Consider the following 115,343-nt stretch of genomic DNA (forward strand, 5'->3'; position numbering starts at 1 on the left):
CCATCAAGTGCTGAAACTGTGTTTCTTTGCCGATGATGATCATTTTGGGAAAGGTGATAAAAAACGCCAATACATAAACCAAAAAGCAGAATGACAAAGAATAATTTATTTTTTCGCATCATGTCCTCACTCTTTCATCTAATTTTATGCAATAAGCTTGTCTCTATAGGTCATCCATACACTCGAAATGGGCAATCCACCCGTGTCGTATATCTTTTATTCTATCAGTGCAAATCGCCAAATCCAATAAAATAGTCAAAAAAAATAAAATAAATTATTTTTATGGATTTTTAGTGAGTTAAATCAACAAAAAAAGTCTACATTTTTCCCATTAGACAAATGTAGACTCATTATATTTAGTATTCTTTCAATCAATGAATGCAGATAGATCCCTGACCAACTACATCGATTTTTCCAAAATTCTCATTTCTCTTCCAAACCGGTCAGGTGCCTGATTTATCTGCTGGTAGCCGGATTTTTCATACAGTCCTTGGTGCTGGGTCGCGATGTAGACTTTTTCGAATCCGTTTTTTGCCAATTGTTCTTCAGCGATGCGCACCAATTGTTGACTGATGTGTTTTCCTCGATACGTTGGATCAACGTAAACGATGGCAATATACGGTGTATAAGGGACATTGTCGACGATATCCTTTTCGACGAAAGAGCAAAAACCGACAATTTTGCCATTATCTATTGCTGCTACAACACCTTCCCATGCCAAAAATTCATTGTTTTTCATTTTATTTGCTAAGTACTTTGCCGCTTTCCAATCTGCTTCCTCGATTTGATCTGCAGCTGACAACCAATCAGTGTCGCCTTTTTTCAAGATTTGATAGTCCATTTGTCACCGCCATTTTATTTTTTACTTTATCCACAACTTCCATTTATTTATGATAAATATATGTTAAAAAAACTGTATGATTCCAGATTGGATGTCGATCAAACATCCAATCTGAATCACACAGCTTCATTTATAGTTTCAACGCAACAATCAAACTTATTTCGCCAAACGATAAATCGCATCTGCATAAATGACAGCTGCATTGAATAGATCGTCTAAGCTCATGAATTCGTTGGCTTGGTGCATGGTGTCCACATAACCTGGGAACATTGCGCCATATGCCACACCGCGTTTTAATAAGCGGCCATAGGTTCCGCCACCGATGATTTGTTCGAAGCCTTTTTCGCCAGTATGTTCTTCATAGACAACCAATAGTGTTTCCACCAATGGATCATCAACGGGTACATAATGGGGTTCCATGTTGCGTTCGTTGCGGGTCACTGTTGCACCATCCATGCCAACAGTTTTTTCGATCCCAATTTCTAAGCCTTCTGCTGTCACACCTTTAGGGTAACGGAAGTTTAACGCGATGAAGTTATCTGCTTGGGTACCTGCTTGGTTGGCTTTGAAGGCAAATAAGCCAGCATTCATGGTCAACTTGCCCATTTTTTCGTCTTCATACGCTACACCTAGTTTTTCGCCATAGAAATCTTCATGGACGTAAGCTGCTGCAGCATGGATAAATTGTTTTGCACCGCCGCCGAAAGCAAAATTATCAAGAAAAACTGCTAAGAAAGTCCCTGCATTGATCCCTGATTGTGGGCTTGCCCCATGGGCGCCTTTGCCGACCAATTCAATCTTCACTTGTTCGTTTTCTGTTTCGATCGTGCCGGTCACAGGTTGTGCTTCGACATAATCGAAGAAGGCTTTTTCTAAGGCCAATGCGGCATCTGTTGACGGCGCAATGAAACGGGCTGTTGCTGTGCCTGGCACCATGTTTTCTCTTAAACCAGCAGCAAATTGTTGTAATTGGTAGTCCCCTTCGTTGTTGCCTTGGAAGTGTAAACCTAGCGTCACATTTCCTTTTTCACCGTTGATAATCGGGAAATTGGCATCTGGTGAAAAACCAAAATCAGGTTTTTCTTCATGTTCGAAATAGTAATCCATATCTGCCCAGCCGCTTTCTTCATCAGAACCGACAACGAAACGGATTTTTTTCGACAATGGCAAGCCTAATTCTTTGATGATCTTCATACCGTAATATGCAGCCATTGAAGGTCCTTTGTCATCTGAGGAGCCGCGGGCATAGATTTTGTTGTCATTGATCACAGGATCATAAGGGTCTGTAGACCAGCCATCTCCAGCAGGAACAACGTCCATGTGTCCGAAGATCCCTAAGGTTTCATCGCCTTCTCCAAATTCAATATGACCTGCATAATTGTCCACGTTTTTGACAGTAAAGCCGTCACGTTCGCCATAAGCTAACATATGCAGTAATGCATCGCGAGGTCCGGGTCCGAAAGGTGCATCTGCAGTGACTTTATCGTCTTCCCGTTCACTTTTTACTTTTAATAGATCGATCAAGTCGTTCAGCAAATCATCTTTGCGGTCTTCGACTTCTTTTTTCCAATCGATTGTCATTTGATTCCCTCCATTTCTTTTCTCGCCTTTTATGATAACACTCTTAGCACCAAAATGGAAAAAAATTTGGTCTTCCTAGTCGGTCTTTTTGAGATTAATAGGTATAATAGAATCAACAAATCCCCGATTCCGATCAAGGAACGAAAGGAGTTCAACAATGGAACCATTAAAAGAATCTATTTTGACACAAATCATCCGAAAAAGGCCTGAGGAAAGCCACAAAGGGACTTTCGGACGCGCCGTCCTCGTTGGGGGCAGTCAGCAATTTGGCGGGGCGATCTTGATGGCTGCCCAAGCCTGTGTCTATGGCGGAACAGGTTTGACCACTGTCATCTCAGATCCGGTCAATCGTTCAGCACTTCATGCCCGCGTGCCAGAAGCCATGTTTGTGGATTGGCACCGATCAGATTGGATCGATTCGGTCACAGAATCAGCCGACGTCATCTTGGTTGGGCCCGGCCTTGGCGAAAGCAAGGACAATTTCGATTTGCTGCAGCGAATCGTCACCCATCAAAAAGAACATCAGTGGTTGGTGATCGACGGATCAGCGATCACCTTGACCGCCAAATATCCAATGACATTTCCGTATCCTGATCAAGTTGTGTTTACCCCGCATCAAATGGAATGGCAGCGCCTGAGCGGCTTGCCGATCGCTGAACAAAGCGAAGCACATAATCAGCAAGCGCGGGAAAAGTTAGGCAGTATCGTTGTCCTAAAAAGCCATCGTACGCAAGTTTACGGCACGCAAAGCGTTGAAAACCCATTAGGTACGCCAGCCATGGCAACTGGCGGCATGGGCGATACCTTGGCCGGGATCATCACCAGCTTTTTGGCTCAATTCGAACGTTCTGAAGAAACGGTGCATGCCGCAGTCTATCTCCATAGTCTGATAGGTGAGTCCTTAGCTAAAGATCGATACGTGGTCCTGCCCACCCAGATCAGTGATGCACTGCCCCGCTTTATGAAACAATATAGCTAAAGGAAAGGACTGGTGAGCCATGCTCGTCATCATAGACATGCAAAACCAAATATTAGATGCGCAAAATGACGCTTATGTACCGGATAGTCAAGCATTGTCAGCGCGCATTGCGCGGCGACTAAGGCGCGCACGGGAAAACCATGAATACATTCTTTATACACCTGATATTCCCATTGCGCTCAAAGATACGCCCCATGAAGAACGCGCGTCGTTACAAATTATTCCTGAACTTGCCCCTAGAGAAAACGAAAAGGTTGTCAAAAAGTACTATTATAGTATTCCTCCAGAAGTTTTGATCGATATCAAGGAAACGATTTTTGCAGCTAAAGAAGAAAAAGAGATCGAGATCGCGGGTGTCGAAACCAATATTTGTGTCCTTTCAAATACGATCGAAATCCAAAGCGCTTTCCCAGATGCTGATTTCGTGATCCAAAAAGAATTGGTGGCAGGAAAAAGCCATGAATCAGAAGGACTCGATATTTTAAAAGACTTTCATGTGAAAATCGTTGGAGAAGACGAAAAAACAGGAACTGAATGATGACAGTTCCTGTTGGATAACATATCTATATTACATTGACGAATCAAAAACTTCTACTGGAATCTCGATGCGTACAGCATTTTCTGTTTGACAATTTGGGCAAGTAAACGTTCCTTCAATGGCTTCATTGACAGGCCCATATGCATAGTGAATAGCAATTTCATCCTCTTGCAGTTCATTTTCTTCTAATGGTGGAATTGTGTGCAATTGACCATCAAGATCTTCCTGTAAGTGAATCATCATTTTTCCTTCAAAATTTTGATTACAATGTGTACAAGAAGCTTCTCCGCGAATCGTTAAATCCATGATTACTCCTCCTTAGATACGGACAGTCGTCGTTTGATTCCGTTTTTTTAACGGACTGGTTACGGTTCTATACTGTCATGGATCGGTAGTTTTCGCAAATCATTTGTTCTCATTTGTTGAAAAACTGGCTGTAAGATATCTTTTTTACTCGTTTGAGCATTATCTTTGTCAAATTTGCAGAAGCACTGCAAAATTAAAGTATCCAGTATCAATTTTTGAAAAAACAGTCTCATTGAATTGTTGCCAAAGCCCCTTGTTTGTCCGTTCGCCAGAAATCAAAAGGAGGAAAAATAATGCATGCAGTAACTTGGCAAGGAAATCAAAAGATGGAAGTCCGTCGTGTGGAAGACCCAATCATACAAGAACCCACTGACGCCATCATCCGCATCACCGCAACCGCCATTTGCGGATCAGATCTCCACCTTTACCACCATGGTGGGCCTGTAATGGAAGAAGGATATGTCGTTGGCCATGAGCCAATGGGCATTGTGGAAGAAGTCGGCAGTCACGTACGCAACTTGAAAAAAGGCGACCGGGTGGTCATTCCTTTTAATATTGGGTGCGGTCATTGTCACTTTTGTCAGCATGGAATGGAAAGTCAATGTGACAACTCTTCAACAGAATCCCTGTATGGTGGCTTGTTTGGCTTCGGTAAGCTAAATGGCAATCATTGGGGCGGCCAATCTGAATTTCTACGGGTACCATTTGCGGATTTCACGTCGTTTCTCGTACCTGAGTCTTCTATCCCAGATGAAAAAGTTTTGTTCTTATCAGACATTTTACCGACCGCTTATTGGAGTGTCCAAAATGCCGGTGTCAAAAACGGTGACACGGTGATTATTTTAGGCTCAGGGCCAGTTGGACTTTTCGCCCAAAAATTTGCTGTCAAGGCTGGTGCCAAACGAGTCATTGCTGTCGATCCTGTAGCCCATCGCTTGGCTAAAGCCCAAAGCTACAATCAAGTAGAAACCTTTCAATTAGACGATTTGGCAACGAGCGGCGACGATTTGTATGAACTCACTAAAGGCGGCGCCGATGTGATCATCGACTGTGTGGGCATGGACGGCTTAGAACCTGTGAAAGAAAAAGCAAAAAATCTGGTCAGCTTGCAAAGCGGCACCATCTCACCTATTCAAATGGCAGCAAAAGCGGTCAAAAAATTCGGCACGGTCCAAATCACGGGTGTTTATATGACACCAGCATCCTCGTATCCATTGCAGGAATTCTTTATGCGCAATGTAGCTGTCAAACACGGACAAGCTCCTGTGATCCATTTGATGCCGAAAATTTATGATATGATTGCCAAAGATGAGATCGATCCAACGCAAATCATCACCCATACGATGCCACTAGCTGATGCGGCGAAAGCCTATGAGATTTTTGATCAAAAAGCAGACAACAATATTAAAGTCGTTTTGAAACCCTAATATAAAAAAGGATCGGTGATGGAACATGCCAATAATCAAGCGGAATGAGCATCAATTCGATCCCGGGAAAGAAGAAGATGTCATCATCAAAGGTGGGCGCTTTCGCCTTTACTTCGAAAACCGCTACATGTTGATTTCTTTGACAAATGATATCTTAACAGGATTGTTCTATATCTTCGGCAGTATCGTCTCTTTGACCTCTTTGCCGGCAATCTATAGCACGATCGCGTATTTGATCGGCGCTATCTTCTTGACGATCCGTCCATTGATCAAGATCTTCCGCCACATCTTTATTTACAACGAACGCAATCAAGATGGCGACAAGGAAAAAGATGTGACCATCAGTGATGATGAAGGGTAATTCTTCCACTGATTGATTCGAGACAGAAAGGAGAATATCATGTTAAAAACATTTGATGGTATCGCATTAGCACTCTTGATTATTGGTGGCATCAATTGGCTATTGGTCGGACTATTCGAGTTTGATCTAGTCGCGATGCTCACTGGCAGCAGTACCTCCATCGCAGCCAGAGTGATTTATGTGATCATTGGTATCTGCGCCCTTTATTGTATCAAATTTTTCCCAGGTATCGCGCGACAACAAACCCTCGATTAACTGTATCCACAAGCCTGTATCTTTTGATACAGGTCTTTTTTTACATAATCATTGAAAAATCACACCAATTGTACTACCCTTAATGAAAGAATATGTGAACTCCTCAGGGAAAAATGAATGCCATTGGAGGTGCGAAATGGAAAAAAAGAAGTCTTTAGGAAAACGTCGTTCTACAATGATAAGACGCATCGTATTGATTTCACTAGTTCTCCTGCTCCTTGTGATCATCGGCGCTTTGATTGTTTTGAATGATTTAACGATTGCAGAAAACTGGTTTGGGCTGTCTGAGTATGATGTAGTCACAACCAGACATCAATGGTTGCGAACCATCCCTTACTTCCTCATTGTTGCTATCGTGATCTGGATGATCGGCAATTTGATTCTCGGCATCAAAAAAAGAAGAAAATCAGTCGTCTATTGGGTGGGAACAATGGTTTTGGTTCCATTGATCGTTGTTTTTGTCGGTATAATAAGTACTTGGCTGCCAGCAGATCGTCAACTGTTTCGCGCAGCTGACAGTACCGAATCCATCATGGCCGCCCTCCCTGCCCAGTCGGCATTCAAAGACCAAGAAATCCAGCTTATCAGTTTTAGTTTTCATATTCGCAATGTTCCGCTGAAAAGCGGTGTGTATGCTGTGACACGGGTCATCAATCCTGTGACCAATCTTCAGGATGAATATTGGTACTACCCTACCAACATCCTGACTAAGTGGAAAAAAGCCAGCAACACCATTGAACTGTCACAAGATGAGACCATCGACTATACGGCCATTGATTGGGCCGTCATACCAAAAATCATTAAAGATGCGGAAAAACGCGCGGCAGAATTGGATCATTATGTGCCTGGCGTTAGTATCGTGATACTCAATGGCAGTCAAGGAGAATGGCATTGGACAGTTGGCTTGAATGGGATTAGAGATCGGACTGAAATCAATTATGTCTATTCTTTGGCAGGAGATTATTTGTCAGAATGGGAATAAACAAAGAGGCACACTTTCTATAACCATTGTTCAAGTGGTTACAAAAAGTGTGCCTGTTTACTATGCGTATTCCTCTATAGCAATTGAAAGCCATTGTAGATATTAACCAGCAAAACAAGAAGAATAACAAACTGAAAAATGACTGTGACGCGCTCGGTCGATAGCATGCGACTTGCTTTTGCACCTAGAAAACCGCCAATAACGGCTGCTGGAATGATAAACCAAAGCATCGATAAATCGTATCGCAGAAAACCTGTGCCTAAAGCCATTGAAGTAATTTTCGCCATCTGAGAAAAGAATATCGTACAGATTGAATAAACAGTCGCTTCTTTGATAGGTAGGCCGAAAAGCAGCATCAATAAAGAGACATTGATAGGACCACCACCGATACCCAATAAACTGGCTAAAAAACCAAGGATCAATCCACACAGAAGATACCACAGGACATGTTTCAAATGAAAACCCTGCCAGTGATTCTTTGTATAGAAGAAAGCGAAGAGCAATGTAAGTATCGTGAGCACGATTTGAATCAACTGAACAACATCGTCATTCTTTAAATCGTTCAATAAAACATCAAATGCAGCATTCCCTAAAACACCACCGATCACCGCACCAATCGATACCCAGGAAACGATCTGCCAATCAAATTTTTGACCGCTTCTCAATTGCTTAGTCGTAGAAACGATCGACATGGTCAATACTGCGGTTGCTGAGTAAAAAGAAATAGCGGCAACCGAATGCGCACCGATAAAGTCAAAGATTGGTTTGATCAGCACACCGCCACCCATTCCCGAAACTGCCCCTAAAGTATTGGCCAGTACAATGACTATAAAATATAAGAAGCCTATCATGTGTCATCCTCCAATCCATCATAAAAAAGTCAACGACTTTTCATTCCTCATTAGATTATAACAAGGTTTGGTAAAAGGAGAAATAGGTTCGCACCGCAATCAAAATCCAGACATTCAATCCAACAACCGACTCTGGCCCTCAATCTTCTGGATTTCTGTCATATCTTGCGTGACCTCTAAACAGCCGAGATACCTTTCACTTAAAGTGCTGAAAATCACGAAGAAAAACACTTTGTTTATGTTATCCTCGTCCTCGCACCACTTTCTTCTCCAGCCAATCGATCATAGCAAATAAGCCATACCCCATCAGCGCAATGATCAGCACCCCAACCATCATTTGCCGATAATCCATTTTTGCCCAGGCACTTAAAATAAGATACCCAACACCATAAGAAGTATTATAATTTTCAGCGAAAAACAATGAAGCCAATGCAATGCCAATACTGACTCTAAGACTGCCAAATAAGGCAGGCAGCAAAGCTGGCCAAATCACATAATACAGGCGATGACGAAATGTCGTTGTATAGTTCCTCAGTACTTCCTCATACATTGTCGGAATTTCTTTCACCGCATCACGAATCGACACGATCACTTGAATCACGATGACCGAAAATATCAGTAACACTTTTGATTGGTTGCCTAAGCCGAAAAAGAGCATAAAAATCGGCAGAAAAGCGACTTTAGGAATCGGATATAGAAAATAGATCAATGGACTGAAAAATTGCCCGCCATGCCGAGACTTTCCTAAGAAAATCCCCAGCGGAACCCCGACGATCAGTGCCAGCAGCAATGCAGCAAAGACACGCATGAAACTGGCGCCGGCATGCAGCAATACCACATGCCTCAATGTCCACAAACGTTCGAGTGTTTCTAAAGGATCCGGCAGTGAGCGATTGTTCGTTAGAAGACTCAAGCACCACCAGCACACAACAAAATGAATCAATCCCCCAATAAAACCTCGCCAAGATTTCATTGGGCACCTCCTCTTAGCTTGCGCTTCAATGTAAGAACGAACTGATCAAATGCTACAGTATCACGTCGATTTTCTGAAAACGCAATTGGATTGTCTATAAAGGATATGCCCTCACTGGTCATCAATAAAATCGTTTTGCCTAAATAGGCTGCTTCTTCTGCATCATGGGTCACCACGATCAGCCCATTTTGATTGTGTTGATGTGCTTCGTAGATCAATGCTTGTGCCTGCTCTTTGGTTTCTTGGTCCAGAGAAGAAGTTGGTTCATCCAACAACAGAAAATCTGGCTGGGTGATCAACCCTCGAGCCATCGCAACCCGTTGCTTTTGCCCGCCACTCAATTGTGCGGGATAGTGATTTTTAAGATTCGTCAACGAAAGGTCTGCTAAACAGTCTTTCACTTGTTGTTGGCGCAGGGTTTTCGTGATTCTTTGGATTTTTAAGGGCATCTCAACTGCTTGATAGACCGTTTGCCATGGAAACAGCCGATCGTCCTGATAGACCAACTCAATGACGGCATCCTGACTAATCGTGACCGAGCCTTCTTGCGGCTGCTGATTGCCTTTGATCAGTGTGAGCAGTGTGCTTTTGCCAATGCCGGACTTCCCCAATATCACATAAGAGCGCCCTTGCTCAAATACGAGCGATACCTGATTAAAGATGCGTGTATTCTGATAACCAAAGCTGACAGAATCAAATATTACTGCCATCATGAAGCCTTCTTTCCATTAAAAATATTTGTGTTATTTTTCACATTTCATGCTATACTATTTGTTGTTTGAATTACCTAAGAAAGGAAGAATTTATATGTTTCGGACCCTTGTATTTCACGAAATACGTCCTGAAGAAGAACTGCTTGATCAGCCACGACCGATTGCGGTTGCTGATGGCTATCAAGATGCTATGCCTTTGCCATTATTCAACAGTACATCTCATTTTAAACAACAATTGGCCTTTTTGAAAGCAGAAAATTATCATACATTGACGTTGTCTGAGGTGAAAGCCTATCTGTCTGCGCAACAGCCAATCCCTGAAAAGTCAGTGTTGCTGACCTTCGATGATTGTTACCAGTCAATGAAGGAATATGCATATCCTTTATTAAAAGAAGCTGGCTTTCACGCCAGTGTTTTTGTGGTCACAGGCTGGCTTTACGACCAGCCGCATGCCTATACGCCCGCTGTCTCTCGTGTCTTGAGTCAATCTGAACTATTGGCGATGACCGATGTCTTCGAATATGCCAATCATACCGATCATTTTCATGCCCGTAATGGCCTGAAAAGCCGTTCGATGTGGGAAACTACAGCTGATTTCGCAGCTGACCTTGCCGCATGCAATCAATGGGTACCGATAAAAGATGTCTTTGCTTACCCATTTGGTTTTTATGACCAAAGAACGATCGACACGTTGACTGAAGAAGGATTCACGTTAGCCTTCACGACTAAACCTGGACGCAACACGAGAAATACCCCGCCGCTGGAACTGCAGCGTGATGTGATCCCTTTTAATATGCCGCTTCAGGCATTTAAAGAACTATTTCATAACTGAGGATGTGTAAAAAATGAAAAAAATACTTCAAGCTAGTTTATTGGTATGCATTACAATAGGTTTGGCTGCTTGCGGGAATGACACTGCAACCACAACATCAGAAACAGCGTCCACGCATAGCGACGCACAGGTGACCGACGAAACATTGACGATCGGTGTCTTGCCTGCTGAATCTGCGATTCCCATCATTTTGGCGCAAGAAGAAGGCTACTTTGCTGACAGAGGATTAACTGTTGCCATCAAATCTTTCACTTCACCGAATGATCGTAATGTAGCGATCCAAGCAGGAGAATTACAAGGGACGATCAGTGACGTCATGACCGAAGCAACCTTCAAGCAAAACGGCATCGATATGATGACCACCTCTGATATCCTGGAAGATTTCAAAATTTTGGCATCGCCACATTCAGGCATCACTGATATCAGCGGATTAGCCGACAAAAAAGTCACATTGGTCCCGAATTTCATTCTGGAATATATCATGGATCAGTTTGCTGATACACATGATTTCAGCTACGATATCGTGGATATTTCCTCATTTTCTGCCCGTTCGGAAGCCTTGCTGAGTGACCAAGTAGACGGGGCTGTCTATACAGAACCGCAAGCCAGTATGCTGGCTGCGCAAGGGGCGGTCATTCTCGGCAGCTCGAAAGAAGCAGGGATCAAAGGTGGCACACTCCAATTCATGACGGACGTCATTGACAACCGGCCACAAGATATCACTGCATTCTATGAAGCCTACAACCAAGGGATCGACTATATGAATACCCATAGTGCCAAAGACTATGCGGATATTCTTGCTGATTACCAGTTTCCAGATGCGATGAGTGCGTATCTAGATAGCCAAACAGAAGACTATCCTTATGCGCAAGCCGTGCCTAAAGACCAATTTGAAGCTATTATTGGTTGGACCAAAGACAACGGCCAAATCGATCAAATATATACTTATGACGAATTGGTCAACAATGATTTTCTGACAAATAAATAAAAAAGCCGTTGCTGCCAACGACTTTAAAGTGTAAGACAAAGGACGATCCTACGTGCTTTGTCATATTTTGGATGCGCAATGATTGGTCTCAGCAAGACTTCTTGCTTGCCCTTATGACAACCAAGTCATCATTGATGCCCTAGAAATCGAGCGCTTCAATCACTCTCTATTTTCTATTCAGCTGCAGATTGTGTATTTTCGGTGCTTTCTTCTTGCAGCAGACGTTCACTGATTTTGAAGAAAGGATAATAGATCGCCACACTGATTCCTAAAGACACTACACTCCAGATCACGGCTGGCAAATTACCGCCAGTAGCTAAATACGTATTGATGATCGGCGGAGTCGTCCAAGGTGGATTGAACATGATTCGCCCAATGATATTGGTGACAGACAGCAAATACGTGCCTGTACATAATACCAAAGGAGTCAAAATGAATGGGATCATCATGATTGGATTCATCACAATTGGAAATCCAAAGATTATAGGTTCATTGATACAGAAAATCGCTGAGGGTAATGCCATTTTTCCTAGAGAGCGGTACGCTTTTTTCTTAGAAAATAGCATATTGATGATTAAACCCATCGTAGAACCCGTTCCACCATAACACAAAAACATAATATAAAAACCGCCGGCGAAGATATTTGGTAAAGGTTCTCCTGCAGTATAGGCTTCTGTATTTGCGGCTAATAATGCCAAGAAAATGGGGTCACCGATGCTGCCCATCACATTGCTGCCATGAATCCCTAGACACCATAACAATAAAATCAAAAATGTATACAGCAGCATACCAGGCAATGTATTCAAGCCCACAGCCAATGGCGAAAACAGCAATTGTACAAAATGATTGACATTGAAAGCCAATAAAATACGAATCACCCACGCCCCAGTAATGATCACAGCCCCTGGAATCAATGTCGCAAAACTTTTCGCCACCGCTGGCGGCACCCCTGCTGGCATCCGAATCACCAAGCGATGTTTGAGGAAAAAGCGATGAATCAAGACCGTCAAAATAGCGGTCACGATACCAGTGAATAATCCAGTAGCGCCCAGTGAATCCACATCGATCCCCCAGTCATCTCCCGCCTGCAATAGCAAGAAAGCACATACGGCCAAGACGATTGAACCAATCGTATCAATTTCGTAAGATAACGCTAAATAATATGCAATCCCAATACAGGCGACCAAGCCCAAAATACCAAAAGTAAAATTGCTGACGGCGCCTAATTGAAGACCAAAATCACCGATAAAGTCATTCCAACCACTGAATGGCAAATTGGCTAAGATCAAAAACAAACTGCCAATGATCGTCAATGGCATGGTCACAGCAACCCCATTTCGTACCGCCACCAAAAAACGATTTTCACTGATTGCCAATAACTTAGGTGCAAACTTCTCTTGAAATACGTGCAGTATTTGATTCATCCTGTAAAACCTCCCAACAAATTTTTTTATGAAAAACCCCTTTCTTATAGAGTAGCGTAAAATCGGCATTCTGGCATTTCTAAAGCCTTCCTTACGAACGATTTTTCTTCTCAGCTCTTTGTGTGTCAATGTTCTGATTCCCCACACCGACAAGAATCAAGTTGTGTTCCTTCGACCATGCAATTGCAGCCGATACCAAAAAGAAACTAATGATCGTGCCTTCGCGAATCACAAGCGGTAGTTGAAAGACTATCGCCAAACTAAAAGCAGCAACAATACAGACAAAATCAATGCTATACCGAATCTGCTTAAACGACCAACGGCATTGCCCTGCCATCAGCTGACAAAAATGTTCAATGGGAAATTTCAATAAATGCAGCCGCAGAACCTGTCCAGTCCCTATCCCCGATAACGTCGTTCCCAAGACGAAAAACAATAAACGCAAACTGTAATTGGTCAATTGAATGGATCCAAATACCGTATAAACGAAACCATTGATCAAATAGCCAAAAAGCAGCAACGAACTCCCCATCACAAGATATTCTTGCCTTTTCTCTCTGGCAGCTCTTTGATTGCCTTCCATCGTCCAACATAGATACAAAAACAATAAATTCATGATCGTGGTGACCGTACCTGCTTTGACCATGAATGCAGAACCAAGTGTGACATTGAATGCATTGAAACTGCTGACGCCAATATTGGCCTTGATCGTCATACTAATACCTAATGCGCTTAGGCTATAGAACAAGAGTGAAGCGAGGACCTTATTCGGTTTCATTTGTCATTCCTACTTTCTTTTTCTGACCTCATTATGTGCTATACTGAATGCACATCGATAGGAGAAATAGCCTATACAGGAGAAAAAAATGAATAAAACTGCGTATCATAATCAACTAAACAGCCAACTCTTTGATTATTTGCCCCTCACGTCAGACGTGTTAGCTCAAAGTGTCTACATCACCTTCAATAACAATGAAATGATCCAGCAAGAAGCCGTACCGATGACCTATTTTTATCTCTTGCTTACAGGTAAAGCAAAAATCATTAAAGATCAGGCCAACGGCAAACGCGCACTGCTTCACTTTTTACACCCTGGTGATTCCATTGGAGACCTCACCCTCGTTGGTGCAGAAACAGAACCAAAGACTGTGATCGCTTTAGGAAAAACCAGCTGCATTGGCATCCCTATACAACTGGCCAAACAAGAATTGATGCAAAACCCATTGTTTGTCCAAGCATTGGCCAAAGAGATTGGTGAAAAACTGCTGCTGCGCATGGACTACTATATGTTGCAACAAACCTATCCATTGGATCTGCGCCTCGCTTTGCTCCTATTAGAAACAGCGGTTGACGATCACTATCAAGAAAAAATGACCGAGACAGCCGAGTTCTTAGGTGTCAGCTACCGTCACCTGACCTTCACCCTCAAACGCTTTAAAGAACAAGGATTGGTCGAAAAACAAGCCTACGGTTACCACATCAATGCAAAAGCGCTACAAGACTACGTAAACCAAAAACACAAAGGATCATCAGCATAAATACCTGATGATCCTCTGTTTATATCGTCTATTTTCTATTCATTGATGAGGGGCCAATAGTCGATCAACGCCTGATTGACACCAGTCATTGAAACAGTTGGTTTTCGATTGGTTGGATAAACCCTCGAGGTGATACAGGCTGCACCGTGGTTCAAAAAAATTTCAATGGATGATGTATCCACATATATATGCAGATGTTTCAAATGATCAATCTTTAGCCTGCGGTGTTTGCGTCCATATCCCGACGACCCATGGGTCATGGTCAACGTAGTGCCATCATACTGCAACAAGGTATCTTCCAACAAAGCAATCTGCCATTTCGATTCACTCTTATCAAGAGTGATCGCCATTTCATAGGCAGTCGTTGCAGTCTGATAAGTGATTTCACCAACGGATGACTGTATGTGCCTTTGTTGATGAACACCCCGCAATCGTTGCAGCTCGGTGATGGGTTGCTGCACAAGTTTCTGATCACGGATCTTTAATTCTCTCGGTAATGTTGCGGCATGTTGCCAACCACGGGCAACCGTTGGATTGCTATATTCTGGCATGGTATCTCCAAGCCCCATCCAGCCCCATAAAATACGACGTTCTTGTTCATCCGAGAAGGTCTGAGGTGCATAAAAGTCAAACCCATGATCCAACTCGCGAAAAGGCGTGGTATGCTTAAATCTCAATGTTTCCCAATCCACTGTCCCCAATATATAGCCTGAATGGTATCTATTTTGAAAAGCGTCTCTTTGATTGAGGATCCCTTGCGGCGAAAACAACAATACATCTTGTCCATCGATCTGAAAATAATCGGGACACTCCCACATATACCCAAAGTCATCATCTACCCCAAAAAATATACCGCGATAACGCCATTCAGACAGATTTTCCGATTCATAGATCAAAATCTTGCCTTGATTATCTACTGTTCTTGCACCCAAGATCATATAATACATATCCCCTCGCTTAAACACTTTGGGATCGCGGATATGATCAGTAAATCCTGCCGGATAAGCATCATGGGGAATCACAACTTCTTGCTTGATCACAGTAAATCCATCATCACTCACCACATGGACTGTATTTTGTTCTCTTCCACTGTAGGTATAGTCGTGATCGCCGGGATGCTTGACATTTCCAGTATAGAAAAAATGAATCTGATTTCCCTCAACAAATGCTGAACCAGAGTATACGCCGTCGCGATCATAATCATGATTTGGCGAAAGAAACAATGGTTCCTCTTGAAACGAAACAAAATCTGTTGATGTCTTATGCCCCCAATGCGGCGCTAGTCCGCCAGCAGCTTCTTGCGGCACATATTGATGATAAAAATGGACAGTCCCGTTAAATTGACACAATCCATTGGGATCATTCATCCAGCCAGTTTCAGGCATGAGATGGTACACTAATCGCCAAGGATCTTGCGCAATTTTTTGTTTTAAATAGGCTTGTTTCTGGTGCAGCACTTCCCAGTACTCTTTTTCCAACATAGTGAACCTCCTTGTGACATGATCTGTTTATTGATTGATTTCTTTGATAATTCGTCCCCGTTGGACTTGCACACAGACAAAACCAACCACAAAGGCCACAATAATTACTGCGACATATTTCAGCATTGCTGTTAGGTCACCTGTATATAAAAGCAAACCTGGAATAAATGTGATCCCCATCCCAGTTGCTGCTAGTTGAAAGACATAGGTCATAAAACCGCCAACTGCACCACCAATCACGCCAGAAACAAAAATACGCATTGATCGTAAATTGACACCAAAAAGCAAAGGTTCAGTAATCCCAAACAGCGTAGGAATTGCTGCACTGATCGCATTCGACCGTTTGACTTGATCTCGATACAAAAAAGCGGCTGCAATCGCTGCACCAAATTGACCAGCCATACTTGCCGTGCCCAACACCTGCAAAACATTCTCACCCGTCGTATTTAACAAGCCCAATTCAACAATACTCAATGAATGATGCAAGCCAGTAATCACAATTAGCTGCTGCAACCCGCCATATAGCATATAGCCTATGCCAAAAGGCGCTTGCACCACATAAACAATGCTATTGATAACTGCTTTTTCGGCAACTTGCAAGATAGGACCTAAAGCAAAAAGCACCAATGTCAACGTCACCACAATCGTTAAAAAAGGTGTGACGATCAAATCCATCATTTGCGGTACAAACTTTCGGAACCAATGCTCTAACTTAGATACCAGCCACCCAACGATAATAGCAGGAAAAATTGATCCTTGATAACCAGAAATAGACAAACCGAACAGATGTAATGGACTGGCATCCCCACTGGCTACCGACCACGCATTAGGCAACTGCGGCGACACCATCATCAGTCCAACCACGATCCCGATAATTGGATTGCCGCCGAATTTTTTCGTTGCACTATAGGCAATCAACACTGGCAAAAAAGCAAACGCCGTATCCGTCAACATTTCAAACATCGCATACCAATCTGCGCTGATAGGCACACCCAGTTCAACCAATAAACCGCGAATCCCCATCAGCAATCCTGTTGTGACCAATGCAGGAATCAAAGGTACTAACACATCCGATAATGTACGAACGACCTTTTGCACAGGGGACAAATTGGTGTACGCATCTTCTTTAAATGCTTGCTGACTGCCCGTTTCAGTTTGATCCATTTCTTTTGCAAATGCTTCATAGACTTGATTGACCTTGCCGGTCCCAAAAATAAACTGATGTTGTCCTGTATGAAAGAAATACCCTTTGCTTCCTGTGACACGCTCTGCTTTTGCTTTATCTACCAATTGATCATCTTTCAAGATCAAACGTAAACGTGTCGCACAATGCTCATAGTTTTTAACATTTGACGTTCCTCCCACTGCGTCGATGACGTCATTGATCGTCTGCTGTTCATTCATTTTTACCACTCCTCATTTTTCATCATCTCTTTATGGAACCGGTTCTATATTTGTAGATTATCAGAAATCGTTTACAAAAGCAAGGGTAAATAAAAATAACGTTGAATCCTTGACTATGCCCTAAATCCACAGTCAATGGTTCAACGTTATTCTCATCTTGTATGGTAAATCTGAAACATTGATCATTCACCCAGTCTAGCCGTTGACTGTTTGATCACTAAATGATTGGGTAATTCAATAATCTCCGGTACTGTTTTCCCTTGAATGATTTGTTGGAGTGCATGGACTGCATCGACGCCCAGCTGCGTATAAGGAAAGGCTGCAGTGGTGATTGTTGGGTAAACATAATCTGTTGAATCATACCCGCCAAACCCATTCAAAGAAAAATCCTCCGGCACCTTTTGTCCTAGCTCATGGGCTGCTTTTAAGACAGCGATAGCGATATTGTCTGTGGCGCAGGCCACATAAGTAGCTTGCCGACTGGGAAGAAATACCAGTGCTTTTTGATAGGTTTCTCGACGTGAAAAAGAAGTCTCAAAATAAGATACAGTCGTTCCAGCGACTTTTTCAACCGTATCAACAAACCCTTGCTTTCTCAAACTACCCACGGCTTCATCTTTTTCGCTGACGCCTACAAACAAAAAGTCCCGATGACCATTTGTTAGCGCATAGTTGGCCATTTCCTCTCCGGCTTGATAATCTTGATGAACGATCGCATGAACGCCTGCTAATCGTTGACCGATCAAAATCACTGGCATCGGAATCGTCGGCAAGACCTCTTTCAACTGTGGCGTCATTTCTCGCGCAAAGATGATCATTCCGGCTACTTTTTGTTTGACCAATGTCTGGATATTCTCTAACTCTCTTGCCTCACTTTGGTCAGAATTGGTAATCAATAGTTGATAGCCATTTTGCCGGGCAGTTCGATCGATGCCCTTCAACACATCATTGGCAGATGGGGAATTCAGGCGAGGAATGATGACCCCTAATAGTTTTGAGTCTTGTGCCTTGAGGGAACGTGCTAAAGTATTCGGCCGATAGCCAGTTTCAGCGATGATTTGATCAATTTTTTTGCGCTTTTCTTCACTGATATAGCCATTATTCAAATAGCGGGAAACGGTACTCTTTGCCACGCCTGCTTTTTCTGCAATATCTTTAATGGTCGTCATAAGCTGCCACCTTTTTTTCTTTTTATTATACCAATTTTGAGGAGAAATAGCGCTTATAAAAAAAGACTGACCAAAAACAAGTCGTTTTGGTCAGTCCCTTATTTAACGATCACACATTCAAAATCCACATAAAACCAATAAAGACAAAGAATAAGATATACATGATCGGTGACACTTCTTTGCCTCTTTTGGCAGCGATCATCGTGATTGGGTAGAAGATAAAGCCTAAAGCAATTCCGTCTGAAATACTATACGTCAATGGCATACCCAGCAAAATCAAGAAAGAAGGAATCGCGATCTCCATTTCGTGCCATTTGATTTCCTTCAAGGATTGTGCCATCAAGACACCTACTACGATCAAAGCCGGTGCTGTCACTTGTGATGTCACCACGGATAACAGCGGCGAAAAGAACAAGCCAAACAAGAAAAAGATACCTGTCGTTACCGCGGTTAGTCCTGAACGTCCGCCTACAGCGATCCCAGCGGATGATTCAACATAGGCCCCTACAGGTGATGTCCCTAAAAGTGATCCAGCCAACATAGCCGTTGAGTCTGAAGCCAAAGCTTTGCCCACTCGCGGCATTTTGTTGTCCTTCATAAACCCTGCTTGATTGGCTAGACCAACCAATGTACCGGCTGTATCAAAGAAAGTCACCAACAAGAATGTCAGGACAACGACCCACATTTGCAGAGAATTGATGTCTCCCACATGGTGCAAGGCCACTAAAAAAGTAGAAGACATACTCGGTGCGGCAGAAACAATACTCGTTGGTGCTTGGATTAAACCGGTCATTAAACCGAGAATCGTTGTCGCAGCCATCCCAATGAAAATACCGCCAGGTACGCGTTGCACCATCAAAATAGCTGTCACAACGAGACCAAAGATCGTGAGCCAAGTTGTGCCAACACTTAAAGACCCTAAAGCGACCAATGTCGAGTCATCTGATACAATGATCCCACCTTCACTCAATCCCAAAAAGGCAATAAACAGACCAATCCCACCGGAGATCGCATATTTTAAATCAGATGGAATCGCATCGATGATCAACTCCCGCAATTTAAAAATAGTGATCACAATAAAAATCAGTGAAGCCACAAAAACACCCGCCAAAGCCGTTTGCCAAGGAACGCCCATCCCAATACAAACTGAGTAAGAAAAGAATGCATTGATCCCAAGGGCAGGTGCAGTGGCGATTGGATATTTAGCCAAGACCCCCATCAAGATACAGCCTAGTGCACTGGCTAAGGCCGTAGCTGTAAAGACCGCACCTTCATCCATTCCAGAAGCGCCTAACACCGTTGGATTCACGAACAAAATATAGGCCATAGAGATAAATGTGGTAAAGCCAGCCAAAATCTCCCGTTTGACTGTCGTTTGCAAAGCATCCAGCCCAAAAAAGGCATTGATTTGATTTTTCATTTTAGTACTCCTCCGTCAATCAAGCAGCTGTGAAATACTACACTTGATCTAAATAATGAAAACAACGAAATCAATGATAAACCAAGTTTCACAGCAAGTAAATAACATTCGAATGAAAATACGAATTAAAACGCTTTTTTTGACAAACTCGCAGACTTATTCTACATATAGCTGATTGTCTTGTACCAACTGAACCAGTTGTTCTTTTGTGGTTCGCTTCATGGACAATGTTGGTAAATCCTCCAGTTCAAAATAATGACTCTGAACCGTTTCACTATTTGCGACAAACGCACCCGAAACCACCTCACACGCAAACACCAACTTATAATACTGGAACAATTGAGGAATATCTTCTCGCAAATTGGTATCGAAAATAGCCCGTAGTGGTCCAACCGCCACGTGCAATCCTGTTTCTTCCAGCACTTCTTTTCGGATATTTTCTTTGGGTGTCAAACCAACCTCTGCATATCCTCCAGGCAATGACCATTCCTTGGTAGCACGGTCTTGGACCAGCAAAACCTTATCCTCTTGCCGGATCAAGGCCCGTACATCGACTTTGGGTGTTGGGTAACCATCTTGCTTATCAAGATATAGTTTTAAGACTGAATTTTCTTGGTCTACAGTCTCGCTCAACAAGGTCAGCGCAATGTCTTTTAACTCTTGGAACCGTTCAATGTCATAAACATCTTTCCCATAAAATAAACCGGCTTCTGCGATCGACAGCATCCTTTGATACTGCCTTAATTGGTCAATCATTTGTATCCCTCTCTCCCTTCTCTTAGTTCATGATACCTAAATCGATTCGTTTTGAACACGATAAGGGATTCGATCTGTCTTTTCTTCAACAAAAAAACTATTGAAGCTATCTCAAAATCAATGCTGCCAATCGGCTGATTGATAGTATCAAAAACCTTCGTGCGCGTCGCATGTCGTCCATACTGCTTTTTGAGATTTGATAATCTGCTATCTTTTTGTTCAAAAAAGGAGTGGATTTCTCCACTCCATAAAAGAATAACTTTTGAGGTCCTACACAAATGGCAGACTTTTTTATTCTTCTTGACTTTGCTTCGCATGGATCATACTTTGTTCCATTTGTTTCAACGACCAATCCATCACAAAAATCAATACCATCGCCAATAGGCTACCAATCAAAGCGCCTGAAAAGCGCAATGGAATCAATTGCAGTGGTGTGAAACTGCTGCCTATCGTCATCAGCAATAAGACTTGAGGATTGGTAAAAAAATTCGCAACAGTATAATTGAGGGGCATATACCATTCAGTAAGTATATTTAAAAGAATCAAGACCAATGCCAATAATGGCAATGAGAGATGTAAGGACATCAACAAAAAACCTAATAGTAAGCCAACGATCCCGCCCAGCACACGACCAATTGTCCGACTTTTGATTTTATCCATATGTTCACCTGCTAAAACTGCTGCGGCTGAAATAAGAATCCAATACCCGTTGCTCTCACGAAGCAAAAAAGCCACATACGTAGCAACAAATAAAATAATCGAAAAATGCAACGCTTTTAAGACCATTTCTGGTTGGCGATATAGTGCTAAATCATATTTTTCCTTAAATGACAGTTTTTGAAACGCTGTTGGTTTACTATGTAACGGTAAATGCTCGATCAATGATATCAGCAGTCCAGAAACAACTGAGCCAGCCAATCCATAAAGCAAATACAAACTGTGGTGGAAAATATCACCCACGGCAGCTGCATGGAAATTGAATCCTGTCGCATAAAGCATCAAGATAAAGAAATAATCTGGCTTTGGAATCCGATAGATTTTTGACAACAAGAATGCGGAATAAGACAAGCAGCCAATCATAAAAGGCGCACTCCACGGAACCAACGCCGTCAATGCCCCCAAAATAAACGCGCCGATCAGCGCCGCCCCATGGATCAAAATCGCTTTGACATTGTAGGTAATCGAAATATGTTGGAAGGCCAAATAAGAAAATGCCCCCATCGCGCCAACAGAACTAATACTGCTATCATTCATCACGATGCCCAAAATCAACGGTACCCCCATCGCAAAGCCTGAACCTAAGGGCCGTAATATCGTCCGTTTGTCTTTCATCTCCCCACTCCTTTCGCAATAAACACATGTTAATTCTATGTACAAACGACAGACGATCCTTATCCAGTATACGGAGCAGAAAATTATTTTGCAAATTTATTTTCTGAAAATAAAGATTGCATCCAAAAAAATCTATGCCTATGGCCTTCATCATCGCATTCTCAACAAATTTGCTGTACAATCAGCTTGACACACCCAATTGATTATTTTATCGGAGGAACCCCAATTACTTTCTATGGTTTGCATTACATGCAAGAACAATCTGCGCTGAACGATTACGTCAAATACTTCTTTATTTTTGCTTCTTTATTCGTTTTGCTCATTGTCTTCAGCTTGTACATGCGGCATCGAATGAAAACCAAATACCGTGATCTCAGTATTATCGCACTCCTCTTTTTGCTGTTCGTATCCGGTGTCCAGTATGCCGATTACACGCAAAGCGAAAACCGGCTGTCACAGTCTTCACAATTGGTCAACTTTGTTCAGCGTTTAGCCGCCGATCAACAAGTCGAGGAAGACGCAGTCTACGTCAACGCGCTGCAACTGGCAGACGGGGTATTGGTCGCATTCAATGACCACTATTATCGGGTCTCACTCAATGCCGACTTCAGTGCCTATACATTGGAAGAAGCTTACTTGACAACTACAGATATCACAAAGATAGAGGAGTGACATGATGCAATTATATACACCGATCATCATCAAATTTGCGTTAGGGATCATCTGTTTGATTCTTCAAATCAACCTAATGGGCAAAGGCAATCTGGCCCCGTCTTCCTCAAGCGATCAAGTTCAAAATTATGTCCTAGGCGGTATTATTGGTGGTGTCATCTACAATGATTCGATCACCGTTTTGCAGTTCATCCTTGTTCTGATCATTTGGACCTTACTGATTTTCATATTGAAATTTGCCAAAGAACACAATCACTTCGTCAAACGCTTAGTAGATGGACGCCCCATTTCATTAGTTGAAAATGGCAAGGTCAACCTCAAAGAATGTTTAAAAAATGGTTTGTCAGCCAATGAACTCATGTTCAAACTACGGTCTGCCGGCATTTACGAGGTCGAAAAAGTCAAACGGGCTGTTCTCGAGCAAAATGGACAGTTGACGATCATAGAGTTTGGTGATGAGAATATCCGCTACCCTATTATTGTAGACGGCTTGCCTAATTTTGACGTGCTTGAATTGATTGATCAAGATATCGATTGGTTAGAAAAGCAAGTCCAAGCGCAAGGTTTTGAGCGGATCTCTGCAATCTATTTAGGGGAGTATTTATCCGGTTCATTGAAACTATATAGTTATGAATCTACCTGATCGCTTTTGATCGACAAAAGACACGCAGACCTCAAACTGGTCTGCGTGTCTCTTCTCATATGATTCATACGATTTAAGCTTTATTCTTCAATTATTTACGATTGTTTCCTCAGAAAAATCGCCTTTTGCCAATGCATGATCTGTGCAATAGCGGCCTGCTTGCTTTTCGGTTCGGAGTGCGGCCAATTTTTCTTGGATCATCTCTAAAATGATGGATAGATTCTCTTCATTGTCCACAAAATCCAATTGATCCCCATCAATTTGCATTTTAGGACAAACATCAAATGCTTCATACCAAGCATCATAACGTTGATTGAGTTCTTTATAATACGCATATAGTGTTGGGTCATTCGCCACTTGTTCATACGCGCGGCCTCGTTTGTTGATCCGCGCAATCATAGTATCTAAAGAAACCTTGATATGCACCATCAAATCTGGATGTTTTTCAGGAGAAGATTCTTCTAATTCTTTCAGCATGGTATTCAATAAGTTATCATACTGCTCCACTTCCAGCGGGGCGATACGTCCTAGATCGGCATTCAGATGGAACATCAAACTATCCTCATAAATTGAACGATCGATCACGTTGTCATCATTGGATAACGCTTCTCGCATCCCCAAAAAACTTTTGTTCAAGAAGAAAATCTGCAACAAAAAAGCATACCGTTCCGGATTCGAGTAAAATAACGGCAATACATCATTGTCTTCCACATTTTCATAAAAGGGTTTTGACGCCATTTTCTTTGATAAGAAATCGGTCAAACTACTTTTCCCTGCACCTATCGTACCTGCAATCAATAACACACGCATCCATCCTTTGTCCATATTCGCTTCTATCTGATGATTTGGTTCTATTCTGCTAAACCTCACATGCTATTTTACACGTTATATGAAAAAAGTAAACACTACATATAGTAAGTAAAAAGAAGATTATGAGTAATCATTCACTATATCTTGTATAAAAATGACCTACAAATGTTTTTCAAAGACAAAAGCGGTTGCTTCAGGTCCATACCTTTTTTCTCCAATTTGTTTAAATCCTAACTTTATATAAAAATGATGGTTTCTTAGTGAAAAAGCTGGCGTTTCCAGTTGCCAAATACCAGTTTTATTTCTCTCAAATGTTTCCCAAATGCGGGTACCTAGTCCTTTTCCTATAAAAACTGGATCTAAACAAAAGTAATGGATGATAGATGGATCACCATCTTCATAAACCAATATACCGCAGCGTTCTTTCCCATAGGATATTACCAACTTTTTCAATGCATGATTGCTCATAATTTTTTTGCATAATGTACCGTCATCATATCCCGGCGGCCCTAGCCTTGTTCCTTTTCCAAAAGCCATTTCACTGTCTGAATCAAAAGATTTTTTTAATACATTCGCCAAAAATAGCGCATCAGATTGTGTACAGGCGCTGAAAGTCATACACATGATTTCCCCACTCCTATATCTACGATTGACTTATAAAGTAACATCTATTTGATTATTCATCCAGCGATTGTTTGATTTTATCCAAATCATTTTGCTCGACAAAGAAAACAACCTCTCCAGTTTCCATATCCACATTTGCCTTTACCTCAACGCCCCGCGGGAAAAACTTCGTGGCATCTGTTTCGATTTTCAAGCGCATCGTCCCATCTTTGATACCGGCACCATAGGTCATTGTTCGAAAAGTTTTTTTCATTTTTTTCCTATCTCCTTTCACTAAATCATCGATCGTGCATCCGTAGATCGTACTCAACTTCATAATATTGACAATATCTGGAAATGTTTTACCCGTTTCCCAATTAGAGATAGAGGTTCTGGTCACCATCATCTTTTGGGCAATCGTTTCTTGCGGCCAATGATTGGCTTGCCGATACTCCTTCAATGTCTCTCCAAGCGTCATACGTACTTATTCCTCCTTTGTCTTCACCATAGCGCAAAGGTTTGCGCCTGTCTGTTCAATCTCGTTGATATTGCCCCATTGTCAATGGGTTTTGACAAGTCAAATCAGTTTTTCTTATACGAAAAAACCGATTTGAACCTTGCTTTCCATCGCTTAAACTGTTGCAACTGTTGACGGGTACGTTTGATTTGTCGATAGCGCTTTGGTTGTTTCAAATAAAATTGTTGATGCCGATTTTCCGCAGACCAAAATGTTGTCGCCGGAAGAATTTCTGTCACGATTGGTTGCGCATACTTGATTTTATGTTGCAGTGCATCCATCGATGCGATCGCTTCATCCATTTGATTTTTTGTCGACGCAAAAATAATCGGACGATAATGATTGCCGCGATCTTGAAACTGTCCGAAAGCATCCGTTGGATCAGTCACGCCCCAATAAATTGCCAACAATTCACGATAAGAGATGATCGCAGGATCAAAAATAATCTCCACAGCCTCCACGTGTCCCGTACTGCCAGTCAATACTTGATCATACGTCGGATGCGCCACCCTTCCGCCGGTATAACCAGATAACACGGAAATGATCCCTGGATGATTTTCAAAAGGTTCCACCATACACCAAAAACAGCCACCAGCAAAAATGGCCGTTTCCCCATCAATTAAGCGGCTATTGCGTTGCGCCTCTTGTGTTGCATGTGGCCTAGTTGCTGATTTGCGATCCGTGAGTGCTTGATAAAAATCCATCACATCAGGCGTAAGATTGTCCCGCAAGGCCAATGGTCGCAAGGTAGCCTCAAGCTGAGCCAATCCCTGTTGTACCTGATCGGCTTCCAGGGCATTTTTGGCTTGGATCAACTGCTTGCGTTCCCATTCACGTGTCCCTGTAGCCAAAATCAAATTATATAAAGCGGCCAAAACAGCTTGATTCGTTTCCACATTTGACACCTCCGCCTTTTGTCCAACACGTTTCTTTCTAGAAAAACTTTATCATATAATCGTTTATTCGCCTATTGAAGCGCCTAAAAAAAGACAGCGGGCTGCTGTCTTTTCTTGATCGTTATAACGAAATATTTCAGATCATTCTGATTCTGGCTTTTGTTGTGTCATGATCACTGGCCCCGCTTCTGTAATGGCAATTGAATGCTCATATTGGGCACAGAAACCATCATCGATGGTTCTTGCAGTCCAACCATTCTCGTCCATTTGCATCCGCCAAGTGCCGGTCGTGATCATGGGTTCGATCGTGATCGTCATCCCTGGTTTCAAGCGCAGTCCTTTGCCTGGCAATCCAAAGTGTGGAAAGAAGGGTTCTTCATGAATCGTTGGTCCAATGCCATGGGCAATAAAATCCCGGACGACCCCAAACCCTTGTGCTTCTGCATAGCTTTGAATCGCATGACCGATATCTCCCACCCGGTTCCCCACTTGTGCCTGTTCGATCCCTAAGCGTAAGGCTTCTTTGGTGACAGCCATCAATTTTTGATGTTCTGGTAAAATGTCGCCGACAGCATAGGTCCAGCAACTATCCGAAATGGCCCCATGGTAATCGACACAAAAATCAACTTTCACGATATCCCCCGATGTCACCACATAGTCTGAAGGAAAGCCATGGCAGATCTCTTCGTTGACGCTAACACATGTCGCATATTCGTATCCTTCAAAACCAATTTGCGCTGCCGTTGCACCCGCAGCTTCAATTTCTTTGTGCACAAAATCATTGATTTGATTGGTGGTGATACCGGCTGTGATAAATGTCCGTAATTTCTCATGGATACTTGCCAAAATACGGCCAGATGTGTTCATTTGTTCGATTTCTCTTTGTGATTTTAAGGTAATCATACGCTACCCCGCTTTCTGCATATTTTGCGTATCATGCGTATCGTGTGAATCAATAGTACACTTCATCCAAAAACAGACCATGAGACGGTACTGTTTCACCAGCTGCTTGCCTGATTTTTTCATTCAACACTTGATCAATGATCGTTTCATCCAATTCCCCTGCCCCAATTGCCAACAGCGTACCGGTCAGGATACGTACCATTTTATGCAAAAAACCGTTCCCATTAAATGCAAAATGGATCATACTGCCTTCTTGCGTGATGGTGATTGATTCAATGGTTCTAGTCGTTGATTTCTTTGACTTTTTTAATGCCGAGAAGCCGATAAAATCATGGGTACCGATCAATTTTTCTGCGGCTTGCTGCATTTTTTCTAGATCCACCGCTTGAGGAAAGTGGAAGCTGCGGTTTCGTTCGAAGACCGTTGGTACTGGATTCGACCAGACATAATAACTATATTGCTTGCCTACTGCGTGGTATCTTGCATGGAATCTTTCTGGCACTTCTTCAATGTGATTGACCACAATGTCTTGCGGCAAATAGCGATTGAAAAATTGCTGCATTTCGGCTAACGGCATGGTGACAGTTGTCTTGAAATTTGCGACTTGTCCGCGGGCATGGGTGCCTGCATCCGTCCGTCCAGAACCAATGATCTCAATGTCTTCATTGGTAAGCAGCTTGATGACTCCTTCGATTTTTTCTTGGATCGTTTTGTCATTGTCGCCTAAACGTTGCCAACCTAAATAGCGTTTGCCATCGTATTCAATCGTTAATTTGATATTGCGCATAGATGCTGTTCTCCCTTTAGTCAAAACTATTCTCTTGATTGTCAAGTTCCATCATAAGTCATTCCCTTGTGGTTGTAAATGGCAGCGACTCGTCAGAGTTCATTTACGCAGTGCAATAGGTACACTCTATTGAAATTGCCAAAAAGAATTGATGTTCACTAAACGCAAAAGACATATTGGCTCTCCTCAACAGGTGAGCCAATATGTCTTTTATCTGAAATGCACGAATGAAAGACTCATGAATGATTCCCGTCTTTTCGGTAAACCAATCCTAGACCTTTTAAAAAGTTTCGCGCATATTTATCCCCGCAAGGTTTGAAGTTTCGGTGTCCTTCTTTACGTAAAATCGCCCCTAATTCTCCTTTGGTCGGATAGATACCCGCTTCAGCAAAGATCGCCAGCATGTCTTCACTGGTTAAAAACAACGCGATTTTGATTTTTTTCAGCAACACATTGTTGATATGCTTGATTTCTTTGCTTTTTTGTTGCGGGATGTCTTTTTGTTCTTTTTGCGGCCCGCGTTTCAAAGTGATATAGCCATTCAAAAAAGCATCAAGTACTTGGTTGTTGACGGCTTTCAAGTAAACATTCTCTTTGTCCTCTGTGGATTGGGCGTCGTGGTTTCGCGTCAACATCTCCCGTACTTCTTCTCGGCTGACGGGATGTCCACCTAATTCAAAAGCTTTGACCATATCGCTATCTTTGATATCTACAGCATAGCGCAAGCGAAGTAATCGGTCGTTATTGTTCATGTTGTATCCTCCTAATAGGGTATCTTCTTTCTATTGTAATGCACAACGGCTAATCAATCAAAGGTCTATTTATGATACGGTGCATTGGTATTGATTCGATACGCCCGATAAATCTGTTCGACCAAGATCAATTTCATTAACTGATGCGGGAAAGTCATTTTCCCAAATGAGATTTGGGCATCACTACGCTGCATCACAGCATCACTTAGGCCCAATGACCCACCAATCACAAAGACCAATTGGCTTTTTCCTTGAATGCCTAACTGATCGATCTGTTTGGCAAAAGCTTCACTGGTAGGATTTTGTCCTTCAATGGCTAATGCATAGACATATTCAGTGTCTTTGATTTTCGCTAGAATCCGTTGCCCTTCTTTTTCTTTGATTTGCAGCATTTGGGCGTCGCTCAAATGTTCAGGCGCTTTTTCATCTGGCACTTCGACAAAGGTCAACTTGGCATAGGCCCCGATTCTCTTGGCATATTCACTGATTCCTTGCACGAGATATTTTTCCTTCAATTTACCGACAGTCACGATTTTGATATTCATGGACATTTCCTTTCTGAAATCTGCAAAAATCAATACAGATATTTTTTCATTATTTGATGAATAAAAAAGCGAAAGTTCATCATTTAAAACAAATTACTCCCCAACTTCTTCATATATTTTTCAAAGTCTCTTAGTAGACTAATGTCAGATAGAAAGAATATACTAATTATAGCGAAATAATTAGTAAGGGGGAAATCAAAATGGCACGAAAAGATGTCACACCAGAGAAAAAACCTTCTTCTGGATTACTCAAAAAATTAGGGATTGGTATTTTAGGCGGCGTTGTCGGCGGTCTCCTGACTTTTGGTGGTCTATATTTAGCAATGGGCACGTCACTCACGAATTCTAACTCAAGTACAACAACGACCGGCGTCCAAAATTCGAGTGGAGAAACGACCGTTTCAAATGTCAAATTAGATGTCACCAGTGATGTTACAGAAGCAGTTGAAAAAGTCCAAGGTGCGGTTGTGTCGATCATCAACTTGCAACAAAGTCAAACCAGTGATTTTGGCAGCATCTTTGGCCAACAAAGCGGACAAGATGGACAAACCGAAGACAATACCAGTGATGACAGTACATTAGAAGCAGCTTCAGAAGGGAGTGGCGTCATTTACAAAGTCGATGGAGAGACAGCCTATGTCGTGACCAATAACCACGTTGTTGAAGGTCAATCAGGCTTAGAAGTCGTCCTTTCAGATGGCACGAAAGTCACTGGCGAATTGGTCGGAACCGATGCTTATACCGACTTAGCTGTCATCAAAATCGCCTCAGATAAAGTTGAGACAGTTGCAACCTTTGGTGATTCCAGCGCATTGAAAGTCGGCGAACCTGCCATTGCCATTGGTTCTCCATTAGGATCAGATTATGCAAACTCAGTGACACAAGGGATCATCTCTTCTTTGAATCGCCAAGTCACTAGTCAAAACGATTCAGGTGAAACAGTCAGCATCAATGCCATTCAAACAGATGCAGCCATCAACCCTGGGAACTCTGGTGGTCCACTGATCAACGTCGATGGACAAGTCGTTGGGATCAACTCGAGCAAAATCGCCAGCACTTCAGAATCAACATCCAGCGTCAGCGTTGAAGGTATGGGCTTTGCCATTCCTAGTAACGATGTTGTTGAAATCATCAATCAATTAGAATCCGATGGCAAAGTGGTTCGTCCAGCATTGGGAATTCGTACGATTGATCTAAGTTCGATCACTTCTCAACAACAAGAACAAATCTTGAAAGTACCATCCTCTGTGACAGCCGGCGTTGTCGTCTACTCAGTCAATAATGCGACACCTGCTGAACAAGCTGGTTTGCAACAATATGATGTCATCACCAAAGTTGATGATACAGAGATTAGTTCAACCACTGATTTACAATCTGCACTCTACAAACATAAAGTTGGCGATACCATTACGTTGACCTTCTATCGTGGAGATGAAGAAAAAACAGCAACAGTCGAATTGTCCGTTGATACGTCGATCAACGATACAACAGAAAGCAGCAATTAACCAATCAAAGAGGCACCGCCACAACAACAGGAAGTGGCGGTGCCTCTTTTTTTATGCTTTTCCAGTGGGAAAGGCACTGCCGATAACTGCATCTTGCGGCAATTCCAGAATTCCTTTTTTCAATGGTGCATCAGGCAAAGCCAATTCTTTGGCTGAACAAACCATACCGAAGCTTTCAATGCCTCGCAATGTACCTGGCCAAATCAACAAGCCATCGGGCATCATGGCCCCAGGCTTGGCAACAACCACTTTCAGTCCTTTGCGGATATTGGCTGCACCACAGACAATCTGCAATACTTCATCGTTCCCCACATCAATTTGAGTAAGAGACAAGTGATCACTATCTGGATGTTCTTCGCAGGTCTGTACGTATCCAACGACGATTTTCGGGGTATGATCAACTGCTAGCTTTTCAGCAAAACCAGCAGCTGCAATGCGCTCATTCAACTGTGCCACTTGTGCATCAGTCAATTCGACCTGACCTCTGCCTTCAATCGTCATGATCTCTGAAATAGCAAAAAAGTTCCAACCAACGATTGTGTCCTCTTCATTTTTGATTTGCGCAACATTATCGACACGAGAAACAGTTTGCGCTAACCCTTTGTCATTCTCAGTGATCACCATCAACGTATCACTGACATATTCTTTATTATAAGCAAAAATCACGTTATTTTCCTCCTTCAATCATTCCGCCCATAATCTTAACAAATTTTTGCGGATTCGTCATCGTATTTCGGCTATTCTCTTTGATTTCTATCCAAAGCACGACAAAATAGCCGCAAGATCAACCGGATTGATCTTACGGCTATCTTTTACGCTTTAAGCCTCTTTGTCTTGCGGCGAAACGATCAGGACATCGCAGCGGGCTTCGCGGATAACGAAACTAGCAACACTGCCCATCATGAACCGCTCAACAGCATTCAGACCAGATTGGCCTACCATGATCAGGTCGATGGCATATTCTTCAGGTAACTGCGTAGCCAAAGCATCTTTGATCGAGCCATAGGCAATGATGCCCTCCACTAAATGAAAGTCTACAGAATCTGCATAGGCTTTACATTCGTCGATCATTTTTTGTGCAGTATCCTTTTCTTGTTCTAAAATAGAACTATCCAATGGCGCATAGCCCATCATCGTTGGCAGTTGCTGATCAATGATCGTCGCTGCATACACTTTCCCTTGATTGCGTCGTGCCACTTCAACTGCTTTTTTGAAGGCGTCTTTGGCTTGTTCTGACCCATCGATGCCCACTAAAATATTTTGATATCTTTGTGCATCCATCTTAAATCCCTCCACTCTTTATTGCACACTTGTTAAGAAAGCTTCGATTTCTTCTTTGGTTTTACGGTCTTTATTCACCAGACGACCTCGCTCTTTGCCATCCTCGATCACCACTAAGCTGGGAATCCCGAAAATCGACCATTCGACTGCGACATCCATAAACTTGTCGCGATCCACTTCAATAAATTGATAATTTGGAAAATCCGCTTCGATCTCTGGCAATTGCGGTTTGATATATCGACAATCCCCACACCAATCGGCGGTAAAAAAGAACACATTTTTTCCTTGTTCTACATAAGTCGCTAATTCTTCTAAATCTTTTGGAATAATCACACACTCACCACTTTCTGTTGATATCTAAAGTATACACCTTTCTGCGTGGGAAAACCAAATGCAACGCGCAGACGTCCGCGACCTAAAAAAACACGCCGAATCGACGTGTTTTCCTCCTGATTATTTACCAGCAATGATCGTATCGACAGTTGATTTGTCTAAAGCTTTCAATACTTGGATCACCATTTCACGGGCTGCTTCATAATCCGCAATGCTGAATAGTGTTTGATGCGTATGGATATAACGGCCTGGAACACCGATCACTGAGCTAGGGATTCCTTCATTCGCCATATGTGCTGCACCCGCATCGGTACCGCCTTTTGATACAAAGTACTGATAAGGGATATGATGGGTTTCTGCAGTATCCAGCAAGAATTCTTTCATTGCTGGCAGCATGATCAACCCTGGATCAAAAATACGTAACAATGTCCCTTCACCTAAGTGACCGAAGGTGCCGTTTTTGGTTACCGTATCATCGGCAGGTGAACAATCCACTGCAAAAAATAAATCCGGTTTGAATTTTGTTACCGATGGACGCGAGCCGCGCAAGCCGACTTCTTCTTGTACATTGGCACCGGCAATGAGTGTGTGCCCCAATGTTTCATCCTGCAATGCTTCCAGTGCATCCAACACTACCGTACAACCATAACGGTTGTCCCAGGCTTTGGAAATAATGTGTTTTCCATTGGCTGTTTTGATGGTTTCTACTTGAGGAACGATCGTATCTCCAGGACGAACACCAAAACTTTCCGCTTCTTCTTTCGACTCAAAACCGGCATCAAAAAGAATATCGGTGACTTCCACCGCTTTTTGACCACCAGTTCCGCGCAATAAATGCGGTGGAACGGAAGAAGAAACACATGGATAATCGCCTTTTGCTGTTTTCAATGTAAAGCGTTGGGCAGAAACCACATATGGATTCCATCCGCCTAATGGTGTTACTTTGAATAAGCCGCGGTCTGTTACAGTCGTCACTAAGAAGCCGACCTCATCCATATGGGCTGCCAACATGATACGGGGTGCATGTGCATCTGAATGATGACGGATCCCAAAAATACCGCCTAGACCATCTTGCTGTACCTCGTCCACCAAGGGTGTCATCGCTTTACGCATATACGCACGCACGTCTTGCTCAAAGCCGCTGGTTCCTTGAAGTTCTGTTAATTCTTTGATGCGTTGAAATGTTTGATCTTCCATTATTTGTTTGCTTGTTTAGGAACAAGCCTATCCCCCTTTAAGAACTATTATTGATTTATTATAACGCAAATTGGTCGATCTGGTTATTTTTCTTATAGAAAAATTCTAAACTATGTTACACTTATGATAATTGTAATTGTGTTTTCATGCTATCGCAGCAACATAGGAAACATTGATTGAAGGAGGACAAACATATGCATGATCATCGCCCACTACACTATTTTAAAAATGGCTTGACGGTCGGTTTAGGACTAGGTTTTGCTGGAGGGATCTTTTCCACTTTTTGGTTGAAAAACAAACAAAATCTCCATGCAGATGATGTACTGGAATCAGTCAAATCAGCTTTTGTCAAAGAAGGACCGATCGAAGGATCGTGGATCAACTTTGAAAAACAACCTTTGCGTAAATTTGCCATTACCTCCCAAGGCTATACAGGCGGGATCACTCGGACTGAGGATGGCCAATTGGTCACCTATGAATTTTTGGCAGATGCCCGAACAGGCACCGTGTTGGATATCCAACGCAGCATTGTAGAATAATTGCTCATGATTTGATGCGCCGGTTTCTTTTGAAGCCGGTTTTTTTGTGGAGCAGCGTGGACAAATCCAAGACCAGAACCGTATCGATTGGCCATTTGGTTTTATGCCGATAAGCAGCTGCACCACTTTCAAAAAGGCAATATAGCCGTTGATCCTCTACCACGATTTGCTCTAAATAAGGCGGGAATCTAAAACGAAATGCGGCGCTGTTGCGCTTCAGATTCGCGGTTGTCTTCGGAAAGACCAAAAGTTCACTTGCGCCTGGACCGAAGGAACGGGCAATCAGCAGCCAATCTTTTGCATATGCAACACTTTGGACTTTGGTCAACGTGCTATTGGTCTCATTTGGCAACATTTGACTTTTTTGTGTGGAACCACCTGCCATCGCATCCTGCAGAAACTGTCGAGAATAGGCAGCACATTTTCCTGCCCCTCTTAAAGAAAACGATCCTGCCACGACTTTTTCTTGATCCATCGTTAAGTATGACGCACGGGCTATCCCCAATAGTTCAAGCCTGCGATCAAACCGGACCGGTTGACCTGTCTGGGCAGATGTATCCGCCAAAAGTGTCGCCAAAGGAATGCCGCCAATCCGACCACTTTCTGAGCCAGTGATCGTTACCCATAGGACTTCTTGCTGTTCATCATACACCAAGCCTCCGACATGGGGCTTTTTAGGTAAAATGACTGGTTTGCTATAGGCACCTGTATGACGATCAAAAAGCAAGATCTGTGAATGATGCTGGTGATCATTGCAATACATCGAGATAAATACCCAATCCTTAGAAAGCGCCAACCCTTGCGGCGTCATTTGTCCGCACATATCTACAGTATGCGCGTCTGCCAAGCTTGCCTTGATCCCTGTTGCTAGCCCCGGAATCTCAATCACTGGATCACCGTCTTCAAGCGCGGCGGCCCATGCATGTTGGACAGCAGGGTATCTTTTCAATTGTGCTAAGATCATTCGCTGTTCTTGCTTTGCCTTATGATAATGACGCCATGACAAAAAGAGACAAATCCCGAACACAACGATTGTAAACCCCAATGTTCTGTTCATCTCTGCCTCTCCTTTACTATAATCCCTACTGAACATTGATTGCGGGACATGTCGATCATCCATTGAAAATTATGCCACAACTTCCACTTCAACGTCGATATTGCCGCGTGTTGCACGAGAATATGGACAAAAATCATGTGCTTCTTCCGCGATTTTTTCTGCCTGTTCTTTCTCAACACCAGGCAATGATACTTCTAAAATCACGCCGATTTGGTAGCTGCCGTCCTCATGCTGATAAAGTGAAACCCTTGCTTTGACTTCAGATTCGGATTCGATCTGATGTTCTTTCAACATGTGCTGTACCGCTCCATTGAAACAAGAGGCATAACCAGCTGCGAATAATTGCTCCGGATTCGTGCCCTCGCTATGGATTCCCGGCTTATCGATTTTCAAGTGCATCGTGCCATTAGGCGCTTCCACTTCGCCGACCCGACCGCCACGATTGATCATAGCTGTTTCGTATTGCTTTTTCATAGATTGCTCTTCCTCTCTATTTTTAGGTTACTTTAAGTGTAACGAGTAAAGTCAGATCTGACAAAGGGATTGCTCAGCGCAAAAAAACAGACCTGATATATATATATATATATCAGATCTGTCTTTATAACGTATAACCACTATACGCGATCAATAAATGTAAACAATAGCGGAATAATTAGGCTTTAGAGCGTCCTAAGAAAAATGACACAACAGCAACCACGATCACTGCACCAATGATTGAAGGAATCAATGCCATTCCAGCTAATGATGGTCCCCAAGAACCTAATAATCCTTGACCAATTGCAGCGCCGACTAAACCAGCAACAATGTTCGCGATCCAGCCCATTGATCCACCTTTATTTGTAATTGCACCGGCGATCAAACCGATAATAGCACCTACGATTAATGTCCATAACCAACCCATGTTTTTCTCCTTCTTTCTTTTTGATATTTATTACACTGTTTATGTTACGCTTCTTTGCCTAATTAGACAAAAGATTTGCTTGCAACTGCAAAAAACCATCGAAAAACCTTGTTATATTAAGGGTTTTGATAATCACATAATTATATAAAAACATCTCCTTGCACGTTGTTTTAAGATGGATCGCCAAAATGAAATCGTTTTATTTTGTGTTTTGGTCTTTTTCAGCTAAACTAATGAAGAACAACAGACGTTTCATTTCATCAAATAACAATTTTTGTCACCTATCCATTTTCTATTGTAGCCATTCACAGCTACATTCTTATGACTGTATTTTCATACCCATGCCTGTATTTCAGTTACGTTTGACCATACGTTTTTTTGAACATTCAAAACAAAATATAAAGGAGCGAATATCATGAATAAAAAGTTAGGGATAAGCATTGTAAGTATGGCAGCTTTACTGTTAGCAGCTGCTGGTTGCGGCAACAATGATAGCAGCAGTGATGCCAAAGAAATTCGTATGTTTGTATCCGGAGATACCAGCGAAGGCGGCGCCTATACAAAAATGGCCGAAAAATATCAAGAAGAAACTGGCGTGACCGTTGAAGTCACAGACGTACCTTATGATGATTTGCTCACGAAAATCACGAAAGCCGTCCAAGCGGATGACGCGCCCGAAGTGGTACGTGTCTCTACCGTTTTACCAGACTGGAATGACTACTTGCTTGATCTGACCGCTGTTGCTGAAGACGCCAACACGCTGGAATCAATGACAATCAGAAACGAAGATGACCTGGTCAAAGCCTTGCCTTCAGATGTAACCGCTACCGGTTTGTTTCTAAACACCGATTTGTTCGATGAAGCTGGTGTCTCTTATCCACAATCTGAAGATGATATCTGGACTTGGGATGAATTTCTTGATGCGATCAATCAAGTCGTCGAAAAAACTGATGCCAAATATGGGATGGTAATGGATGCCTCTGATCATCGCTTACGGGCCTTCACTTATCAATATGGCGGGCAGGATTTCTTCTTAAATGATAGCGGTGACTCTTATACGACGGACGATGCAACAAAAACAGCCTTGCAAAAATTCATCGACCTGAACAATGATGGTATCATGCCTAAATCTGTTTGGACATCAGGAGAAGATGCCTCTGCAATGTTCAAAAGCGGACGTGTCCCTGCCTATTTTTCCGGCAGTTGGCAAATTGTCGATTTTTCAAATAATATCAGCAATTTTAAATGGCAATCCGTCTATTCTCCTGCACAAGAAACCCGGGCAGTGAATATGGGTGGGAATTTCATCGCTGGTTTCAACAACAGCAAGAATAGTGAAGAAGGGCAAAAATTCATCGAATGGCTTTATGAAGAAGATAATTATAAACAGTTATGCACGTATGCAGGTTACTTACCCGCAGTAGAAGGGATGACAGTAGACTATGAACAAGGTCAAGATGCCTACGAAGTCTATAATCAAGAGATTGCTGCAGCAGCACAGCCAATCAGCGGTAAGCAAACCAATGATCAAGTGACCATGAGTATGAAAGGCTATACTGGACTGACAGGTGCTTACAAAGATGCCATCGTCCAAGTGTTAAATGATGAGATTTCATTAGATGATGCCATTGAAAAAACGATTCAAGATTATAACGATGGCTTTCTAAAAAAATAATCTATACAGGCACAGAAAGAACCTAAACAAGTGCTGCTGCGGTCTAGATTGCAGCAGCTACTTGGAAGGTTCTTTTCCATAAGTGATTTGATTGGAAGGGTTGGTGAGAACAATTATGCGCACGTTAAATAAACATAAATGGCCCCTACTTTTTACGGGCATAAGTATCATTCTATTCATCTTATTCTTTTTGATACCAGCCGCTTTAGGCTTATATTACTCATTGACAGATTATAAAGGATTTGCGGAAGCACATTTTATTGGACTAGCCAATTACCAAGAATTGTTTCGGGATGATAGTTTTTATAAAGCCTTGTTTCGTACATTTCGCTATGTCATTGTTCTAGTTCCCAGTATCTACGTCATTTCCTTGGCTATAGCCCTTATGTTGAATAGTCCATTCGCAAAAGGTCGTTTTCTAGCAAAAATCATTTTCTTTTTGCCGTGGACGATCTCAGGCATTATCGCCGGGGTGATTTGGAAATGGTTGTTCGGTGAAAATTTTGGGTTTATCAACTTTTTACTCGAACAAGGCGGGCAGCAAACTGTGCCATGGTTTACTGACTCTAACGCGGCTTTTGCCGTGATCGTGTTAGCCGCCATTTGGGGAGGGACTGCATTTAACATGCTACAGTTTACCGCTGCCTTAAAAAACATCCCCCACTCTTACTATGAGGCAGCAGAAATCGACGGCGCAAGCTTTTGGCACAAATTGCGTTTCATCACGATACCGATGCTAAAACCGACCTCATTTATGGTCATCTTATTGGCTTCAATAGGGTCAATGAAAGAATTTGCATTGGTTCAATCATTGACCAATGGTGGGCCCGGTACAGACAATATGTTCATCGTACAGTACATCTATACGACTGGTTTCGATAAAATGCGTGTCGGCTATGCCAGTGCCGCCTCCATGGTTCTTTTCTTTATTTTACTATTACTAGGTTTGGCACAAATGAAGTTAGGTGGTGGGAAAAACGATGTCTAAAAGAGAACAGAAACTGCGAAAAGCGCCAACCAAGAAATCTGCGATGTTTTTCTTAACATTGGCATTGATCATCACTTCCTTGTTATATTTGTTCCCGCTCCTTTGGTTTTTACTGAGTGCATTCAAACCTGGAACAGAATTGTTTGCGTATCCGTTAAACATATTTCCCGAAAACCCTACAGTTCAAAACTTTATTGACGCATGGACAACATTAGATTTTTTTCGCTATTTTAGCAATACCTTGATTTCAGCGGTCACGACGACAGTTTTAACCATTATAGCCAGTGCCGCCTGTGGTTATGCCTTCGCAAAGTATGACGCCAAATGGCTCAGTTTTTTCTTTATTTGTATTATCGCCACCACGATGCTGCCAACAGAAGTGATCATGAATCCAACCTTTTCTGTTATTCGTGCCCTTGGACTATACGATAATTTATTAGGGATCATTATCCCTTCAATCAATACAGCTACTGGTATTTTTATGTTCCGCACTTTTTTTGTCTCTGTACCGAATGATTTGATCGAATCTGCACGCATAGACGGTGCTTCAGATGGGATGATTTTCTTGAAGATTATGTTGCCGATCGCTAGCCCCATTATTATGACACTGGGGATATTTTCTTTCCAATGGCGGTGGAATGACTATATTTGGCCTTTGATCGTCTTGAATGACCCGAAGAAATATACCTTGCAAGTAGCCATTCGCAGTTTGGTTGGGGCCGAAAATATCAATTGGACCATACTGATCGCGGCGTCTGTCATTTCGATCCTGCCCTTACTTTTGGTGTTTCTCGCTTTCCAACGCTGGATCTTAGATAGTAATTTAGATAGTGGAATCAAATAAAAAAGCCCAACGCCACAGATCTTCTGTGGCGTTGTTGCTATTTGGAAAAGTCTTTTCGTGATAAGTAAAGTGCAGTTAATGCGCCAACCAGCAATGCCAATCCAAACACCAAAATCGTTCCGATCGTGTTGTCTTTTCCCGGTAAACCGCCGGTATTGATTCCCCACAATCCTGCAATCAGCGATGGGATCGCCACCACAAGTGCAGCTGAATCCAAGTATTTCATCAAATGGTTGAGATTATTGTCCATCATATCAGAGAATAATCCACCAATCGTCTCCAATAAATCTCGATAGATCGTCACCATCTTGTTGGCAAATTTCTGTCGCAGTTTAATATCGTAAACCAGCGGTTCATTATCTAAACGTTCAAGAAATTCTTTCCGTTCCATCAAGTGATTGACGATCTGATCCTGATCTCTCAAAGTATGATCTAAGTACACCATATCTCTTTCTGTATCTGCTAAATTGAACAATTCATTGTTTTCTGTGGTTTTGCGCGCCGCAGCATCTAAGGCATCGATCGTTTTCTTGATATCTTTCAGACCTTTGATGAAGTGTGTATAGATCATCAATGTCGCATAGGCCATGATATCTTCGAAATGATCGATATCTGTTTCATGTTTTTCAATCAGTCGCTCAATTAAATTCGATCGTTCTGATGCATAAGTGATCAATAAATCTTTTGCACAGATAAATGTGATTGGTTCTAAGCGGTCCTCGATCCGCTCGTTCGTAGCTTCAGATAAGTCGATCAAAGTATATAGGATAGGATGATTTAATTTTGTATTGCGCAAATGCTCCAAGCGTGACACTTCTTCCGGTTCATTTGAGCCAATGAATATATCTTCGGGTAATTGGAAACGATCGAGCAATTCTCGTTGCTCAGCCGGATCGTTGCCGCTGATGATGAGCCAATTGTAATCCTCTTCGCTTGTTTTTGTAACTTTTTTTTCTTCAATTTTATAATATTGAAACATTTTACTCGCTCCTTTTATACAATACTCTACTGATTCAACTATCTTATGTGCTGGCGATTTTGTCAAAATAAATGGCTTTTCCTGATGATTTTGACGATCTATTTTTTTATGATCCGAACAAAAAGTGAAGCAAGCAAGTTAATTTACAGAAAGGGACAAAAAATTGTACAGTAAATATACAATAAAAAGGAGGAGTTATTTTATGAAAGCACCATTGATCCCCTTGAATGACGGCAATTTACGTCCCGCTATTGGGATGGGGACATTTCAGATCCGCGGCGGTGAAGGATTAAACCAGCTCCAAGCTGCTATTGCGGATGGGTACCGCTTGATCGATTCTTCAACCAACTATGACAATGAAGGTATCGTCGGTGAAGCCATTCGCCGCTCTGGTGTACCTCGATCCGAATTTTATGTTTCGTCAAAACTTCCTGGAAAGTACCATGCCTATGACGAAGCGTTGACGAGTATCCAAGAATCTCTCGCACGAATGGGTCTGGATTATTTTGACGCATTTTTGATCCATTGGCCATTGCCAAAACGGGGAAAATACGTGGAAGCATGGAAAGCCTTGATCACAGCGCAAAAATTAGGTTTGATCCGGACGATCGGTGTCTCCAATTTTGAACCTGAGCATTTGGATACGATCATTGAAGAAACTGGTGTGACACCAGCATTGAACCAAATTGAGATCCATCCTTATTGGGTACAAGAAGACAGAGTTGCAGAAAATCAAAAACGCGGCATCCAAACAGAGGCTTGGAGTCCATTAGGTCGCGGAAGTGATGCAATCAAAGAAGACATCATCCAATCTCTGGCAGAGAAATATCAAAAATCTGCTGGTCAAATCATTCTAAGATGGCACGTTGAGCGTGGCATCTTGCCTTTACCAAAATCACGCAATTTAGCACATCAACGTGAAAACCTAGCTATTTTTGATTTTGCATTGACTGAAGATGAAGTCAAGCAAATCAATGGGTTGAACAAAGCAGATGGCCGAATCGACGGACAGGATCCGAATGAGTATGAGGAGTTTGAATAGACGATGATTTCATGATTCGAAGCATAGGCGACTGCCTATGCTTCTTTGCTTTCCAAAACAAGAAGAATTCCCCCTGAGATTCTACCAAAGCAGATCAAATGAATGTGCCTATTCAAAGTCGCTTCTTTTCCCTTCATCCGCTATATCTTTTATAATAGAATCAACAGAACCTGTAGGAGGAGATCGAGATGAAATGGCGTGGGGGAAAACAAAGTACCAACATCGATGACCGAACGGGACGGTCGTCAGGTGCTGGCGGAAAGCTGGTTGCTGGTGGTGGGATCGGTACAGTAATCATTGCAGTACTGTTCTTTTTATTTAGCGGTGGGGACATCAGTTCTTTGCCCGATGTATTAGGCGGCAGCGAACAAGCTGCCAATTATCAAACAGAAAATGTTGCCGCCAATGACTACACCGAAGAAAAAGAATTTTCTGCGGTCGTCTTTGGTCATCTAGAAGATTATTGGCAAGCTGTTTTCCAAGAAAGGCAAGAGTCGTATCAAGACCCAACACTGGTACTATTTACAGATAGTGTGCAATCGGCATGTGGCTATGCTACTTCACAAGTTGGCCCTTTTTATTGTCCAGCAGATGAGCATGTATATCTCGATTTGAGCTTTGCCAATGAATTGGCAAATACCTATGGTGCCAGTGGTGACTTTGCAATGGCCTATGTTATTGCCCATGAAGTAGGCCATCATGTCCAAAATGAATTGGGCATCACCCAGCAATTAGAGAAGATTCGGCAACAAGTTTCAGATACTGAATATAATGCCTACAGTGTCCAACTAGAATTGCAAGCAGACTATCTGGCAGGTACCTTTGCCAAGTATTTGGCTGGAGAGACCTATCAAGGGCAACCTATCTTAGAAGCTGGAGATATTGAAGAGGCCATCACTGCTGCCAATGCAATTGGCGATGACACGTTACAAAAAGAATATCAAGGCTACGTGGTCCCTGACAGTTTTACCCATGGTACTTCAGCGCAACGGGTCGCTTGGTTCAACCGAGGCTATCAATATGGCGACCTCAGTCATGGGGACACCTTCAACGAGCCTACCCTCGATTTGATCGATCAATAAATCAAAGACAGCCATATCCCCTGTACCCCATCAACAATGGATAAAGGGATAGAGCTGTCTTTATTTTTTCTTAATCTTTGTTCCACAAATCGTGGCAGGTTCGTCATACTTTATTCACATTTACGGGCTATTATATATACATACCAACAAACAACCCTAACACTTTTTCATTTTTACTCCTTGCCTGTCAGTCCCCGCTGACAGGCCCTTTTTTATTACGAAAAAAACCTCTTAAGCTGCATAAAAAAAAGATTTTACATTTATTCTTCAACTATTTATAACACCTTTGACCATCTTTGTTCACATGTTCAAGCTATGATATATACATACCAACAAACAAACCCTAACACTTTTTCATTTTTACTCCTACCCCGCCAGTCCCCGCTGACGGGGCTCCTTTTTGCCTTTTGCGCGAAGACATGCGCACATTCAGTTGCTTGCCTTTTTGCTTGATACGTCGTGGTCATGATGTAGATAGGAGCATTTGTAGAAAAGTCGTCTATGATTCTTCATTTTTTTGTACGATCTTTGACCATTTTTTTTCACATTTACAGGCTATTATATACATATACCAACAAACAAACCCTAACACTTTTTCATTTTTACTCCTACCCCGCCAGTCCCCGCTGACGGGGCTCCTTTTTGTCTTTTGCGCGAAGACATGCGCATATTCAGTTGCTTGTCTATTTGCATGATACATCGTGGTCATGATGTAGATAGAAGCATTTGTTGAAAAGTCGTCTATGATTCTTCGTTTTTTTGTACGATCTTTGACCATTTTTTTTCACATTTACAGGCTATTATATACATATACCAACAAACAAACCCTAACACTTTTTCATTTTTACTCCTACCCCGCCAGTCCCCGCTGACGGGGCTCCTTTTTTGCAAAAAAAAAAGATGTATCCTTTACAGAATACATCTTTCATTGAAATGGATTATAGAAGCGCCCACCATTGACAAAAAACAAACTGACACCGATCAACACAATACAGATCGTACAGGAGATGGCTGCACTGTCAGCCTTTTTCATGGGTCTTGCTTTCAACCATGTCCGCGTCTTGTGTTTGCCAAAGCGCCTTAATTCCATAGCTGCGGAAATATGATCGATCCGTTCTAAGCTTGAAAAAATCAGGGGGATCGCAATTGCTAGGTTGCCCGCCACTCTTTTTTTCAGAGGGGCTTTTTTGGATAATTCGATCCCTCTTGCTTGTTGTGCTTTAGCGATCGTGCGAAAATCATCCTGGATATCCGGGATATAGCGCAATGCCAAGGCCACTGCATAGGCAATTTTATACGAAATACCAATTCGGTTGATACTTGCTGCCAATTCGCTGGGATTCGTTGTGAAGAGAAAAATCAGTCCAGGCGGAATGGTAACGATGTATTTGATCAGCAAGTTGAACTCATAAAAAAGTTGTTCTTGTGTCAGGGTATATCTACCGATGCCTTCGATCAATACATGACGCGTACCATATATCGTTACCCCATATTCTGGGGCAAAGAGATAGACCGCAAATAAATTCAGCACAGAAAAGAAGACAACAAATTTAATAACCAATGAAATGTCACGATAATGGATACCTGCTGCAGAAAAAAGGTAAAGTGAAAATCCCCCTAAAGCGACTAAGAAACGCGTATCATAGGTCATCATACCAATCACTGACAACAACAAAAAACAGATCAATTTGGTCGTACCCGTCAGTCGATGGATCCAAGTATCTCGTTCTAAATAGCCAATTAGATGATTATCCATGGGCCACCTCTTTCTCGCTAGCGATAAAGGCCGCAGTGAAGCCAGTGGGGTTAGGTAATTGATTGACTCTGGCTAAGGTATACAAGCTTGTTTCTTCAAGATTGGCTGCTTTCGTCACCACGGGATCACCTAAGATGATTGCAGGTGAAGCATCAGCTAAAATGCTGCCATCAGCCAAAACGATTGTCCGTTGGGTATATTCCAACATCAAATGCATGTCATGGGTGATCATGATGATCGTTAATCCCAATTGATTAAGAGAGTGAATAAAGGTCATCATCTCATGATAGTGTTGGTAGTCTTGACCCGCTGTTGGTTCATCTAGCAGGATCAATTCTGGTTCCAAAACCAGGATCGCTGCAATAGCCGCCCTACGCTTTTGACCATAACTTAAGGCAGACAATGGCCAGGAACGATAAGGGTACAAGCCGCAAATTTTCAACGTTTCATGGACTTTTTCTTTGATTTCATCTTCTGGTACGAAGCGATTGCGCAAACCTGAAGCGACTTCATCAAAGAGGAAATTTTTAGATAACATCTGATTGCTATTTTGCAATACATACCCGATTTTCTCAGCGCGTTCTTTGATCGAATCGGTTGCCATATCTTTCCCATCCCAGAATAATTGACCAGACGTCGGCTTTAAAAAACCTGTGATCAAGTGAGATAAAGTTGATTTTCCGGCACCATTATGACCTACCAGACTGATCATTTCACCACGATGCACTGTAAAGTTGAGACCGGACAAAATTGGTTTGCCGACTTCATACGCAAAAGAGAGATTGGCCGCTTCAAGAATCGGTGCAGCAGATGGTGCAGGTGCTGACGCAGCGTATGCTGCTTGGTATTTACTGAGGGCTGCCTTGATTTCTGGCGAGCGAAAATGCTGAATATCTGTCAGGTCAGCTTCTGGCAGCTGCAGACCAATTTTTTTGACTGCTGTCACATACAGGGGTTCACGAATGCCGACTTCTTGCAACAAATCGCTGCGCAATAATGTATCAGGTGTTGTATCCGCGACGATCACCCCTTCATTCATGACAATGACCCGATCGACAGGCGCCGCCAGCACTTCCTCCAACCGATGTTCAATCATAATCGAAGTAAAAGCTCTGTCTTGATGCAATTGATCGATCATCTTGATCGCTGCCAAACCTGTTTTCGGGTCTAAATTCGCCAAAGGTTCATCAAAGAGCAAAATAGGTGTTTCATCGATCAACACCCCGGCCATTGATACCCGTTGCTTTTGCCCGCCGGATAAATCTTGCGGTTTTTTGTTCAAGTGTTTGGTCAAAGCTGTTTTTTCAGCCCAATTCTGCAAGGCATTGGCCATCACGGATTGACTTTGCTGCTCATTTTCCAATGAAAATACGATATCTTCTGCGACCGTCAAGCCAACAAATTGACTATCGGTATCTTGCAGCACCGTGCCAACTTGCAGAGATAAGTCATAAATCGAGGCATGGGGAAATGTCTCTGTGCCGATCATCAGGGTTCCCGTCGCTTTTCCAGGATCATTTTGAGGTATCAGTCCGTTCAAACATTTTCCCAACGTGCTTTTCCCTGAACCGCTAGGACCAATGATCAAAACTTTTTCTCCAGCATAAATGGTTAGATCAATATGCTTCAATGTTGGTTCTGATTGGGCATCATATTGAAATGAAAAATCGTTGAATTGAATGATTTTTTGTTTCATTTTTTTTGTTCACACATTTCTATAGATTAAGATTCCTTGCTTAAGCTGCCTTTTTTGGTTTTTGTTTGGGCGTAAGCTTTTAGTAGGATCACTCCGATTATCCCAGTTACGATGGCATTGGTCAATCCCGCAATGATCCCTTGTGTAAATACTTTATTGGCGGCTTCCGCATAGATTAGAATATCTCCTACGGGAGCGATGATCACCCAGACGATCAGATTCGCAATCGTTTCTCCTATCAAAAATGTTTTGATTTCTTTTGCGCCAAAAACGCCATTATCTATTGGGATCCAACGTGTCAATAAACCGAAGAATACCCCCAATATGCCAGATGCAATGATCCATGACCACCAAGCGCCATAGGTCGTTAAATCACCTAATGCGTGACCAATAAAACCTGCCAGTCCGGCGACGATTGGGCCATATACGACCCCTAGCAATGCTAAAAATGGATAGGCGGTAGCTATATCTGTATTGGGGAAGCCTGTTGGAATGGTGACGAAGCGTTTAAGTATAAAGAATACAGCAGCACCAATCCCGATTGCAACGATATGTTTGACTGTAAATGTTGATTTTTTCATCTCTCATTTCTCCTTTTTAAGTGTGATTTTCCATTCTGTACCAGTACCTATGTTAAATGTTTCCGCAAATGAAGCTAAGTTCAAGCCAAGTCCGACATGTAATAATGAATTGATATAAAGGACAGGTGCCAAAGGGTCGACTTGTGCAAACGAACGTCCAAATACGACAGTTTCTTGATAACGGACTGCTTGTTCATATTCGATGGTCACTAACAGCGTTTGACCGTATGCGATTTGCCATTCTTTGAAAAACGACGAGGGAATGTTGGTCCATAAAGAGCCAAAGCGAATATCCAGAATATCGATCGTTCCACTAATTGTTGTTGCATCTTGCGTGGGTCTTTCAAGAAAAAAGTGGGTCACAGTTTTAGGATCAGCTGGCTGACCGATTGTTTCGAAGGTCTGTTGACCGCTTGCAAGACGTGCGCCGTTATACACATAGACATCGCGACCGTGAAACGTATGACTTTCAGATGAGCCTGCTAACCGCTCAGTGTCTTCATCTATCACCCGCAGAGCCTCGATCCCGATATAATCTGCGGCATAAGTCAAGGTGCCATTATCCGGCGTAATAATCAATTGCCCCGTCTTCAATTTGGCCACCACACTTCGGCGATTTGAGCCCACACCCGGATCGACCACCGAAACGAACACAGTCCCTGCAGGCCAATAGGCTGCACTTTGTAACAAGCGGTAACTCGCGTCGTGAATATGATAAGGGGCAATTTCATGGGTTAAATCATTGATACTCAATTGCGGTTCAACTTGATAGGCCACGCCATACATCGCATTGACTGCACCATCTTGTAAACCAAAGTCTGTTTGTAACACTAATTTATGCATAGGGTTCCTCCTTTCGCCGTCTACATAAAACAAATCTATACCCGCGATGCCACTTTCTGAAATTTCGAGTAAAAAAAAAATACCCTTAGCTTTCACTAAGGGCATTGGACTGCGGTACCACCTTACATTGCAGAATGACGTCATTCTACCTCTATCAGTACCCGACACAGCGTTCGGAGACTGGTGCTTGTTAACGGGGCTGCCGTATTTTCCTCATTTAAGTCAGAAAATCCGCTCCAAAGTCATGTTCAAATCATTCATTGTCGTTCCTTCTCAGCTGCCGGAACTCTCTGCAAGACAATTACCTTGATTTTACTTTCTTTTTCATCGCGTTTACATTTTGTTTCATTAAAATTACCAAAGACACTCTCATTTGTCAATCATTATTTTATCCCAATTTCACCTGCGATTTTTGCTTGCATTTCCCCATCAAAAGAGGTATCGTTTTGTTAGGCGGAAGTGGCGGAATGGCAGACGCGCACGCTTCAGGCGCGTGTGAGATTATCTCGTGTGGGTTCAACTCCCATCTTCCGCATTTTACCCACCAAATGATTTGGTGGGCTTTTTTTGTGCCTTTTTCTATTATTCGGACAAAAGGGGCTGTATGTTGTACTTACTCACTAACAGACGCTGTTCGGAAAAAGAAGTATGCGCCATAAGCGGGATATTGGATATCTTTGATTTTTGATTTGATCAAGTAATTCGACGCACTTTGATACAATGGTACTTGAGCGGCATCTTGATCCAATAGGATTTCTTCAGCTGCTTGATAATCTTCAAAGACTTTATCTGGGTCATTGGCATCGACAGTGCGGGCATTTTCAGTCAATGTTGTATATTCTTCACTATCGTATCCGCCATAATTGTATGAAGAGCCATTCTTATAGAGATTAAAGTAGGAATCTAAATCACTGCTGCCGGCGATCCAACCAGAAACAGACAATTCATAATCACCATCAGAACGGGATTGATTCAAATTGGTTCTAGGTTGTTTATTGATGGTGATTGTCAGGCCAGGCAGATTTTCTTGCAATTGACTTTGTAAGTATTCACCAATTTTTTGTCCATTGTCATCATCTGTAACCAAAAGTTTCAGTTCTAGCTGATCCCCAATCTCTGCTTGGGCTTTCTCCCATTCTTCTTGGGCAGCTGTTTGATCAAATTGGTTGTACTCGCCGCTATATGCGCGGAAATCTTCGTTGGTATTCGGATTGGCATACAAACCACTTGGGATCAATCCATTCAATGGTTTTGCGCCGTCATTCAGCACATCATTTGCTAAACTATCTTTATCGATAGCTAAGGAAATAGCCTTGCGCACATGCACGTTGGCCAATGCATCATTGGCTTTTTTGTTGAAATCAAGGAAATAATTGGCGATATCATTGTGGGTCACCAATTGATCGTTGCTTTGATATTGCTGCACATATAAGCCGCTGACTTTTTGGATATCTAATTCATCACTTTCAAACAATTGGATACCTGTATTTTCTTCTTTGATCGTTGATCCGTTGATTTCATATAATTTGACGACATCTTGATCATAGTATTGGTCATTTTTGACCATCGTCCATTCAGCCCCGGTCTGTTGCCAATCGGTTAGTGCAAAAGGACCAGAGTAAAGCAAGTCTTCACTGGTTTTCGCATAATCATCGCCTTCTTCTTCCACGAAGGCCTCATTTTGTGGTGCTAGCCAACCAATCGATACGACAGACAAGAATGACGCTTGTGGTTGGTCGAGTTGGACGACAAAGGTTTGGTCATCCGGTGTGTCTAAACCAATCGTATCGATAGAAGCATTGCCTTCGCGAATATCCTTGCTGTTCATCACATTGTCTAATAAATACGCATTAGGTCCCATTGTGGCTGGGTCAACTAACTTTTTCCATGCATAGGCGAAATCTGCGGAAGTGATTGCTTCGCCATTGCTCCATTTGGCATCATCGCGAATCGTAAATGTATAGGTTTTGCCATCTTCGCTGATGTCTACCCCTTCAGCCAATCCGGGTACTGGCTGACTGTCTTCATCAAAGCGATACAACCCTTCGAACAAATGCTGAATCACTGTAAACGTCACTTTATCCGTTGTTTGGGTCGTGTCTAATGTAGTCAGCTCTGCTGGCAAACTGACAGAAATCGTTTGTGCCACCTCTGACTGATCACCCGCTGCGGTGGTATTCTCTGTCGACCCCGTCGTTGAACACCCTGCTAATGTGATTGCCAGTATACCTGTTGAAACCAATAGTCCTTTTTTCCACTTCATCTTTCTTTTTCCTCCTCTGATCGTACCCTTTTTCGGGCAAGTGCTTCTCATGAATGACCAACGCTTGATTCTCTTATAAAACAAAAAAATCCCCATCCCTTTGCTCATCAAAACTGACAAACAAAGGGACGAGAATTTCGTGTTACCACCCTTCTTCGTGTTATATTCTATAACACCTCAACGGTACGTATGCATACCCGGCAAGATAACGGCTGCTTTCCGTTTGATCGGCGTGAACCAATCAAATCACTCAGAGTTCATCTTCACTTCTTTGCCCGCTCCCCTTTCTCACCATCCGGGGTCTCTTAAAGCAAGCGCCAAAGTTACTCTTCTCTTCAACGTGTAAGATCTTCAATTTCTTGTTCATTTCATGATTGATTAAAAGTATACTATTGCCGTTTCGTGAAGTCAATGCGATTTAAGAAAATTCTGATAGTTTCTCTTTTCGATCATCTTTCTTGCCTATTTGTCGTCGATTGCATAGGATAAAGGAAAGAGCTTATGACAACGGGAGGTTTCTTTGATGAAATTAGCTGAAGCATTATTATTGCGTCGGGATTTAGAAAATCGGTTACAGTTGTTGCGTTCGGAAATCACAGGCAGCGTCTTGATTCAAGAAGGAGATGCATTAGATCGCAGTGTGACTGATTTATTGTCAGACTATCAACAAACAAGTGAACAGTTAGATGAAGTCGCGCGCCAAATCAATCATACCAATGCCCACACCACAATGATCGATAGCAATATGGTCATTGTTGATGCCCTCTCTCAACGAGAACGTTTGCGGCAAAGCCATGCATTGTATACACAAATTCTTGAAGCAGCCAAAGCTGGACCGCGAATGGGACGCAATGAGATTCGCTTTATCAGAACCATTGACACCCAGGAGATCACGAAACGATTGAACCAGACTGCACAACAATTACGTGAGATCGATGGCCGCATCCAGCAAACCAATTGGCTGACTGAATGCACACCATAAAGCGCTTGGGTGGGATGTCAAAGGCGAGCACACAGCAGGTACAGGCTTATATGTACACCATGGACGTCTGGCAGGGACGAGCAATCAGCAATCACTGCTTAACCATCACAAACGTATCCATTATCTATTCTTCTTTCATGACCACGTGCTGATTTGACGGTTGGGAATCCTCTTTGTTTTTCTTCGGAAAAGCGAAGGGGTGTTTTTTTTATAAAAAAAACCGCTAGATATCACCTGAAAGTAGGCATCTTAGCGGTTTGAATATCATTTTCAGGCTCTTTGACCGTAAAAGGCTTGACCTTTTTCACTATGCGCAAAGATGTCGACCAATCCTTGTAATTTCTCCGCAGTTTCGTTGGCACCAAACAGCGGACTACCTGGCTCAAGCATGATCCCTTTTGCTAAAGAACCTATCAACAACGGTTCAAAGCCAAAATCCTCCACGATTTGTGCCACTTTGCCAACAGCAGACGGCTGATCCCCTGCGATGGCAATCGCCTTGACGCTGCCAGCTGCACCAGCAGAAGATACAGCTTGAATGTCATGGTAGCCCATATGGTTGAAGGCTTTGACCACTTGACTGTCAGAGAAGTATTGTTGCACTCTTTCTGAAGAAGTTGCCTCAATCGTTGAAAAGAGCGTATCTTTGCCATCGACTTCCCACCAGTAGTTCATCGCATCGATCACGATCTTTCCTTTAAACGCAGCCGGATCCAATTGCCGATACTTGCTCAACGGTATCGCTAAAATAATCGTGTCTGACTGTGCGATCACTTCTGCAGCAGACAGCGGGTGTGCCCCAGGTGCCAGAATCGATACTGGCAAAGAAAGTGCCTCAGCTGACTTGCGGCTGGCAATCAAGACCTCGTATCCGGCCCGCGCGCCAATATTGGCTAATGCCAATCCTAATTTGCCAGCGCCCAAAATACCAATCGATTGTTTAGCCATGTTGTCCACCGGCTTGCAGCAACTCTTTGACGCGGGGAATCACTTTCGTACCATACAATTCGATCGTGCGGAAACGGTCTTTTTGCAATTGGCCCCCAGTTCCGTAGACCAGATCAAATCGTTCAACCCCCACTTGCGGCATCATCCGCGCAATCTTTTGGGCAACCGTTTCTGGACTGCCAATATAATAAGACCCATGTTCCACTTCAAAATCAAACCGTTCTTTGCTCATAGCTGGCCAACCACGGTCTAAGCCGATTTTATCCATACTCTTCTTGATATAATGCCAGCCAATTTCGTAGGCTTCCTCATCCGTGTCTGCAATCACGCCATGGGAATGCATTCCTACTGGTAAAATCGGTTGTCCCAATTGTTGTGCTGCCTTTTTGTACAACTCTACATACGGTGCAAAACGAGCGGGTTCACCGCCAATGATCGCCAGCATCACTGGAAAGCCATAACGGACAGCACGAATGATCGATTCAGGTGTCCCACCGACACCGACATAGGTATCCAATTGATGGCCGTCAATTTTTGGATACACTTCAGCCTTGTCTAAGGATTGCGTGAACTTTCCTTCCCACGTCAATGGTTGCCCTTTTCTCAATTCACTGAACATCGCAGTTTTTTCTTCAAATAATGCTTCATAATCCTGCAAGTCATAACCGAATAAAGGAAAAGACTCTGTGAAGGAACCGCGTCCCAGCATGATTTGCGCACGTCCATTAGACAAAGCATCGACAGTTGCAAAACGTTCATAGACTCTGACTGGATCATCAGAACTTAAGACCGTTACCCCCGTACCCAATTTGATTCGTTTCGTGACCATGGCTAAAGCCGCCAAAACTGTGTCTGGGCTTGATATAGAGTACTCTTCTCGGTGGTGTTCGCCCAAGGCAATGATATCTACTCCTGATGCATCTGCCAATTGACCCTCTGCCACGATATTGCGTAACGATTCACTATAACTCAATCTTTCCCCTGATTGATCATCAAAAGCCAAATCACCAAAGGTATCCAAGCCAAATTCTACTGCATTGCTATTGATCGTCATTCCTATTTCCTCATTTCTCGTATCTTTTCTATTCTTACTATAACAACAAATGAATTTAGGTGCGAACAATATGCTTACTTTTTGTAAGAGTTAAAAAAAAAGACTTTCCCTATAACAGCGGAAAGTCTTCTTCTCATCCTTCAATCAGGATTCCTTTATTCGCAAGATTCAACAGACACGCTTGCAAGTACGCATCATCATGCTCTGGATAAATTGGCAAAGTGCGGGGGACAGGTTGCACATCGATCTCGGGAGGCAGATTTTTGCCTCGATAACTGGGATCATGCCACTCCGGTGCAGGTCGGTAGCCGCGTTTTTCCATTTCTGCCATAATCAATTCATGATATTGATACAGCTTATAGGGCGAATGGGTAAATACATAATCTACCGTCGCATGTTTTTTGCCCCAACCGCCACCGCGCAAAGCAGCGGCTTCACGATGCTGGCCTAATAATTGTTGCCGAGGCAAAGAGCCAATCAATGCTTCATGCCATAAACGCATAGGTCAATCTCCTTTTTTGTCTTTATTATCAGGCGATCTTATTGATTATCGATGACGATTTTTCCAACTGCATGATGGGTTTCACTGAGAGCATGGGCATCATAAATACCTTGTACAGTGAGAGGGAATGTTGCGCCAATCACACTTTTGACCTTCCCGTCCTCAATCAAAGCTGCTAATTCTTTCAATTGTTCCCCGTTGGTTCTCAGCCAAATGGCTTTTGCCGTTATATTCTTTTCTTTGCCAGCGGCTTCATCTTCCACACTCAATATGGTCACCAAACGCCCATTGGGTTTCAACACGGTATAGCTTTTACGCTGTACATCGCCACCCATGGTATCGAAGACCAAATCAATGTCAGACAACGTTGTTTCGAAATCAGTTGTATGATAATCGATGACTTCATCTGCACCTAACGTACGCAGCAATTCATGGTTGCGGGGGCTTGCAGTAGTGATCACATATGCACCGACAGCTTTTGCTAATTGGATCGCATAAGTGCCTACACCGCCTGCCCCTGCATGGATCAAGACCTTTTGCCCAGCTTTCAAGTCCCCATGGTCAAACAATGCTTGATACGCAGTCAATCCAGCCAATGGTACTGCAGCAGCTTCTGCAAAAGTTTGATTTGATGGCTTTAAAGCAGCCAATGTCGCATCAACGATTGCGTAGTCCGCATAGGTGCCAAAAGGGGTTGTTTCAGGTCGCGCATAAATGGCATCTCCAATGTTGAAATCGGAAACCTCAGCCCCTACTTCAACGACTTCACCAGCGATATCCCAGCCCAAAATAATCGGAAATTGCCAAGGGAACATTTGTTTCAAATAGCCTTCACGTAATTTCCAGTCGATAGGATTAATGGAGGTTGCTGCAGTTTTGACTAGGATTTGATCTGCTTCTAATGCTGGCAAGTCCACCTTTGCTTCTGCTAATTCTTCTTTTCCGCCATAGGCATTGATGACGATTGCACGTGTATTCATTTATTGATCCACTCCTTATTCATTTGCACATCATAAAACAAAAGATTGTTTGAGATGTTGCTTTGTCCTTTTAGCTTAGGCATAAAGAGAGATTTTGACAAATCATTTGATCTCCAATGAGAAAAAACTCGCCTGCTTTTAACAGAGTATGCGCTATTTTATTCGTTCGATTTTCACATTGAATTTTTTGTTGCCTTTTCAAGCTAAATCGGCTAATCTACTCAAGAATAAAAAAACAAATGGAAAGAAGGAATTGATGCATTGAAAAGGTTGTTGGTATTTTTTGGCGGAATCGTTGGGATCTTGTCCTTATTGTTTATCGGGACAACGGTCTTATCGAAGGAATCAGGCGCGACATCGTCTAGTGATCCCAATACGCTGATCATCTATAATTGGGGTGAATATGTTGATCCCGATTTGATCAAAAAATTTGAAACTGAGAGTGGTTACTCTGTTATCTATAATACATTTGATTCAAATGAAGCAATGGAAACAAAAGTCAAACAAGGGGGCACACGATATGACTTGATCTTCCCTAGTGAATCGATCATTCCGAAAATGATCGAAGAAGGATTGCTATTGCCTCTCGATCATACGCAATTGACTGGTACAGAAGATTTGTCCTCATTTTTGATGAACCAATCTTTTGATCCGGAAAATACCTATTCGATCCCTTATTTCTGGGGCACGATTGGGATCATGGTCAACACGGATGAGATCGATCCGTCTTTGATCACCGGATGGTCTGATCTTTGGCAGCCGGCTTTCAAAAACGATATTTTGATGGTAGATGGCGCGAGAGAAACACTAGGTATTGCCTTGCAGGTGTTGGGTGATTCCCAAAATGAAAAAGATCCTGACAAAATTGCGGCGGCTGTTGAAAAACTGAACGCACTTCGACCAAATGTGAAGGCCGTCTTGACAGATGAAATCAAGACCTTGATGATCAACAATGACGCACCTATTGGGATTGGTTACTCTGGGGACGCAGCCTATGTCATGGCAGAGAACCCAGCGATTCGTTATATCGTTCCGGATGATGGGGGCGCGATTTGGACAGATAACTTTGCGATCCCTAAAACAGTTGGCAACAAAGCCGGTGCTTATGCCTTCATCAATTTCATGCTGCGTCCGGAAAATGCGGCCCAAAATGCGGCTTATGTCGGCTATGCGACACCTAGTGAAGCAGCGAAAGACAGTCTGCCAAGTGAATTAACGCAAGACAAAGCCTTTTATCCAGAGCCAAGTGCGATGGAACTGATGGAACACTACGAATATTTGGGAAAAGACACGGTTGAAGCATACAATGACTTTTTCTTAGAATGGAAGTTGGGATTATAAATGGCCATATTGTTGCAGTCGAATTATATCTTTGATACCGAATCGAAAACCACGTTTGCCGGCTTTTTACTGATTGAAGGCAATCGAATCGTTGATCGGGGCACCATCGATCAAATCCCACAGAATCTGCCTGTTGGTACCCAGCACATCCATGTCCAAAATCAAATGATCATTCCTGGACTGATCGATGCCCATGTGCATTTCTATCTATCCGCACTCCTTCATCAAGGTGCATTGACCCATGTCACAGGACTGACGGAGGAAGCTATTGCCGCGCAAGTCCCAGCGATTCCGATCAAACATGGATGGAAAATCGGGATTGGCTGGTTCAGCAGTGACTTTGGTCAGCAAGTCTATCCCACCAGAGCCAGTATCGATCGTTACTGCAAGGATGTGCCGGTGATGCTGATTGCTGGCGATGCCCATAGCATCTGGCTCAACAGCAGTGCAATCAAAGCGCTAGGCATCACACCTGAAACATTGCCCGTAGGTATTAGCGGTGAAGCATTGATGGAAAACAATCGATTGACCGGCTGTTTCCTAGAAGCGATCGCCATTCATTATCTGGCAGAAGTCTTACATGTCTTCCAGCCTGAAAGCCCGGCAGCGTTTCTTGACTATATGAAACAACTCAATCAATATGGTATCACGACGATTGGGGATGTCGCACTGACGGGAGAAAGCTGGGATGATCTCGTTTATCCAGCTTTGTACAAGAAAACAGCTGCTTCGGCAACAGTGCGGGCTGTCTTTTACCCTGCCATGCGTGAAGATACGGCACTATTGCAAGAATACTACCAGCATTATCGCTCTGAAAAGGTGCAAATGGGTGGTGTCAAACAATTTTTTGACGGCGTGACCAGTACCCATACGGCTTTTTTGAAAGAGAGTTATGAAACACCCTATTTTCCAGGAGATGTTGGTATGCCTCTCATCGATGTTGCACAGATGCGCCGACTCATTTTGTCCGCCAATCAACGCGATTGGCCGATGCGCATCCACACGATTGGGGACAAAGCGATCCAGCAAGCCCTGCTATTTTACCAGGAGAGTGCAGCCTGCCAGCCGCTTTCTAGCGGCAAATACAATACTTTGGAACATTTAGAAGTGATGGATGCAACGGATCTGCCCCTCATTGCGCAACAGCAATTGGTCCTTTCTGTGCAACCTAGTCATCTTTTGGTAGGCTGGGAAACGTTGGAAGAAGAAGTAGGTGAAATACGGGCCCAGCAAATGTTCCCATTCCGCTCTTTCATACAGCAAGGTGCAACATTGGCTTTTGGTACGGATACGCCAGTAGTGATCGACGTGACCCCGCTGGACTCGATTTATTTTGCCGTTTCTCGCAGCGAGAAGAGCGGTCAACCACATGGCGGTCTGATGCCGACAGAAAAAATGGCCGTAGCAGAAGCTCTTTACGCCCATACTGCTGGCGCGGCCAAAGCCCTGAGCCGTCAAGATATTGGTGGTCTTGAGGTGGGTCAATTAGCAGATATTTGTATTTTGTCTGAGAATATATTGCCATTGTCACCGGAGGCATTGCTGAAGGTGAAAGTGGCAGCAACCATTTTTGATGGTCAGTTTGTGTATCAAGCTGAGTGATATGATTCCCATAAATAAGACACACAAAAAGGCGCCCGAGAGCGCTCCTTTTTGTGTGTCTATTACTACCTAATTTATACTTGTGATAGCCCATTCTCTCTGATCACTTGCTGATACCAAGCGAAACTATCTTTTTTCTTCCGAGCCAAGGTGCCGGTCCCATCATCATATTTATCCACAAAGATAATACCGTAGCGTTTTTTCATTTCGCCTGTTGACGCACTTACGATATCGACCGCACTCCAAATCGTATAACCGATCAATTCCACACCATCTGCAATGGCTTTATCCATTTCAGCAATATGCTTTTGCAAATAATCGATGCGGTATTGATCATGGATCTGACCGTCTGCCGCAACTTCTTCTGAGACACCGATCCCATTTTCCACGATCATCAGTGGTAATTGATAGCGGTCATAGATATCGTTCAAAGCAATCCGCAGACCTACAGGATCGATCATGGCATTCCATTCGGTTTGTTCTAAATACGGATTGTTGACGCCAGAACCGCCGATCATGCTATGGCCATTTTTGGTGACTTGGTCATCAGCAGAGACACATAGCGTCAAATAATAGCTAAAGGTATAGTAATCAACGGTGCCTTTGGCAAGAATCTCTTGGTCTTCTGGACCAAATTCGATTTCAAACCCGTTATCCGCAAAATACTTGTTGGCATAATAAGGATATTTGCCGGTGACTTGTACATCGCCGCAAAATTTAGAATGCATATTTTCTTCTTGTTTTGCCAATAAAACATCATTTGGATGGCAGGTATAAGGATAGCGAGGCATATATGAAATCATACAGCCAATTTCTAAATCTGGGTAGTGGCTATGCGCATAGGCAACTACTTGCGCACTGGCTACAAACTGATGGTGCAAGGCTTGATAACGCACCTGCATATTGTCTGGTTGATCAATGAATGATGCGGCCCCCACTTGTAACCCTAGTGAAAGAAAATTACCGATCGACAAGGTCGCCGTATTGATTTCATTGAACGTGATCCAATACTTCACTTTGCTATGATAACGTTCAAATAAGACGGTTGCATAGCGGGTATAATCATCGATCACTTGGCGGCTGGCCCAGCCATTATAGGCTTCACTTAGGTGGGCTGGCACGTCGAAATGAGCAATCGTAACAATAGGTTCGATCTCATACTTGCGGCAAGCATCAAAGACACGGTCATAAAAAGCCAAACCTGCTTCATTTGGGGTTTCATCATTGCCATTTGGGAAAATACGGGTCCAGTTGATCGACATCCGAAAGGCTTTGAACCCTGCTTCAGCAAACAACGCAATATCTTCTTCATAATGATGATAAAAATCTGTCGCTTCGTGACTCGGGTATAAACGGTCTTCTTCAATCGTTGGGGTGATCTGACGAGAAGTCGTATGACTCCCGCCGCTGATCAAATCTGCACAGGCAAGACCTTTGCCTCCTTCATTATAGCCGCCTTCATATTGATTGGCAGCTGAAGCGCCGCCCCATAAAAATCCTTTAGGAAAACTCATCTTGATTTTGTCCATCCTTTCTTCTACTTAGAATACTGCCAGTAATTGGTCGCCAGCTTGCACGTCTTGGTGTGCAGCCAAAGCCACGACATCTAAAAAGTTCATGGTATTTGTGACTGTGATCATGACAGTATCTTCATAACCGGCAGCCGCAATTTTAGCTGAATCGAAATGCAGCAACGCTTGACCAGCGGAGAACGTGTCTCCGTCATTGACTTGACGTGTAAAGCCGTCTCCTTGCATGTTGACTGTATCGATACCAATATGGATCAACAATTCGATCCCAGAATCACTAGTGATCCCGATCGCATGGTTTCCTGGGAAGACTGCTGACACTTTACCAGAAAACGGGGCAGCAATAGTATCATCTTGTGGTTTCACTGCAGCGCCTTTGCCTAAAGCAAGGGAAGCGAATGCTTGATCGTTGGTTTCAGCTAAAAGAATCACTGTTCCTTGCAAAGGAGCCAAAACGATTTTTTCAACTACAGCTTGTTCCTCTGTTGTTTCTGTTGCTGCGGGTGCTTGAACATCTGCTGTTTCTGTCACTGTCGCCACATTGTTGTTGGGAAAGTCGCTGTCTTTGACAACAAACCAAGTATAAGCAAATGCAATGGCAAACGTAATGAGTGAACCAATCGTTGCATGCAGCACATTGCTATAAGAAGGCAGTGCCACGAAAGAAGCGATCACTACTGGGGTATTGATTTTCATCAGACCAAAATAAAGTCCGCCCACTGCACCACCTAAGATCATTCCTACAATAGGTTTCTTCAAACGCAAAGTCACACCATACAAAGCAGGTTCGGAAACCCCCATCAAGGCCGTGATTGCGGACGAAAAGCTGACTTGTTTAAATTCTGCGTCGTTGGCTTTGATCCCAGCAGCTAAACAAATCGCTGCCTCAGCAGCCAATCCCAGCAACATCCCAGGAACGATCAAATCATCGTAGCCGTAAGTTGCCAATGAGGTCAAAAGAATCGGTGTCAAGGTCGTATGCATGCCTGTCATCACCAATAGTTGCGCAAAAGCACCCATGAATAATACAGCCAAAGGACCAAAGTTGTTGGTTAAGTAGTTTAGAAATTGCGATACATAGTTCCCAATCGTTACCCCCAAAGGTCCAATCAGCAACAACGCAAATGGCGTGATCACAATGATCGCGATCAAAGGACGCAAGATAAATTTGACACTATTTGGTAAAATCCGATCCGCAAAGCGATAGACGTAAGACATCAACCAAACTGTCAACAAAACAGGTAAAACAGACGCATTATAGCTGACATTCGGTACTGTGAGACCGAACAAAGTGATACCGCCTTCTTGACTCAACAAGGTCGTCAAACCTGGCATCACAAAGATCCCACCAACATAACTTCCTAAGAAAGGATCGATTTTCAACCGTTTGGCAACAGAATTCCCTAAATAAATCGGAATAAAAAAGAACGCTGCTTGCGAGACTTGATACAAAACAAGATATGTATCATCTGTGGCTGCCAAAATACCGGAAAGTTCTAATAATGATAAAACGACTTGGAGCATTCCGCCAGCCGCGATAATTGCGATCATCGGTGTGAAACAGCCGGCAATAAAGTCCAATAGACGTGAAATCACTGAATTGTCATTTGATGATTCTTCTGCCCCATTTTCTGTCACTGGCAGTTGGGCATAAACACTTGAAACATCCGGTCCAATGATCACTTGGTATTGTCCATTGCCTTGAACAAGTCCTGTTACGCCTTTCAATTGTTTGATGCCTTCACTGTCGGCTTTTTTATCATCCGCTAAAGTGAAGCGCAAACGTGTCGCGCAGTGTGTGACATGCTGAATATTTTTGTCACCGCCGACTTTTTCATATATATCATTGGCTAATTGTTTATAATCCATGATTTTTCTCCTTCTCTCCTTGCTCCGTCAATTTCTGGATATGGAGGGATAAATAAATTTCCTCATTTTCTGAAATGGTAATATCATACGTATTTTTGATATAGATTTTGATTTTCGATACACAATGAAACGCTTGGGGATACATCTTTTCGATTTGCTGGTATAAAGAAGACTCTTCATATCCAGGCATCGTATGATTGATCACGTTTTGGGCAAAATAATGCAGGTGCGTGACAAAACGCGAATAGTGAAAACTGTTTTCGTCAAAATTTTGCTTGTACTCATATTTTACGATCGTTAAGACATCTTCGATAAACTTAGCGATTTTATTGGTGACTGTCATGTCTTTCTTTTTTGATTGCACATTGACGAAATGCAAAGCAATCGATATCGCTTCTTCTGTGGGCACTTCGATCGCCAATTCTTGTTCCAATAATTGCACGGCATAAACACCGATGGCATACTCGTCAGGATAAAATCGCCGCACATCCCATTGCAATGGACTATGAAACGTTATCTGCTGCTTGATACGATGGACGGTAAAATCGATATGATCCAACAAAGTCAAATAAATATAATCACTAATGGCCAATTGATAATTTTGTTTGGCATACGCCACGATCTTAGCCACGATGGCCACATATCGGGGATCGCACTTTCCTAATTGATAGCTGAAATGTTCCAGCATCGCATGGGTATCCAGCACGAATATTTTTTCAAAATCTTGTTCTTCTACATCATCTCCTACCTTTTTATTGAAGCTGATGCCTGTCGAAAAGCCGATGATCTCATTGCTGCCTTTTTTGAGCAAGACAACATTGTTGTTTAAAAATTTTTTTATTTTCATGGTTTCCTCCAAATTGTACGCACTAAAAAACCCCATACTCCACCCTTGGTGAAATATGAGGTTTGCCTGCTTATCCAGTAACACGCCTCTTGGTCACAGCACTTCTGTAACCGTTATCTAATTTACCTCGCTATCATAGCACTTCAAAAAAAACTTGTCAATCGGAATTTCAACAGATATACAGACTTTATTGAACAGCAGTCTCTTTGATCCGTTGCAGCACTTGATCCATCAGCTGATCTAGTTCGCTGAAGCGTTTGATTGGCTTGCCTTTGACAAGTTGTCCTTCTTTCACCACAGCTTGGAGCTTGGTCAATGTCCGCAAATCCTCATGTGGATTTTTTTCCAACAAAATGAAGTTGGCTTTTTTATCTGCTGCGATCGTTCCCACTTCATGATCTATCCCTAAAATGGCAGCATTCCCTGCCGTGGCACGTTGAATCATTTCTTTAGGCGCAAGTCCGGCAGCTGCAGCTGTGATCGCTAATTCCCGCCAAAAATCATAATGAGGGACAAAGGTCATCGATGCATCATTACCAACACCCCATGTGATGTGATGGGCAATTGCTTGCTGCAGGCCCTCCAGCATTCCCTCATAAACTAGGCGCCCATTTTCTACGGTCACAGGATTCAAACCGAGTGTTTCCTTATCTAGCATCGCAAAAGGTGCTGCTGCCTGAAAGGTGGGCATCAAAGCAGAATATCCCCGCAAAGCCTGTGGATTATTCTTGAAGAGGGCAATGATTTCATCATCCATTGGGGCACCATGTTCTATCGTATCCACGCCAGCCTTCAGCGCAATCCGGACCCCTTCCGTGCTTTGCACATGCGCTGCCACCATCATTTTATTCTTATGGGCTTCGTCGCAAATAGCAGCAATTTCTGGTTCCGTCAGCTGCAGTGCCCCTGCTTCTCCTATACGTCTAGCATCAGTGACACCACCAGTCACACAGATTTTGATCCAATCGACCCCTTGCCGGACATTCTTGCGGACATTCTTGCGCCCTTCCCACGGGGAATCTGTTTCTAAGGCCAGATAAGGCGCCCCATGTCCACCAGTCGTGCTTAAAAAGAATCCCGACGTCAATAAATCTGGCCAACTATTTGCTTCTTCTGTAAACCTATCTCGTAACCGAACATCCTGATAGAAAAATTCTCCCACACTCCGAATAGTCGTCACACCCGATTGCAATTCGATCAACGCATGTTTTTTCATGATTTTTCGCAGAATTGCCAATCCCAAACTTGTGTTGAGCAAGCGATAAGCGCTATTGATTAAGGGAATTGGATATTTTTTTGTACTTGGTGCGCCACTAGCAAATAAATGGGCATGGGCATTGATCAATCCCGGTATAACATATGCTTGTCTAGCATCCTTGATGGTATAGCCAGACAAATCACCGCTGTTTTCCGACAATACATCGATGATTCGCCCTTTCTCGTTCACTAGAATCGTACTTATGAGCCATTCATCTAGTTTTTCGTGAAATAATCGACAGTTGATCCATGCTGTTTTGGCCAAAAAATCGCTCCTTTTGATAAAAATTGTCATTGTGTTGATAGTAGCAAAAAAAAGCAAAGCAACCAAGGGAACATTCTTGATTTAGCTAGTCGAGGATTGATTTCTTTCAATATCGATGCCAATCATTGGTATTCGGAACTGTTTAAAACAATACGTACTATCGGTCTTTCAGCAGTTCATTTCTTATGCGTCATAAATCTCAGCTGAACATCTTTCATTTTGGCACGCCGCCTATTTGTTTGATCAATCCACTTCATCTTGATAAGCACACTTTATTTTACGCGTTATCAGTCAACATCGTGCTATGAAAGCCTTGGATTCCTTCTCACAGCAAATGATTTTTGATCATATACGAAAAAAATAACGCTTTATTTAAAATAATAACAAAAAAAACTTGAATGTAAGCGTTAAATTTGTTATTATCACATCAGATAAGGAGGTGCTTACTAAATGTATGCAATCAAAATCTTCCATGGTTATCTCACACCCCAAGGCAAACGAACCCGCGATAAATCAATTGCTTTAACCTACAAACGCAAAGAAGAAGCCGAACGTTTTGCTGATAAAATTGGCGGGAGAGTGAAAAAAATTGGATAACCAATCAGACTAAAAAAAGGGAGCCAACCGAAAAAGTTGACTGCCTTTTTTGTTTTTTATTTATACATGTCCACCAATGTAAATAACGTTCAAATAATATAAAGTGCAAGCAAATCATTGGTAAGAATACATACATAGTCGCTATACTTAAATGAACACTTCCCCGTATCTATGAGAGAAAAGGAGTGATTGTTGATGTGCGGAAGATATTTATTTGATCCCACAACTGGTGCATTATCCAAGTATTATCAAGAAGCGGCTGCTAAGGCCAGAAAAAAACAGCAAACGATTGCAGTGAATGACGTTTTCCCGTCCAATCATGTGGTAACATTAGGTGCCAACCGCCAACAAGAAATCGTTGCTGGCGTGACAAAATGGGGCTTTACGGGCTTCAAGAAAGGACATTTGATGATCAACGCTCGCGCTGAAACCGTCGAAGCAAAAAAAACCTTTCAGGCAGCCTTTCAGCAGTACCGCTGTGTATTTCCAATGTCCGGTTTCTACGAATGGAACCACGAGAAAGAAAAATTTTATTTTTCAACTGAGGATCCCTTATATGCTGCTGGCTTTTACCGTATTTTTGAAAACGAAGGAAAAGTGGAAACGGAATCGATCATTTTAACGACAGAACCAAATCATACAGTGGCACCGATCCATGATCGTATGCCATTATTGATTGCTGCACAGGACATTCCTAGTTGGATCACTGATCTTTCATTTGCGCGCCATATCTTGCAAGCACAGATGCCGTTATTGCATGCAATAAAAGTCTAACCTGTCTGCTAAGAACACCATAAAAAGAACGGTTTGCCGGTAGAAAACCATCGGCAAACCGTTCTTTTTATTCGTTCATCTACTGTGATACTGGATCACCAAACCTTAAATGTCTGACCCGTCATAATGCCAAAAACTGATTTTTCGTATGCAGCAAAAACCGGGGCATCGCCTACCGGAATAAATCCTCTAAAGGAAGGGGCGTAGGCATCCCATGAACCTACCAATGCATTTGGACTGACTGCATTGATCCGTATGCCTCTGTCGATCTCAAATGCCGCTGAAGCAACGAAAGACTCAATCGCACCATTGACCAAGGCCGATGACGTACCTTCTGGAATAAAAGCTTCTTTGATGATACCTGATGTCAACGTAATACTCCCACCATCCGTTACATACGGATGACCAATCAGGACAAGATTCACTTGACCTTGTAATTTTGATGCAATCGACTGTTGGATATCTGCCGGTGCTAGGTCAGTAAACGGTTTAAACACCGTGCTACCGGCTGCCGATACGATTGCATCGACTTGGCCAACCGCAGCAAAAAGTCCTTTCACACTCGACACCTCGTCGATCGCTACTTGAAAATCGCCCGAATGTCTACTGGCAGTGACCAATTCAACTTCTGACAGGCGGCTAAATCCTTCAAATAAGATTTTCCCTAACGTTCCTGTATGTCCAATCAACAATACTTTCATCTAAATACCTCATTTCTCTTGATCACCCATGGTTTTCTTCTTTGACCAAAATCCATGAGCAGGTGTTGCTTCTGATTGTATAAGAAGTCTTGCTCTTTCTCAAAGAATTCGCTTGTTTCATCACTTGACGCAATAAAGCGTAGGGATACGGCACCCGTGATTGAAATCACCTATCACGAAAAGAATTGACATTTCAGATTTTCTGCTCTAAGATACTAGTAATTTCATAAAGATGCGGTGATAAGAAGAGTACGATTGAATGACTTCATAGAGAGTTCGTGGCTGGTGGAAGCGAATAGGAAAAACAATCAGAAGATGGTCTTTGAGCATTTGCGGACGAATAATCTGCAACGGAGAGAGCCCGATAGCGCAATCCAGTTTTTTCTAACGAACTGACCAAGTGTTTTTGCGTGAGCAAAATCAAATGTAAGGTGGTACCACGAGATGATCGTCCTTTCAAAGTTGATACTTTGAAAGGATTTTTTTTGTTTCCCTTCCCTTTTACTTATGAATTGCCACTACATACACGCGCGCACTTATCACCCCATCATTTCAAAACAGAAAGCAGGAAAATATATGGTAAAAATCGTAGATTCAGTGGCAGAACTTGTTGGAGATACCCCGATCGTTAAATTAAAAAAACTAGTACCTGAAGACGCTGCGGATGTCTATGTCAAATTAGAATTTTTCAATCCAGCTGGTTCTGTGAAAGACCGCATTGCCTTAGCCATGATCGAAGCGGCCGAAAAAAATGGCCAACTGCAACCCGGCGGCACCATCGTTGAACCCACTTCTGGCAATACCGGTGTTGGCCTAGCTTTTGCGGGTGCTGCCAAGGGATACAAGGTGGTCATCGTATTACCTGAGTCATTTTCGATCGAACGCCGAAAACTGATTCAAGCTTATGGTGCAACGTTGGTCTTGACGCCTGCAGGCGAAGGAATGAAAGGGGCCATCAAAAAAGCAACAGAATTGGCCGAAGAAAATGGTTGGTTCTTGCCGCTTCAATTCAATAATCAGGCCAATCCTACGGTCCATTATGATACAACAGGACCAGAAATCGCCGAAGCTTTTGGTCAATCAGGGCTGGATGCTTTTGTTGCTGGTGTTGGCACAGGCGGCACCATCACAGGCGCGGGTCACTACTTAAAAGAACAATACCCAGACCTAAAGATCATTGCCGTTGAAGCTGCAGAATCCCCTGTATTATCAGGCGGACAACACACACCCCACAAGATTCAAGGGATTTCTGCAGGATTCGTTCCTGACGTTTTGGATACGGAGGCTTATCAACAAATCATACAAGTGACTAGTGAAGAAGCGATTGCGACCGCGCGGGATGCCGGTACCAAAGAAGGTCTTTTGGTTGGTATTTCTGCTGGTGCTGCGATCAAAGCGGCAATCGATACAGCCAAAACATTGGGGGCTGGCAAAAAGGTATTGGCCATCATTCCTGATAACGGCGAACGCTACTTGTCCACCCCTTTATATGACTTTGACGAAGCCTGAAAAAATGATTGGAGGTTGAGACCGTGAATATTCAGCAAATGCGCGTTGTTCAGTCCATTGCCGATCATGGCAGTTTCAGAGAAGCAGCCAAGCGGCTTTATCTTTCTCAACCTAGTCTTTCTCAGAGCATCAAAGAATTGGAGCTAGAATTGGGTGTTCAATTGTTTGAACGAACCAATCAAGGGGCACGGTTGACGGCTGAAGGATCCGAATTTTTGGACTATGCCCAGCCTATTCTTAGCCAAGTGGAACTGCTTGAAACTAGGTTCTCACATAAGGAAGCCCACAATCAGGCGTTTTCTGTTGCTAGTCAACATTATGATTTTACAGCTGTTATTGTTAGCGAACTATTGGCTGAATTCCCAGAGTGCCGCCAATTTCGCTTGTTTGAAACCACCACTTTGAAGGTAATCACTGACGTCGAACAACACCGCAGCGAGTTTGGTATTTTGTACCTCAATGATGAAAACCGTGCTGGGATGATTCGCTTGCTGCAAGGGGCCCAACTGACTTTCGAACACATCGGCACTTTCCGTCCCCATGTATTTGTCCGATTGGGCCATCCGTTAGCCAAAAGGCAGACCGTCACTTTAGCTGATCTGCAAGGATTTTCTCAAGCCCGCTTTTTGCAAGAGGATAGCCGCTTCTCCTTCTTTTCTGAAGACTTAGTTGATTTCGCGCAAAGTGAGCAAGTCGTCCATGTCAGCGACCGCGGCACGATCATCGGACTGTTGCAACAAACGGATCTTTATGGAACTGGATCAGGGATCGTTAAAGATCCCGAAAAACAAGGGCTGCTGTTCTTGCCTCTTGTCGATGAAGCCGAAGGTGAGATCATCCTCATCAAAAAACGAGACCGTCATATTTCGCCAATTGGCGAAGCGTTTTTGCTGAAATTACGCCAGCATATCGCTACCTTCAATGCTTAAATGATGTGTATAAGCGAAGGCTTCCTTTCCCTACTCCCCATAGCTGATGAGGCAACCCTTCGCATTATATTGAAAAAACTTGCGTGTCCATTGATAGCGGACACGCAAGTTTTTTGTCGCTTATAATTGTTCAGCCTGCATTTGATACATTTGCTGATAAATGCCTGTCATTTGGACAAGGCTGCTATGGGTACCCCGTTCCACGATTTTCCCTTGATCGAGAACCAAAATCTGATTGGCTTCTTTGATCGTAGACAAGCGGTGGGCAATCATAAAGGTAGTACGCCCCTTTTGCAAGACGGTCATTGCTTTTTGAATGATCGACTCCGTTTCGGTATCCACATGACTCGTTGCTTCATCTAAAATCAAAATTTTCGGATCAAATACCAGTGCCCGCGCAAAACTGATCAGCTGACGCTCCCCGCTGGAAAACGCATTGCCTTTTTCCACCACTGGATGATGAATGCCTTCTGGGTAGCGGTCCAATAGATAGTCAGCACCTACTTGTTTCAACGCATCAATGATCATCTCTTCACTGATTGCAGGGTCATTCATCCCAATATTGCTGGCGATCGTTCCAGTAAACAAGTATGGATCTTGCATGACAATGGCCATTGATTGGCGCAAGCTATGACGATCATGATCTGCGATCGCTTGCCCATCGACATAAATACGGCCTTGTTGCGGATCATAAAAACGGAAGAGCAGATTCAAGATACTCGATTTTCCGCTACCAGTATGGCCAACAAGTGCTACTGTTTCACCCGCTTGGGCATGGAAATTGATATCATGCAAAATCACTTGATTTGGATCGTAGCCAAAGGTGACACCTTCAAAGGCAACCGTGCCTTCCTTGATGGTCATTGGCGCTGTTTGCTGTGCCTCCACAGGTTGATCCGCAAATTCAAAGACCCGCTGACCAGCTGCTAAAGACTGCTGCACATTGGTGATTGTCTGGACAAGCCCTTCAATTGGATCGTAAAGGCGGTTGATATAATCAATAAAGGCATACAGCAAACCCGCAGAAATAGCCAAACGATCATCCAGAAAGAAAGAGGCCAAGGTCGTGATCAAAATCAGAATCGTTGAATTCCGTAATAAATTCCCCAACCCCCATGCGATACTTGAATCAAGCAGCAGATACTTGCGTCCTGTTTGAAACCACTTATCGACTGTTTCATCAAACTCTTTTTGTAATTGTTTTTCTCGTTGAAAAGCTTGAATGATTGCCATTCCCTGAACAAATTCATTCAGTTGCCCACTGATTTGTGAGATATATTCCCGCATCGCCAAATTATATCGAGAGGCGTATTTTGTATAGAAATGCTGCCAAATCCCTAAAATCGGAATCAAGACCAGCATCGCTGTACCTAGTGTGGGATTAAGGAGTGTCAACGCAATAAATGCCCCCACGATCTGCATGATATTGCTCAGCAAATTGCTGATCACCACAACATAAAAATTTGAACGCAGCACTTCTGTATCGTTGGTGATCCTGGCCACGACTTTTCCTGCCGGGATCTGGTCAAAATAAGACACAGGCAATTGATGCATATGCTGGAAAAGCTGATCCCGCATCTTTTTGACGATGCTATTAGACATTTTTCTTAGTTGCAGCAAACTGACATACCGGAACAATGAACCAATCAAGTTGACCAGCAAGTACCCGGCAAGCAACTGAATCAAAAGCATGGTTTTTAAGGTCGCTGTTTCTGAAGCGGGTGTCATCACCTGATCAATCAATTGCTTGGCGATCATCGGTGAGGTTAATTCTAATGCGGCGGCCAGCAGCAATAAGCTGGCACCAACCATAAATTGTTTTTTATAATAGCGCAAATAGGAAAGCAGGCGCTTAATCGTTGAGAACATCTGTATCGTCCTCCTTTAACTGTTGATGGTAATACTGATTTTGATACCAGCCTGGTGTCTGGATCAATGACTGATGGGTGCCTCTTTGACTGATTTCCCCATCATCTAACACGATGATTTGATCTGCTTCTGTAATCGCCGATAACCGATGGGTCACGATGATCGATGTTGGTGCATGCTGCATGCTTTTCAAGTTTGTAATGATCGCTTGCTCAGTTTTGGCATCGACGGCTGATAAAGCATCATCCAACAACAAGACTTCACTCTGCCGTAAAAATGCACGCGCTAAAGACAAGCGTTGTTTTTGACCGCCAGATAAAGAAACCCCTTTTTCTCCGACGATCGTTTCTAATCCTTCCGGCATACGTTTGATATCCTCTGAGAAACAAGCCGCATCTAGCGCCGCCCAAAGTGCATCCTCACTGGCATCCGGTTGACCAAACAGCAGATTCTCTTTAATTGTGCGCGAGAACAATGTATGTTCCTGCGGCACTTCTGCAAACTGACTGCGCAGCGTCTCAGTCGTATACTGTGTCAACGCTTTACCATTGATCTGGGGCATTTGAGCGGAGTAAGGATAGCGATGGCCAAACTGGCGCAGTAATGAGGTTTTGCCGCTTCCTGTTTTGCCAACGACCCCCAAGACTTCTCCTTTTTGAATCGTGAGATCCAAGCCTGCCAACACTTCCCGCTCGGTTTCTGGATACTTGAAATGATAATCCTTCAATGAGATCGTTTCGATAGCAGCTAAGCCAGTTGACCCATCCGGTTCAAGCTGATCGTCAGTCTGCAAAACCTCATTGATCCGGCGCCAAGATGCTGCGCCTTGCTGCATCACATTAACCAAATCCCCTGCCGAGATCATTGGCCAAACGACCATCGTCAGATAGACCTGGAATGAAACCATTGCCCCGATCGTGATTTGCTGATTGGCCACCAATTGTGCCCCAATCCCAAAGCTTAAGACGAAACTGATGGATAAAATAATCGTGATCAACGGACCAAACCGTGAATCGATCTCAGAGACGATATCGTTTTTGGCCCGGGTCTCTGTTGTCTTATCTTCAAACTGCTTCGTTGTTTCTTCTTCTAATCCGTAAGCCCGAACCACACGAATGCCATCAATCATTTCCAAGACTTCGCTATTCATTTCGGACACGGAATTCTGTGCTTCCGTAAATGCTTTGTCCACTTGCGATCCCCACTTGAAAATGTAGTACGCCAATAGCGGCATTGGAATCAGTGCAATCAATGTCAGCTGCCAAGAAACCGTCACTGCCATCATTGCAACGATGAAACTCAAATACAAACTCGTATTCAAGAAGACCATCAATCCGTAACCCACAGTCATTCCCATCACTTGCACATCATCACTGGAACGAGTCATCAAATCCCCCGTTCGGAAACGTTGATAAAACGGCGCCCCCATTTTTAAGAAATGCCCCATCAATTGTTGGCGCAACTTCCGCTGTAGGTCATAAGAACCAATGAACAAGTTGAAGGTCCAGACAAATTCTGCTAGATACCCCAGCAAAATCGCACCAGCAAACAAACTGCTGTAGCGAATCAACACAGCTTGCGAAAAATCATCTTGCAAAAGCGCATCGATGAATAGCCGCAAGATATAAATCGGCGCCACATACATAGCACTGGCAATGATCATGAACCCAAAGACCACTGCATAGCGCACTTTGTGTTCTTTAAAATACGTTGTCAATTGTTTTAATACATACTTCATGTTTTATCCCTCTCAATCTAAAAAAGTACACAAAAAAGCTCTGTCCCTTCGGAAAAAGGACAGAGCTAAAACGTCAAAAAGACATTATCTGTACACTAATGGTTACCGAGTAAGGGATTTACTTTATCCAATTTGTTGGCTTGTGTGTATTGAACATTTTGCATCGTAATCCCTCCTTCGTTTTTATTTGATAATTATACTTTACAGATAAGTTTCTCAGATTGCAACCATTTTCATTAATTTTTTTTTAAAAAGATTGACTTTTTGAAAATAAATTTTATTGTTTAAAAATTTTATTACACTATATATTTTGATATTTAAGCTTAGAGATTCGTAAATTTTCTATATTGGTTTCGTAATTTTCTTTGAAGAAAACTGAATAAATAGAATCAAATAAAAATTGAAAAATAATAGTTATAGCAAAGTCAGCAATTTGTTCTTTTCCTCGTTCTAATGGTCCAACTATAAGATTTCTAGTGCCTAGTTGTGATAGCAAGTGTTCTTCAGAGGAACTAATCACAACAGTCTTAACTTGATTTCCTTTAAGTATTTTCACTAATTCCAAGTGTTTTTTTTCAATTGGATAATAAGATGCATAGATAGCAATATCTTTGACACCAGCACATTGAGCGATAGATATTTTTTGGTAAGTATTAGAAGGGATCGTTATTTTTACACCGCAACTTTCCATTCTATCTTTAAATATTTTAGCTATGTTTAATTGATCATCATCGACCATAATAATAACATTAGACGCGTGTAGTAGATCGAGTGCAATCAGCTGTATATCTTTCACACTAATACATGTGGTGGCTAGAAACAAAGAGTGTTCATACAATTCTCTTAAGCTGGATATCACTTTAAATGCTGAGTCATTTTTTTCAAATGGCTTATTTAAATCTATCTTTCGTTCACCATGCTGCAATTGATCTGCATATGATGCAGTGATCATAATTTTTAATTCATGAACACCAGAATAACCTAATTTCTTACAGAATCTATACAATGTTGCTTTCGAAACAAACGCCATTGCGCTGATTTCATTAATCGTAAGTTGTGTAAAGGCCAATGGATCCTTAAATATCAGATTAGTAATATTCTTCTCTGTCTCAGAGAAGTAGTTGACGCTGTTCAGTTTTGCAAATAAGTTCATTTTCTTATCTCCTATAGAAATTTTACCTTAAATATTTATTTCTCACGTAAGCTCTTGCCTCACTTTCTTCACTTTATTTAAATGATGATTCATCAAAGCACCAATCAAATTCGCATCATTTCTAAACTTACACTGTACTATTTTAGGAACAACAAGGTGATATTCATTTGATTCATATAATCGATCGATACTTTTTTTAATTTCTTCTATAAACATTATTTGTTCACTTATACCGCCGCCAATAGCAAATTGTTCTGGATCAAAAATATATTGCAAATTAAATATATGTCTTGCAATCGTATCGCAATAATTGATTAAGACATTTTTGGCTTCAGCATCTCCATTTTGTACCTGTTCAAAAAACATTTCACCTGTTAAAGATCCTTCTGATAATCCTTTTACTTTTTCTGCATGCCTTATTAACGAAACCACACTGCCGCTAGCACCTAAATATGAATTTAGGTTTTGAGAACCAACTTCTTGAACAAAACTAAATTCCCCCGCTATACTATTGAATCCTCTGTATAATTTTCCATTCACGATTGCGCCACCACCAACACCTGTTCCAAAAACTAATACAATACCATGTTCCACATTTGAAAGAGCACCTGCCCATGACTCTGCCAAAGCAGCACATTTTCCGTCATTTTCTACAGAGATTGGTAATTGAGTAAAATTATGAAATAAATCTACAATATTTGTGTCATCTAAAAATGTCAGAAATCCGGCAGTATGTGCATATCCGTCAAAGACATCAATCTTTCCAGGCATACTTATCGCAATGCCCTCTACTGAATCTTTAAAAGATTCAAAAATTTCTTTCATTACTTCGACAAACAGCGCTTTGCTTTTCAGTGGTGTTTTCACTTTGTTTTTATATAATATATCCCGATTTCCAGATATTAACCCGTACTTTATATAACTGCCTCCTATATCATAAACAAGATACTTCATTTTCTACCGACCTCTCTATAAAAATTCCACCTCGGAACATTAAGTTTTCCGAGGTGTTCTAAGTTATTTTCTCTGATTTGCAGCAATAGAACCACCCAACAGTACATTATCCGGTAATCCCATTATTTGTGCCTTCTCAAGTATAGTCAGCTATATAGCCTCTGTGATTTTGCCATCTAGTCCATCTTCAGTTAGGCATTCTTCTTCAAATGCTAATTTATCTGCTTTTAAGAAGAACGGAAGATAGATCAAACCATTTATAACTATTGCAATAAGCGCAGCAATTAAACCTTTTATCCCTATTGTAAGGATAGGACCAATGAATGCAGGCATGATCCATGGTAGAGAAATCGATGGATTTAATGTGTCATATACACCTAAGTTATAGCCGATAATCCCGAGTATGCCATTGACGAGTGAAGTAGAAACCATCGGTATGAAAAAAATTGGATTTAGCATTAAAGGCAAACCAAAAACTAATGGTTCGTTGATGTTAAAAATTGCTGGTGCTAAGCTAAGCTTACCTAATGTTTTAAAGCGTTGAGATTTTGAAATGAATGGAATCAGTAAAGAAATACCCAGTGTATTCCCAGCCCCACCTAATGAATAGAAGGCCATTGCTGCAGAAAAAGCAAGGTAGGGCATCGGCTCCCCATCCATGAAAGCAGTTAGATTAGCTAAACCGGTAGCCATTAGAACAGGTAAATAAATACTGAGAATCGTGTTTGGATGAATACCGAAGAACCAAAATATAGAAATAGTAATCATAAAAATAATTGCTGAGATCGGTGTTGCCCCCAATTGCATAATCGGAGCGCCAACAACACTGTTTATGAAATCAAAATAATCTCCCCAAGGTGTTGCAGCAAATCCAATTCTTGTTAAACAAACTGCACCAAAAATAATGATCGCAATGAATGTTGGTGAGAGAGATTGGGCTACCATAGGTGGTACCGAATTGGGCAATTTGACGACCAAGCCTTTCTTGTCCAATAAACAATAGAAACTTGAAATAATAATTGCTACGATCATTCCACCAAAAATCCCCTCACTGCCGATATAATCAAAGTTCAATCCTGCAACTTCTCCGCCATCATAAGGTATCACTTGCGGCATCAAAGCCAAGAAAGAAGCTAATGATAGAATTCCTCCAGTGACAGGGCTTGAGTTTCTTTCATTTGAGTTATGATAACCAATCATAAATGTCATATATAGTGCTGTTATTTCCATTGTTACTTTAATGGTTGCTCTCATATGTTCATCAAATCCAGTTTCACTTAACCATAACAGCCATGGATCTATAGGCAGATTTACTAAAATTGCAATTAAACTAACACCTAATGTTAATGGCATGGTGGACATTGCGCCGTACTGAATGGCCCTGATAGCCTTTATTTGACTAATTTTCCCCATTATTGGCATTATGCGATCATTGATAATTGATTTCGATTCGCTCATATTCAATCCTCCTGATAAATGTCATATATTAGGGTTACATGAATCATTTTCCGGACAACAACTCAAGCAACCGCTTTCAATATCTCTCACTTTATTCACTATTTCAAGAGGGAGCAGAAAACTTGATACATCTGTATCATAATTAAAAGTTTCAATCATCATTTTGTGAAAATTACGTTTCTTTTTTTGATAATCAATCATCAATAAAGCCCATTAATCGAAATGGTCAGAGACTCATTTCAACTAATGGGCTTTTCCCTATTTTTTATTCAGTAACTGAAGCCAATCGATAAGAAACTGTTCTTCCAAAAGGAAAGACTTGCACATTCTGCAACCGATCAGATTTTAGATAGGCCACTGCCCCTTGGTAAAGTGGCAAAACAGCAGTATCTTCTGCAACCAATTGTTTCTCTAATTCTTTCAATTTCGTCCAGCGGGCACTTGGGTCATTGGCTAAGGTCGTCCGCGCATCGGCAAGACCCTGATCATAACTGTCATTGGCATAGCCTGATGTATTGAGTCCGCCAGTAGAATCATAGAATTCCAGGAAATTGATTGGGTCTGCATAATCCGGTGTCCAAGTACCAAAGACCAAATCAAATTCACCTTTTGATTGCAGATCAAGCCGATTTTGCAATGGAACTGATTTCGCATCAATTGTTAGGCCAGGCAAATTCGTTTCCAATTGACCTTGGACAAATTCGATCGTTTTCTTTGCAGCGGCCGTATCAGCCGACAGCAATTCTAAAGTGATTTCATCTTGGCCTAATTCCTCTTTGGCTTCTTCCCATAGTGCTTGTGCTGCCTCTAGATTATAAGGGAGCAAGTCGCCATTTTCTTCACGGAAGTCTTCCCCCGTATCGGGGTCTTTCGCAAAATTACTAGGGACAAAACCATTCAATGCCGTTGATCCATCACCTAGAATGTTCTCAGCAAATGCCTCTTTATCGATGGCTTGCAAAATCGCTTGCCGTACTTTGACATTTCCCGTCACTGCTCTTTTTTGATTGGCACTCAAATAACCAACCAATGCTTTGGGTACATAATTGGCATTGTCTGAACCTTGGTATTGCTGTGCATAGGTATCTGTCAGCGTGGTGTAGTCTAGTTCACCTGTTTCAAACAAACTGACGCCCGTCGCTGTTTCTTTGACGACTTGCACATCGATCTCTGTCAGCTGAACATTGTCTGCATCCCAATAATCTGGATTTTTGGTCAACGTCCAAGATTCATTGGTTCCGTCCCAACCGGCAATCAGAAATGGGCCATTTCCAACAAAATTATCTGCAGACAATCCGTAGTCTTTACCTTTTTCTTCGGCAAATGCTTGATTTTTTGGCATGAAAGGCGTACCAACTAACACCTGATTCAAGTAGGTGATCGGACTTTCAAGGGTGAGTTCCAAGGTTTGATCATCCAGGGCTTTTGCCCCCAAATCTGTTACATCTGCTTCCCCTTGTCTCACTTTGCTACCATTTTTCAACACATCCATCTGATTGCTGCTGCTAGATCCATTGGCTGGATCAGCCACATATTGAAAAGCATAAACAAAATCACTGGCTTTTACTGTATCTCCGTTACTCCACTTTGCCTCTCTCAATGTAAAGGTATAAATCAATCCGTCATCGGAAACTTCTGGTTCTGAAGCGGCAATCGCCAGCTCAGGATCACCATTTGCATCCAATCGATAAAGTCCTTCAGTTACTTGACCGATCATATCCGAACTATTAACATCCGTGTATTGTCCACTATCTAAGGTGGACAATTCCCCCGCCGTCGACACTTGGATCACTTGATCAGCACTTGCAGCCGAGTCACTTGTTGCGGTATTTGTATCAGTATTTCCTCCGCATGCACTCAATACCAATAAAGCAACGAAAGCAATCCCAAACATTCTTTTTTTCATCTTGATCCCCATCTCCTTTATAAATCATTCACTACATAACGAAAGGCCACCATTTCCTGTGAAAGTGCATCATAGGCAAAATCCGGATGCCATTGAACAGCCAGTAAACGCTGGTCTGCTGCTTCAAGTCCTTCAATGATGCCATCGGGACTCCACGCCGTTTGATGCAAGCCTTTTGCCAAGCGATCCACCGCTTGATGATGAAACGAATTGACATGGGTCTTTTGTCCATAAATCCCAGCCAAACGACTCTCTGATAACGTTTCAATCAAATGCGTAGGTACTTCCTTTGGCACGGGTGCTTGCATATGCACAATATCGCTGTGGTTACTGATATCTTGCAGCAATGTGCCACCTAGTGCCACGTTGATCAATTGCATGCCACGACATACAGCAAAAATTGGCTTTAGCTGCAGAAGTGCTTCATCGATCAATGCCAATTCAAACTCATCTCGTTGAAGGTAACTAGACAAATTGATGGTCTTTTCTTGGCCATAAAATTTAGGCGACACATCTTGACCACCAGCCAATACCAATTTGTCGATTTGCGCGATATACTCTTTTGCCGCAGCTTTGTCCCCAATCGGTAAAATCATCGGCAATCCGCCAGCATGCTGAATGGCGCGCACATATCCCAACGGTGTATAGCTGATAGGCAAATGATGCAATGTTTCCCCCGCATCTAACACTTCGTTGGCCGCAATGCCTATAATTGATTGACCCATAGCTGACACCACCTTTACCTAATAATATAGTCCTTAAAAATAAGTATTGCATCTAGTTTAGCTTATTTAAGTGATTTTGTGAAATATTTTTTTGACATTCGTGATAATTAATTACAATCACAAAGCAATGACAGTGCTGTGATTTTGTCAGTAAATCATAGAAACAAACCGTTTACGCATCAAGAAATAACAGATATAACACTCATAATATATAACTAAAATTGCGCATCCAGACTTGATCTATCCGCAAGATACGCTCTTTTTGAAAGATCCTAATACCTTTGATTCGATCGCGCATGCCGACCCAGAAGCTCACTTTTCAAAAGAAACAGCGGCAATGAATATTTCTATCACATCAAAAACACGTACCTATGTTTGTTGCAAACAGGCACGTGTTTTTGATTATAAGAATCGATTGTCTTTCAAAAATTCTAACACTTGATTTTTGAAAGGATCTTGTTCTTTATTTTGTTTTTTATCTGTTGCAATCCCTTTTGTGCTGTCTTCTTGGACTTTGGCCAACACAGGCTCAGGTCGTTCCAACAATTGGAAACTATCGACAATGACTTCTGCACCGCAAAACCGTTGGCCATCTTCTGTCTGATGGGGGCAACTATGCAAATGTCCCGTCACTTTGACGGTTGCATGAATTTGTGTGTATTGCTTGAATGTTTCTGCTTGCTTACCGAAAATCACACATTCAAAAGATTCTGCTTCCTCGGCTGATTGCCAATTTGTTTTGACCATTAATATAAAACGAATGCCGGTTGCGTCCTGATTGGTCACTGATGTCATTTCAGCGATTTTACCAACCAAGATCACTTGATTTGCTGCCACGTTCATTCCCTCACTCTTGTTTGATATATTGCATATGGATAATTAGCTCTAGTCTATCATATTCCTAAATAGATGCAATCGCCAAAGACAAATCTCAGCCCATTGTTTGTCTTATTAATTGAAACTTAAGATTTCATCCTGCCTCTGTTGTATCCGCAGTTTCTTCATGATCAAATGTCCAGGTCAGCCCTTGATCCTTGGAGGTGAATACGCCTTTTACGTTTCCGCCTTGATAATCGCCTGTGACCCCTTGGTTGACTTTCACTTTCAATACACCGTCTTCTTCATATGGTGCTTCCGCAACGATAAAGACCTTCTTCAGCTCATCTGACATAACAAATGAGGACTGCAGCCAAGTATTTCCCCCATCTGTGGTTACATACAAATTGGGTTCAGATGGTGTGGTGCCCCCCAAACTCATAAAGCCTAGTTTTTCATTGATATAGCATGCATCCGTCAACAGACTGCTGACACCTTTGACCACTTGGTGAGAGGTCCATGTTTTACCACCATCAGCCGTCGTATAAGACAGATACCCTTCTTGACCCATGACCCTGCCGCCAGACAAAAAGATATAGCCAAACCCATCATCGCCAAAAGTAACTTTCCGATAACGGATCACAGCCGTTTCTTTTTCTAAGATAACATCTTTCCAAGTACTGCCTTGGTCTTCTGTGTAGGTATAATAAACGGTTTGCTTGGCGCTATTATCACTGGCATAGGCTGTGCGGATAAACCCTGTTTGGTCTGGGGTCAATACATAACTTTGATCGATCAGGGACTGCTTATCTCCTCTATATTCACCACCAAAAAAATCTGACAATGCATAAGGAAGAATGACTTGATTTTTCCAACCGTCATAGGTCAATTTGAGTTGGTCTTTCCCAACTTCTGTTTTATAGTTGATCGACTGATTGTTGTTCGTATCCGTCGTCATTTGATTGTTGTCATCTGTGATGACGCTGGCATCTCCTGTAGCTACATTGGTGATCGCTGTATCCCCTTGGCTCGTTGTGTCGACCGTGACTTGCCAGCAAATGTCACGAACAGACCCATCATCCGAGACTTTGCCCCAATACGCGACCATTTGATCACGATTGATCGTTGTCGGCCACACCGTAAATTTGACAGTCAAGACGCCCTCTTCATACGCTGCACCACTGACACTATATGACTCGATCCGCACATCGTCGTCTACTTTTTCTGAAGCAAAAAAACGCATCAAATCATAGAACAAATTGAATCCTTGGGTACTTGGATCATAACTATAGTCACTCTCAAAGGGTAAAAATTGATTGAAATAATCTACATTCTGTTCTTTGATCTTTGCTTGTGCCGTTTCAGTCGTTTGCGTAGTCGCTGTTGCTTCTGTCCGCGAGCTGACAAAACGGCCTAGCGAAAACCCAAGTCCAAACCACACCACAAGTCCGATCACGATCAACGTCAAACCAATGCCTAATGCAATGCGAATGAACGCCGTTTTTCTTTCTTTCATGAAGGATCCACCTTTTATTTTCAATAAAAACAGTATAAATCAATGCATCCTTTCTCACAATACATCTTAAGATAGATTAAGAAAACGATGTATGAGAGTAATATGGTCCTTATGAACTATTCTTATACATCTACTCTAGCAAAAAATTCTTTGAACCATTATTGTAAGCTGACATTCACAGAGATGTTCGCTAATTATATACAGTCAATTCTCAATCTAATTACATGATTAAGTGCTATAATAAAATCACACTTTTATCAGAAAGGAAGATTGAATGGCTTTTATCGGTATTTTATGTTTGATTTTGATTACGACCACCTTATTTGCACAAATCGCCAAACGGTTTGGCGTACCCGCTGTGATTGGCCAATTATTGGCTGGGATTCTTTTAGGAACTGGGGGTCTGAACTGGGTTGAGCCGGATATACTAGTGACCGATTTTTCTGAGATAGGCGTCATTTTGCTGATGTTTTTGGCTGGGATGGAAAGTGATCTCTCTTTGCTGAAACGATACTTCAAACCGGGGATGTTTGTGGCAGTCTTAGGGATTTTACTGCCCATGAGTGTCAGTTGGCTCGCAGGATTGGGGCCAACAGGATCTCACGCGGAAAGTTTCTTTTTCGGTATTGTCTTATCTGCTACATCCGTAAGTATCTCGGTCGAAGTCCTGAAAGAATTAGGCGTCGTCAATACTAAAGAAGGTTCAACGATTCTGGGGGCATCGGTCGTCGATGATATTCTGGTCGTATTGATTCTGAGTCTGAGTTTATCATTTCTAGGCGCAAACACTGACAGTCCGTCACTGCCGCTGACGATCGTTGAAGAGTTGCTGTATTTTGGTCTAATCTTTTTGATCGTTAAATGGTTGGCCCCTTTGTTGTTCTCATTTGCAGAAAAACTATCCACTACGGCTTCCGTAATCATCGCCTCTTTGGTCCTTTGTTTCTCGATGGCTTACTTGGCGGATATCGTCGGATTAAGTTCAGTGATTGGTGCATTCTTTGCAGGGATCGCTGTGGGTCAAACCAAAGTCAAACGCGAAGTAATGGTCAATATAGAAGCAATCGGCTATGCCTTATTTATTCCCGTCTTCTTTGTCAGCGTGGGTCTATCTGTTGATCTGTCTAGTCTGATCACACAATCTGGATTTATTCTCCTCTTTACAGCAATTGCTGTTGGTACAAAATTAGTGGGGGGCTTTGCAGGCGGAAAATTAGCTAGATTTTCAAATCAAAGTGCATGGATGGTGGGTGCAGGCATGATTTCCAGAGGAGAAATGGCCTTGATCATTTTAAAGATCGGTCAACAAAACCAACTGATTGCTGCCACCTATTATTCACCGCTGGTCATCGTCGTCTTATTCAGTACCTTGATTTCCCCGTTGATACTTAAATACTTTACGCGAAAAATTTACACGTAAAAACGATGCAACAACCAGCGGTTCTTTGCTGGTTGTTGCATCGTTTTGTTCTTTATACCTCTTTGATCACAATTGGGACACGTATCGGTTGATATTTTTTGCCCAAGTAAAGAATCGTCAAACCTAAAAATGAAAGGAAGGCCGCTATTGATAATAGCGTGGTCAGATTTGTATACGCTAAAATAAATCCGCTCACCAAACTGCCCACACCACTTCCTATGCCTAAATAACAGACACCGACAGCCGCTTGCGCTTTGACAGAATAGACCGGTGGCAATATCGTGAGAATGAACTGCACATTTCCTGCCCAAAACAACCCATTTCCTAACATTTGAAAAGCCTGAGCCACATTCAAAAGGAATAGCGATGGTGCCAGCATAATCAACAAAATACGTATCCCGGCAAAGAAGAAAGAAAAAGCATCAGTCGATAGATCCCTAATTTATTGGAAAGCTTCGTGAATAAGATAGCAGCTGGTATCTCACTAGCTGCTAGAATAAAGCTACCGACGCCATAGGAACGGCTGCTCCCTCCTACAGCGCGGTACACATCAATCAAAAAATTACTTGCCATTTCTTTTCCAATAAATGAAATCATGATCGCAATCAAGAAAAATTTGAATAATGGATAAGCTTTTATTAATTGACCAAAGGACATCATTTTCTCTGTAGTCACTTCTGTACTCTCTACACCTTTGATTGAATCAATCATTAACACTGCAATCAATAGCGGGATGAACAATAAGAACTGGGTAAGCAATATTGTAGTTGGCTGAACCAGGAATCCGACACAGATCGCACTAACAGCATAACTTAATGATCCTACACCGCGGGCAACTGGGTAATTGATCTTTTTTCCTTGAAAAAAGTACAGTGTTGACATCGCATCAATAAAAGAAACCATGCCAAAAGTAAAAATACCATAGAAAGCAAATAAAAATAAAGTAGCCAGAAAACTAGGTTAAAGCAGTTGCACACCTGATACAGCCATACTGACCATAACCATTCCTGCAATCAAATGGTTAAAAGATATCTTCGAACCAAAGCGATCCATAAACTGAGCAAACACTGGCTGAAAAAAAACATTGAATAACGCACAAATGCTTAAGAACACACCAATCTGGGCATGATCAAACCCTTGCTTTTGTAGAACTGGCACCATATAACCGATAAAACATGCTGCTACTGCATAGTAGCTCCCTTGTAACAACACATAATGATAATGCAGCTTCTTTTCCATTCTTCTTCCTCATTTACCTTTATTTTTAAAGTGCTCTTCTTTCGCGTAAAATGATACGCTTACATTCTTTTATCACTGGAAATTAAGAGAATTATACACAATAAAATAGGTCTTGACTATATAAATATATGTTGTTCAGACGTTTTTAAATTGCTTGATTTTCTTCTCGACATAATTTTTTTCTTTGTGTATATATCTTTGAAAAGTTATACGATATGTTCAATCATAGATTTTACAATACAGTTTGGTTGAATGGATTGTTCAAAAATAAAGCAGAGATTTCTCCGAGTGATTATCGGCATACAGAGAATGGAAGGCAGGAGGATTCATAAATTTAGATTCATTTCCCCCGTATATCAATACTAAAAATTAATCCAAGCAGTTCGTATACAGATAAATTCAGTAAGAAAGCATCCTCCAAACATGGATAGATGCTTTCTAATTATTTGTATTTATTTTTCTAAATCCGTACCATTTGTTGATATAACTTTCTTAAACCAAAAGAAAGATTTTTTTCTCGTACGTGCTAAAGTGCCTTGTCCGTCATTATCGCGATCCACGTAGACCAATCCATATCTTTATTCCATTTCCGCTGAAGCAGCAGAAACTAAATCTATTATCCCCCACATTGTATAGCCAAATACGTCAACTCCATCATCTACTGCCAGCCTAATTGCACTTAAATGCTCTTTTAGAAAATCAATTCGATATTGATCATCGATTGTAGGATTACCATCTTCATCAATTTCGATTACGTCTTTTTGTCCAAGACCATTTTCTGCCACAAATAAAGGTAATTGATATTTGTCATAGTATTCATGGAGCGTCAAATACAAACCAGTCGGATCGATTGGGTAACCATATTCACTATACTCTACGTATGGATTCTTTAATCCGCGCAATAAATTCCCTTCAGACTGCTCGTACTTCGTTTCATCCAATGCTACAGTTTTACTATTATAATAACTAAATGAAATGAAGTCCACAGTGTTCTTTAGTATGTCAAAATCAGAGTCAATTGTATCTAACTTGACATCATACTTTTTAAAAAGCCTTTTTGCATAGTAAGGATATTCCCCTTTGCAATGAATATGGGTAAAAAAATCTACTTCTTGTTTCTGCATTTCAGCTTCCCGAACATCCATAGGATTACACGTCATAGGATATTTTGCTGAGGCAGCTACCATACATCCTATTTTTAACTGAGGATGAATATCATGCGCTAATTTCGTTACCATAGCACTTGCTACTAACATATGGTGAGCAATTTGATATCTTTCTGACATTGATATCTTTTTTTTATCAGTTAACACACCGGCAGCTAACAATGGGGAAATTAAACTAATATTTATTTCATTAAACGTAAGCCAATACTTTACTTTTGTATGATATCTTCTTAAACACACCTCGACAAACTTATAATAATGTTCAATTATCTTTCGATTTCTCCAGCCATCATATTTCTTCGCTAAATACAACGGTGTTTCATAATGAGATAAAGTAATCAATGGTTCAATGCCATGTTTTATACATTCGTCAATTAAGTTATCATAAAATTTTAAACCTTCTTCATTAGGCGCTACCTCAATCCCAGTAGGAAAAATTCGTGTCCAAGCAATCGAAAATCTATACACTTTTATGTTCAACTCAGCTAAAAGCGAGATATCTTGCTTGTACTTATGATAAAAATCTGTTCCTATTAGTTTCAGATTATCCTCTGTTGGTGCATCTGTCACATAGCCTTTTACACCTCTAGGCATAACATCTTGTATCGATAGCCCTTTGCCACCTTCATTATATGCACCTTCGTTTTGATTGGCGGCACTGGCACCACCCCATAAAAATTCTGCTGGAAATCCCATAAAATCCTACCTTTCTTAATCTATGATTGATAGAAGCAAGTCATTTGTCGTAACGTTAGTATTTTTAGTTTCAATAACATCTAAATAATCTTGACTATTAGTTACAATAATAGGTGTAATACATGAATAACCTGCAGTGTTAATCTTGCTTTTATCAAACGAAACCAATGTTTGCCCTTTTGTTATGCGATCATTTTCAGATACGAATGTTTCAAAATATTTACCCTCAAGTTTTACTGTATCCAAACCAACATGAATTAGTATCTCGACGCCCTCGTCGGATTTGATACCTAGAGCATGCTTTGTTTTAAATAACATAGTGACTTTCCCATCAAATGGTGCTACCAAAATACCCTCTGCAGGATCAATAGCAACGCCCTTACCCATTACTAAAGAAGAAAAAGCCTCGTCTTCAATTTGATCTAGTGATAATGTCTTTCCTTTGATTGGAGAAATAAGCTCTATAGTCTTCTTATTTTTATAGATCGAGTTATTTTTTTCTGTTTCTTGTTCCAGTGCAACAGATTCCTCTTTATAAAAAACAAAGGAAAAAACAAATCCTAATACCAGTGCTATAGCCACACTTATACAAGCATGCATAAATGAATTATCTTCACCAATATATATAGGCAATGCAAATATTGTTGAAGTACCTGCAGACCAGGCTTTGACTCCCATAATCCCTGAATAAAATCCCGCAATTCCCCCTGCTAACATCGTAGCGTACAAAGGTCGCTTATACTTTAAAGTAATTCCATATAATGCTGGTTCTGTTATTCCGCATATAGCAGTAATACCTACCGACGTTGCCAAGGTTTTTATACTTTTATTTTTTGATTTTACAGATACAGCCAGTACAGCAGCAGCTTGGGCCATGTTACTTGCTAGCGCTCCTGGAGCCAATATGGTGGCATACCCAACGGAAGCTCTTTGCACAGCTTGAGCTGCACCTACACTATAATGCATTCCTGTCATGACTAATAGTGGAAAGAATCCACCCACTAAAGTAGGAACTAACCAACTTATACGCTCATTTAGAAAATTAAAGAATGTTGCTAAATAATCTCCGGCAATCGCTCCTACAGGTCCTAGTATGATTAATCCAACTGGTGCAGTAATCAGTATAGTAATAATCGGAACCAAAAACGTTTTAACAGCGTTTGGTGAGATTTTTTTTGCATATTTTTCTACATAAGATTGAAAAAATACAATCAAGATAATTGGTACAACACTTGTAGAATACGTGGCTAATCTCAGAGGAATACCTAAGAAATACACTGATTCACCTAAATCTTTCAATCCAACAAATGTTGGATGAACAAGCATTCCTGCAAAAATCAGTGCTAAGAAAGCACTTGTTTTAAATTTTTTAGCCGCTGAAATTGCGATAAAAAATGGCAAATAATAAAATACAACATCTGATATCATAAATAATATTGTATATGTTTGAGAGTTAGGCGAAAGCCAACTCATTGCCGTAGCGACCGAAAGAATTGCTTTCAACATTCCTGCTCCAGCTAAAGCACCTACTATAGGAATAAAGATTCCAGCTATCGTATCAAAAAAAACTGAAATCATATTTTGTTTTGGTTGATTTTCTTCCTTTGAATCGCTAGACAAATTAGTTGTATCTATCAACTCCTGATAAACGTCCTCTACATGTGTACCAATCACTACTTGGAACTGACCACCTTTGTTTAAAACATTTACTACTCCATCATTTTCTTTAATCAATTCTTGATCTGTTAAATTATCATCTACTAAATTAAATCGCAATCTAGTCATACAATGAGTAACCGATTTTATATTTTTTTCACCTCCAACACCAGATATGATCACTTTGATTAATTCTTCATATTTCATTTATATTTCCTCCTCTTTATTAAAAAAAACCTAAATCAACACAAATGTATTGATTTAGGTTTTGCCTGAAAAATCAGTAACAAGCCTTTTATATATTAAATTGTAACTTCTCTATTCGTAAGACGCTGTATATGAAGCATAAAGTACAACTGTTGATCTTCATTCAATTCTTGCGTAAATTTTTTTTCTAAGTAAGCATTTATTTTTTTTACACATTCATAAGATTGTGGATATTTTGTTAAAACCTGTTCAAATAAATAATTATCGGGGTTTGAAGACATCGTTTTATTTCCTATACATTCCAGATAAAATCGTATGTGTGTAACAAATCGAATGAAATTCAATGAACTTTCCTCAAATTCCATCATATAATGAACTTTTACAATATTTAAGATGTCCTGTATTGTAGCTAACTTGACTGCAACGCTCGTTTTATTGGAACGCTCTTGTTTTCCTGTAATAAAATGAAACGCAATAAACGCTGCCTCATCTTCAGGCAGATGAATTTTGTAGTCATTTTCAATCATTTTTAGGGCTAATAATGCTATTTTAAATTCTCTAGGATAAAATTTTTTTATCTCCCATAACATGGCGTTAGGGATATACTCATCTTTCTTTGCTCGTATAATCATATGATTTATATGGTCTGCTAAACCAACATAACTTCCTAACTCTGAAAAATTTCCAAATTCTTTTTCTGCAACATCTATAATTCGTTTTGTAATCATTAAGTGATCAATTGGTACTTTACTAATAAGTTCTTCAAAGTCTTCAATATTATTATCTGGTAATAGAGCATAGATTTTTTCAACTTGATGTATATCGACTTTATCTCCAACACGCTTATTAAAACCTATACCATTTCCTAATAACATTTTCTCTAAATCATTATCATCTCTAACCAAGATTACATTGTTATTGAAAATCCTCTTTACCCTCACCTCATCGCCCCTTCCAAAAAAAATACCCGAATAGAGTGAGATTTACTCACTCTATTCGGGTATTGCCTAATTTACTAGTAACAAGCCCTATGCCGTCATAATAGCAAGCGTTTTCTGATTTGTCAACCCAATAAAAATTATTATCAAATACAGAAAATAGCAATCCACATTATTTAATCGTCTTCATCAGACTCTTCAAATTATCTTCCATGATCGATAAATAGGTCACACCATCATCTAGATCCGCTTGGGTGATACCTTCGATTGGGTTTAGCACTTCGGTTGCTACGCCAGTTTCATCTGCTAATGCTTCGGCAACTTTCGATGATGCTGTTTCTTCAAAGTAGATGATTGACAGGTCGTGATCCTCAACAAATGTTTTTAGTGCAGCAAGTCTTGCTGCACTTGGTTCCTCTTCAGGAGAAATCCCTGAAATTGCCTCTTGGGTCAATCCATATTCTTTTGCCAGATACCCGAACGCTGCGTGTTGCGTCACAAAAGAGCGTTGGGTAGCATTGTCAAATGCTGCTTGATATTTTTTGTCTAGGTCAGTTAATTTTGCAATATACGCCTCCGCATTTTTTTCAAACACATCTGCTTTATCCGGGAATTGATCCGTTAAACCGGCAGTGATCGTTTCGACTTCCTGTTTTGCAAGAACTGGATCTAACCATACATGGGGATCAAGTTCTCCAGCCTCTTCACTGGCGCCATCACTTTCAGACAATGTAATGCCTTCAGCTGCTTGGATCACTTTCGTTTTGTCTGTATCCACTGTGTCCAACCCATTGGCTGCCCATCCTTCCAATGCATCACTATTGTATACAAAAACATCTGCATCAGTGATTTTCGTCATGTCTTGTGCACTGGGTTCATATTCATGAGGTTCGTTCCCCGCAGGGATCAATAAGGTGACATCACCTTCATCTCCAACGACAGCTTTGGTAAACTCATACATCGGGTAGAATGTTGTCACAACATTGATTGTGTCATCATTTTTTGTGCTGCTTGCTGATGAAGCTGTGCCTTGCGTGCCGCAGGCAGCAAAGATACTGGTTGAAAATAAAAGTGCCGCAGCAAATATCCATTTTTTCATAGGTTTTCCTTCAATCTATATAGGTTTTGTCAACCTGTCGGATGATTGGCAGATCAATAGATGAAATAATCCTCTGCACCAGATTGCTTGATTTCGATCACCAATTTGTGGGGCAAGCAAATACTTGTTTGTCCGTTCTTTGAGATCCAACCCGTCTTGACGGCAATCTGATCGGGGCTATTGTCCTCCTTCACACGAATACGACCATCATCGATCTCGATAATATTGTATTGTCCTTGTGCAGGATAGTAGGTTTTTTCTAACGTTGAAAGCGCGTCTAAATTGAAACGATCAACCTCTTGTCCATTGATCCGGATGACCGCATATCGATCTCCGGTTTGGCTTTGCGCTTGGGTTTGAAACAGAACCAAAGGCAAAAAAGAACCCACGATCAAGAGGAAGATAATCAAATAATCATACGGTCTTAGTATGCGCAACAACCCTCTAGCGGTCTGTTTCATTCAGCACCCCGTTGTCTATCCATGGGTTGGAAACTCTGTAGAAAGACGGTCTTCAAAGAAAGCCGTTAAGTCAATGGTTTCTTCATCGCTAAACGCTTCATGTTCCCACTGATCAAGAATGTTTTCTTGCAAAGTCAGATCCATTTCCCAAAAGTGATCGATTTTTTTGAAATGTTTGGCATCAAATTTTTTGAAAACAGGATATAATGCTAAAAATCCTTCAAAATCCAAATCCCAGTCTTCGGTATAGTCTTTGACATAGCCTTCAGACAAAGCCGCTTCTGTCGGCTCCCCATTTTCCTGGATCAAGCCTGCTTGGTAGAAATGACGATAGATTTCTTCTTTGGTCAGACTAGAGTCAAACTTCTTGCTATGGCGGTATGCTTCTTCGATAAGTGCTGGATAGATAATCTGCATGTGCATCCTGCTTTCTTTAATATAATGAAGCGCAAATGCTATTTCGGTGTGATCGGGTTTTGCGCTTTGTATTCTTTCAAGGATACATGGTGACTCCGTTTGTAAGTCTCTGTGGACCCATCGAATGAAATAGCTGGACTTGCTGCTTTGTAGTGGGTACGTCGTTTATTTTTCTTTGCTTTAGACGTTTTTCTTGCTGGAACTGCCATTTGTTTTCCTTCTTTCTATACAGTTAATTGCTTTTCTTTTTGTTGCGTTTGACGTCATGTATGATTTTCAATGCGCGTTTTCGCATTTTGATATTGGGGCTTTTCAATCGTCGATATGCGCTGGACAAGTCTGTTTTTTCCATGAGGTGTCCTCCTTATTGAATGTTACCAGCTGGCTTTTTTGATGCCAGGAATTTGACCTAAATGGGCATATTTACGGAAATTGACCCGTGACATGCCAAATTTGTTCATGTAGCCTCGAGGGCGGCCATCGATCATATCCCGTTTTTTCAAACGATTTGGATTTGAGGCGATCGGCAGTTTGGCTAACCCTGCATAATCTTTGGCTTCTTTTAATGCCATACGTTGTGCACGATATTGTTCAACGAGTTCGACTTGCTTGTTATATTTTGCGATTTTAGATTTCTTTGCCATGTAAACAGACCCTCTCTATTTTTTGATTTCTCGAAAGATTGCTTTGCGTCTTAGCTTTGGTGAATATTTCTTTAATTCTAAACGTTCTGGTGTGTTGCGTTGATTTTTATTTGTTAAATAAAGTCTTTCCCCAGTTTCCACACACGCTAAAATAATATTATTTCGCATCCGTCTGCTCCTTCCATCGACTTTCATTCATTTCAAAAGGACAAACTGTAACAATTACGTTTTGAATCATAGCACATATCTTTATCCAGTTCAAGTATAAAAAATATTTTTTTGTTATTTAACAAGTGATGCGCTTTTCATATGATTGATTGGTCTGTTGTTTATCCAAAACAGCAATCGGTAGAAAGAAAAAAACACCTGTACCTTAATGGACAGATGTTCTTTTCTGTTATATGTGATTGAGTGAATCAGTTGTTATCTTATGCATATATTCCTCCTGTGTCGTTTACTAGATTCTATTTTTCTTAAATTATAGCAAACATTGGTGCTAGATATATTCTATCTATAGATTGCTTATCTCAATAATGAAAGCCCTGAACATTACCGACTTCCTCAAATCCTGCTAAACTCCCTTTTTCTGATAGGATCTCTTGACCATTTTGCGTAAGAGTAACCCGAATAGTGGTACGCGCATGCTCTCTAATGATTCGGCTCATTTCTCCACGCATAGGTGCTTGAAGCGCATGTCCAGTATCTGTGGCGATTTCAACGGTCATTTGCAAGCGCTTTTGTGAGATCTGCAGGATCAGCTTCTCTTTTTTGCGCACAATACTTGTTATTTTTCCTCCATGGTAAGTCGCAAATCGATATTCTTTTGTTCCTATCTGCAGGACACAAATCAGCCCCAGAAACGACAGACCTAAAAAAGGAATATTCGCTGCTGAAAAAAACAAACGCATCTTATCTTGACTAAACTGATTGCATTGTACCCATACATAAGCATCCGGAAATGAGCTTCCCCAATCTTTTTCAATATAGCCTTTGCCATTATCAAAATCGATCACCGCATCTGCCCATGTCAACGATCCCGAAACCACGTGTTCCATGCTTAAGATGCCATGATAGCATGCCATAAAAGACAGATAAGAAAAAGGGCCCATGACACTAGGTGCATAGACGGAACGCTTGATGGCATGCAGATCATGATAAATGAGATGTCCTTTGATCGTCAGTTCATCACTGTGCAAGTCAATTACTAACCCATTCATACTAAAAACATTATTGCCGATCTTGATTTCTTGGTTTGATTCATCTATCTTTAGTGCATCATCTGGGAAAGAAAAATAATGGGAAGACGTTTGGCTGATCACTTGAACAAAAATCTCTTTTTTTCCGTACGCATCAATCGAGATGCCAGGAATAAAGGCGTACACTTGTGCATTGATTTGGTGTTTAAAATACCAACCTTCAAAGAAGCCCCGCGTTTGGTCTTGGACATGAAAAAATCGATCGGTTGAAATCATCTAGAATAATCCCCTATCTTTTTCTTCAGTGTATCATGAATGGTCAAAAAAACAGTGATCGAGCTACGTCACCTGCGATTATTTTCTGACCTAATCAATAAACCCCACTTGATGTGTCCTTAGGCACACCAAATGGGGGTTGATTCTATGAGTAGCTATTCTCTTATTTCATCCCTCTTTGATACGATCCATTATAAGCTGTAAATGTCGGATCATGTAAGTCAACAGCCGCTTGTGCCAACCAATTGACCTGGTTGAGCAGGCTTCTTCCTTGTAAGATCAAATCGGCTTCACCAGTTTGCAGGATATGCTCGCACAATGCTGGGTTATCTAACAAGCCAACAGCCGCTACTGGTATACTGACAGCTTGCTTCATTGCCGCAGCATAGGGTACTTGGTACCCATCATAAATCGGAATCGTCGGTTTCTTATCCAATAATCCACCAGTAGAAATATCTAGACAGTCGATCCCATCCGCTTCTAACCATTGGCCAATTTGCTGCCAATCAGCAATCGAGTTCTGGCGACCTTCATCTTCAAAATCCGTTAAAGATAAACGCATCCACAGTGAGCCCTTGAATGAAGCACGTACGGCAACAACGATTTCTTTCACGAAACGATAGCGATTTTCCAGTGATCCACCATATTGATCTTTTCGTTGATTCACCAATGGCGATAGAAATTGACTCAACAAATAACCATGTGCCCCATGCAGTTCAATCATATCGACTCCAGACGCAGCGGCTCTTTTGCAAGCAGCAACAAATGCCGCTTGCACATCGTTGATATCTGACAGTGTCATGTCGTGCGGCATTGGATACGTATCGCTAAAGGCTAATGCAGAAGGCGCGAGTGGTGTGATCGCATCTGTGGCTTTACGCCCTGCATGACTGATCTGGATTCCTGCTTTACTGCCAAAATTTTGAATCAACGATATCAATTTGGTTAATTCATTTTGTTGCTGATCATTCCATAAGCCTAAATCTTGATTGGTGATTCGTCCGTCCGGCGCAACAGCGGTTGCCTCAATCACCACTAGACCAACTTTACTCAGTGCCCGTGCACCATAATGTACGAGGTGAAACGGTGTGATGACCCCATCTTCCTTCTTCACTTCGTACATACACATCGGCGACATCACCACGCGATTTGCTAAGGTTAATTTGGGGATCGCCACAGGGGATAATAATTTTGACATCTACTCACTCCTTGATTGACTTGAGATGTATGAAAAAACAGTAAAAAAAACAAGCATCTACACGCTTGCATCCAAATCTAATAGGTTCTCTTTCTATCTTTATTATACTATATTATACCATGAATAAATAGACGTATTTTTACAGCATCCTCGTATAATAAATCATACCTCTACCAAAGGATGTGTCTGCATGAATCAAATGATGGAAGAACAGCAACACTTGACATTCGTGTATCAAAAATTATTGGCCCAAAAAGAAGCACTGACACACTTGATTGCCACCCAAACCTCTGCGTAATTACAAGATCTGCGGCAAGTGGGTTCCGACATTCGCTTGAACTTTGATAGTATCACCGACAGTTTAGATACCTATGCAGCAATTGAAAGTAAAAATCGTGAAATCGATCAAATGAATCTATTGTTAGCATCGGCCCAAAACGAATTAGATAAAATCAATCGATTATTCAAGCGACCTTATTTCGGCAAACTATCTTTGCGTTTTGTGGATGAAACAGAAGAAGACGCATTTTACATTGGTGTCAACGGATTCACTGATGAAAAAAAAGAGAGCCTGATCTACGATTGGCGCTCCCCAATCGCTGCTGTTTTCTACGAGAACCATCAAGGACTGACCGCTTATCAAGTCAATGGTGAAACTATAGCTGTTCACGTTGCACATCGGCGACAATTTATGATCGAGGAGGATCATTTGGAAAAGATCATCGACACCTCGATCGGCCTTCAAGATGAATTCCTTTTGGCTACGCTGGCATCAGTGAACACGCAAGAAATGAGCGCGATCACTGCCTCTATCCAAACAGAACAAAATGAAATCATTCGTGATACAAAGCATCACAACATTCTTGTTCATGGTGTAGCTGGAAGCGGCAAAACATCAGTGGCCATGCAGCGGATTTCTTTTTTGCTTTATCACTATCGACAACAACTGACATCGGATGACGTCATGATTTTGTCGCCAATTACAGGTTTTACACAATATATTGCACAAGTACTCCCTTCGTTAGGCGAGAAAAATCCTCGTACTTTGACATTGACACAACTCATTGGCTCGTTGGCTGAGTCATTCAAAACGACCGAAATACAAACTTTCTCAACCATGTTCGCAAAACCAACAAAAGAAAAGCAGGTACTGCGGCAAAGTCCTTTTGTTGCCTTTTTGAAGGAAATAGCCTCCGTCCCTGCAAAAAAGATAAGTCTTCCCTTTAAGCCAATTGATTATAAAGGAAAGGAGATCATTTCCATCGAAACCATGGAGACACTTTACAAGTCGACACCCGAAACCGCTACTATTCAAGAACGATTGCAAGGCGTCAAACAAAGACTACATGCGCAATGGTACAGACGCTTAGAAAGTAATGCCAAAAACAGTAAGATTCTTAGCCAAGTACTTTCACTAACAGAAGCACAACAGCAACAAATGTTTGGTCATTTACTCCCAGATGAACAAACAAAAACCATTGAACAAGCTGCCCTTTCCTTGTTAAAAAGAAAATATGCATCCGTCAGTTCTGCCATCGAAAAAATGAGGTGGGTCAATCAGCAAACCTTCACTGCTGATCTATTTCAACAGTTTAGCGGTGATTCTTTTTCCGGAAAGCCTAGTGAATCAGACATTGATTACCAAGTACTCGATCTCATCATCCAACAGCTATTTATACAAAAAATGGACGTTCCTGATTTGACGTATTTGTTTATCGATGAAGCCCAAGATTATACCCCAGCTCAAATAGAATTGTTGCTGCTCCTATTTCCCAAAACCGCCTTTACGCTTATAGGAGATGAAAACCAGTCAATCTTTGAAACGACGATTTCATTCGAGGAAATAGAAGCGTTATTTAGCCAAGCTGATTCACCAATATTTCGGTACGATTTAACGAAGAGCTATCGGTCAAGTGGAACAATTACTGCTATTTTTGCTACATTGCAGGCAAAAAATAGCCAAAAATCAATAACGGCTATTCGGCCATGCGGTCAAGAGATCGTCTATATTGAACATATAGCCGATGAACAATTGCTATCTCATTTAGCAGAAAGTCCTTTTGATCTAACCGTATTGACGAAAAGCCAAACTGAAGCAACACGTTTAGCTGCCGAGCTTTCAACTAGCGCCCTGCACCCTATCATCACAGTCTTACCTGTTCACTTAGCAAAGGGACTTGAATATCCGCATGTACTTTTATACAACGTGAACAATGCAAACTATCAGTCAGAATTAGATCAGCGTGTCCTTTATACAGCTATTTCTAGAGCCACTGAAACCTTGACCATCACATCCAAAGAGGCTTTGAGTGATTTGGTCATGTTCGCAAAAAAAAAACCTCAACGATTGTTGAGGTTTTTTGAATGATTTGTATTAACGATGGATATACGTGTAACCTGATGCACTCATTGTTGCTGTATTCGGGCCGCCAGGAGAGTCAAATCCCATACCGCCTTGAGAGATTGTGATCGTGTTGCTTGCAGCATCATAAGATTCTACATAGGCCACGTGACCATAAGCGCTACTTGCATTCCAAGTTCCACCTACTGATTGACCAGCTGCAAATACGACAACTGCGCCTGCTGCTGGAGTACCATTTACAGTATACCCTTCAGCTGCTGCAGATGCGCCCCATTGTGCGCCATTGCCCCAATAAGTACCTACCCAAGGTGCACGATTTTTCACATACCATGTACATTGGCCCCATGCATACATGTTGCCTGAACTTGAGTGATCCGTACCGCCGCTTGATGAAGTATTGCCTGTTGAGGCAGAACTATCATCAGATGAGCCAGCAGAGCTGTTGCTTGAAGAGCTGCTGTTAGATGAACTATTGCTCGATGAAGAGCTGCTATTTGACGTACTGCTTGAAGCACTTGATGTGCTGCTTGCTGTTGAATTGCTTGTAGCCGTTTCAGTTACTGTTGACGCTGCCGCTTCATCTGCTGCTTGCGCTTGGGCTTCTTTCAAAGCTTGTGCTTGCGCTTCTTCTTCAGCTTTGGCTTTCGCTGCTGCTTCTTGTTGTTCTTTCAACACACGTGCTTTTTCAGCTTCTGCTTCTTCTTTTTTCTTCGTCAATGCATCTTTGTCTTTTTCAGCTGTCGCTTGTTCAGCAGCCAAATCAGCTTTCAATACATTTAAATCTGCTTGTTTCGCCGCAATCGCATTTTTTTGATCAGTCAGTTCTGCTTGGTTTGCAGCAACTTCTTGAATTTTGCTTTCGTTTTCTTTGACTTTGTCTTCGACGTCTTGCTGGTCTTGTTTTTGTTGTTCTACAAGATCATTGTTTGCATTGACGATCGTCGTCATTGCTTGTACACGTCCGATGACGTCTGTTAACGAATCTGCTTCTAGTACAGCGTCAATGAAGTTTGTGCTTTGTCCATTCACTTGCACGTCACGTGCTTGTTTTTGGATAGCTTCTTCACGTTTTGCGATGCGTAATTTAAGCGTCGCAATTTTGTCTTGCAACTTTTCTGCTTCATTCCCTAATTCAACTTGTTTGGCTTCTAAAGCAGTGACTTTAGCGCCCACAGTTTCAATTTCTGCTTCTAGAGAATCGATCTGTGATTGTGCGTCAGCTTGTTGACCTTTTAAAGAATCAATCTTTTGGTCTTGCTGTTCGATTTGATCATCAATGGTATCTGCTAATGCTAAGCTAGGTGCTGCAACGGCTGTAAGTGTCAATGAACACACCATCAATGCTGATAACAAACTTTTCTTCACTCGTTTTTCCTCCGACTGGCTCTTTGATTGACAGATATTCTGTCTTTATAAAAACTTAATCTTATCTAAGAAAGTTTAACATTCGTTTTTAACGACAAATGAATTCTACCATAAGCATATGACACACAGATAAAGGAAATGTTACAAAAACATTTCAATCCTATGTTTGTAAAACCGGCAATAAAAAAAACAAATCACAAAAGCTGTTAAATCAATGTTTTAGTCTTAATTAACCTTGTTTTCTATATTTTGCCCAAGAAAAAAACACCTGCAGTTTTTTCGTTTTTTTATATCCAATAGAACACTTCTAACGCAATACATACAATAGAAGTAAAGAAAAAATGGCATTATTTTAATCATTTGATTCTCTCAAGGATATAGCAACCCATAAACCTTTTAAGTGACATTTCAGTAATCAATTTCTATAATGAATAAAAAACAAAAGGAGCCTCAAATGTTCAAAAAAAACAAACGCTTCGGTTGGATCCTAGGTTTAATGAGCATCATTGCACTTGTGACAGGCATTTTTTTAACACAGCAATCAGCGAAGTCAAGTGACATGCTTATCAATGATACGCAGGCTGAATTTTGGTTGTTAAGTGATCTTCACTTTCTGTCTGCCTCACTGCATGATGAAGGAGAAGCATTTCAACAATTCTCCGAAAGTGCCACTGGAAAAGAAATGCATTATCAAACAGAATCAGTTACAGCTTTCGTGGACGAAGCTTTGGTGCATAAACCAACTGGCATTATTTTGACTGGTGATATGACACTGAATGGCGAAAAAACCAGTGCAGAAGAATTAAGTACATTGCTTGCACCTTTACAAGAAGCCGGCATCATGGTGCTGGCCATTCCAGGTAATCATGAGATCCATAATGGTTGGGCGCGTGCATTTGCAAAAGACAAGGAATACTATGCGGATCAATTGAGTGCAGATGATTTCAAAGATATTTTTGCGGAAGGGTTTGAGAAAGCCAATAGTCTAGACAAAACCTCTTTAAGCTACAGCATCAATTTAAACGACAGCTATCGCCTATTCTTATTAGATTCATGTATCTATGATTCAGATGTGAATTGGGATGATCCAACAACAAATGGAGAGCTGAAAGAAAGTACATTGGTGTGGTTGAAAGCTCAATTAGAAGATACCAAGCAAGCCGGGCAAACGCCATTGATATTTTTGCATCATAATCTTTATGCCCACAATGATTTGTTGACGGAAGGATATGTGTTGGATAATGCGGATGAGGCACTGGCGCTCTTCGATGCGTTCGATGTCCCAGCGGCTTTCTCCGGCCATATCCATATTCAAGATATCGAAGAAAAAGAACAGGCATTGACCGAAGTCGTTACCGGTTCTTATAGTACAGAGAACTTAGGGTATGGTGTCTTAACACTATCTAAAGATCAAATCAACTATCAAGTACAGACGATCGATTTGAACACATGGGCAGTATCTACAGAACAAACAGACAAAAACTTACTAGACTATACAACTTATCAATCGGAGGTTTTCTCAAAAAGCACCGACGAAATGGTGCGAGAACAACTGGGGTCTGTCAGTGAATTGAGTGATCGGCAAATCAGCGAAATATGTACCTTTATTGACACGTTGAACAAAGCACTGTTTACTGGACATGATCAATACACAGCAGAGCAAATTCAGGTGATCAAATCATCTGATGCGTATCAACTGCTTAAAACTTACTCGTACTTCTTAAAACAATATACAGATTCCTTATTAACTGACAAAACCTCAGATCAATCTGTCACGATCTCAATCCCCTTATCCAATTAGCCTAACTAGTCTAAAAAAGCCCTAAAATGAACGATAGCCTTCACATGTGTCCATGTGAAGGCTATCTGACGAGTCAATATTTATTCGTTGAAAGTTGCAGCTTACTATTACTACTATTAATCATTTCTCATTTAAACGATACAATCCCTAACCTCTATTGTATCCTTGTAACTCTGAAGTTACGCCAGGTTTGAATAAATTTCTTCAAAACAAGTAACGTGTGGTACAAAAATATTTGTCGCGTATATGTATTATAACACAAATCACAAAAGAAAGCATCTTCTCTGCTGCAACGGATGCAAAAGAAGATTAGCTATCTAATTCCGTATAGCGGACGACCGTTTTAAAATTGATCATTGCTTTTGAAGGACTCTCGATGATGCGGATGACAGCTGTATTCTCCAACATGTTTTCGATGAGGCCTTGATGCGTTTCGCCTCTAAAGCTGAATTGGATACTTTGTCCGATCGAGAATGCGCCTCCAGACTGTGAAGGCTGAGGTGCTTTGAATCCATATGTATTCGCCATAGGTTTGTTTACTCCTTTTAACTAAAAAAAGAGAAGATCGTTTCCGATCTTCTCTTAAAGTTTCATTTACGCTTTAACGATGTTTGTTGCTTGTAAGCCGCGTTGGCCTTCTTCAACGTCGAAAGTCACTGCTTGACCTTCTTCTAAAGTTTTGAAACCGTCGCCTTGGATAGCTGAAAAGTGAGCAAATACATCATTGCCGTCTTCACCTGTAATAAATCCAAAACCTTTATCTGCATTAAACCATTTTACTGTACCGTTATTCATAAACGTATACCTCCATATTACACATCGACTGTGTTTATTTTTGTAATAGAAAATGATGTGTAATTGAAGTGTGTATCAAAAAAAAGATAAACAAGTATTAACATATCAGAACTTTACTTAGCTATCATAACATGCCTATCTAGAAATAGCAACGGTCTTTTTGCGAGGTCCGTGTTTGATAAGGAATTCTTATGAATTAGAGGTTTGCGCCATTCGATGCAATGACCTCTTTGTACCAATCAAATGAGGCTTTCTTAGACCGTTCTTTTGTGCCATTCCCTGCATCGTCTTGATCCACATAGATAAACCCATATCTTTTTGACATTTGTGACGTTGACGCACTGACAATATCGATACACCCCCAAGCTGTATACCCAAAGACATCGACACCATCATGCAATGCTTCATTGATTTGTTGGATGTGTTGGCGTAAATAATCGATACGATACGAATCATTGATGGTGCCATCCGATGCCACAGTATCTTCTGCACCTAACCCATTTTCGGCAACGAAAAGTGGTTTTTGATAGCGATCGTATAATTGATTCAAGGCTGTCCGCAACCCTTTAGGATCAATTTGCCATCCCCATTTACTGCTTGGTAAATAAGGATTTTTGATACCACCTGTGATCAGATTGCCAACTGCACTTTCAAGTCGTTCAGGATGCGCACTGACAGCACTGGACATGTAATAACTAAAGGAAATAAAATCGACGGGATTCTCACGAATCACTGCCAAATCTCCATCTTCTATTGCAAGTATGACAGATTTTTCTTCGAACATGCGTTTCGCATAGGCAGGGTAATAGCCTCGCGCTTGTACATCGCTAAAGAATAAAGATGTGCGCTGTTGCTCAACTGTTTTTTGAATATCATCGGGATCGCAGCTATACGGTGTCAACAGCTGATAACTGATCATACAACCTACCTGGGCATCAGGGATCACGCGATGAATATAGGCAGTTGCCTTGGCACTCGCAACGAATTGATGGTGTGCACCTTGATATTTATCTTGCTCGATATGTGGATGCCCTTCTTCGATGATGCCGACACTCACATAAGGATGATGTTTCACGCAATTGATTTCATTGAAGGTTACCCAATACTTGACTTTATCTCGGTAACGATCAACCACTGTTTCGGCAAAGCGAACATAAAAATCGATGACTTGACGATTTGACCATCCGCCATAATGCGTGACTAAGTACAATGGCATTTCATAATGAGAGAGGGAGACCAGCGGCTCAATCCTATATTTCAAACATTCATCAAAAACAGCATCATAAAATGCTAAACCAGCTTCATTCGGAACAAGTTCGTCTCCCTTAGGAAAAATACGGGTCCAAGCAATCGACATCCGATACGTTTTAAATCCCATCTCCGCAAATAATCGAATATCCTCTTTGAAGTGATGATAGAAATCAACCCCGTGTCGTTTTGGATAATACTTTTTGCTTTCGGGATCTTGTGCTTCCTCTACTTGCTTATGGGTCATCATGTGCCATTGATCCGTCCAATGTTCTTTCGGCATATCGCCATCGAAAATATAGACATCTGATACAGATAAGCCTTTTCCATCAATATCTGAACCGCCTTCTACTTGGTTCGCGGCTGTAGCACCGCCCCATAAGAAATCTTTTGGAAAATAACTTTTCATATTAATCAGCCTCCTTCACATATGCACGATAATCTAGGTGGTCTCCATTTGACTCGATCACTTGTTTGTAATAATCAAAACTTGCCTTTTTATGTCGGGATAAATCACCGCTGCCATCGTTTTGTTTATCCACATAAATGAACCCATACCGTTTTTCCATTTCGCCAGTTCCTGCAGAAACGATATCGATGGGTCCCCACCAAGTATAGCCGATGATCGTTGCGCCATCTTTGATAGATTCAGCCATCGCTGTCACGTGATCTTGTAAGTAAACCATTCGTTCCTCATCAATGATCCGTCCATCTTCTTGCACGATATCTTTTAGTCCGATTCCATTTTCAACAATAAACAGCGGTTTTTGATAACGATCTGTCAATTCACTGCACACATAACGAAGTGCCAATGGATCGATTGGCCACCCCCATGCGGTTTCTTTCAAATACGGATTTTTCTTCCCTAAAAGACCACCGGTATTGCCAAGAATTTTCATGCCCGCTTCATGTAGCGAACTCCGATAAAAGCTAAAACCAAGGTAATCGCACACACCCGCTTTGATCAAAGCCAAATCTTCATCTGTGATATCTAGCGTTAATTGATTGTCCGCCACAATACGGTCAAAATATTCAGGATACGCACCACGCAATTGTACATCACTATAGAACAACGAGCGTCTGCGTAGTTGATAGGATTCGAAAACATCTTGCGGGTTACAAGTTGCTGGATAAATAGGACTAAGAGAGAGCATACAGCCAATTTGATTGTCTGGATCCACTTTTTTGCCGTTTAGAACTGCCTTGGCACTAGCAACAAACATATTATGACTCGCTTGATACAATGCGTTCAATTTTTCTTCCTCACTGTTAAAAGCAAAGACATCAATACCTGCAGCCAACAAAGGAATCGTATGGGTATGATTGATTTCGTTGAATGTCATCCAGTACTTTACTTTTCCTTGATAACGTTCAAACACCACTTTTGTATAACGATCGAAAAATTCAATCAACGCACGATTTTTCCATCCGCCATATGCTTTGACTAGGTGCAATGGGGTTTCGAAATGGGCAAGTGTCACAACTGGTTCAATCCCTTTGGCTAGCAATGCATCAAAAAGCGCATCATAAAATTGCAGCCCCGCTTCGTTGGGTTCCGTTTCATCTCCTTTCGGAAAGATACGACTCCAGGCAATCGATGTGCGCAGACATTTTAGGCCCATGTCTGCAAACAACTCAATATCTTCTAGATAACGATGGTAGAAATCAATGGCTTCATGGCTCGGATAAAAGTTGTTTTCATCCATATCTAACGACACTTTTTCGATTCTCTTTTCGCCAACTGGCAAGATGTCAGCCACGCTTAACCCCTTGCCATCTTCCAAATAAGCCCCTTCTGCTTGATTGGCGGCAATGGCGCCACCCCATAGGAAATCTTTTGGAAAAACACTCATGATATCGCTCCTTTAAGTAAATCGTTGGTGACAAATGCTGTCACTTCTTTGTTGTTCTGGTCTACTATCGCCAACGCGTCTTCTTTCACTTCGCTCGTGAAGACCAGCATCGTGGTTGGATCATAGTTTTTGTCGACGATAGCAGATAGATCAAATGTACCGATCGTTTGACCCTTGATCACCTGATCCCCCTGTTTGATTGTCATATTGAAAATCCCTTTCAGCAAATCTACCGTATCCAATCCAATATGAACCAATACTTCAGTCCCTTGGTTTGATTGAATGCCGAATGCGTGCCCAGTCGGAAATACGGTCACGACTTCACCAGAAATTGGTGCAAAAACGGTCCCTGACGTCGGGTAAACAGCCAATCCATCCCCCATTGCGCGAGAAGAAAATACTTCATCCTTCACATCATCCAATGTAATGACTTCCCCACTAACTGGTGTGACAACTTGCAAACCGTCACTTTCACTAGTCAAATCTTGCTCTGGTGCTTCATCAAAACCGATGATGTACGTCAAGATCGCGGTACCAAAGAATGCCGCCGCAATCCCAATCACATAATAAACAAATGTATCGCCGAAGAATGCAGGCAGCGTAGTCAATGCGGGAAATACATAGACGATGGCTTTGGTCTGCATCATTCCCATAAATCCCCCTGCGATCGCGCCAACAATGACTTGTGCAATCAAGGGTTTCTTTAATTTAACGGATAGCCCGTAGACAATCGGTTCTGTAATGCCCCCCAATAAAGCTGGCAGCAAGGAAGATAACGCCAGACTTTTGGTATCTTTTCGTTTAGAGCGTAAGAAAACACCTAACGCTACACCTGCACTGGCAAAAGTTGCTGCTGCAATCATTGGACGTAACGTATCATACCCGTAAGTCGCCAAATTGTTGACCATGATTGGTACAACACCCCAGTGAATACCGACCATCACTAAGAAGGTCCAACCTCCCCCAATCAAGACACCTGCCAACAAGCCACTCTTGTCACTGATAAAGTTCATGACATTTCCTAATCCATCACCTAACATTACGCCAACCGGACCGATAATCAGCACAGTCAAAGGAACCATGATCAATAACGCCACTAAAGATAGCGCAAAGATCTCAATACTCTTTGGAATCACACGTTTTAACAATTTCTCCAGTTGACTATAGACATAAATAGCTACGATTGCTGGAATCACTGTTCCTGAGTATCCCATTAGTACTGCGGGAATCCCAAAGAAATCAACGGTTGCGCCATTCTCAGTCACCATCGCCGTAAAATTGGGTTCTAATAAAGCTGCCACGATCGCCAAAGAAATGAACATATTCGCTTTAAATATACGCGCAGCGCTGATTGCTAAAAATAAAGGCAAGAAATAAAAAACACTATTCCCAGCTGCTGCTAAAATTTTATACGTACTACCTTCTGCGTCCATCAAGTGATAGGTTGTAAAAACGACCAACAATGCTTTCAACATCCCAGCACCGGCAAGTGCAACAATGATTGGATTAAAAATTGCAGATAAGACATTGAAAAAGCGAACAAACAGATTCCCTTGATTTTCTGTCTCCTCATCGGTTGCTTCACTTTCTAAGGCATTTTGTATCGTATATTTCTTCATTATAGTTTGGAAGACATCTGCCACATGGTTGCCAATGACTACTTGAAATTGTCCATTGCCTTCAATGACAGATAAGACCCCATCCAGTTGTTGAATCGATTCTTTGTGTTGTCTAGCCACATCGACATCTTTTAATTTAAAACGCAATCTCGTAATACAGTGATATAGACTCACTATATTTTGCTCTCCACCAACCTGTGCTATAATTTCATCAGCAAGTTTTGAATAATCTTTTGCCAAATGACTCACTCCTATTTTCAAATTATAAAGCGCTTTATATACACAATATAGCAGAGTTTCTGTCTAAAGATTGGAAAGTTCGCAATTTGGAAACTGCTTACAAGAAAGGATTTTTTTATGGGACTGCTCATCATTCGTTTATTAAATTTATTGAACAATGCCCCCGCTAATTCAACCAACTATTTTATAGGATTGACGATGATCAATCATTATGAAGCAATCAAAACAATGAGTATCGGAGAATTCGCAGACTTATGCCATGTGTCAAAATCAACCGTATCAAAGTTTGCCAGGACCCTCGGTTTTGATGATTACAGCGACTTAAAAGACAATGCAGCATTTGTCGAGAATCGCTTCAACAACCCATTGAATTATCGTTCCAACATTCTTTTTGCTATGGAGCAAGACGGCATTGAGCCATACTTCGATGCTGTGATCAAGGATATGCTGTATTTAAAAGAACATTTGGACATGCCTGTGATCAAACGATTTGCCCAAGCAATTTATGATCATAAAACAGTATTTGCTTTCGGCATTTTATTTTCTGAATCTGCGGCAATCGATTTTCAATTCAAACTGGCTTATAACGGAAAATTTATCCGGACATTTCAAGATGATATCGTACAAGAAGAATTGATCAAATCTGCGGATGAGGATGCATTATTTATTATTTTCACCAATTCCGGTGATTATTTGACCAAGCAGCAAATCCGCAATGGCACACCTAGAAAAGATTTTTTCGTGCGCACAAAAGCAACAGTCATGGTCATTACTTCCAATCCTGCAATTTCAGATTTTTCATTTGTTGATGATGTACTGGTCTTTCCTCATCAAACCAACTATCAAACACATGCCTATATGTATCAAATGATCACTGATTTGATTGTTTCCTCATTCAAAAGGATCAATGAAGCCTAATAAGCGATTTTTCGCTTATTTTTTTATTTGCCCTGATATTTATTAAATTTCTCCTCATTTATGTTTTTTGTTTCACAAACTTACCATGTGTATGGTATAATCATTTTGTTTTTAAGAAAACTATGGGATTACAAAGGAGAAGGAATCATGAAAAAAACAAAAATTACTTTACTTGCTGCAACATTACTTATGGGAGGTTCATTATTAGCTGCATGTAGTTCAGATAGCGATACAAGCGCTAGCTCAAGTGCAGATACAACTGCATCTACTGCTACAACTGAATCAACTGACGATGTTGTATCTACTGCTTCAGTAAGTGACCAAACTTCAGTGATCGAAAAAGCTTTAAGCGCTGACGGAAACTGGATCGTTGCTGTGACTGATGATATGACTTTCGATGCTGATGTGACTGTTGATGGCGAGTTCCACGATAAAGGCGATGACGCAAACGACATCTACCGTAAATTTGCTTTATACTCACAAGACGATGACCGCAACGTAACAGCTGAATACACAGTGACTGTACCTAAATTGGTAGTAAACTCTGAAAACTTCAATATCGTTCACGGTGTCATCAAAGGTGATATCGAAGTCAATGCAAACGGCTTTGTATTGAACGGTGCCAAAGTTGAAGGAAATGTAACTTTCACTTCTCAAGAATTCCAAGATTCAGCAACACTTGACGAAGAAGGCGCTTCTGTAACTGGCGATGTAACAGTTAGCGAATAATCAATTTTTATGTGAAATAGATTTTCATATAACGAAGATAGCAAGGACATCCACTTGTCCTTGCTATCTTTTTTTGTTTTTTTATCATTCTTCGTATCCGTTTACAGCACTAACATTGTGTAAGTAAGAACAAGATACATCAAAAAAAGAACTTGCAAATGCAAGCTCTTTTTTTGATTATTCTTCGATCGATGCCCATTTGTAATCATATTGTGCGCCGGCACCATGGGATACCACACCTTTAACTTTTGGTGCACGTAAATGTGCTTCCACGTTTTGATAAACAGGTGTCACACCTTGTTGATCCATGATGATTTTTTCAGCGTCTAACAGGTTTTGCCAACGTGCTTCTGGGTCTCCTGCATTGGTTGACGCTGACGCCTTAACAGCTGCATCGTAATCTTCATTGCTCCATTGACCACGGTTATAAGAATTACCTGTAACAAATAGATCAGTAAAGCTGCTTGCATCTGCATAGTCAGCACCCCATCCACCCATCACAACATCAAAATCGCCTGTATTTGAACGATCCAAACGTACGGAGAATGGTACTGGACTTAGTGAGATCGTTACGCCATCTAATGTATCTTGCACAGCGCTTTGAATGTATTCAATGACTTTCTTCGTAGAGTCCGTATCAGATGCTAAGATTTCAAAATCAAGAGAGTCGATCCCTAATTCTGATTTAGCTGTTTCCCAATACTCTTTCGCTTTGTCTTGATCATATTCGATGACACTGCCAGCTTCATCGACAAAGTCTGTATTATCAGATGGACTAAATGTCATCCCTGATGGAACCAGTCCTGTTGAGGCAAGTGAACCATCTCCTAAAATCGATGTAACCAAAGCATCGCGATCAATTGCATAAGAGATTGCTTTACGCAGATTTTCGTTGCGGAAAGGAGAATCTTCATCGATTTGGTTATATTCTAGGTAAGATGTCCGTGCCAATGGTTCAGATACAAACGCTTCATCGTTCGCCATTTGTTGTGCCAATTCACCGGTTAAAATCACATCATCTGCTTGGCCATCTTGGAATAGATTCAATGACGTTGCAGATTCTTTGACTACGCTGACATTGATGGTATCAAGTTTGACACTATCTTTATCCCAGTATTGATCATTCTTTTCATAAGCCCATTCTGTATCCGTACCAGGACCATCAAATCCACTAAGAACAAAAGGTCCGTTATAGACAGAATTGTCACTTGTTTGGGCATATTGATCGCCATTTTCTTCAACCACCGCTTGACTTTGCGGGAAGAAAGATGGGAATGCCAATAAGTAAGGGAAATACGGTGTTGGCGTATTCAGAGTAATTTCTAATTCATAGTCACTGACTGCCTTGATCCCTAACTCGGATGCATCCGCATCCCCTGCTGTAATTGCTTCAGCGTTTGCAACTGGTGCAAACAAATACGCATACTCAGATCCAGTTTCAGCACTCACAGTGCGTTGCCAGCCATATACATAGTCAGCTGCGGTCACTGGCTCTCCATTAGACCATTTCGCATCTTCTCTTAATTTCAATGTATAGGTTAAGCCATCATCACTGACTTCTGCTAATTCTGAAGCACCTGCAGCTTCTGGCTTGCTGTCAGCATCTAAACGATATAGCCCTTCATAGACATTATTCAACGCACTAAAACTAATTGTATCTGTTGCTAATGATAAATCTGCACTAGGCATTTCTTGTTGTACAACGACATTAAACACTTGTTCTGCAGCTGCCGATCCACTGCCAGATGTGTTGCTCTCTCCAGTACTGGATGTGCCTCCAGTTGAACAACCAGCTAATACGATGCCGCAGACTGCGACGATCCCATATCCCCACTTTTTCTTCATCCTACCTACCCCTTGTTGTTTTTCTCAATTTTCAGAATAATGATAAAACTCTGAATGTAAATAAGATTTTAATAAATAATAATTATAAAAGCAAGCTTTTTTCTCATATATTTTTTATCTAATTGCTATAATTTATTTGTAAACGTTATTTAAATGCCAAATAAAATAAAAAAACGTGGATAAAATCACTTCCTCCACGTTTTTTTATTTCAGCTGATTTTTATAACATTTTGTAACTTTCCTGCGTCTGTTTGCTGTCACGCACTGCTGCAATAATCGTTGGTATGGCCCCAATTGCCGTAAATAAGTACACCATTGCTAAGTTTCCATAATATTGACTTGCTTCCAAATAACCTTCTCTGATCAAATCAGGCAAAATTCTAAAAGCATAAAACAAATCAACATCTGTATAATAGTTTGCGACACTGATCGACCAATCTATCCGATTGCCGATATAGACCATCACCAACATGATTACTGAGCTAATCAAGATGCCTTTGGTCGTCATTTTTTTACCAAGCAACTCATATCCCTTGATTGCACAAATAGCCATGACGATACCAGAAATTGCCGCAACATACCCAAATTGTCCTAATAAAATAATTGCACCTGCACCTATCAATGACCCCAAAAAGGCGCCCACTGTTCCAGATAATACATTTTCTTTGACATTTCCTTGCTCTCTGTTTTGAATATTCACGGCTTCTTGTTGTTTTTTAAAACAATCATCGCAAAGAATCGCCGGTGCACCACTAACGGTATAAAGCGCAACAGTTGAATCACTTTTTCCGCATAATGCACAGGCATCTTGATACCCCATTTTTTGTAAAAATGCCGTGATCGTTTGTAAGGATGGTTCGAGCTTGTCCACCGTTTTAGCAACGGTCATTGCACCACGTAGTGTATAGGTCACTTGGTAGCCTTGGATCACACAGTCGATGATGTCTTTTGATTCTTTCACCACTTGTTTTACTTCATCTTGTTGCGGAAGCTCCCCCGCTTTATTTAAAGAAAAATTGACTGTAAACGAATAGCTGTTGTTATTTGCTCGGATCAAGTACAGATGATAGCCTTGATACACCCCATATATGACACCGTTGTTGTGATCCACAGACAAACCGATTGGTGCAGCAAACTTACGTAGTGTATTCTCCTCTTTTTTATTCATTTTTCCCCCTCTTTCTACACCTAGTTTCTATACCTAAAAACGGTATAGATAAAAGTTTAAATAGAGGATAAATTTATGTCAATTAATTGGTTTATACGACTATAATCTGTCTTCCTACAAAAAAGCCCAGCAACAGTTTCCTGTTGCTGGACATCTTTTTATTTCACTCTCAGTGCAAAACTTGCAGTGCCAAAACCAGATTTGGCTTCCGTCACTGTATAGCCTGTACTAGGCGCATGGATATAACTTGAGTTGCTCGTAGCAATCGCTACGTGATACGTATTGCCTTTTTCTCCCCAGAACAATAAATCTCCAGCTTGTGCTTGAGAAACAGGGATGATCGTACCGGCGCTTTCTTGCGGAACGGTCCAATCGCCAATATTTTTCCCAGTCACTTGTAAGAAAACGTAGCGGGTAAAACCAGAGCAATCAAACACATCTGGCCCTTTGCCACCCCATTGATATGGCGTACCTATGTATTTGCGGGCTTCAGCAACGATGGCTGCACCATTAACGCTTGTTGATACATTGGTATTGGATGAACTATTGCCAGTATTAGACGAGCTGCTGACTTCTTTGACATAGGCTGCTGTCACCCAGCCGCCGCTAGACAGCTTGTACCACGTTGCAGTGCCACTAACAGTCGTGCCTTGTTTTTGTGCAACAGCTTTGACTGTTGCATTGCTGCTTAGGCTCGAAACCACACTAGCTGTTGTGGAAGCGTCTGAACGCACGTTGATACTTGTTGTCGTTTGGAGATTTTTGCTGATAGCTTGTTCTTTTGCAGTACTCGTATTGTTATTGGTTGATGTATTGCTTGACGTATTCCCCGAATTAGACGAATTGTTCGTTGTGCTTGAGGAAACAGCTTGTGTGTAAGCTGCTGTGATCCAACCACCTGTGGATAGTTTGTACCAGATATTCGTACCGCCTACAGTTGTACCGCTTTTTTGTGCGACCACTTTGACCGTTGTACTATTGCTAAGACTGCCTACAACACGCCCACTGGTAGAAGCTGAGGAACGTACATTTAAGGCACTTGTCGTTTTCACATTTTTGCTGATCGTTGTTTCGGCAGTACTTGTATTATTGTTGGATGTGTTGGTAGAAGACGAACTACTCACATTTTGGACATAAGCTGCTGTGATCCAACCGCCAGAAGACAACTTGTACCAAGTTGTATTGCCATTGACAGATGTACCGCTTTTTTGCGCGACAACTTTAACAGTTGCATTGGCACTCAAACCGCGGACAACACTGGCACTTGTTTGGGCGTTGCTTCGCACGTTCAATGCCGCCGTCGTTTTGACACTTTTTGAAATAGCAGACTCAGATGATGAAGCTGTCGACGCATTCGCTGTTGATGAAGACGAGGCAGACGTACTTTGAACATAGGCGCCAGAGATCCAACCGCCTGTGGACAGTTTATACCAAGTCGTATTGCCATTGACGGACGTACCGCTTTGTTTGGCAACTGCTTTGACCGTTGTATTTGCTGCGACACCATCAACGATCGACGCATTTGTAGAAGCAGATGCACGTACATTCAAAGATGCGGTGGTCTTAAATTGTTGATTGATCGTTGTTGCACTTGACGATTTCGACAATGTGGCTGTTGCAGAATTTGATGTGCTGCTTGTTGTTTCTGTTGCATGAACCAATGATGTAAACACACCTGATGTTGATGCAAGAGCAGCTGTGATCCCCAGTCCTTTTTGAACAAAAAGAGATCGTTTATGTTTGATTGAACGCTTGCGCATGACTTTACGAGATTCCAATTAAACACCCCCTGAAACCCCATTCTAACAAATAATCAAAATGAATGGTATTGTTTTCAACTTGTATTTTTTTACTATACCTTTAATAATACGCATTATTTTATCTTTTTCGTTATTATTATGCCTGTTTCTTTAATCTATATTGAAAAAAATCCCTGTAATCAAAGATCACAGAGATTCGTTATGTTCTTGCGGTCAAATATAGGGTTATTTTTAAATGGCCAAACGAGAATAACATTTTTTTCTGTCCCTTCTTAACGGAAAGGAAACATTTATTTAAAAAACCTCAAAACAACAGCTGCACCTTCATCAGTCATAAAGAAGCAGCTGTTGTTGTTTAATGATGGATTTGTTCAACTACTTGATAGGAACGAATCACTTCTCGATCATCAAAATGGCTGATTTTCTGCCCAATCGTCTGACTTGTTTCATGTCCCTTTCCTGCAACTAAAACGATGTCCCCTGGTTGCGCTATATCTAAAGCATGAAAAATGGCTGCTTGACGATCAAGGATGATCTCATAATTCGTTCTCTCCGTTTGGGCAACCATATCCTTTGCAATCTGTTCTGGATCTTCTGATCTTGGATTATCCATAGTGAAAATGGCGCGATCTGCAATACGTAAGGCTGCTTCGGCCATCAGCGGACGCTTTATTTTGTCCCTTTCTCCGCCACAACCAACGACACAATAGATGTTTTGTGTCGCAATTGCTTGGATCGTTTGCAGCACTTTCTCTAATCCGTCAGGAGTGTGGGCATAATCTACGATCGTTGTAACTTGTTTTTTATTTTCAACTGTTTGAAAACGACCAGTAATGGGTTTAAGTGCTGGAATCAGCGGCACCAATGTTTCAATGTCGCAGCCTAAACTTAACATGGCACCAATAGCTGCCAAAAGGTTGGCTACATTAAATTCTCCAATCAGTGCAGTAGAAACCGGATATGATTTTTCGCGAAAGGTTAACGTAAACTGTGTCTGATTGCTGGCGATACTGCAATCCACTGCTTGCAACATACCCTCACCATGACAGCCATAGGTCAACACATTGGCACTGGTCAATTGGCACAACCGCTGACCATAAGGATCATCACAATTGATCACAGCCCATTTATTGTTAAGCAGCGCTTGATTCCCTAATTGGGCAAACAATAAACTTTTGGCCTGAAAATAATTTTCCATTGTACCATGATAATCTAAATGATCTTGTGTGAGATTGGTAAACACGGCAACATCAAAATCGACACCCCATGTACGGCCACCATGCAGTCCATGCGAAGAGACTTCTATTGCAGCAACTCGCACTTTTGCTGTCACCATTTCTGCAAGCAACGCTTGCATACATAAACTATCCGGGGTCGTGTTGATCGTCTTCATTGTTTTTTCAGCAATTCGGTTATGGATCGTGCCGATCACACCTGGTCTATCCCCCAACAAATCCACCAATTGGCTAATCAATTGCGTGACAGTCGTTTTCCCATTCGTTCCAGTCACCCCAACCAGCTGCAACGATTGACTCGGATGTCCGTAAAATACTGCTGCAATTTGCGCCAATGCCCGTGTGGTATCAGGTACTAAAATGTAGGGAATCTCAGTGTCCGATGGTACTTCTTCCACAACAGCAACGATGGCGCCATTCTCTTTTGCTTCTGCGATTTTTGTATGTCCATCACAGTTGGCCCCACGGATGGCAACGAACAAGCTATTTTTCGCAACACTTCGGCTATCTTTGACGACCTGTTGAATGTCTAAATCTTTCACTTTTTCTGCTACAGGTGCCATCAAAAAGCAATGCTTGATCAACGTTCGTACCTTCATCATCTATCACTTCCTATATCAACTTTTGGTGTTGTTTTTCTTCTTATCAATAATTATACCATCTGAAACTTAATGACAGCTTAAAGAATATGATTTATTTCACAATCGTTTTTCAAATAAAGGCGGTTAATTCAATGTTTTGAGCAATTATATTTGCAAGTTTGTGAAATTATGCTATAGTGTTATTAAGAAAGAGGTGACCGTGTATGAAAACCAAGACCAAAGAAAAAGTCTATGCTGAACGCCAGCACGAATATAAAAAGAAAAAAGAAGAAATTTTCAAGAAAGCCTTAGATTCCGTACCGACCACAGACGAGAAGAAACAAAAAGCCCCGAAAAAGGAAGCGTAATGGATGATTACGTTTCTTTTTTTGGGGTAATTAGCGATTAGAAAAGGATTGCCCAATCTTTTAAGTTCACAAGTTTTGTTGGAGTGTATGAATGTAAAAAATGAATTCGTTTAATTTACTTATCTAAAAGATTCAACTTTTTATATATTTGATTTTAGATAGAACAAACGAGAAAAAACACAATATTTCGTATGCGAAAATAAGTTCCCACAATATATTGTGGATAAACCTGTTGATAATGTGCATAACTAACCCCCAAGACACGTGTAACGTTACAGTGCCTTGGGGGTATTTCAGTTATACTATTCTAATGACAAATAGAATGTCACATTGTCTGGCAATGGTTTAAATCCATTTTTCCGATAAAAGTCGGCAGCAGGCATATTTGATTCGGTATCCAGCAAGATCGTGGGGATATTTTTTTGACGCAACGCTTCCTTGATCAGCTGAATAAATACTGCTCCCGCTCCTTTACCTTGATGATCAATCGTAATCAAGAAAGTATCGATCACATATTCTGTCCCTTGGTACCACGGTTTGATAAAACCTAATGAGAAGCCAATCGGCTCACTAGAATCTTCTTGAAATAAGCAATAGCCGAGAAATGTATTCATCGCCGTCAGTGCGGTCACATACGCATTGATTTGCGGAACTGTCAGTTCATCATTCCAAGGTTCAGCAGAAAAAACATGGATATAGTGTGCCACAGTTGTTTCAAAATATTCACTTGTCCATGGTACAATTCTTAGCTTATCCATTGTTTCGCTCCTCATCACTCTCAATATCTATTCTTTTAGCATAGCCGTTTCCGTAAGCAGAATATTGCCTCTTCTCGTTGATCATCATCTTCGCTTGTACTTCTTTTTCTAAGTCTACCTGTAAAATTTCCGCTAAACCAAACAGATAGATCGCCACATCAGCTAATTCCTCTCCTATTGGTTCCATTTTGCGATAGGCATCGAAGGCTTCAGCTACTTCTCCATAAAGTGCTAAAAATTCTTTTTCAACATTCGTGGTATTAAACTGATGGTTGATTTTATTTTGTAAGATGGCTTTTTGATACTCTTTGATATGCATAATGACTCCTTTTAGCGTGATTATAGCATATTTTATTACACCTATGATATTAACTACTTACAAGTGGATCCAGCTGATCCAATTTTGGAATTAGAACAAGTCGCGCGTCTTTCAGATGGCCGTCCATTTGAATTTTCCCAAACTAGATATCCTTTTCAAAATAGAGAAATTTACTATATATCCGAACCTTGAACAAAAAAAGAAAGCATCTCTGCTTTCTTTTTTTGTAGCGCTACTTCATTTCTTCCCTTGACCCTGTCGCTCCGGACTGACCCAAACCCCGCTGCCAAAGCCTAGAATCGTTTTAACAGCCGGAATAAACGTTGTGACGATCGTCACTGCATTGATCATCCAGAAGAAAAGCATATAGAATGGTGCAAAACGGAAATATTTCAATTTTTTACGACCATCATCTACTAATAAACTGGCTAATAATTGAATGGTGCCTGCGATCATCTCAAAACAAACGAACAGGAAGGCCATCGTAAACATATGGTAGATTCGTTCAGAATTTCCCTCAATCAAAAAGTAGCCTAAGGAACGGATAAATAAAAACGAAGAAATCCAAAAGAAAAAGGACCAGATAATGCTGAGGCTTTGATCAATGAACATAAATGTACGACCAAGATTTTCAAATGGATGCAGGAAGACGCGTTTGAAATTGGTCAACCATACTTTCGTTCCGCCTTTAGCCCAACGTTTTCTTTGGCGATAAAGCATTTTGATCGATTCAGGTACTTCCATGAAAAACATGATTTTTGGCGCAAACAACGACAGCCAACCTTGGAATTGGTGATCCCATGCAATACTGATGTCTTCTGTGGCCCGATTTTGACGGAATAATCCTACATCGTATAGAGCTTCTCTGCGGTACATTGTATTGGCACCACTGTACGCATAGATCACGCCCAGGACTGCTTGTTGCGTCCGTTTGATAATTCCTACTATACTCGAAAATTCCACTGTTTGCGATTTCCCGATGATCGTGGTTCGGTTTTAGACGTCCATATTGGCCGTGATTGCTGAAATATTGATGGCGTCTTGCCGGATAAAGTAATTGACATACTTCCATAGTGCATCCGGTTCAGGAACGGTATCGGCATCATTACTTAAAATCAGTTTTCCTTTGGCAAAACCAATCCCGATATTAAAGGCATGGGCTTTCCCTTGATTCTTCTCGATTCGAATGACCCGTAAATTGTCATACTATGCCATTAGTCGTGTGAGGATCGCAGGCGTTTGGTCTGTCGATCCGTCATCAGTGACTAGCACTTCATAGTTCTGGTAATTGATATTTTGCATCAAATAATGGATCGTATCCTCGATCACGACCTCTTCGTTATGTGCGGGAACCATGATCGTGATCATCGGCTCAATTTCTTCTGGGATCAGGATCCAATCCAATTGACGGAAGCGGAATAAGAAATTGTGACACAGCACACCGATGAACCAAACAAAGCCACCTAATATTGGGTAGGTAAAAAGAATCATCATCAAGATATACAAACAAGTATCCAACCAGGCATAACCTGTATTAAAAACAGAAAACATCGGCTACACCCCGTTTCTATGGAAAAGGTCTTGAATTTCAGTTTCTCCAATGTTTTGTTCCGGATCCATGACATAATATCTGGCATTGTGCCTTGCTTCTTGATCCCCAAAACGCTCTTCATAAAATGTTTCCATCAAGGCCATCCGTTTTGCCAATCCCGCTTCATCATGCAGTGACTTTTTTGTAATTGCTGTTTGAATCGGCGATTATTCCGTCGTGTCATCAAAACGAACAAAACGCTTAAGAATAAGAAGGCACTGACCAGAAAGATAACTAAGTACAGAAGTGCCAATCGTTCTTCAAATTAGACTCGGAAGTCTAACCAATCTGCCGTCATTGGAAAAAAGAACGGGATCGACAGCCATATAAATGGAACAAATACCAATATCCACGTGATGATCACACCCATTGTTTGCCGAAATCTCAGAGGACTATGCTTTGACTCAAAGTAGGCATCTGGGACTAATTTCTGACTCACTTCTTCACGGGTCACTCTTTTTTTCATACTTTCCCCTCCAACACTTTATTCTTACAGTGTTATTCAATCCGTTT

At 41.6% G+C, this 115,343-nt stretch carries 110 protein-coding genes, 1 tRNA gene, 4 pseudogenes and 3 other annotated features (1 of these 118 cut by a window edge); of the genes and pseudogenes, 33 read left to right on the forward strand and 82 right to left on the reverse strand.

What is annotated here, in order from left to right:
- The 3 genes from ACYVRS_RS06980 to pepV form a co-directional block, all read right to left on the reverse strand.
- On the reverse strand, positions 1–122 hold the start of the coding sequence (locus ACYVRS_RS06980; RefSeq protein WP_461203036.1) for a hypothetical protein. 580 nt of this gene lie to the left of the window's left edge; only the first 122 of its 702 coding nucleotides appear in the window; its start codon is at positions 120–122; the stop codon falls past the left edge of the window.
- 278 nt (positions 123–400) lie between these two features.
- Positions 401–841 carry a GNAT family N-acetyltransferase gene (locus tag ACYVRS_RS06985; protein WP_313538309.1) on the reverse strand — a complete coding sequence of 147 codons (441 nt, stop codon included), beginning with the start codon at positions 839–841 and terminating at the stop codon, positions 401–403.
- A 156-nt stretch (positions 842–997) separates the two neighbouring features.
- Complete coding sequence (gene pepV, locus ACYVRS_RS06990; protein WP_461203037.1) at positions 998–2,422, reverse strand: dipeptidase PepV; 1,425 nt, start codon at positions 2,420–2,422, stop codon at positions 998–1,000.
- A 157-nt stretch (positions 2,423–2,579) separates the two neighbouring features.
- On the opposite strand from pepV, the gene ACYVRS_RS06995 reads away from it, so the two are divergent.
- Entirely contained in the window at positions 2,580–3,401 is an 822-nt protein-coding gene (locus ACYVRS_RS06995) for an NAD(P)H-hydrate dehydratase (RefSeq protein WP_461197809.1), read from the forward strand.
- Positions 3,402–3,420: 19 nt separating this feature from the next.
- On the forward strand, positions 3,421–3,939 hold the full coding sequence (locus ACYVRS_RS07000) for an isochorismatase family protein (protein WP_461197810.1): 519 nt from the start codon (positions 3,421–3,423) through the stop codon (positions 3,937–3,939).
- 30 nt (positions 3,940–3,969) lie between these two features.
- Here the strand turns inward: ACYVRS_RS07000 and ACYVRS_RS07005 are convergent, their stop codons facing one another.
- Positions 3,970–4,245 carry a hypothetical protein gene (locus ACYVRS_RS07005; protein ID WP_313538301.1) on the reverse strand — a complete coding sequence of 92 codons (276 nt, stop codon included), beginning with the start codon at positions 4,243–4,245 and terminating at the stop codon, positions 3,970–3,972.
- 293 nt (positions 4,246–4,538) lie between these two features.
- Between ACYVRS_RS07005 and ACYVRS_RS07010 the strand changes: the two genes are divergently transcribed.
- From ACYVRS_RS07010 to ACYVRS_RS07025, 4 genes are all read left to right on the forward strand, one after another.
- On the forward strand, positions 4,539–5,672 hold the full coding sequence (locus ACYVRS_RS07010) for an alcohol dehydrogenase catalytic domain-containing protein (protein WP_461203038.1): 1,134 nt from the start codon (positions 4,539–4,541) through the stop codon (positions 5,670–5,672).
- 25 nt (positions 5,673–5,697) lie between these two features.
- The gene (locus ACYVRS_RS07015) at positions 5,698–6,033 is read left to right on the forward strand and encodes a YrhK family protein (RefSeq protein ID WP_313538298.1); all 336 of its coding nucleotides are present in this window, start codon (positions 5,698–5,700) and stop codon (positions 6,031–6,033) included.
- A gap of 39 nt (positions 6,034–6,072) precedes the next feature.
- Entirely contained in the window at positions 6,073–6,288 is a 216-nt protein-coding gene (locus ACYVRS_RS07020) for a DUF378 domain-containing protein (protein WP_313538297.1), read from the forward strand.
- Positions 6,289–6,424: 136 nt separating this feature from the next.
- The gene (locus ACYVRS_RS07025; protein WP_312542471.1) at positions 6,425–7,270 is read left to right on the forward strand and encodes a hypothetical protein; all 846 of its coding nucleotides are present in this window, start codon (positions 6,425–6,427) and stop codon (positions 7,268–7,270) included.
- Between the two features lie 74 nt (positions 7,271–7,344).
- On the opposite strand, the gene ACYVRS_RS07030 is transcribed toward ACYVRS_RS07025, so the two are convergent.
- From ACYVRS_RS07030 to ACYVRS_RS07040, 3 genes are all read right to left on the reverse strand, one after another.
- Positions 7,345–8,121, reverse strand: coding sequence for a sulfite exporter TauE/SafE family protein (locus tag ACYVRS_RS07030; RefSeq protein ID WP_313540195.1), 777 nt, complete (start codon positions 8,119–8,121; stop codon positions 7,345–7,347).
- 241 nt (positions 8,122–8,362) lie between these two features.
- Entirely contained in the window at positions 8,363–9,094 is a 732-nt protein-coding gene (locus ACYVRS_RS07035) for an ABC transporter permease (RefSeq protein ID WP_312499174.1), read from the reverse strand.
- Positions 9,091–9,804 (reverse strand): ABC transporter ATP-binding protein, encoded by a 714-nt coding sequence (locus ACYVRS_RS07040; RefSeq protein WP_313540191.1) that lies wholly within the window; start codon positions 9,802–9,804, stop codon positions 9,091–9,093. The genes ACYVRS_RS07035 and ACYVRS_RS07040 overlap by 4 nt, the downstream gene beginning before the upstream one ends.
- 97 nt (positions 9,805–9,901) lie before the next feature.
- Between ACYVRS_RS07040 and ACYVRS_RS07045 the strand changes: the two genes are divergently transcribed.
- Both ACYVRS_RS07045 and ACYVRS_RS07050 read left to right on the forward strand, forming a co-directional pair.
- Complete coding sequence (locus ACYVRS_RS07045) at positions 9,902–10,639, forward strand: polysaccharide deacetylase family protein (RefSeq protein ID WP_312499172.1); 738 nt, start codon at positions 9,902–9,904, stop codon at positions 10,637–10,639.
- A 13-nt stretch (positions 10,640–10,652) separates the two neighbouring features.
- Positions 10,653–11,627, forward strand: a complete 975-nt coding sequence (locus ACYVRS_RS07050; protein WP_313540185.1) for an ABC transporter substrate-binding protein — start codon at positions 10,653–10,655, stop codon at positions 11,625–11,627.
- Between the two features lie 173 nt (positions 11,628–11,800).
- Here the strand turns inward: ACYVRS_RS07050 and ACYVRS_RS07055 are convergent, their stop codons facing one another.
- Together ACYVRS_RS07055 and ACYVRS_RS07060 are read right to left on the reverse strand one after the other, a co-directional pair.
- Positions 11,801–13,051 (reverse strand): PTS sugar transporter subunit IIC, encoded by a 1,251-nt coding sequence (locus tag ACYVRS_RS07055; protein ID WP_313509501.1) that lies wholly within the window; start codon positions 13,049–13,051, stop codon positions 11,801–11,803.
- 91 nt (positions 13,052–13,142) lie between these two features.
- Positions 13,143–13,829: a YczE/YyaS/YitT family protein gene (locus ACYVRS_RS07060; protein ID WP_313540182.1), complete on the reverse strand. Its 687-nt coding sequence runs from the start codon at positions 13,827–13,829 to the stop codon at positions 13,143–13,145.
- Positions 13,830–13,917: 88 nt separating this feature from the next.
- Between ACYVRS_RS07060 and ACYVRS_RS07065 the strand changes: the two genes are divergently transcribed.
- Entirely contained in the window at positions 13,918–14,589 is a 672-nt protein-coding gene (locus tag ACYVRS_RS07065) for a cyclic nucleotide-binding domain-containing protein (RefSeq protein ID WP_313540179.1), read from the forward strand.
- A 35-nt stretch (positions 14,590–14,624) separates the two neighbouring features.
- Here ACYVRS_RS07065 and ACYVRS_RS07070 read toward each other — a convergent pair whose 3' ends face one another.
- From ACYVRS_RS07070 to ACYVRS_RS07095, 6 genes are all read right to left on the reverse strand, one after another.
- Entirely contained in the window at positions 14,625–16,070 is a 1,446-nt protein-coding gene (locus tag ACYVRS_RS07070) for a glycoside hydrolase family 32 protein (protein WP_461197814.1), read from the reverse strand.
- A gap of 27 nt (positions 16,071–16,097) precedes the next feature.
- The gene (locus tag ACYVRS_RS07075) at positions 16,098–17,474 is read right to left on the reverse strand and encodes a PTS transporter subunit EIIC (protein ID WP_313509507.1); all 1,377 of its coding nucleotides are present in this window, start codon (positions 17,472–17,474) and stop codon (positions 16,098–16,100) included.
- Between the two features lie 182 nt (positions 17,475–17,656).
- The gene (locus ACYVRS_RS07080; protein WP_461203133.1) at positions 17,657–18,691 is read right to left on the reverse strand and encodes a LacI family DNA-binding transcriptional regulator; all 1,035 of its coding nucleotides are present in this window, start codon (positions 18,689–18,691) and stop codon (positions 17,657–17,659) included.
- Between the two features lie 61 nt (positions 18,692–18,752).
- Positions 18,753–20,063 carry an NCS2 family permease gene (locus tag ACYVRS_RS07085; RefSeq protein WP_461203039.1) on the reverse strand — a complete coding sequence of 437 codons (1,311 nt, stop codon included), beginning with the start codon at positions 20,061–20,063 and terminating at the stop codon, positions 18,753–18,755.
- Between the two features lie 156 nt (positions 20,064–20,219).
- Positions 20,220–20,819 carry an NUDIX hydrolase N-terminal domain-containing protein gene (locus ACYVRS_RS07090; RefSeq protein ID WP_461197816.1) on the reverse strand — a complete coding sequence of 200 codons (600 nt, stop codon included), beginning with the start codon at positions 20,817–20,819 and terminating at the stop codon, positions 20,220–20,222.
- 291 nt (positions 20,820–21,110) lie between these two features.
- Complete coding sequence (locus ACYVRS_RS07095) at positions 21,111–22,151, reverse strand: FUSC family protein (RefSeq protein ID WP_313540028.1); 1,041 nt, start codon at positions 22,149–22,151, stop codon at positions 21,111–21,113.
- A gap of 186 nt (positions 22,152–22,337) precedes the next feature.
- Between ACYVRS_RS07095 and ACYVRS_RS07100 the strand changes: the two genes are divergently transcribed.
- Together ACYVRS_RS07100 and ACYVRS_RS07105 are read left to right on the forward strand one after the other, a co-directional pair.
- The gene (locus ACYVRS_RS07100) at positions 22,338–22,823 is read left to right on the forward strand and encodes a DUF3290 domain-containing protein (protein ID WP_313540025.1); all 486 of its coding nucleotides are present in this window, start codon (positions 22,338–22,340) and stop codon (positions 22,821–22,823) included.
- A 4-nt stretch (positions 22,824–22,827) separates the two neighbouring features.
- Entirely contained in the window at positions 22,828–23,466 is a 639-nt protein-coding gene (locus tag ACYVRS_RS07105; protein WP_313540055.1) for a DUF421 domain-containing protein, read from the forward strand.
- Between the two features lie 87 nt (positions 23,467–23,553).
- On the opposite strand, the gene ACYVRS_RS07110 is transcribed toward ACYVRS_RS07105, so the two are convergent.
- The 8 genes from ACYVRS_RS07110 to rlmH form a co-directional block, all read right to left on the reverse strand.
- Positions 23,554–24,276: a deoxynucleoside kinase gene (locus ACYVRS_RS07110; RefSeq protein ID WP_313540052.1), complete on the reverse strand. Its 723-nt coding sequence runs from the start codon at positions 24,274–24,276 to the stop codon at positions 23,554–23,556.
- A gap of 159 nt (positions 24,277–24,435) precedes the next feature.
- Positions 24,436–24,900, reverse strand: a complete 465-nt coding sequence (locus tag ACYVRS_RS07115) for a GNAT family N-acetyltransferase (protein WP_461203040.1) — start codon at positions 24,898–24,900, stop codon at positions 24,436–24,438.
- 52 nt (positions 24,901–24,952) lie between these two features.
- Positions 24,953–25,357: a helix-turn-helix domain-containing protein gene (locus tag ACYVRS_RS07120; protein ID WP_461197818.1), complete on the reverse strand. Its 405-nt coding sequence runs from the start codon at positions 25,355–25,357 to the stop codon at positions 24,953–24,955.
- Between the two features lie 104 nt (positions 25,358–25,461).
- Positions 25,462–26,292 carry a peptide-methionine (S)-S-oxide reductase MsrA gene (gene msrA, locus ACYVRS_RS07125; RefSeq protein WP_461203041.1) on the reverse strand — a complete coding sequence of 277 codons (831 nt, stop codon included), beginning with the start codon at positions 26,290–26,292 and terminating at the stop codon, positions 25,462–25,464.
- Positions 26,293–26,433: 141 nt separating this feature from the next.
- Positions 26,434–27,195: a type I methionyl aminopeptidase gene (map, locus tag ACYVRS_RS07130; RefSeq protein ID WP_461197820.1), complete on the reverse strand. Its 762-nt coding sequence runs from the start codon at positions 27,193–27,195 to the stop codon at positions 26,434–26,436.
- 49 nt (positions 27,196–27,244) lie between these two features.
- Complete coding sequence (gene truA / locus ACYVRS_RS07135) at positions 27,245–27,982, reverse strand: tRNA pseudouridine(38-40) synthase TruA (protein WP_054116045.1); 738 nt, start codon at positions 27,980–27,982, stop codon at positions 27,245–27,247.
- Positions 27,983–28,218: 236 nt separating this feature from the next.
- On the reverse strand, positions 28,219–28,734 hold the full coding sequence (locus ACYVRS_RS07140; protein ID WP_313540791.1) for a YehS family protein: 516 nt from the start codon (positions 28,732–28,734) through the stop codon (positions 28,219–28,221).
- A gap of 65 nt (positions 28,735–28,799) precedes the next feature.
- Entirely contained in the window at positions 28,800–29,279 is a 480-nt protein-coding gene (gene rlmH, locus ACYVRS_RS07145) for a 23S rRNA (pseudouridine(1915)-N(3))-methyltransferase RlmH (RefSeq protein WP_054116041.1), read from the reverse strand.
- A 200-nt stretch (positions 29,280–29,479) separates the two neighbouring features.
- Here rlmH and ACYVRS_RS07150 point away from each other — a divergent pair, with 200 nt between their 5' ends.
- On the forward strand, positions 29,480–30,784 hold the full coding sequence (locus ACYVRS_RS07150; RefSeq protein ID WP_461197822.1) for a S1C family serine protease: 1,305 nt from the start codon (positions 29,480–29,482) through the stop codon (positions 30,782–30,784).
- Positions 30,785–30,835: 51 nt separating this feature from the next.
- Here the strand turns inward: ACYVRS_RS07150 and ytpR are convergent, their stop codons facing one another.
- From ytpR to pepA, 4 genes are all read right to left on the reverse strand, one after another.
- Entirely contained in the window at positions 30,836–31,450 is a 615-nt protein-coding gene (gene ytpR, locus ACYVRS_RS07155) for a YtpR family tRNA-binding protein (RefSeq protein WP_461203042.1), read from the reverse strand.
- A 153-nt stretch (positions 31,451–31,603) separates the two neighbouring features.
- Complete coding sequence (locus ACYVRS_RS07160) at positions 31,604–32,065, reverse strand: universal stress protein (protein ID WP_461197824.1); 462 nt, start codon at positions 32,063–32,065, stop codon at positions 31,604–31,606.
- Positions 32,066–32,083: 18 nt separating this feature from the next.
- The gene (locus tag ACYVRS_RS07165; protein ID WP_054116037.1) at positions 32,084–32,398 is read right to left on the reverse strand and encodes a thioredoxin family protein; all 315 of its coding nucleotides are present in this window, start codon (positions 32,396–32,398) and stop codon (positions 32,084–32,086) included.
- A gap of 120 nt (positions 32,399–32,518) precedes the next feature.
- Positions 32,519–33,595 carry a glutamyl aminopeptidase gene (gene pepA, locus ACYVRS_RS07170; RefSeq protein WP_461203043.1) on the reverse strand — a complete coding sequence of 359 codons (1,077 nt, stop codon included), beginning with the start codon at positions 33,593–33,595 and terminating at the stop codon, positions 32,519–32,521.
- Between the two features lie 194 nt (positions 33,596–33,789).
- Between pepA and ACYVRS_RS07175 the strand changes: the two genes are divergently transcribed.
- Positions 33,790–34,134 carry a hypothetical protein gene (locus tag ACYVRS_RS07175; RefSeq protein WP_312499945.1) on the forward strand — a complete coding sequence of 115 codons (345 nt, stop codon included), beginning with the start codon at positions 33,790–33,792 and terminating at the stop codon, positions 34,132–34,134.
- A gap of 4 nt (positions 34,135–34,138) precedes the next feature.
- Here ACYVRS_RS07175 and ACYVRS_RS07180 read toward each other — a convergent pair whose 3' ends face one another.
- The 3 genes from ACYVRS_RS07180 to ACYVRS_RS07190 all read right to left on the reverse strand — a co-directional run bounded on the left by ACYVRS_RS07180 (position 34,139) and on the right by ACYVRS_RS07190 (position 36,092).
- Positions 34,139–35,191 carry a hypothetical protein gene (locus ACYVRS_RS07180; protein WP_461203044.1) on the reverse strand — a complete coding sequence of 351 codons (1,053 nt, stop codon included), beginning with the start codon at positions 35,189–35,191 and terminating at the stop codon, positions 34,139–34,141.
- A 69-nt stretch (positions 35,192–35,260) separates the two neighbouring features.
- Positions 35,261–35,665 (reverse strand): organic hydroperoxide resistance protein, encoded by a 405-nt coding sequence (locus tag ACYVRS_RS07185; protein ID WP_312499948.1) that lies wholly within the window; start codon positions 35,663–35,665, stop codon positions 35,261–35,263.
- A gap of 178 nt (positions 35,666–35,843) precedes the next feature.
- Positions 35,844–36,092 carry a GlsB/YeaQ/YmgE family stress response membrane protein gene (locus tag ACYVRS_RS07190; RefSeq protein WP_054116032.1) on the reverse strand — a complete coding sequence of 83 codons (249 nt, stop codon included), beginning with the start codon at positions 36,090–36,092 and terminating at the stop codon, positions 35,844–35,846.
- Positions 36,093–36,507: 415 nt separating this feature from the next.
- Between ACYVRS_RS07190 and ACYVRS_RS07195 the strand changes: the two genes are divergently transcribed.
- From ACYVRS_RS07195 to ACYVRS_RS07205, 3 genes are all read left to right on the forward strand, one after another.
- Complete coding sequence (locus ACYVRS_RS07195; protein ID WP_461203045.1) at positions 36,508–37,767, forward strand: ABC transporter substrate-binding protein; 1,260 nt, start codon at positions 36,508–36,510, stop codon at positions 37,765–37,767.
- Positions 37,768–37,870: 103 nt separating this feature from the next.
- On the forward strand, positions 37,871–38,755 hold the full coding sequence (locus ACYVRS_RS07200; RefSeq protein ID WP_313540657.1) for a carbohydrate ABC transporter permease: 885 nt from the start codon (positions 37,871–37,873) through the stop codon (positions 38,753–38,755).
- On the forward strand, positions 38,748–39,599 hold the full coding sequence (locus ACYVRS_RS07205) for a carbohydrate ABC transporter permease (protein ID WP_054116029.1): 852 nt from the start codon (positions 38,748–38,750) through the stop codon (positions 39,597–39,599). The genes ACYVRS_RS07200 and ACYVRS_RS07205 overlap by 8 nt, the downstream gene beginning before the upstream one ends.
- Before the next feature lie 37 nt (positions 39,600–39,636).
- On the opposite strand, the gene ACYVRS_RS07210 is transcribed toward ACYVRS_RS07205, so the two are convergent.
- Positions 39,637–40,578: a magnesium transporter CorA family protein gene (locus ACYVRS_RS07210; RefSeq protein ID WP_461203046.1), complete on the reverse strand. Its 942-nt coding sequence runs from the start codon at positions 40,576–40,578 to the stop codon at positions 39,637–39,639.
- Between the two features lie 202 nt (positions 40,579–40,780).
- Here ACYVRS_RS07210 and ACYVRS_RS07215 point away from each other — a divergent pair, with 202 nt between their 5' ends.
- Entirely contained in the window at positions 40,781–41,620 is an 840-nt protein-coding gene (locus ACYVRS_RS07215) for an aldo/keto reductase (protein ID WP_313540878.1), read from the forward strand.
- A 188-nt stretch (positions 41,621–41,808) separates the two neighbouring features.
- Positions 41,809–42,702: a KPN_02809 family neutral zinc metallopeptidase gene (gene ypfJ, locus ACYVRS_RS07220; RefSeq protein WP_461197831.1), complete on the forward strand. Its 894-nt coding sequence runs from the start codon at positions 41,809–41,811 to the stop codon at positions 42,700–42,702.
- Positions 42,703–43,627: 925 nt separating this feature from the next.
- Here ypfJ and ACYVRS_RS07225 read toward each other — a convergent pair.
- The 4 genes from ACYVRS_RS07225 to ACYVRS_RS07240 are packed head-to-tail and all read right to left on the reverse strand — an operon-like array spanning position 43,628 to position 47,578.
- Positions 43,628–44,458: an energy-coupling factor transporter transmembrane component T family protein gene (locus tag ACYVRS_RS07225; protein ID WP_461203047.1), complete on the reverse strand. Its 831-nt coding sequence runs from the start codon at positions 44,456–44,458 to the stop codon at positions 43,628–43,630.
- Positions 44,451–46,154 (reverse strand): ABC transporter ATP-binding protein, encoded by a 1,704-nt coding sequence (locus ACYVRS_RS07230; protein ID WP_461203048.1) that lies wholly within the window; start codon positions 46,152–46,154, stop codon positions 44,451–44,453. The genes ACYVRS_RS07225 and ACYVRS_RS07230 overlap by 8 nt, the downstream gene beginning before the upstream one ends.
- Before the next feature lie 26 nt (positions 46,155–46,180).
- Positions 46,181–46,735, reverse strand: a complete 555-nt coding sequence (locus ACYVRS_RS07235; protein ID WP_461203049.1) for an ECF-type riboflavin transporter substrate-binding protein — start codon at positions 46,733–46,735, stop codon at positions 46,181–46,183.
- A 3-nt stretch (positions 46,736–46,738) separates the two neighbouring features.
- Positions 46,739–47,578 (reverse strand): SAM hydrolase/SAM-dependent halogenase family protein, encoded by an 840-nt coding sequence (locus ACYVRS_RS07240; RefSeq protein ID WP_461197833.1) that lies wholly within the window; start codon positions 47,576–47,578, stop codon positions 46,739–46,741.
- A 94-nt stretch (positions 47,579–47,672) separates the two neighbouring features.
- Positions 47,673–47,915, reverse strand: a binding site (T-box leader).
- 116 nt (positions 47,916–48,031) lie between these two features.
- Here ACYVRS_RS07240 and ACYVRS_RS07245 point away from each other — a divergent pair.
- A tRNA-Leu gene (locus tag ACYVRS_RS07245) sits at positions 48,032–48,113 on the forward strand.
- A 78-nt stretch (positions 48,114–48,191) separates the two neighbouring features.
- Here ACYVRS_RS07245 and ACYVRS_RS07250 read toward each other — a convergent pair.
- Complete coding sequence (locus tag ACYVRS_RS07250) at positions 48,192–49,841, reverse strand: peptide ABC transporter substrate-binding protein (protein WP_461203050.1); 1,650 nt, start codon at positions 49,839–49,841, stop codon at positions 48,192–48,194.
- A gap of 121 nt (positions 49,842–49,962) precedes the next feature.
- Positions 49,963–50,189 (reverse strand) — a binding site (T-box leader).
- A gap of 175 nt (positions 50,190–50,364) precedes the next feature.
- Between ACYVRS_RS07250 and ACYVRS_RS07255 the strand changes: the two genes are divergently transcribed.
- Positions 50,365–50,823 (forward strand): DIP1984 family protein, encoded by a 459-nt coding sequence (locus tag ACYVRS_RS07255; protein WP_313537980.1) that lies wholly within the window; start codon positions 50,365–50,367, stop codon positions 50,821–50,823.
- 270 nt (positions 50,824–51,093) lie between these two features.
- On the opposite strand, the gene ACYVRS_RS07260 is transcribed toward ACYVRS_RS07255, so the two are convergent.
- The 4 genes from ACYVRS_RS07260 to ACYVRS_RS07275 all read right to left on the reverse strand — a co-directional run bounded on the left by ACYVRS_RS07260 (position 51,094) and on the right by ACYVRS_RS07275 (position 54,307).
- On the reverse strand, positions 51,094–51,771 hold the full coding sequence (locus ACYVRS_RS07260; protein WP_312499434.1) for an NADPH-dependent F420 reductase: 678 nt from the start codon (positions 51,769–51,771) through the stop codon (positions 51,094–51,096).
- Positions 51,764–52,825, reverse strand: coding sequence for an LLM class flavin-dependent oxidoreductase (locus ACYVRS_RS07265; protein WP_461197836.1), 1,062 nt, complete (start codon positions 52,823–52,825; stop codon positions 51,764–51,766). Before ACYVRS_RS07265 ends, ACYVRS_RS07260 begins: the two co-directional genes overlap by 8 nt.
- A 133-nt stretch (positions 52,826–52,958) precedes the next feature.
- Complete coding sequence (locus tag ACYVRS_RS07270) at positions 52,959–53,327, reverse strand: TIGR02328 family protein (RefSeq protein WP_313509553.1); 369 nt, start codon at positions 53,325–53,327, stop codon at positions 52,959–52,961.
- Positions 53,328–53,365: 38 nt separating this feature from the next.
- Entirely contained in the window at positions 53,366–54,307 is a 942-nt protein-coding gene (locus ACYVRS_RS07275) for an NADP-dependent oxidoreductase (RefSeq protein WP_313537978.1), read from the reverse strand.
- A gap of 261 nt (positions 54,308–54,568) precedes the next feature.
- Here ACYVRS_RS07275 and ACYVRS_RS07280 point away from each other — a divergent pair, with 261 nt between their 5' ends.
- Positions 54,569–55,648 carry an ABC transporter substrate-binding protein gene (locus ACYVRS_RS07280; protein WP_313537976.1) on the forward strand — a complete coding sequence of 360 codons (1,080 nt, stop codon included), beginning with the start codon at positions 54,569–54,571 and terminating at the stop codon, positions 55,646–55,648.
- A complete protein-coding gene (locus ACYVRS_RS07285) occupies positions 55,649–57,250 on the forward strand; it encodes an amidohydrolase (RefSeq protein ID WP_461203051.1) in 1,602 nt (533 codons plus the stop codon).
- 74 nt (positions 57,251–57,324) lie between these two features.
- Here the strand turns inward: ACYVRS_RS07285 and ACYVRS_RS07290 are convergent, their stop codons facing one another.
- From ACYVRS_RS07290 to ACYVRS_RS07305, 4 genes are all read right to left on the reverse strand, one after another.
- The gene (locus ACYVRS_RS07290; protein WP_313537995.1) at positions 57,325–58,764 is read right to left on the reverse strand and encodes a glycoside hydrolase family 1 protein; all 1,440 of its coding nucleotides are present in this window, start codon (positions 58,762–58,764) and stop codon (positions 57,325–57,327) included.
- 27 nt (positions 58,765–58,791) lie between these two features.
- A complete protein-coding gene (locus ACYVRS_RS07295; protein WP_461203052.1) occupies positions 58,792–60,648 on the reverse strand; it encodes a beta-glucoside-specific PTS transporter subunit IIABC in 1,857 nt (618 codons plus the stop codon).
- Positions 60,638–61,495, reverse strand: a complete 858-nt coding sequence (locus ACYVRS_RS07300; RefSeq protein ID WP_461197839.1) for a PRD domain-containing protein — start codon at positions 61,493–61,495, stop codon at positions 60,638–60,640. The genes ACYVRS_RS07295 and ACYVRS_RS07300 overlap by 11 nt, the downstream gene beginning before the upstream one ends.
- A 187-nt stretch (positions 61,496–61,682) precedes the next feature.
- Complete coding sequence (locus ACYVRS_RS07305) at positions 61,683–63,017, reverse strand: metal-dependent hydrolase family protein (RefSeq protein WP_313537968.1); 1,335 nt, start codon at positions 63,015–63,017, stop codon at positions 61,683–61,685.
- Positions 63,018–63,467: 450 nt separating this feature from the next.
- Between ACYVRS_RS07305 and ACYVRS_RS07310 the strand changes: the two genes are divergently transcribed.
- Both ACYVRS_RS07310 and ACYVRS_RS07315 read left to right on the forward strand, forming a co-directional pair.
- On the forward strand, positions 63,468–63,614 hold the full coding sequence (locus ACYVRS_RS07310; protein ID WP_086273707.1) for a hypothetical protein: 147 nt from the start codon (positions 63,468–63,470) through the stop codon (positions 63,612–63,614).
- Positions 63,615–63,809: 195 nt separating this feature from the next.
- Complete coding sequence (locus tag ACYVRS_RS07315) at positions 63,810–64,388, forward strand: SOS response-associated peptidase (RefSeq protein WP_312500062.1); 579 nt, start codon at positions 63,810–63,812, stop codon at positions 64,386–64,388.
- A 95-nt stretch (positions 64,389–64,483) separates the two neighbouring features.
- On the opposite strand, the gene ACYVRS_RS07320 is transcribed toward ACYVRS_RS07315, so the two are convergent.
- Positions 64,484–65,089, reverse strand: coding sequence for a short chain dehydrogenase (locus tag ACYVRS_RS07320; protein WP_461203053.1), 606 nt, complete (start codon positions 65,087–65,089; stop codon positions 64,484–64,486).
- 228 nt (positions 65,090–65,317) lie between these two features.
- Positions 65,318–65,548: a binding site (T-box leader), on the forward strand.
- Between the two features lie 117 nt (positions 65,549–65,665).
- Between ACYVRS_RS07320 and cysK the strand changes: the two genes are divergently transcribed.
- A complete protein-coding gene (gene cysK, locus ACYVRS_RS07325) occupies positions 65,666–66,598 on the forward strand; it encodes a cysteine synthase A (protein WP_313537964.1) in 933 nt (310 codons plus the stop codon).
- Positions 66,599–66,621: 23 nt separating this feature from the next.
- On the forward strand, positions 66,622–67,527 hold the full coding sequence (locus ACYVRS_RS07330; RefSeq protein ID WP_313537962.1) for a LysR family transcriptional regulator: 906 nt from the start codon (positions 66,622–66,624) through the stop codon (positions 67,525–67,527).
- Between the two features lie 120 nt (positions 67,528–67,647).
- Here ACYVRS_RS07330 and ACYVRS_RS07335 read toward each other — a convergent pair whose 3' ends face one another.
- The 9 genes from ACYVRS_RS07335 to ACYVRS_RS07375 all read right to left on the reverse strand — a co-directional run bounded on the left by ACYVRS_RS07335 (position 67,648) and on the right by ACYVRS_RS07375 (position 79,662).
- A complete protein-coding gene (locus ACYVRS_RS07335; protein WP_312542547.1) occupies positions 67,648–69,396 on the reverse strand; it encodes an ABC transporter ATP-binding protein in 1,749 nt (582 codons plus the stop codon).
- Positions 69,380–71,134: an ABC transporter ATP-binding protein gene (locus tag ACYVRS_RS07340; RefSeq protein ID WP_461203054.1), complete on the reverse strand. Its 1,755-nt coding sequence runs from the start codon at positions 71,132–71,134 to the stop codon at positions 69,380–69,382. Before ACYVRS_RS07340 ends, ACYVRS_RS07335 begins: the two co-directional genes overlap by 17 nt.
- 301 nt (positions 71,135–71,435) lie before the next feature.
- A complete protein-coding gene (locus tag ACYVRS_RS07345) occupies positions 71,436–72,287 on the reverse strand; it encodes a MurR/RpiR family transcriptional regulator (protein WP_461203055.1) in 852 nt (283 codons plus the stop codon).
- Between the two features lie 42 nt (positions 72,288–72,329).
- Positions 72,330–73,241, reverse strand: coding sequence for an ROK family protein (locus tag ACYVRS_RS07350; protein ID WP_461203056.1), 912 nt, complete (start codon positions 73,239–73,241; stop codon positions 72,330–72,332).
- Positions 73,242–73,391: 150 nt separating this feature from the next.
- Positions 73,392–74,699 (reverse strand): PTS sugar transporter subunit IIC, encoded by a 1,308-nt coding sequence (locus ACYVRS_RS07355; RefSeq protein ID WP_461203057.1) that lies wholly within the window; start codon positions 74,697–74,699, stop codon positions 73,392–73,394.
- A gap of 265 nt (positions 74,700–74,964) precedes the next feature.
- Positions 74,965–76,605 (reverse strand): peptide ABC transporter substrate-binding protein, encoded by a 1,641-nt coding sequence (locus tag ACYVRS_RS07360; protein ID WP_461203058.1) that lies wholly within the window; start codon positions 76,603–76,605, stop codon positions 74,965–74,967.
- 17 nt (positions 76,606–76,622) lie between these two features.
- Entirely contained in the window at positions 76,623–77,330 is a 708-nt protein-coding gene (locus ACYVRS_RS07365; RefSeq protein ID WP_461203059.1) for a gamma-glutamyl-gamma-aminobutyrate hydrolase family protein, read from the reverse strand.
- Positions 77,331–77,732: 402 nt separating this feature from the next.
- Complete coding sequence (locus ACYVRS_RS07370) at positions 77,733–78,173, reverse strand: single-stranded DNA-binding protein (RefSeq protein WP_461203060.1); 441 nt, start codon at positions 78,171–78,173, stop codon at positions 77,733–77,735.
- A 127-nt stretch (positions 78,174–78,300) separates the two neighbouring features.
- Positions 78,301–79,662, reverse strand: coding sequence for a WD40/YVTN/BNR-like repeat-containing protein (locus ACYVRS_RS07375; protein ID WP_461203061.1), 1,362 nt, complete (start codon positions 79,660–79,662; stop codon positions 78,301–78,303).
- A gap of 274 nt (positions 79,663–79,936) precedes the next feature.
- Here ACYVRS_RS07375 and ACYVRS_RS07380 point away from each other — a divergent pair, with 274 nt between their 5' ends.
- The gene (locus ACYVRS_RS07380; protein WP_313537948.1) at positions 79,937–81,082 is read left to right on the forward strand and encodes a cation:proton antiporter; all 1,146 of its coding nucleotides are present in this window, start codon (positions 79,937–79,939) and stop codon (positions 81,080–81,082) included.
- Positions 81,083–81,134: 52 nt separating this feature from the next.
- Here the strand turns inward: ACYVRS_RS07380 and ACYVRS_RS14740 are convergent.
- From ACYVRS_RS14740 to ACYVRS_RS07455, 13 genes and pseudogenes are all read right to left on the reverse strand, one after another.
- Positions 81,135–82,321: pseudogene (locus ACYVRS_RS14740) on the reverse strand (MFS transporter).
- A gap of 452 nt (positions 82,322–82,773) precedes the next feature.
- Positions 82,774–84,183, reverse strand: a pseudogene (locus ACYVRS_RS07400) (glycoside hydrolase family 1 protein).
- A 15-nt stretch (positions 84,184–84,198) separates the two neighbouring features.
- Positions 84,199–86,046, reverse strand: a complete 1,848-nt coding sequence (locus ACYVRS_RS07405) for a beta-glucoside-specific PTS transporter subunit IIABC (protein ID WP_461203062.1) — start codon at positions 86,044–86,046, stop codon at positions 84,199–84,201.
- Positions 86,047–86,141: 95 nt separating this feature from the next.
- Positions 86,142–86,987 (reverse strand): PRD domain-containing protein, encoded by an 846-nt coding sequence (locus ACYVRS_RS07410; RefSeq protein WP_461203063.1) that lies wholly within the window; start codon positions 86,985–86,987, stop codon positions 86,142–86,144.
- A gap of 169 nt (positions 86,988–87,156) precedes the next feature.
- Complete coding sequence (locus ACYVRS_RS07415) at positions 87,157–88,083, reverse strand: metal ABC transporter substrate-binding protein (RefSeq protein WP_461203064.1); 927 nt, start codon at positions 88,081–88,083, stop codon at positions 87,157–87,159.
- Positions 88,084–88,136: 53 nt separating this feature from the next.
- On the reverse strand, positions 88,137–88,544 hold the full coding sequence (locus ACYVRS_RS07420) for a NusG domain II-containing protein (protein ID WP_312499245.1): 408 nt from the start codon (positions 88,542–88,544) through the stop codon (positions 88,137–88,139).
- Between the two features lie 15 nt (positions 88,545–88,559).
- Positions 88,560–88,961, reverse strand: a complete 402-nt coding sequence (locus ACYVRS_RS07425; protein ID WP_313540297.1) for a hypothetical protein — start codon at positions 88,959–88,961, stop codon at positions 88,560–88,562.
- A 38-nt stretch (positions 88,962–88,999) separates the two neighbouring features.
- Positions 89,000–89,170, reverse strand: a complete 171-nt coding sequence (rpmF, locus tag ACYVRS_RS07430; RefSeq protein WP_461203065.1) for a 50S ribosomal protein L32 — start codon at positions 89,168–89,170, stop codon at positions 89,000–89,002.
- A 23-nt stretch (positions 89,171–89,193) separates the two neighbouring features.
- Positions 89,194–89,313 carry a putative metal homeostasis protein gene (locus ACYVRS_RS07435; protein ID WP_461203066.1) on the reverse strand — a complete coding sequence of 40 codons (120 nt, stop codon included), beginning with the start codon at positions 89,311–89,313 and terminating at the stop codon, positions 89,194–89,196.
- A 22-nt stretch (positions 89,314–89,335) separates the two neighbouring features.
- The gene (gene rpsN / locus ACYVRS_RS07440; protein ID WP_312542578.1) at positions 89,336–89,605 is read right to left on the reverse strand and encodes a 30S ribosomal protein S14; all 270 of its coding nucleotides are present in this window, start codon (positions 89,603–89,605) and stop codon (positions 89,336–89,338) included.
- A 15-nt stretch (positions 89,606–89,620) separates the two neighbouring features.
- Complete coding sequence (gene rpmG / locus ACYVRS_RS07445) at positions 89,621–89,773, reverse strand: 50S ribosomal protein L33 (protein WP_054117070.1); 153 nt, start codon at positions 89,771–89,773, stop codon at positions 89,621–89,623.
- A 359-nt stretch (positions 89,774–90,132) separates the two neighbouring features.
- Entirely contained in the window at positions 90,133–91,077 is a 945-nt protein-coding gene (locus ACYVRS_RS07450; RefSeq protein WP_461203067.1) for a tocopherol cyclase family protein, read from the reverse strand.
- Between the two features lie 163 nt (positions 91,078–91,240).
- A complete protein-coding gene (locus ACYVRS_RS07455) occupies positions 91,241–92,275 on the reverse strand; it encodes an oxidoreductase (RefSeq protein ID WP_461203068.1) in 1,035 nt (344 codons plus the stop codon).
- Between the two features lie 316 nt (positions 92,276–92,591).
- Between ACYVRS_RS07455 and ACYVRS_RS07460 the strand changes: the two genes are divergently transcribed.
- Positions 92,592–94,643 carry a HelD family protein gene (locus tag ACYVRS_RS07460; protein ID WP_461203069.1) on the forward strand — a complete coding sequence of 684 codons (2,052 nt, stop codon included), beginning with the start codon at positions 92,592–92,594 and terminating at the stop codon, positions 94,641–94,643.
- Positions 94,644–94,649: 6 nt separating this feature from the next.
- Here ACYVRS_RS07460 and ACYVRS_RS07465 read toward each other — a convergent pair whose 3' ends face one another.
- Positions 94,650–96,002: a CHAP domain-containing protein gene (locus tag ACYVRS_RS07465; protein ID WP_313540284.1), complete on the reverse strand. Its 1,353-nt coding sequence runs from the start codon at positions 96,000–96,002 to the stop codon at positions 94,650–94,652.
- Between the two features lie 454 nt (positions 96,003–96,456).
- On the opposite strand from ACYVRS_RS07465, the gene ACYVRS_RS07470 reads away from it, so the two are divergent.
- Positions 96,457–97,803, forward strand: a complete 1,347-nt coding sequence (locus tag ACYVRS_RS07470) for a metallophosphoesterase (RefSeq protein WP_461203070.1) — start codon at positions 96,457–96,459, stop codon at positions 97,801–97,803.
- A 309-nt stretch (positions 97,804–98,112) separates the two neighbouring features.
- Here the strand turns inward: ACYVRS_RS07470 and ACYVRS_RS07475 are convergent, their stop codons facing one another.
- From ACYVRS_RS07475 to ACYVRS_RS07495, 5 genes are all read right to left on the reverse strand, one after another.
- On the reverse strand, positions 98,113–98,331 hold the full coding sequence (locus ACYVRS_RS07475) for a hypothetical protein (RefSeq protein ID WP_312499230.1): 219 nt from the start codon (positions 98,329–98,331) through the stop codon (positions 98,113–98,115).
- Between the two features lie 66 nt (positions 98,332–98,397).
- Positions 98,398–98,598: a cold-shock protein gene (locus ACYVRS_RS07480; protein ID WP_054117086.1), complete on the reverse strand. Its 201-nt coding sequence runs from the start codon at positions 98,596–98,598 to the stop codon at positions 98,398–98,400.
- A 196-nt stretch (positions 98,599–98,794) separates the two neighbouring features.
- A complete protein-coding gene (locus ACYVRS_RS07485) occupies positions 98,795–100,255 on the reverse strand; it encodes a glycoside hydrolase family 1 protein (RefSeq protein WP_461203071.1) in 1,461 nt (486 codons plus the stop codon).
- Between the two features lies 1 nt (position 100,256).
- Positions 100,257–101,699 (reverse strand): glycoside hydrolase family 1 protein, encoded by a 1,443-nt coding sequence (locus tag ACYVRS_RS07490; RefSeq protein ID WP_461197862.1) that lies wholly within the window; start codon positions 101,697–101,699, stop codon positions 100,257–100,259.
- Positions 101,696–103,567, reverse strand: coding sequence for a beta-glucoside-specific PTS transporter subunit IIABC (locus ACYVRS_RS07495; protein ID WP_461203134.1), 1,872 nt, complete (start codon positions 103,565–103,567; stop codon positions 101,696–101,698). The genes ACYVRS_RS07490 and ACYVRS_RS07495 overlap by 4 nt, the downstream gene beginning before the upstream one ends.
- A 108-nt stretch (positions 103,568–103,675) precedes the next feature.
- Here ACYVRS_RS07495 and ACYVRS_RS07500 point away from each other — a divergent pair, with 108 nt between their 5' ends.
- Positions 103,676–104,476 carry a MurR/RpiR family transcriptional regulator gene (locus ACYVRS_RS07500; RefSeq protein WP_312499226.1) on the forward strand — a complete coding sequence of 267 codons (801 nt, stop codon included), beginning with the start codon at positions 103,676–103,678 and terminating at the stop codon, positions 104,474–104,476.
- A 147-nt stretch (positions 104,477–104,623) separates the two neighbouring features.
- On the forward strand, positions 104,624–105,205 hold the full coding sequence (locus ACYVRS_RS07505; protein ID WP_461203072.1) for a polymer-forming cytoskeletal protein: 582 nt from the start codon (positions 104,624–104,626) through the stop codon (positions 105,203–105,205).
- Between the two features lie 177 nt (positions 105,206–105,382).
- Here ACYVRS_RS07505 and ACYVRS_RS07510 read toward each other — a convergent pair whose 3' ends face one another.
- The 4 genes from ACYVRS_RS07510 to ACYVRS_RS07525 all read right to left on the reverse strand — a co-directional run bounded on the left by ACYVRS_RS07510 (position 105,383) and on the right by ACYVRS_RS07525 (position 111,812).
- Positions 105,383–107,050: a peptide ABC transporter substrate-binding protein gene (locus ACYVRS_RS07510; RefSeq protein WP_461203073.1), complete on the reverse strand. Its 1,668-nt coding sequence runs from the start codon at positions 107,048–107,050 to the stop codon at positions 105,383–105,385.
- 220 nt (positions 107,051–107,270) lie between these two features.
- Positions 107,271–108,218 carry a hypothetical protein gene (locus ACYVRS_RS07515; protein WP_313539664.1) on the reverse strand — a complete coding sequence of 316 codons (948 nt, stop codon included), beginning with the start codon at positions 108,216–108,218 and terminating at the stop codon, positions 107,271–107,273.
- A 158-nt stretch (positions 108,219–108,376) separates the two neighbouring features.
- Entirely contained in the window at positions 108,377–109,996 is a 1,620-nt protein-coding gene (locus ACYVRS_RS07520) for a C40 family peptidase (RefSeq protein ID WP_313539661.1), read from the reverse strand.
- Positions 109,997–110,333: 337 nt separating this feature from the next.
- Entirely contained in the window at positions 110,334–111,812 is a 1,479-nt protein-coding gene (locus tag ACYVRS_RS07525; RefSeq protein WP_461203074.1) for a UDP-N-acetylmuramoyl-L-alanyl-D-glutamate--2,6-diaminopimelate ligase, read from the reverse strand.
- Between the two features lie 206 nt (positions 111,813–112,018).
- Here ACYVRS_RS07525 and ACYVRS_RS07530 point away from each other — a divergent pair, with 206 nt between their 5' ends.
- Positions 112,019–112,162: a hypothetical protein gene (locus ACYVRS_RS07530; protein ID WP_162838233.1), complete on the forward strand. Its 144-nt coding sequence runs from the start codon at positions 112,019–112,021 to the stop codon at positions 112,160–112,162.
- 302 nt (positions 112,163–112,464) lie between these two features.
- On the opposite strand, the gene ACYVRS_RS07535 is transcribed toward ACYVRS_RS07530, so the two are convergent.
- Together ACYVRS_RS07535 and ACYVRS_RS07540 are read right to left on the reverse strand one after the other, a co-directional pair.
- Complete coding sequence (locus ACYVRS_RS07535; RefSeq protein ID WP_313539655.1) at positions 112,465–112,920, reverse strand: GNAT family N-acetyltransferase; 456 nt, start codon at positions 112,918–112,920, stop codon at positions 112,465–112,467.
- Positions 112,913–113,239: a nucleoside triphosphate pyrophosphohydrolase family protein gene (locus tag ACYVRS_RS07540; RefSeq protein ID WP_312499528.1), complete on the reverse strand. Its 327-nt coding sequence runs from the start codon at positions 113,237–113,239 to the stop codon at positions 112,913–112,915. Before ACYVRS_RS07540 ends, ACYVRS_RS07535 begins: the two co-directional genes overlap by 8 nt.
- A 39-nt stretch (positions 113,240–113,278) precedes the next feature.
- On the opposite strand from ACYVRS_RS07540, the pseudogene ACYVRS_RS07545 reads away from it, so the two are divergent.
- Positions 113,279–113,431: pseudogene (locus ACYVRS_RS07545) on the forward strand (UTRA domain-containing protein); the annotation flags it as partial.
- Between the two features lie 45 nt (positions 113,432–113,476).
- Here ACYVRS_RS07545 and ACYVRS_RS07550 read toward each other — a convergent pair.
- From ACYVRS_RS07550 to ACYVRS_RS07560, 3 genes and pseudogenes are all read right to left on the reverse strand, one after another.
- Positions 113,477–114,790: pseudogene (locus tag ACYVRS_RS07550) on the reverse strand (glycosyltransferase family 2 protein).
- Positions 114,791–114,793: 3 nt separating this feature from the next.
- The gene (locus ACYVRS_RS07555; RefSeq protein WP_461197865.1) at positions 114,794–114,925 is read right to left on the reverse strand and encodes a hypothetical protein; all 132 of its coding nucleotides are present in this window, start codon (positions 114,923–114,925) and stop codon (positions 114,794–114,796) included.
- A gap of 170 nt (positions 114,926–115,095) precedes the next feature.
- On the reverse strand, positions 115,096–115,296 hold the full coding sequence (locus tag ACYVRS_RS07560) for a hypothetical protein (RefSeq protein WP_461197866.1): 201 nt from the start codon (positions 115,294–115,296) through the stop codon (positions 115,096–115,098).
- Between the last annotated feature and the right edge of the window lie 47 nt (positions 115,297–115,343).

The organism is Enterococcus salsurae (assembly GCF_054784955.1).

Coding starts and splice junctions, on each gene's coding strand:
- ACYVRS_RS07030 (WP_313540195.1), bottom strand. CDS start 8,121: ATGATAGGCTTCTTATATTTTATAGTCATTGTACTGGCCAATACTTTA.
- ACYVRS_RS07255 (WP_313537980.1), top strand. CDS start 50,365: ATGAAATTAGCTGAAGCATTATTATTGCGTCGGGATTTAGAAAATCGG.
- rpmG (WP_054117070.1), bottom strand. CDS start 89,773: ATGCGAAATAATATTATTTTAGCGTGTGTGGAAACTGGGGAAAGACTT.
- ACYVRS_RS07290 (WP_313537995.1), bottom strand. CDS start 58,764: ATGAGTTTTCCTAAAGGATTTTTATGGGGCGGCGCTTCAGCTGCCAAT.
- ACYVRS_RS07240 (WP_461197833.1), bottom strand. CDS start 47,578: ATGCATAAATTAGTGTTACAAACAGACTTTGGTTTACAAGATGGTGCA.
- ACYVRS_RS07025 (WP_312542471.1), top strand. CDS start 6,425: ATGGAAAAAAAGAAGTCTTTAGGAAAACGTCGTTCTACAATGATAAGA.
- ACYVRS_RS07235 (WP_461203049.1), bottom strand. CDS start 46,735: ATGAAAAAATCAACATTTACAGTCAAACATATCGTTGCAATCGGGATT.
- ACYVRS_RS07230 (WP_461203048.1), bottom strand. CDS start 46,154: ATGAAACAAAAAATCATTCAATTCAACGATTTTTCATTTCAATATGAT.
- ACYVRS_RS07530 (WP_162838233.1), top strand. CDS start 112,019: ATGAAAACCAAGACCAAAGAAAAAGTCTATGCTGAACGCCAGCACGAA.
- ACYVRS_RS07205 (WP_054116029.1), top strand. CDS start 38,748: ATGTCTAAAAGAGAACAGAAACTGCGAAAAGCGCCAACCAAGAAATCT.
- ACYVRS_RS07315 (WP_312500062.1), top strand. CDS start 63,810: ATGTGCGGAAGATATTTATTTGATCCCACAACTGGTGCATTATCCAAG.
- ACYVRS_RS07085 (WP_461203039.1), bottom strand. CDS start 20,063: ATGAAAAATCAAATCAATGCCTTTTTTGGGCTGGATGCTTTGCAAACG.
- map (WP_461197820.1), bottom strand. CDS start 27,195: ATGATTACCTTAAAATCACAAAGAGAAATCGAACAAATGAACACATCT.
- ACYVRS_RS07320 (WP_461203053.1), bottom strand. CDS start 65,089: ATGAAAGTATTGTTGATTGGACATACAGGAACGTTAGGGAAAATCTTA.
- ACYVRS_RS07560 (WP_461197866.1), bottom strand. CDS start 115,296: ATGAAAAAAAGAGTGACCCGTGAAGAAGTGAGTCAGAAATTAGTCCCA.
- ACYVRS_RS07355 (WP_461203057.1), bottom strand. CDS start 74,699: ATGAGCGAATCGAAATCAATTATCAATGATCGCATAATGCCAATAATG.
- ACYVRS_RS07005 (WP_313538301.1), bottom strand. CDS start 4,245: ATGGATTTAACGATTCGCGGAGAAGCTTCTTGTACACATTGTAATCAA.
- ACYVRS_RS07340 (WP_461203054.1), bottom strand. CDS start 71,134: ATGAAGTATGTATTAAAACAATTGACAACGTATTTTAAAGAACACAAA.
- pepV (WP_461203037.1), bottom strand. CDS start 2,422: ATGACAATCGATTGGAAAAAAGAAGTCGAAGACCGCAAAGATGATTTG.
- ACYVRS_RS07160 (WP_461197824.1), bottom strand. CDS start 32,065: ATGGATGCACAAAGATATCAAAATATTTTAGTGGGCATCGATGGGTCA.
- ACYVRS_RS07335 (WP_312542547.1), bottom strand. CDS start 69,396: ATGTTCTCAACGATTAAGCGCCTGCTTTCCTATTTGCGCTATTATAAA.
- ACYVRS_RS07425 (WP_313540297.1), bottom strand. CDS start 88,961: ATGCAGATTATCTATCCAGCACTTATCGAAGAAGCATACCGCCATAGC.
- ACYVRS_RS07265 (WP_461197836.1), bottom strand. CDS start 52,825: ATGACGATCAATAGCAATGCAGTAGAATTTGGCTTGGATACCTTTGGT.
- ACYVRS_RS07365 (WP_461203059.1), bottom strand. CDS start 77,330: ATGGGTCAATCAATTATAGGCATTGCGGCCAACGAAGTGTTAGATGCG.
- ACYVRS_RS07000 (WP_461197810.1), top strand. CDS start 3,421: ATGCTCGTCATCATAGACATGCAAAACCAAATATTAGATGCGCAAAAT.
- ACYVRS_RS07050 (WP_313540185.1), top strand. CDS start 10,653: ATGAAAAAAATACTTCAAGCTAGTTTATTGGTATGCATTACAATAGGT.
- ACYVRS_RS07045 (WP_312499172.1), top strand. CDS start 9,902: ATGTTTCGGACCCTTGTATTTCACGAAATACGTCCTGAAGAAGAACTG.
- ypfJ (WP_461197831.1), top strand. CDS start 41,809: ATGAAATGGCGTGGGGGAAAACAAAGTACCAACATCGATGACCGAACG.
- ACYVRS_RS07040 (WP_313540191.1), bottom strand. CDS start 9,804: ATGGCAGTAATATTTGATTCTGTCAGCTTTGGTTATCAGAATACACGC.
- ACYVRS_RS07055 (WP_313509501.1), bottom strand. CDS start 13,051: ATGAATCAAATACTGCACGTATTTCAAGAGAAGTTTGCACCTAAGTTA.
- ACYVRS_RS07210 (WP_461203046.1), bottom strand. CDS start 40,578: ATGTTTCAATATTATAAAATTGAAGAAAAAAAAGTTACAAAAACAAGC.
- ACYVRS_RS07345 (WP_461203055.1), bottom strand. CDS start 72,287: ATGAACTTATTTGCAAAACTGAACAGCGTCAACTACTTCTCTGAGACA.
- ACYVRS_RS07185 (WP_312499948.1), bottom strand. CDS start 35,665: ATGAAAAAGCAATACGAAACAGCTATGATCAATCGTGGCGGTCGGGTC.
- ACYVRS_RS07015 (WP_313538298.1), top strand. CDS start 5,698: ATGCCAATAATCAAGCGGAATGAGCATCAATTCGATCCCGGGAAAGAA.
- ACYVRS_RS07195 (WP_461203045.1), top strand. CDS start 36,508: ATGAATAAAAAGTTAGGGATAAGCATTGTAAGTATGGCAGCTTTACTG.
- ACYVRS_RS07075 (WP_313509507.1), bottom strand. CDS start 17,474: ATGAATGAACAGCAGACGATCAATGACGTCATCGACGCAGTGGGAGGA.
- ACYVRS_RS07285 (WP_461203051.1), top strand. CDS start 55,649: ATGGCCATATTGTTGCAGTCGAATTATATCTTTGATACCGAATCGAAA.
- ACYVRS_RS07475 (WP_312499230.1), bottom strand. CDS start 98,331: ATGGCGAATACATATGGATTCAAAGCACCTCAGCCTTCACAGTCTGGA.
- ACYVRS_RS07090 (WP_461197816.1), bottom strand. CDS start 20,819: ATGATTGACCAATTAAGGCAGTATCAAAGGATGCTGTCGATCGCAGAA.
- ACYVRS_RS07415 (WP_461203064.1), bottom strand. CDS start 88,083: ATGAAAAAATGGATATTTGCTGCGGCACTTTTATTTTCAACCAGTATC.
- ACYVRS_RS07455 (WP_461203068.1), bottom strand. CDS start 92,275: ATGTCAAAATTATTATCCCCTGTGGCGATCCCCAAATTAACCTTAGCA.
- ACYVRS_RS07485 (WP_461203071.1), bottom strand. CDS start 100,255: ATGAAAAGTTATTTTCCAAAAGATTTCTTATGGGGCGGTGCTACAGCC.
- ACYVRS_RS07310 (WP_086273707.1), top strand. CDS start 63,468: ATGTATGCAATCAAAATCTTCCATGGTTATCTCACACCCCAAGGCAAA.
- ACYVRS_RS07450 (WP_461203067.1), bottom strand. CDS start 91,077: ATGATTTCAACCGATCGATTTTTTCATGTCCAAGACCAAACGCGGGGC.
- cysK (WP_313537964.1), top strand. CDS start 65,666: ATGGTAAAAATCGTAGATTCAGTGGCAGAACTTGTTGGAGATACCCCG.
- ACYVRS_RS07070 (WP_461197814.1), bottom strand. CDS start 16,070: ATGTTGGAAAAAGAGTACTGGGAAGTGCTGCACCAGAAACAAGCCTAT.
- rlmH (WP_054116041.1), bottom strand. CDS start 29,279: ATGAATATCAAAATCGTGACTGTCGGTAAATTGAAGGAAAAATATCTC.
- ACYVRS_RS07350 (WP_461203056.1), bottom strand. CDS start 73,241: ATGAAGTATCTTGTTTATGATATAGGAGGCAGTTATATAAAGTACGGG.
- ACYVRS_RS07065 (WP_313540179.1), top strand. CDS start 13,918: ATGAATAAAACTGCGTATCATAATCAACTAAACAGCCAACTCTTTGAT.
- ACYVRS_RS07505 (WP_461203072.1), top strand. CDS start 104,624: ATGAAAAAAACAAAAATTACTTTACTTGCTGCAACATTACTTATGGGA.
- truA (WP_054116045.1), bottom strand. CDS start 27,982: ATGCGCAATATCAAATTAACGATTGAATACGATGGCAAACGCTATTTA.
- ACYVRS_RS07275 (WP_313537978.1), bottom strand. CDS start 54,307: ATGAATACACGTGCAATCGTCATCAATGCCTATGGCGGAAAAGAAGAA.
- ACYVRS_RS07470 (WP_461203070.1), top strand. CDS start 96,457: ATGTTCAAAAAAAACAAACGCTTCGGTTGGATCCTAGGTTTAATGAGC.
- ACYVRS_RS07510 (WP_461203073.1), bottom strand. CDS start 107,050: ATGAAGAAAAAGTGGGGATATGGGATCGTCGCAGTCTGCGGCATCGTA.
- ACYVRS_RS07525 (WP_461203074.1), bottom strand. CDS start 111,812: ATGAAGGTACGAACGTTGATCAAGCATTGCTTTTTGATGGCACCTGTA.
- ACYVRS_RS07140 (WP_313540791.1), bottom strand. CDS start 28,734: ATGAACAATAACGACCGATTACTTCGCTTGCGCTATGCTGTAGATATC.
- ACYVRS_RS07105 (WP_313540055.1), top strand. CDS start 22,828: ATGCAATTATATACACCGATCATCATCAAATTTGCGTTAGGGATCATC.
- ACYVRS_RS07480 (WP_054117086.1), bottom strand. CDS start 98,598: ATGAATAACGGTACAGTAAAATGGTTTAATGCAGATAAAGGTTTTGGA.
- ACYVRS_RS07300 (WP_461197839.1), bottom strand. CDS start 61,495: ATGAAAATAAAAAAATTTTTAAACAACAATGTTGTCTTGCTCAAAAAA.
- ACYVRS_RS07035 (WP_312499174.1), bottom strand. CDS start 9,094: ATGAAATCTTGGCGAGGTTTTATTGGGGGATTGATTCATTTTGTTGTG.
- ACYVRS_RS06985 (WP_313538309.1), bottom strand. CDS start 841: ATGGACTATCAAATCTTGAAAAAAGGCGACACTGATTGGTTGTCAGCT.
- ACYVRS_RS07215 (WP_313540878.1), top strand. CDS start 40,781: ATGAAAGCACCATTGATCCCCTTGAATGACGGCAATTTACGTCCCGCT.
- ACYVRS_RS07515 (WP_313539664.1), bottom strand. CDS start 108,218: ATGAATAAAAAAGAGGAGAATACACTACGTAAGTTTGCTGCACCAATC.
- ACYVRS_RS07375 (WP_461203061.1), bottom strand. CDS start 79,662: ATGAAAGAAAGAAAAACGGCGTTCATTCGCATTGCATTAGGCATTGGT.
- ACYVRS_RS07175 (WP_312499945.1), top strand. CDS start 33,790: ATGCATGATCATCGCCCACTACACTATTTTAAAAATGGCTTGACGGTC.
- ACYVRS_RS07420 (WP_312499245.1), bottom strand. CDS start 88,544: ATGAAACAGACCGCTAGAGGGTTGTTGCGCATACTAAGACCGTATGAT.
- ACYVRS_RS07260 (WP_312499434.1), bottom strand. CDS start 51,771: ATGGCTAAACAATCGATTGGTATTTTGGGCGCTGGCAAATTAGGATTG.
- ACYVRS_RS07360 (WP_461203058.1), bottom strand. CDS start 76,605: ATGAAAAAAAGAATGTTTGGGATTGCTTTCGTTGCTTTATTGGTATTG.
- ACYVRS_RS07540 (WP_312499528.1), bottom strand. CDS start 113,239: ATGCATATCAAAGAGTATCAAAAAGCCATCTTACAAAATAAAATCAAC.
- ACYVRS_RS07020 (WP_313538297.1), top strand. CDS start 6,073: ATGTTAAAAACATTTGATGGTATCGCATTAGCACTCTTGATTATTGGT.
- ACYVRS_RS07500 (WP_312499226.1), top strand. CDS start 103,676: ATGGGACTGCTCATCATTCGTTTATTAAATTTATTGAACAATGCCCCC.
- ACYVRS_RS07225 (WP_461203047.1), bottom strand. CDS start 44,458: ATGGATAATCATCTAATTGGCTATTTAGAACGAGATACTTGGATCCAT.
- ACYVRS_RS07180 (WP_461203044.1), bottom strand. CDS start 35,191: ATGAACAGAACATTGGGGTTTACAATCGTTGTGTTCGGGATTTGTCTC.
- ACYVRS_RS07120 (WP_461197818.1), bottom strand. CDS start 25,357: ATGACGCTTGGAGAGACATTGAAGGAGTATCGGCAAGCCAATCATTGG.
- ACYVRS_RS07555 (WP_461197865.1), bottom strand. CDS start 114,925: ATGGAAACATTTTATGAAGAGCGTTTTGGGGATCAAGAAGCAAGGCAC.
- ACYVRS_RS07270 (WP_313509553.1), bottom strand. CDS start 53,327: ATGCGTTTATGGCATGAAGCATTGATTGGCTCTTTGCCTCGGCAACAA.
- pepA (WP_461203043.1), bottom strand. CDS start 33,595: ATGGAAGATCAAACATTTCAACGCATCAAAGAATTAACAGAACTTCAA.
- ACYVRS_RS07250 (WP_461203050.1), bottom strand. CDS start 49,841: ATGAAGTGGAAAAAAGGACTATTGGTTTCAACAGGTATACTGGCAATC.
- ACYVRS_RS07380 (WP_313537948.1), top strand. CDS start 79,937: ATGGCTTTTATCGGTATTTTATGTTTGATTTTGATTACGACCACCTTA.
- ACYVRS_RS06995 (WP_461197809.1), top strand. CDS start 2,580: ATGGAACCATTAAAAGAATCTATTTTGACACAAATCATCCGAAAAAGG.
- ACYVRS_RS07010 (WP_461203038.1), top strand. CDS start 4,539: ATGCATGCAGTAACTTGGCAAGGAAATCAAAAGATGGAAGTCCGTCGT.
- ACYVRS_RS07295 (WP_461203052.1), bottom strand. CDS start 60,648: ATGGATTATAAACAATTAGCCAATGATATATATGAAAAAGTCGGCGGT.
- ACYVRS_RS07060 (WP_313540182.1), bottom strand. CDS start 13,829: ATGAAACCGAATAAGGTCCTCGCTTCACTCTTGTTCTATAGCCTAAGC.
- ACYVRS_RS07535 (WP_313539655.1), bottom strand. CDS start 112,920: ATGGATAAGCTAAGAATTGTACCATGGACAAGTGAATATTTTGAAACA.
- ACYVRS_RS07370 (WP_461203060.1), bottom strand. CDS start 78,173: ATGAACGTGGCAGCAAATCAAGTGATCTTGGTTGGTAAAATCGCTGAA.
- ACYVRS_RS07110 (WP_313540052.1), bottom strand. CDS start 24,276: ATGCGTGTGTTATTGATTGCAGGTACGATAGGTGCAGGGAAAAGTAGT.
- ACYVRS_RS07435 (WP_461203066.1), bottom strand. CDS start 89,313: ATGGAAAAAACAGACTTGTCCAGCGCATATCGACGATTGAAAAGCCCC.
- rpsN (WP_312542578.1), bottom strand. CDS start 89,605: ATGGCAAAGAAATCTAAAATCGCAAAATATAACAAGCAAGTCGAACTC.
- ACYVRS_RS07405 (WP_461203062.1), bottom strand. CDS start 86,046: ATGAAATATGAAGAATTAATCAAAGTGATCATATCTGGTGTTGGAGGT.
- rpmF (WP_461203065.1), bottom strand. CDS start 89,170: ATGGCAGTTCCAGCAAGAAAAACGTCTAAAGCAAAGAAAAATAAACGA.
- ACYVRS_RS07095 (WP_313540028.1), bottom strand. CDS start 22,151: ATGAAAGACAAACGGACGATATTACGGCCCTTAGGTTCAGGCTTTGCG.
- ACYVRS_RS07490 (WP_461197862.1), bottom strand. CDS start 101,699: ATGAGTGTTTTTCCAAAAGATTTCCTATGGGGTGGCGCCATTGCCGCC.
- ACYVRS_RS07150 (WP_461197822.1), top strand. CDS start 29,480: ATGGCACGAAAAGATGTCACACCAGAGAAAAAACCTTCTTCTGGATTA.
- ACYVRS_RS07115 (WP_461203040.1), bottom strand. CDS start 24,900: ATGTGTATGACTTTCAGCGCCTGTACACAATCTGATGCGCTATTTTTG.
- ACYVRS_RS07190 (WP_054116032.1), bottom strand. CDS start 36,092: ATGGGTTGGTTATGGACATTAATCGTAGGTGCTATTATCGGTTTGATC.